Raw genomic sequence first — 115343 nt, 5'->3', positions numbered from 1 at the left:
TCAGCCGCACGCGCGCGTTGCCCTTCGCATCGAGCTTCACGGGCCCCGCGAACAGATCGACCGTCTGCACCTTCGCGGTCGGACGCCGCGCCTGCGGCAACGCGGCCAGCGCCATGTCGCCGCCGAAGCGGATCCTGGCCATGTCGCCTTCGAAGCTTTCGATCACACGGCCGTAGACGTCGTAGGCGTCCACGCCGAGGCGGCGCTGCGCGAAGAAATGCGATGCGGCGTCGGGCACCGGGAAACGCGTGATGTTGAGGATGCCCACGTCCACCGCCGACACGGTGACGAACGCGTCCTGCCCGGCGAGCTGCGGCGCGCTCACCGTGACCGGCAGTTCGCGTTCGGGCTGCATCTGTTTCGGTACGGACAGGCCCACGGCGATCTTGCGATCGCGACGGTCCATCGGCACGAACGCCACGCCCACCGCACGCGCCGGCGTGATCCTGCTCGGCGCACTGCCGCCACGGAACACCAGCGCGGTGACGTACACGTCGTGGCGCTCCCAGTCCTTCGTAACGGGAACCTCGAACGTGCTGCCCGCCTTGGCGTCGATGTCCTGCACGTAGAGCATGCGGTCGGTCTCGACCATCAGCAGGCCCTTGCCCGCATGCGGCGGCGTCAACGTGACCTTGAGCGTGTCGCCGGCGCGGTAGGACGTCTTGTCGAGCGCGAGCTTGACCTTGTCCGGACGCGCATCGAGGCCGCGGTTGTCGTCGCTCCAGCTCCAGCCGGCGGTGAACGGATAACGCGTGGTGAGCCTGGTCGCCGGATCGAACACATCGAGGCGGTAATCGCCCCATTCCACCGGGAAATCGACCCGCGTCGCGGAACCGCCGACGTCGACGGTGCGCGTTTCGATGTCCTCGTAACGGCGGGTGAAGTCGTAATCCCAGCCGTCGTCGCCGTGGTTCCAGTGGTAGTCGCGATGCTCGCGCACCAGCGTCACCCGCAGCGCCTTCGCCGGACGCGGCCGGGCGTCGCTGCCGTAGCGGCCGATTTCGAAACCCGCCGTCGCATTCGCATTGCTGCCTTCCTTGTCGTCGAACAGCGGGCGCACGCCGACCAGCGCGTCGGCCGGCCACAGCACGCGCTTGAGGCTGCGATTGACGCTGCGCCCGCCGGTTTCGTACACGCTGCCGGTGAGGATCGCGGCGATGGTGCTGGTCGGCGTGGCTTCGGCCGGCAAAGCAATGTCCTGCGCGAGCCGCCCCTGAGCGTCGAGTGTGGCGTCCACGACGTCGGCCGCTTCCTTCGGCAAGGTCAGCGTGGGATCGCCGAAGAACCAGCCGGGCAGTTGTTCGAGCGGATGCTGTTCGACCGCCACCGCGAGCTTCGCCGTGAAGCGGTTGCCCGCCGCTGGCGCGCCGTAGAGATAGGCGCCGTCCACGCGCAGCTTCAGCGGTTCGCCCGGCTTGAGGACGGCTTGCGCGTCGAGGTCGAGCTTGAGGCGTTCGGGCAGGAATTCCTCCACCCGCAGGGTCATGCCCTGCACCGCGTCCTTGCTGCCCGGATCGGTACGGAATTCCACGCGCCAGCGGCCGGTCGCCGCGTCCGCCGGAATCACCTGCGCATGACGCACGTAGCCCTGCACATCGGGTTGCAGGCGTGTTTCCAGGAACGTCTTGCCGTCGGGCTGCACGTAGCGCAGGAACACCGGCTGCGTCGGCTTGCCGGCCTTCGCGACGGGCTGGCCGTCCTGGTCGCGCAGGAGCGCCGAGACGCGCACCGTTTCGCCCGGGCGGTACAGATCCCGCCCGGACCAGGCGAACACGTCGAACCACGCCTGTTCGCGCCCGTTGACCGCGAACTCCGACAGGTCCAGCGCCGGCTGGTTGAACGGCAGCATCGACACGTCGCGGCCCTTGCTCGCCACCAGCACGTAGGTCGCGTCGAGCCGGTACTTCACCAGCGCGTTGCCGTTGCCGTCGGTTTCGGCCTTCAGCACCGGCTCGCCGCGCGAATCCAGGATGCGCAGTTCCACGCCGGACACCGCCGCGCCGGACTGCAACGACGCGGCATGCACGAACAGCGAGTCCTGGTAGGCGCGCACGTGCAGGCCGAGGTCGCTCACGGTGAAGAACGCGGTCTCGTACTGGTCCTGGAACTGGCCGGCGCGCTTCATCACCGCGAAGTACAGGCCGGGTTCCTGCAGTTCCTTGATGTCCTGCACCGGCAGGTAGGTGAGCACGCGTTCGTTGCGCTTGCCGCCGAGCACGAAGCGGTTCACGTAGACCGGATCGGCGAGGCGGTCCAGCGGCGTCTTGTCGCTGTATTCGCTGCCCAGTTCCCAGCTGCCGCGACGGCCGCCGCGCTGGTATTCGGCGAAGAACTTCGGCAGTTCCTTCTCGCGCACGCGCAGGAATTCGACGTCCACTTCCGGCACGTTGACCGACACCACCGGCAGGCCGCGACTTTCGCGCGCCGGCAGGACGCTGCCCTGCGAGGCGAAGCCGACGACGGGATCCAGCGGCCCGGTGTAGACCTGTCTGCTGACGGGGCCGGCGAGCCGCTCGCCCGAGGCGGCGGTCAGCCCGGCCTTGATGGCCACCGCGTACTCGCGGCTGGCATCCACGTGCGGGAAGCGCAGCAGCTTCGCGTCGTCCGACAGCACCCAGCTGCCCTTGACCACGGCGCCGTTGTTGTCGGTCACCGCGATCAGTTCGTCGAACGACTGGGTGCCCACCAGCGGCTTGCTGAATTCCAGCGCGATGGCGAGCTGCTCGTCGCCCTTCTGGTCCGGGTACGCGGCGACGAGGACGAAGCCCTTCACCGCTTCGGCCTTCGCCTGGATCGCCTCGCCGCTAGGCGCCGGAAGCTGGCCGTCGGCATCGCGCCTGCAGCCGGCCAGCGTCATCAATGCGAGCCCGGCGAACATGAACCAGCGCGTCCATAGGACACGGTTCCGGCCCGCTCGAACGAATCCTTCCGCTGCGCGCTTCATGCGATCTCCCCAGGTTTGGCCGCGAGTATAGAAGCGAAGCGCGACGTCGACAGGACGGTGCGACACGCCAACCGGCAGGCCACGGCTCCCCCGGCAATCGTCTCCTTTACCACGACACGCGGTGCGGTCACGATGAGGCTTCTTCCCACTCCGTACCGCCATGAAGCTGAGCGATCTGTACCTGTATCCGGTCAAGTCCTGCGCGCCGGTGGCGCTGGACGAGGCACGGGTCGAAGCGCGCGGGCTCGCCGGAGACCGGCGCTGGATGATCGTCGATGGCGACGGACGCTTCATCACCGGGCGCCAGTTCCCCGAACTCACGCTCATCCGCGCGCAGCCGGTCGCGGGCGGGCTGACGCTCGATGCGCCGGGCATGCCCTCGCTGCACGTGGCGATCCCGTCGTCCATGGAACACGCGACGGTCGAGATCTGGAAGAAGCCCGTCGATGCCGTGCACGCATCCACCGAGGCGGCGCAATGGCTGGGCCGTTACCTGGGCATCGTCGCGCGGCTGGTGTACATGGACGAGTCGGTGCGGCGACAGGTCGATCCGGCCTTCGCGCGCGAAGGCGACGTCGTCGGGTTCGCGGACAGTTTCCCGGTGATGCTGCTGGGGCGCGGCTCGCTGGCGCTCCTCAATTCGAAGCTCGAAACGCCCGTGTCGATGCTGCGTTTCCGTCCGAACCTGGTGGTCGATGTCGATGCACCGCACGCCGAGGACGCGTGGACGCGCATCGCGATCGGCGAGGTGGAGTTCGACGTCGCCAAGCCCTGCACGCGCTGCAACTTCGTCAACGTCGATCCCTTGACCGGGCGCAAGTCGGACGAGGGACAGCCGTTGAAGACGCTGACCGGCTATCGGCGGTTCGACGTCGGCGTGACGTTCGGGCGCCATCTGATTCCGCGCTCGCCGGGCGTGGTCCGGCGCGGGGACGCGGTGCGGGTGCTGGGCTGATCGCCCGCAACTGCCTGGAATCCAAACGAAACGCCGCCCGAAGGCGGCGTTTTCGTTCAGCGGAACGACTCCGGTCAGCCCGCCACGGGCGAATCCGCTTCCGTCGAAGCCTCATCCGATGCGCCGTCGACCGGACCGGTATCGACCGGCGATTCGCCGCCGTTCTCCTCGTCCTCGTCGAGCGACGCGTCCACGCGTTCGATCGTCTGCAGGCTTTCCTCCGCCGACAGGCGCATCAAGGTGACGCCCTGCGTGTTGCGGCCGACCTGCGAGATCTCCGCCGCGCGCGTACGCACCAGCGTACCGCCGTCGGAAATCAGCAGCACGTCGTGGTGATCCGACAGCTGCACGGCGCCGATCAGCTTGCCGTTGCGCTCGGTGGTCTTGAGCGCGATCACGCCCTGGCCGCCGCGACCCTTGCGCGGGTATTCCTCCAGCGCCGTGCGCTTGCCGTAGCCGCGTTCGCTGGCGGTGAGGATGTCGCCATCGCCTTCGACGACGATCAGGCTGACGACGTAGGCGCCGCTGGTGTTCCTGCCACCGTTGTCGTCGCCGTCATCGCCCTCCTCGCCTTCGGCCAGGCGGATGCCACGCACGCCGGTGGCGGTGCGGCCCATCGAACGCACCGCGTCCTCGGAGAAGCGCACGGCCTTGCCGTTGCTCGCGAACAGCATGATGTCGCGCTGGCCGTCGGTCATCGCGACGTCCACCAGCGCGTCGCCGTCATCGAGGTTGATCGCGATCTTGCCGCGCTGCAGGCGGAAGGCGAACTCGGTGAGCGGCGTCTTCTTGACCGTGCCGTTGCGCGTGGCGAAGAACACGAAGCAGTTCTCGGCGTACTCGCGCACCGGCAGCACGGCCTGCACCTGCTCGCCGTTCTCCAGCGGGATCCAGTTGATGATCGGACGGCCGCGCGCGTTCGGGCCGGCGTCGGGCAGCTGGTGCACCGGCAGCCAGAACACGCGACCGGCGCTGGTGAAGGTCAGCAGCGTGTCGTGCGTGTTCACCAGCCACAGGTGGTCGATGAAATCCTCGTCCTTCGTCGAGGCCGCGTTGCGCCCCTTGCCGCCGCGCTTCTGCGCACGATATGTGCTGACCGGCTGGCGCTTGGCGTAACCCGAATGCGACAGCGTGACCACCACGTCTTCGGGCGCGATGAGGTCGAGGATGTCGAGGTCTTCCTCGCTCGCGCGGATCTCGCTGCGGCGCGCGTCGCCGAATTCTTCCTTGACGTTGCGAAGCTCGGTGCGGATCACCTCCAGCAGCACGTTCGGATCCTCGAGGATCTCGATCAGCCCGCGGATGGTTTCCAGCAGCTGCTTGTATTCGTCGGTGAGCTTGTCCTGCTCCAGTCCGGTCAGGCGGTGCAGGCGCATTTCCAGGATCTGCTGCGCCTGCGTTTCGGTCAGCTGGTAGCGGCCGTCGATGAGACCCACGCCCTGCGGCAGGTCTTCCGGACGCGACGCATCACTGCCGGCCGCGGCCAGCAGCGCGCCGACCAGGCCCGGCTCCCACGTGCGCGAGAGCATGCGGTCGCGCGCTTCGTTCGGGTTCGCCGAGGTCTTGATCAGCTCGATCATCTCGTCGATGTTCGCGAGCGCGACCGTCAAACCTTCCAAAACATGCGCGCGCTGGCGCGCCTTGCGCAGTTCGAAGATGGTGCGGCGGGTGACGACTTCGCGGCGATGCTTGACGAAGACTTCCAGCATCTCCTTCAGGTTCAGCAGCTTCGGCCGGCCATCGACGATGGCGACCATGTTGATGCCGAACACCGACTCCATCTGGGTCTGCTGGTAGAGGTTGTTGAGCACGACCTCCGCCGATTCGCCGCGCTTGACCTCGATGTAGATGCGCATGCCGTCCTTGTCGGACTCGTCGCGCAGCTCGCTGATGCCTTCGAGCTTCTTTTCCTTGACCAGCTCGGCGATCTTCTCGATCAGACGCGCCTTGTTGACCTGGTAGGGAATTTCGGTGACGACGATCGCCTCGCGGCCGTTGTCGGCCACTTCGACTTCCGCGCGCGCACGCATGCGCACGCGACCGCGACCGGTGCGGTACGCGGCGGTGATCCCGGCGGTGCCGTTGATGATGCCGGCGGTCGGGAAATCCGGGCCCGGGATGTACTGCAGCAGGCCGTCGACGTCGATCGTCGGCTCGTCGATCAGCGCGATCGTCGCGTCGATCACTTCGGAAAGATTGTGCGGCGGGATGTTCGTCGCCATGCCGACCGCGATGCCGGCCGAACCGTTGACCAGCAGGTTCGGCACACGCGTCGGCATGACGGTGGGCTCGAGTTCCTTTTCGTCGTAGTTGGGCTGGAAATCGACGGTTTCCTTGTCGATGTCGGCCATCAGCTCATGCGCGATGCGCGACATGCGCGCCTCGGTGTATCGCATGGCCGCGGCGTTGTCGCCGTCGATCGAACCGAAGTTGCCCTGCCCGTCCACCAGCATGTAGCGCAGCGAGAACGGCTGCGCCATGCGCACCAGCGTGTCGTACACGGCCGTGTCGCCGTGCGGGTGGTACTTACCGATGACGTCACCGACGATACGCGCCGACTTGTAATACGGCTTGTTGCTGTGCGCGCCCAGTTCATTCATCGCGTACAGCACGCGGCGGTGCACCGGCTTGAGGCCGTCGCGCGCGTCCGGGAGCGCGCGTCCGACGATCACGCTCATCGCGTAATCGAGGTAGCTGCGGCGCATCTCGTCTTCGAGGTTGACCGGGATGATTTCCTTGGCGAGTTCGGCCATCGGGTTTCCGTGTTTGGTGGTTTGCGCGCGGCTGAACCGGCGGTTCACTCAGCGCGATGTTTCAGCCGCAAAACACCCCTTGCGGGCTGGCGTTCCAGTCCGCTGCGGGCGGTGTCGGATCGACAGGAAATGATAGCACGGAATGGGGTTCCGAGTCCCGCCGATTCCTGACCAGAAACAAGGACTTGCGGGAAAATTACGTGCGTTTTCCGGGTGCGCTGGCGGCTTGCGAGGTGCGGGGGCGGCAATGCGGATTGCCGCGCATTGCGATCGGTACGCCCCGGGGCCCGTTGCCCTGACCCCAGCCCCTCTCCCGTCGGGAGAGGGGTTCTGCGGGGATCAGCCGAAGGCCGCCCTCATCGCCGCTTCGTCCGGCCGCTCGATCACGCCGCGCTCGGTCACGATGGCGTCGATCAGCTCATGCGGCGTCACGTCGAAGACCGGATTCCACGCGCCGATTTCCTCCGCCGCCGTGCGCATGCCGCCGACGGCGAACAGCTCGCCCGGGTCGCGCTCCTCGATGTGGATTGCATCGCCGGACGGCGTTTCCATGTCGACCGTGGAGGACGGCGCGACGACCATGAACTTCAGGCCGTGGTGGCGTGCGGCGATGGCGAGCTGGTAGGTGCCGATCTTGTTGGCGGTGTCGCCGTTGGCGCAGATGCGATCCGCGCCGACGACCACCCACTGCACGTCGCCGGACTTCATCAGGTGCGAGGCGGCGGCGTCGGCGATCAGCGTGGGCGAGATGCCGTCCTGCTGGAGTTCCCACACGGTCAGGCGCGCGCCCTGCAGCCACGGGCGGGTTTCGCCGGCGAACACCTTGTCGATGCGGCCTTCGGCGACGCCGGCGCGGATCACGCCGAGCGCGGTGCCGAAACCGGCGGTGGCGAGCGAGCCGGTGTTGCAATGCGTGAGCACGCCGCTGCCCGGCGGAATCAGCGCGGCGCCCAGCGCGCCCATGCGACGATTCGCGGCGAGGTCCTCGTCGGCGATGGCCTGCGCCTCGCGTTCGAGCACTTCGCGCCAGTCCGCGCCGGCGGCGGCGAGGACGCGGCGCATGCGCGCCAGCGCCCAGGCGAGGTTCACCGCGGTCGGACGCGCGGCATTAAGGCGCTGCATCGCCGGTTCGAGCTTCGCGACCGCGTCGCGTCCATCGTTCGCTTCGATCGTGCGCGAGGCAAGCACCACGCCCCATGCCGCGGCGATGCCGATGGCAGGCGCGCCGCGCACGGTCAGCGCGTGGATCGCCTCGGCGACGGCGTCGCTGTCGGCGCAGGTGACGTACTCGACCACGAACGGCAGCTTGCGCTGGTCGAGCAGTTCCAGGGCCTGCCCGGTCCAGCGGATCGGACGGATGCGGTCGTAGCGGTCGAAATCGATGGCGTTGGTGTTCATCCGGCGAGTTTACAGCGCCGATGTTTCGAACGAGGGACGAGGGGAGGAAGCGGGGAACGAGTGAAGGAGGAACGAGTGCGTCAGCACGCCCTTCCCGTTTCTCGTTCCCGCGCGCGCCTACTGCACCTGGAAATCCCCCCGGCACCCGTTGCTCACCCAGATGCCGTTGCGATCCCAGCCCCAGCTGCGCCCTTCGATGCACGCGGCCTTCGACGCCTGCCGCACCAGGCGCGCGTCGCGGCGGACGGTGACGTTGCAGCGGCGCTGGCGGTGCTCGTCGGAACCGCAGTAGAGCGTCTGCGCGGGACCGCCCCAGCCGGGGTTGTTCCAGCCGCCGCCGTGTCCGCCGCCGTTGCCGCCGCCCCAGCCACCGCCATATCCGCCGGTGGCGAACTCGGCGCGGCAGCCGTCGTTCACCCATACGAAGCCGCGCCCGACGCCCCACGTGCGCCCTTCGATGCACGCCGACTTCGAGTACTGGCGAACCAGCGTCGCGTCGCGGCCGTCGATGGCGCACTGCCGATAGCGGTTGTCGTTGGAATCGCAGCGCACGGTGCGACCCTGGCCACCGCCGGCCCAGCCGCCGCCGCGGCCGGAGACGAATTCCGCGCGGCAGCCGTGATCGACCCAGATGCCCCCACGGTCGTAGCCCCAGCTGCGGCCTTCGACGCAGGACGCCTTCGAGTACTGGCGCACCAGCCGCACGCCGCCGCGCGTGTCGGCGGCGCAGTAGCGGTGGCGGCTGTCGTTGGAATCGCAGCGCACCATCTGCCGCGCACCGTAACGCTCCGCGTCGACCTGCGCCCGCGCGGGCTGCGCCCACAACGCGCCGGCCGCGACCACGACCAGCAGTCCGACCCACCTGAGCGAATTCGCGATCATCGAAGCCCCCTGCGTGCGATGAGAATTGGTCTCAGCGTAATGGGGAAGGCTTAACGGGCGCCGCACCGCAGCGGCCCCGCCCACGGCGGTTCAGCCGCCGGATTGCTGCTGCTTCTGGTGGATCTCGAACTCCGCCCGGCAGCCGTCCTCGACCCAGATGCCGTTGTCGTCCACGCCCCAGCTGCGGCCCTCGATGCAGGCCGCGCGCGAAAGCTGGCGGAACATCCGCACGCCGCCCTTGGTGTCGATCGGGCAATGGCGCGGGCGCTTGTCGACCGAATCGCAGCGCACGATCTCGCGCGGCGTTTCGCTGGCGACGTCGACCATCATGCGGAACTCGGCGCGGCAGCCGCCGGACACCCACACGCCACGCGTGTCGGCGCCCCAGTTCTGGCCGCGCATGCAGGGGTTCTTCGACAGCTGGCGGATCAGCTCGACGCCGGCGCGGGTTTCGGCCGGGCAGTGCGTCCAGCGGTTGCCCCTGGATTCGCAGCGGAACACGCGCGAGCCGTAGCCGCTGCCGACGCTTCCGCCATACCCGAGGACGAAGTCGGCGCGGCAGCCGTCCTTGACCCAGACGCCGGCGGCGCCGACGCCCCAGGTCTCGTTCTCGTCGCAGTCGGTGCGCGACAGCGTGCGCAGCAGGCGCACGCCGCCGCGGACGTCGGCCGGGCAGACGTTGTCCTCGCCGTCCTTGGACTCGCAGCGCAGGATGCGATCGCCGTAGAAACGCCCGCCTTCTTCCTGCGCCCACGCCTCGGGTACGACCACCGCCCATGCCGCAAGCAACGCCGAAACTGCCAAGCCGCGCATCATGCACCCCTGTCTTCCAACCGCCACTGTAAAGGGTCCATGCGTAAACGGGCATCAAGAGTCGGCGGGTGTGCGAATCCGGGACATCAAGCACGCGAAAAGTCGAAGGCCAGCACGTCGGCGATGCGACCGGTTCCCAGCATCGCCATCATCAGGCGGTCCATGCCGAGCGCGACGCCCGCGCAGGCAGGGAAGCCGGCGGCCAGCGCCTTTAGCAGGCGTTCGTCGCGCGGCGGTTCGATGTCGCCGCGTCCGCGCCGGACCTCCCGGTCGCGGTCGAACCGCGCCCCCTGCTCCGCCGCGTCGGCGAGTTCGTGGTAGCCGTTGGCCAGTTCCAGCGGGCCCAGGTAGAGCTCGAACCGCTCGGCGACCGGCGGCTCGCCCTCGCGGATCCGCGCCAGCGCGCATTGGGAGGCCGGGTAGTCGTACACGGCCAGCAGTTCGTCCGCTCCGAATGAGGGCTGCAGGCGGTGCGTCATCAACAGGTCGAGCCAGTCGTCGCGGGTCAGGCCCGCCGGATCGATGACGACCTCGCCGAGCGCGGCGCGCAGCGCGTCGTCGCTGGCGGTGGCCGGATCGATGCCAAGGCGTTCGCGATACAGATCGTGATACGCGATGCGCGACAGCGTCGCCGTGCGTCCGACCAGTGCGAGCGCCGCCTGCACCAGCGCGGCGGTTTCCTCGATCAGCCGCGTGTGGTCCCAGCCCAGGCGGTACCACTCCAGCATCGTGAACTCGGGATTGTGGCGACCGCCCGCTTCGCCATCGCGGAACACGCGACCGAGTTCGTAGCAGTCGCCCAAGCCCGCCGCGAGCAGCCGCTTCAACGGATACTCCGGCGACGTGCGCAGCCAGCGCGTACGCGGCGCGCCGTCGGTCCGGCCACTGAATTCCAGGTGGAACGAGGCGATGTTCGGATCGGTGTTTCCGGCCATCGACATCACCGGCGTTTCCACCTCGACCACGTCGCGCTGCGCGAAGAATGCGCGCACGGTCGCGTTGAGCCGTGCGCGCAGGCGCAGGGCATCGAACGAGGCCGACGGTTGCCAGTCGCCCATGCGGTCAGCCTCCATGCTGCGCGAGGAACGCGAGCAGCCGCGCTTCGTCCCAGATCTCGACGCCCAGTTCGGTCGCCTTGTCGAGTTTGGAACCCGCCGCTTCGCCGGCGACGACGAAGCTGGTCTTCTTCGACACGCTGCCGGCGACCTTCGCGCCGAGCGCTTCCAGCTTCGCCTTGGCCTCGTCGCGGCCCATCGCCGTCAGCGTGCCGGTGAGCACTGTGGTCTGGCCGTCGAGCGGACCCGTCGCTGCGGATTCGCCTGCCGGCGTCAGCGAATCGAGCAGCGCCAGCGATTCGCCCGCGCGACCGAGCAGCCGCGCGTGCTCCTCGTCTTCCAGCCAGTCGGCGAGCGATTGCGCCGTGTCGTTCGGCAGGCCGGCGGTGACGAAGTTGTGCTGCGGCGCATCCAGCAGCGCCTGCGTGTCCGGGAACGCGGTCGCGAGTTGCTCCGCGCGCACCTTCGTCACTTTCGGGATTTCCAGGTCGACCAGCAGCGTCGCGAAATCCAGGCCGTCGCGCAGCTTCGCGCTGGGCGCGTGGGTGTCGGTGATCGTCACGCCGCGCGCGAGCAGGTCGTCGATCACCTGCTGGTTGCCGGGCTGATCGAAGAAATGCCCGATCGCGCGCGCCACTTCGCCGCCGACGTCGGGCACGCGCTTGAACAGCGGCCACGGCAGGCGGCGGATCAGCGCGATGTCGCCGAACCAGTTCGCCAGCGCCTTCGCCGTGCTTTCGCCGACGTGCTGGATGCCGAGCGCGTACAGAAAGCGTTCCAGCGTGGTGTTGCGGCTATGGTCGATCGCGGCGATGAGGTTCTCGGCCCACTTCGTCGCGACCTTGCCGGACTTCACCGTCTCCGGCGTCGTCCCGTCGCGTTCGTCCACGCGCCGCTTCATTTCGAGCAGGTCGTCGAGTTCTAGTCGATAGAGATCGGCGACGGATTGCAGATAACCCAGGTCCGAAAGATCCTCGATGAAACGCTCGCCGAGGCCTTCGATGTCCATCGCGCGACGCGACGCGAAGTGGCGGATCGCTTCCTTGCGCTGCGCCGCGCAGGTGAGTTCGCCCGAGCAGCGCCACACCGCCTCGCCCTCCTCGCGGACGATCTCCGAACCGCACACCGGGCACTGCGTGGGCATCTGCCATTGCGGTGCGTGCGGATCGCGGTATTCGGGCACGACACGCACGATTTCGGGAATCACGTCGCCCGCGCGACGCACGATCACCGTGTCGCCGATGCGCACGTCCAGTCGCGCGATCTGGTCGGCGTTGTGCAGTGTCGCGTTGGTCACGACCACGCCCGCGACCTGCACCGGTTTCAGGCGCGCAACGGGAGTCGCCGCGCCGGTGCGGCCGATCTGGATGTCGATGCCTTCCAGCACCGTCGATTGTTCCTGCGCCGGGAACTTGTGCGCGATCGCCCAGCGCGGCGCGCGCGAGACGAAGCCCATTTCGCGCTGGCCTTCGTAGTCGTCGAGCTTGTAGACGACACCGTCGATGTCGAACGGCAGCGATTCGCGCTGCTTGCCGATACCGCTGTAGTACCCGAGCAGTCCTTCCGCGCCCGCGACCACGTCGTTGAGCGCACTGACCGGGAAACCCCAGTCGCGCAGCTTCGCCAGCGTCTGCGAATGCGTCGGCGGCAGTTCGCCGCCTTCGACGATGCCCACCGCGTAGGCGTAGAACGCGAGCGGTCGCTGCGCGGTCACGCGCGGATCGAGCTGCCGCAGCGAACCGGCGGCGCCGTTGCGCGGGTTCGCGAGCACCTTTCCGCCCTCCTTCACCGCGCGTTCGTTGTAGGCCTTGAACGCGGCCAGCGGCATGTACACCTCGCCGCGCACTTCCAGCACCGCGGGCCAGTCGCTGCCGCGCATCTGCAGCGGGATCGCCTTGATCGTGCGCAGGTTCGCGGTGACGTCCTCGCCGGTGGCACCGTCGCCGCGCGTGGCGCCCTGCACGAAGCGGCCGTTCTCGTAACGCAGGCTGATGGCCAGGCCGTCGAGCTTGGGTTCGACCGAGAACTTCGGCGCGCGACGGCCGAGTTTTTCCTCGATGCGGCGCTCGAAGTCGGCGACTTCCTCCTCGGTGAAGGCGTTGCCGAGCGACAGCATCGGGATCGCGTGGCGCACCTCGGCGAAGGTGCCGGTCGGCGCGATGCCGACGCGCTGCGTGGGCGAATCGGGCGTGACGAGGTCGGGGTGTTCGGCCTCCAGCGCTTGCAGCTCGCGCAGGAGGCGGTCGAATTCGGCGTCCGGGATCGAGGGATCGTCGAGGACGTAGTAGCGGTAGTTGGCGTCGTCGATGCGCTGGCGCAGTTCGGCGATGCGGTCGGCGGGGGTGGAAGGCTTGGCCACGTGGCGGTCCTTGGGCCGTCGTCCGGCGGGAACGCGGATAGTTTGGCGGTGTGGAGGTGATGGCGGAAGCCTTCACCGTTGCTGTAGCGGTGAGTGCATCGACGGGCTCATTCCTCGACGCCGTCATCCCGGCGAAGGCCGGGATCCAGGCTGCACGACATCCGCACGTGCCTGAAGCTCATTCTTGCTTTCGGCATGCACGCATGAGTGCATCGCAAGCGCGAGCGGACTCGCATGTCCCGCCCCTCACCCCACCCCTCTCCCGCGGGGAGAGGGGCTCAAGGCGACATCACCACCGCGCCGGCTTCGTCAGCGGCGGCGCTTCGCGCTGGCGGTCGTAGGCGCGCAGTTCGTCGCGGATGTGCGCGATGCGCTGGCGGCCCAGCGCGTTGCGCTGTTCGTCCAGGACCACACCGTCGAGCAGTTCGGCCATGCGTTGCGCGGTGGGCAGCATGGTTTCCCACGCGTCCAGCGCGTTCACCGGCGCGGGCAGCGTGAGGAAGAAAGCGATGGCCGGGGTTTCCATCGACTGGATCGAGGCCATGTCGAAACTGCCCGGCTTCATGATGTTGGCGACGCTGAACACCGGGCCGCGCTCGGGGTGGTTCTCGACCAGGCGGTGGAACACGCCCATGTGACCGTAGACCAGGCCGGCCTTCTCGGCGGCGACGACGATGTCCGGTCCGTGCAGCTTCTGCCCGGCGCGCGCGGCCAGGTAGAGAGTGACGATCTTGTCGAACTCCTCGGTGACGCGACGGCCCAGCTCGCTGTTGGCGCCGCCTTCCAGCGTGCGGTCGAACAGCTCCAGCTCGGCCTGCGCGGTCGACCCGGCTGCGCCCTGCGCGGCATCGCGTTCGATCTGCTCGCCCAGCGTCGGTTCCTGACGCGGCGCGCCGGCGCTCGACGCGGGTTCGCGCGGCACGCGCTTGCCCTGTCCCGGCTTGCGCGGACGGCCGAAGAACACGATCGCGGCGATCAGGATCAGGCCGGCGATCAGGATGCCGATCCGCAGCAGGGTCACGTCGGACATTGGTTTGCTCCTAGGAGGCCGTGATTCGTGATTCGTGATGTGTGATTCGGGAAAGAGCGCGGCGCCGGCGTTTGCACTTGCCAATCACGAATGCCGAATCACGAATCACGGATGTTGTCACGCAACGCCCGCCAGGCGCGAGGCTTCCGCCAGGTCCACCGACACCAGGCGGCTGACGCCCGGCTCGCGCATGGTCACGCCGGAGAGCTGGTGCGCGGCTTCCATCGTCGCCTTGTTGTGGGTGACGAAGAGGAACTGTACCGCCTCGCTCATCTCGCTGACCATCTGCGCGAGGCGGCCGACGTTGGCTTCGTCCAGCGGCGCGTCGACCTCGTCGAGCAGGCAGAACGGCGCGGGATTGAGGCGGAAGATCGCGAACACCAGCGCCACGGCGGTCATCGCCTTCTCGCCGCCGGACAGCAGCGAGATGTTCGACACGCGCTTGCCCGGCGGGCGCGCCATGATCGACACGCCGGTGTCGAGCAGGTCCTCGCCGGTGAGTTCCAGGTAGGCGTGGCCGCCGCCGAACAGGCGCGGATACAGCTCCTGCACGCCGCTGTTGACCCGGTCGAAGGTGTCCTTGAAGCGGCCACGGGTTTCGCGGTCGATCTTGCGGATCGCCTCTTCCAGCGTTTCCAGTGCGGTGGTGAGGTCGGTGTTCTGCGCGTCGAGGTATTCCTTGCGCTGCTCGGCCTCGGCGTGTTCGGCGATGGCGGCGAGGTTCACCGGCTCCAGGCGGCGCAGCCTGGCGTCCAGTTCGGACACCGTGCGCTCCCACACCTGCGGGTCCATGTCGTCGGTGAGCGTGTTGACCACGTCCTCCAGCACGAAACCCGCTTCTGCCACCGCCGCCGCCAGCTGCTCGGCCTTGAGCACGAGCGCCTGCTGCTCCAGGCGGCGCTGGCCGATGGCCTCGCGCTGCTGGATCGCCTGGTCGTCGCGCTGGTGGCGGATCTGCTCGAAGCGGCGCAGGTCGTTGTCGATGCCGTCGAGCATCGTGCGCGCGGCGGTGAGGTTCTGTTCGGTGAGCACGCGCTGTTCGAGCGCGACCTGGCGCTGCTCTTCCAGCGTCGACACCGGATCGTCGCCTTCGGCCAGCTGCAGCGAGAGTTCTTCCAGCCGCGTGTCGAGCTGGCCGCGCTGGCCGCCCATGCGCGACAGCGCCTGCTCCAGCGCGGCGATCTGCGTGCGCTGCGATTCCAGCGTGAGCGCCAGCGCATGCGCGGTATCGCGCGATTCGCGGGCGATGTTGCGGGCCTGGTCGCGCGCCTCGCCGAGGTTGCGGCGCTCGCTTTCCAGCGCCTGGCGGGTGTCCTCGAGTTCGGTCATGCGCATGACCGCCTCTTCCTGGCGCATGCGCGCCTCGCGAGCCTGGTCCTGCGCCGATTCGAGGTTCTGCGCGAGCTGGGCCAGTTCCGCGTCGATCTTCTCGATGCGCGAACGCGCGTTGTCGAGGCGACCCTGCTGGCTCTGCAACTGGCCGGCGAGTTCGGACACGCTGCGATGCGCCATGTACAGCGTGCGCTGGGCGTCCTCGCGCTGCTGCTCGGCGGCGAGCGTGCGGTCGCGCAGCTGCACCAGCAGCGATTCGAGTTCCTTCTCGCGCGAGAGCAGCGTTTCGATCTCGCCGCGCAGCGTCTGGATTTCGCGTTCGCGCAGCAGCGCGCCCTGCTGGGCGGCGCCGGAACGCAGCACGCGCACCCAGCCGGCGCCGATGCGCTCGCCGGTGCGGGTGATGACGGATTCGCCTTCGCCCAGGCGCGGCAGCAGCGTGCGCGCTTCGGTCAGGTCTTCGGCGGCATGCAGGCGCGCGAGGATGCGGCGGATCGCGATCGGCCCGCGCACCTTCGAAGCGAGCGACGTCGGCGCGAACTGCGCGGAATCGTTCTGCGGATCGACCAGCGCGAGGCGGCCTTCGCCAAGTTCGCCGATGGCTTCCACCAGCGTCTCCGGCGATTCGACCAGCACGCCTTCGATCATCTGGCCGAGCGCGCTTTCCACCGCGTTTTCCCAGCCGGCGTCGACGTCGAGCGCTTCGCCCACGCGCGTGGCCGAATCGAGCCCGCGCGCCTTCAGCCAGCCCAGCGCGGCGCCCTGCTCCTGGCCAAGCGCGGCGTGCTGCAGGGTTTCCAGCGACGACAGCCGGCCGCGCGCGGCCTGCGCCTGCTTGCGCACTTCGGCCAGTTCGGACTGCGTGGCGCGCTGCTGCTCCTGCAGTTCGCCCAGCGCACCCTTGCGCGTCTCCAGCTCCTCGCTGAGGCTGTCGATGGAGAACTTCTGGGTTTCGTGCTTTTCCTGAAGCTCGGCGAACGAATCCGACAGCGCGGTCAGGTCGAGGCCGGCGCGTTCGCTGTTCAGCGCTTCGCGGCGGCGATCGGCGTCCAGGACCTGGCGGTCGAGGTGTTCGATGCGGGTGCGTTCGACGTCCGCGGCACGCGAGGCCTCGGCCTGCGCGCGGCTGTGCGCGTCCCAGCGCTGCTGCCAGTCGGTGAGGGCGGCTTCGGCCTCGCGCAGGGTGTCCTGGCGCATGCCGTCCTCGTCGCGCAGCTGCGCCAGGCGCGGTTCGGCCTCGGCCACGGCGGCGCGCAGGACGTCGAGCTTGGACTGGTCGCTGCCGATGTGCTGGCCCAGTTCGGCCAGCGCGGCCATGGCCTCGTCGCGCGCCTTCTGCAGGCGGTTGGCCATTTCGCGCTGGTGCTGGATCTGCTGTTCGATGCGCGCCAGCGTGCCGCTGACTTCATAGCTGGCGGCCTGCGCCTTGTTGAGCGCCTCGGCGGCTTCCTCGCGCTTCACGCGGCCGGTTTCGATCTCGCGCTCGGCCTCGCGCTGTTCGGCGATGAGCTGCTGCAGGCGGGTTTCCTGCTGGGCGAGCTTCTCGCGCTGGCCCTGCAGCTTCTGGTCGAGCGCGCGGTGTTCCAGCGCCTTCCACTCGGCGTCCTTGACCTTCCGTTCGGCCTGGATCGCCTGGTACTGCTCGGCCTGTCGCGCCTGGCGCTTGAGGTGTTCGAGCTGCTTGCCGACTTCCTCGCGCAGGTCGTTCAGGCGGTCCAGGTTCTCGCGCGTGTGGCGGATGCGCGTTTCGGTTTCCTTGCGGCGTTCCTTGTACTTGGAGATGCCGGCAGCCTCTTCCAGGTAGACGCGCAATTCCTCGGGCTTGGCCTCGATGACCTGCGAGATCATGCCCTGCTCGATGATCGAGTAGCTGCGCGGGCCCAGGCCCGTGCCGAGGAACAGGTCGGTGATGTCGCGGCGGCGGCACTTGGCGCCGTTGAGGTAGTACTGGTTGCTGCCGTCGCGGCTGACGGTGCGCTTGACCGAGATCTCGTTGAACGCCGCGTACTCACCGGTGATGGTGTGGTCGGAGTTGTCGAAGATCAGCTCGACCATCGCCTGCGACACGGGCTTGCGGGCCGAGGAGCCGGCGAAGATGACGTCGGTCAGCGAATCGCCGCGCAGGCGGCTGGCCGAGCTTTCGCCCATGACCCAGCGCACGGCGTCGATGATGTTGGACTTGCCGCAGCCGTTCGGACCGACGATGCCGGTCATGTTGGTCGGCAAATGCAGCGTGGTCGGATCGACGAAGGATTTGAAACCGGACAGCTTGATCGTGGACAGACGCATGCGGCGATGGGTTCTCGGCTCGATGCGTGTCGCCTGACCGCGCGCGCATCCTAGTCTTGTGGATGACTTTTCGACGCTAACTGCTTGATCGGTATAGCGAAGGTTCGGCTTTTCAGCCGAAAGTCGAAAGAGTATAGCGAGGCTGGCCGGCCGCTGCGGGCCGGATCGTGCGGGAAGGCGACCGTGGGGCACGGATTCAGGCCGATCCGGCCGGTCGACGCGGCATTTACGGCCCCGCTGCGAGGCTGGGTCCATGGATCCGGGTTTCTGGCGACAGGCCGGCGCGATCGCGTGGCCCCTGACGATCGCGCTCGTGCTGGGCCTGCTGGTCCATCGCGCGCTGCTGGCCCTCTCCCGCCGGGCCGACGCCCACGCCGCCACGCGGACGCGGGCGCGGGTCGTGCAGGTCATCGCCACTCCGGCTGCGGTCGCTCTGCCGCTGTTCTTCCTGAGTGTGGCGATCCGCGCCACCCCGCTGCCGGAAGACTGGCTGGTGCGCATCCAACACTGGCTGGGCGTCGGCGGGCTGCTGTGCATGACCTGGCTGGCGGTGCGCGCGATCGGCGCCGTCGAGCGGCGGATCCTGCGCCGGCATCCGGTGGAAGTCGCCGACAACCTCGATGCGCGGCGCATCCAGACCCAGACCCGCGTGCTCAGCCGGATCGCCCAGGGCGGCGCGATCCTGGCGGGCGTCTCGATCGCGCTGATGACCTTCCCCGCGATCCGCCAGTTCGGCACGACCCTGCTCGCCTCGGCGGGCATCATCGGCCTGGTCGCGGGCATCGCCGCCAAGCCGGTGTTCGGAAACCTGATCGCCGGCCTGCAGATCGCCATGACCCAGCCGATCCGCCTGGACGACGTGGTCATCGTGCAGGGCGAATGGGGCCGCATCGAGGAGATCGACAGCACCTACGTGGTCGTGCGCATCTGGGACGAGCGGCGCCTGGTGGTGCCGCTGCAATGGTTCATCGAGAACCCGTTCGAGAACTGGACGCGCACGACGGCCCAGCTGCTCGGCACCGCGTTCCTGTGGCTCGACTACCGCACGCCGATGGCCGAGGTGCGCAAGGCGCTGCAGCACATCTGCGAAACCGACGAACGCTGGGACGGCCGCGTATGCGTGGCGCAGATCACCGATTCCGACCGTTCGACCCTGCAGGTGCGATTGCTGGTGAGCGCGCGCAATTCCGGCGACCTGTTCGACCTGCGCTGCGCGGTGCGTGAACGCATGATCGAATTCCTCAACGCCTCGCATCCGTATGCGCTGCCGCGCGTGCGCGTGGCGCGGGCGATCCGCGCGGCGGGGGATTCGGAATCGAGGCAGGCAGGGCCGCGCGAAATCGGCGAGCAGACGACCTCCCCCGGTGCGGAAGACGTCAACGCGGCCGACGTCGCGCGCGCAGCCACGCAGCCCGAGTAAGGCCTACGCGCGCAGGCTGCGCCCGGTGTCCGGATCGAAGTAATGCATGTGCTCGGGGTTGTGGACCAGATGCACGGTGTCGCCGGCGTTCGGAAGGTTTCGCGGCGACAGGCGGACGACGAGCTCGCCGCCGCCGCAGGCAAGGTTCAAGAAGGCTTCGTTGCCGATGGGTTCGACGGTTTCCACACGTGCCTGCAGGTGTCCCGCGCCGGGCGCGGCGAGCGAGAGATCTTCCGGGCGCAGGCCGACGGTGAGCCGCTTGCCGGAAAAACCACGCAGGACGTCGCGCAGTCCGGCTTCCGGCTGCAGCGGAAGTTCGACGCCGTCGGCGAGGCGCAAGGCGAGATCGTCGCCGTGCTGCACGACCTCGCCCTCGAGCAGGTTCATCTTCGGGCTGCCCAGGAACGTCGCCACGAACAGGTTCGCCGGGCGGTTGTACAGCGCCATCGGCGTGTCGATCTGCTGGATGCGGCCCTTGTCGAGCACGACGATGCGCTGGCCGAGCGTCATCGCTTCGACCTGGTCGTGCGTGACGTAGATCATCGTCGTGCCGAGCTTGCGATGCAGGCGCGCGATCTCCACGCGCGTGGATGCGCGCAGCTTGGCGTCGAGGTTCGACAGCGGTTCGTCGAGCAGGAACACCTGTGGCTGGCGCACCAGCGCGCGGCCGAGCGCGACGCGCTGGCGCTGTCCGCCGGAAAGCGCGGCGGGCCTGCGATCCAGCAGCGATTCCAGTTCGAGCATCTGCGCCGATTCGCGCACGCGGCGGTTGATCTCGTCCTTCGACGCGCCGCGCAGCTTCAGGCCGAAGCCGAGGTTCTCGGCAACCGTCATGTGCGGATAGAGCGCGTAGCTCTGGAACACCATCGCGATGTCGCGATCCTTCGGCGCCACGTCGTTCACGACGCGATCGCCGATGCGCAATTCGCCGCTGGTGATGGTCTCGAGGCCGGCGATCATCCGCAGCAGCGTCGACTTGCCGCAGCCCGACGGCCCGACCAGGACGAGCAGTTCGCCGTCGCCGATCGCGAAGGTCGCATCGTCCACGCCCACGTAACCGTTGGGATAGACCTTGCGCAGACGATCCAGCGTGACCTTCGCCATTGAGTTCCTCGGGTGAGCCCCTGCGGCCGTGCGGGACCGGGCCCGCATTTTTGTCCGGCCGGCGATGCAAATATCGCCGGCGTCCGCTATCCTGCCATGTAACCGTTTTCATGCCTATCCACCCCTCGCAGGCCACCGCACCGATGAGTCAGCCGTCCGAGCAGTTCGCATTCCCCAAGGGTTTTTTGTGGGGCGCCGCCACCGCCGCCCACCAGATCGAAGGCTCGCCGCTGGCCGATGGCGCCGGCCCGAGCATCTGGACGCGTTTCGCGCACACGCCGGGAATGATGCTCAACGGCGACACCGGCGATGTCGCGTGCGACCACTACAACCGCTGGCGCGACGACGTGAAGCTGATGCGCGAGCTGGGGCTGCAGGCGTATCGCTTCAGCGTGTCGTGGTCGCGCATCCTGCCCGAGGGCACGGGCCGCGTGAACCGCAAGGGCCTGGATTTCTATTCGCGGCTGGTCGACGAACTGCTGAACAACGGCATCGAGCCGCTGCTCACGCTGTACCACTGGGACCTGCCGGCGGCGCTCGACGATCGCGGCGGCTGGCTCAACCGCGACATCGCCGACTGGTTCGCCGAGTACGCAGGCGTGATGTACCGCGAACTCGACGGCCGCGTGAAGAAGTGGGTGACGCTGAACGAGCCGTGGGTCGTCACCGACGGCGGCTACCTGCACGGCGCGCTGGCGCCGGGCCATCGCAGCAAGTACGAAGCGCCGATCGCCTCGCACAACCTGATGCGCGCGCATGGCGCCGCGGTGAAGGCGTATCGCGAACTGGGCAAGCACGAGATCGGCCTGGTGGTGAACATCGAGCCGAAGTACCCGGCCACCGGATCCGCCGAGGACGCCGCCGCCGTGCGCCGCGCGCATGCATACATGAACGAGCAGTACCTGCACCCCGCCCTGCTCGGCCATTACCCGCCGGAGCTGAAGGAGATCTTCGGCGACGCGTGGCCGGAATGGGCGCCGGAAGACTACGAGCTGATCAAGCAGAAGCTCGACTTCGTCGGCATCAACTACTACACGCGCAGCGTCACCAGGGCCGCCGAGAGCTACCCGCTCAACACCGGCGTGGTGAAGCAGCCGCTGGGCACCTACACCGAAACCGGCTGGGAGGTCTTCCCGCAGGGCCTGACCGACCTGCTGGTGTGGTTCAAGCAGACCTACGGCGACCTGCCGGTGTACATCACCGAGAACGGCGCGGCGTTCTTCGATCCGCCGGCCGCGATGGTGGACGACGGGGGCAACCGCCGCATCAAGGATCCGCTGCGCACGGACTACCTGCGCAAGCACCTGCGCGCGATTCACGACGCGATCGACGCGGGCGTCGACGTGCGCGGCTACATGCTGTGGTCGCTGCTCGACAACCTGGAATGGTCGCTGGGTTATTCGAAGCGTTTCGGCATGGTGCACGTGAACTACGTGACGCAGGAACGCACGCCGAAGGACAGCGCGCACTGGTATTCGAAGGTGATCGCCAGCCACGGCCGCTCGCTGGCCGAGCCGCTGCCCTACTGAGGCGCGGACGTTCCAGGCTGACGTTCCAGCTGGCGCTTTTCGCGGCCGGGATCCGCTGCATCCTCCCTCCCATTGGCAGCGGGTCCCGCCGTTCTGTTTTGCTCCGCCGGCGATGATGTTCCCTTCTCCCCACGGGAAGGTGCCCGAAGGGTGGATGAGGGGGCACGGAGCGTGAACGCTTCAACTCGCAGCGCATCGCCGCACCGGCTGTTCGGCGTCGCGCCTTCGGTGTCCCTCACCCCAACCCCTCTCCCGGGGGAGAGGGGTTCAACTCCCAGGAATCAACGTCACAACCGCTGATTTCGTATTCAGCCCACGCAACACCGCCCACGCGGCCCCACACCGCAGACAGCCGCGCCCCGGTCCATTACGCTGCGGACCCATCTGCGCAACGCACGCCGTGGTGATCCCTTGAGCGAGACCTCCCAGCCCGACACCCACGCCCTGCTCGCCGACATCGGCGGCACCAACGCGCGCTTCGCGCTCGCGCGTCACGATTCGGCCGAGCCGTTGCTGATGGAAAGCGTGCGCGAATTCGCCGTGGCCGATTTCCCCTCGCTCGCCGATGCCGCGCGCCATTACCTCGAGACCACCGGCGCGATCGCGACCACCGGCGTGTTCGCCGTCGCCGGCCGCGTGGACGGCGACGAGGCGCGCATCACCAACCATCCGTGGGTGATTTCCGCCGCGCGCACCGGCGAATCGCTGGGCCTGCGCTCGCTGCGGCTGATGAACGACTTCGCCGCGCAGGCGATGGGCGCTTCCCTGCTGCGACCGCAGGACGTGGTGCCGGTGGGCGGCATCGGCTGGAACGGCCACGACGCGCTCGACCGCACCTTCGCGATCATCGGCGCCGGCACGGGCCTGGGCGTGGGCGGGCTGCTGCGTCGCGGCGGTCGTTATTTCCCGCTGCAGACCGAAGGCGGCCACGTCAGCTTCGCCCCGAATTCGCCGGAGGAAATCGAGATCCTCCAGCAGATGTCCGCCGAGTTCGGCCGCGTGTCGAACGAACGGCTGGTCAGCGGCCAGGGCCTGGTGAACCTGCATCGCGCGCTGAGCAACATCGCCGGCGAGGACCCCGGCCCGCTGAAGCCGGCCGACATCACCGCGCGCGCGAAAGACGGCGACGAGCGCAGCCTGCGCACGATCGACGTGTTCTGCGCGGTGTTCGGCGCGGCGGCGGGCGATCTGGTCCTGACCCTGGGTGCATGGGACGGCGTGTTCCTCACCGGTGGGCTGGTGCCGAAGATGCTGCCGTCGATCGCCCATTCCGCCTTCCGCCAGCGCTTCGAGTACAAGGGCCGGTTCTCCCCGGTGATGGCGCGCATTCCGACGCTGGCGGTGGTGCATCCGCAGCCGGGCCTGCTCGGCGCCGCCGCGCTGGCGCAGGACGTCGCCTAGCCCGCGGCCCCGAACAAGGTCTTCAAACGGGCTGTGCGAGGATCGGCCCATGGCCGACCGCACGCCCCTGCCGACGACCGGCGCCGCCGCGCCGTACGCGTTCCACGCGCACGCCAACGGCGAGGTCTGGACCTGGGCGGCGGCGGTGTCCATCGCCGCGGAACTGCGCCGTGAACTGATCCAGCACCCACGCGCGCGCCTGCTGTTGTCGGGCGGCGGCACGCCGGGGCCGGTGTACCGGGCGCTGTCGCAGGCGCCGCTGGACTGGGATCGCGTGGACGTCGGCCTCGTCGACGAACGCTGGCTCCTGCCGGACGATCCCGACAGCAACGCGTGGCTGGTGCATCGCGAATTCCTGCGCGACCACGCCGCCACCGCGCGCTTCGAACCGATGACGCAACCCGGCCGCAACATCGAGGGCGCGGTGGCGACGGCGAACGCCCACGCGCGCCGTCAGGCCGCCGTCGCCGTGTTCGGCATGGGCGAGGACGGCCACACGGCGTCGCTGTTCCCCGGCATGGACGGACTCGACCGCATCCTCGCCAGCCCGCGCGACTACGTCGCCATCGACGCGAAGGGGTGTCCGGGTGCGCGGCAATGGCCACGCCGGATCAGCCTCGCCCCTAACGGGATCGCGCGCATTCCGCACCGCCTGCTGCTGATCCAGGGCGAACGCAAGCGCGCGGTGTTCGAACAGGCGCTCGCCTCGGGCGATCCGCACCGATGGCCGGTGCTGGTGCTGCTCGAAAGTCGCCACGCGACGGCGCTGGATGTGCATTGGTGCGTTTGAGGCGGCATCTGGGAGAGGCGCTCGACCCGCGCCTTGCAGCAGCGACTGACGGCCCGCTTCAAGAGCACGTGCACGGGGACGAAGAAAAGACGAGCGGGCTGAATCAACGCTGCGCCTCTACCGTGCTCCCGCGATCCACCACTCGTTCGTCCTCGCACGCGCGCGCCTCGCGCAGCAACCGGTTGGCGACCAGAAGGTTCTTCAACGGCAGCACGAGGCCGGATTCGAACGGGCTGAGGATCACCGTCGTCACCAGCACCGGCACCAACCCGACGGTGCGCGCGCGGGGATCGAGTGCGCGGCACAGCCGATGCGCACGCACGGTGTACACCAGCACCGGTGGCACGGTCACGAGCGTCAGCAACACCGTCGCCTTCAATCCGTCCTGGCGCCACTGCATCGCCGTCGCCGTGCACATGGTCGCGAACCACACCACGTGCAGGACGTAGGTGCGGACCAATCCCACGCGGGTGCGGGCGAGCTGGAGCAGAAGTGCGTCGCGATCCATGCGGGCTCGTGTCCTGGGGCAACGCGCTACTGTAGCCCGGGGAATCGCCCCGGGGCCTGGTCGCGCTCCCGGGTGCGCTTACCCGGGCGACAGGAGCGCCTCCCCTGTTTGGGTCTCGTCCTTCTGCCGGCTCAGATCCGCATCGGCGCGCTGGAACACCGCGTTCAATCCCTCGTCGCCATGCTCGGAAACGGCGCCGCCGACCAGCACCGAGAGACCGGTGCGCGCCGGCTCTTCCTTCGCGATGGCGCGCAACGCGTCCAGGCGCGCCTCACCGTCGTCGCCCATCAGCATCGCGACGAACTCCGCGCTCGCGCTCACGCGGTTGATGCGATCGCCGGCTTCGGGAGCCAAACAGGCCTCGAAACGCGCCTCCAAGGCGAGCAACGCCTTCTCCACCGCGCGCTCGCCGTCGCGTTCCACCACCGCCGCGTAACGCTGCACCTCGAGGAGGGCGATGCGGTAATTCTCCTTCGGCCCGGGTTCCGGTTCGGGCGCGCGCCGCGTGCCGAGCGCGACCTCCACCTCGTCCTGGTAGCGACGCGCGTGTGCGTCGAGCAGCCCCATGGCGATGCGGCCCAACGACTGCAGCCAGTCGCGCTGCTCCGGTTCGAGCATGCGCGGCTTGCGGTCGACGACGCACAGCGTGCCGATCGCCTGCCCGTCCGAGGTGGTGATCGGCATGCTCGCGTAGAAGCGGGCGCGCACTTCCCCGATCACGATCGGGAGCGACGCGAAGCGCGGATCGCGCGCGAGGTCGGGCACTTCCATCAACTCGCCCGGCTCCAGGATCGCGTGCGCGCAGACGGCGACGTTGCGAGGGGTTTCGTGCTCGGCCAGGCCCAGGCGCGCCTTGAACCATTGACGGTCGCGATCGATCAGCGACAGCAGCGCGATCGGCGTGCCGCACAGGTGCGCGGCGATGCGGACCAGATCGTCGTAGACCGATTCGTTCGGCGTATCGACGACGTGGTAGCGATCCAGCGCGTGCTGCCGCGCGCTTTCGCTGGCAGGGATGACGCGATGCGGTGTCCGGGCCAAGGCGCGCATTCTTGCTGCGGAGGTTTCAACGTTGCCGCACACGCGGTCCAGAGCACGTCAACGGCGCCCTTGTACCGGGGTGAACGGAGCGCAACCGGGTCGCCTGGGGAGCTCAAAGCCACGCCACGCTTCAACAATGCAACGCGCTGCGGCGCGCTTGGCGCAACCGGGACTGAATTGCCCGGCGGCGCGGTGCGCTCCGCTTACGCGGGCTACAAAGGCCTCAGCGCAAGGCCATCCGCACTTTCGCACCGGCGCGGCCGATGCGCAGTTCGCCGTCGCGCCACTCGGCGTTGCGACCGTCGATCGTCGTTTCGCCGGGCGTTGTCTTGTAGGGCCACGTGAACACGATGCCACCGGGCGGAAGCTTCGAATCCGTCGCGATATCGAGCAGCAGCGCACCGTCCGATTCACGAAGCTGGTACCCCATCGGACCGTACTGCGTGCGCAGGTTCGCCACACGGACGCCCTCGCCCCCCAGCCAGTCCGACGGAACGCCCGCGGCGATCACCAGCGCGTCGTCCAGATCGCGCGAATACGCGAACAGGTCCAGCGCGGAACGCACGTAATCCGAACCGACCCACGCATGCGGCAGGTCGCCCACGAAGAACGGCTTGCGCGGCGTGCGCGAAACGACTTCCGCCCACTGGTTCCAGGCGCGCGGCTGCTGGTCGGCGAAGAAGAACGCGAGCGCCTCGTGCGCGCGATCGCGCCAGCCCAGGCGCACGAACGTGCCGATGGTGCGCAGTTCGTACGGCGTGTAGTCCTTCCATTCGCGCGTGCCGTCGCGACGCGCGACGAACTCGCGCCAGTAACGCTCGAAGGTGTTGTTCAACAGGTCCTGCGGCAGACGGCCCTGTTCGCCGCCCGGTGCGAGTGCGATCGTCGTGGACGTCGCATCGAAATCGCCCAGCTCCGCCGCGCCCGGCAGGAAGTCGATGCCGTGCTGCTGCGTGGCGCTTCGCAGCGATGCGTAGAGATCGTCACGGAACTGGTCGCGCGAGGCGGCGAAGCGCTTCGCTTCCGCGTCCTTCCCAAGCCACTGCGCGACTTCCACCGCGTCCTTGTAGCCGCGCAGCGCCCAGAAGTTGTCCCAGTACGAATGCATCGGCTTGGCCGAATAGCCTTCGTGACTGATCGACGCCGGCATCATCCCGTAGAACGCCGGGTTGCGCGCGCGATTGGCTTCGCTGCGCTCACTCAGCCGCAGCTTTTCCATGTAGTCGAACGCGCCGACGACATGCGGCCACATCGTCTCCAGCATCGTGCGATCGCGATTGAACCGGTACACCTCGGCGATGGTGAAGATCAGCTCGCCGTGGCTGTCGTTCTCCGGCACCGGATCGCTGCCGCGATCGTCCACGCAGCACGGCACCTTGCCGTTGTCGAACTGGTATGGCGCGTACCAGCGCAGGAACTCCTCGGCGACATCCCCGCGCCCCATGCGCAGCAGGCCTTCGCCGATCATCGCGCCGTCGCGGATCCACGCGCGCGAGTAGGACCGCGTGCCCGGCTGCAAACGCGGTCCGATGCGGCTGATCAGCATGTGCGCGAGCGCCGTGCGCAGCGTGTCGACGACGTGCCGACCCTGTTCGGGCACATCGAGCTGCACGCGATCGAGTTTGCCGCGCCACAGTGCGGCCGTGGCGTCCTGCGCTTTCGCGGCATCGATGGGCTTCGGTGATGCGGCGTCGCGGCCGGTCAGACGTACGCTCCAGTCGAACTCGCGCGACTGGCCAGGCGCGAGTTCGACCGAATACAGCAGCGCGCCCGAGCCGAGCCCGGTTTCGTCGTCGACGTTGTTCCCAATGGCGCCAAGCGCGGCAGGCACATCCCGCGACGCCCAGTCCGCGCGCGCGAGCCGCTGCACCACTTCGCCTTCGTCGAAGCGCGTGGCGAATGCGGCGTCGGATCGGCTGGCGCGCACCGTGTGGCGCCCTCCGACGGCGATCGTGCCCGCGTCCGCGCGGATCGAACGGATCTCGCTGACGCCGCCGGTGGTGCTGAGGAACTGCGTCGGCGGATTCACCTGCAACGGGCGTGCGGCCAGCGCAAAGACATAGCGGCGCGGTCGGTCGCTCGTATTGCGCAGGACGTAGCGTGCAGTGAGGTGCGAATCGTCGCGCGTGCCGTGCGCGAACGCGGTCGTGTCGAGCGCGAAATCCGCATGCCGCCAATGCACCGACGGAATCGGCAGGTAGCCGTCCTGCAGCGATTGCGTGGTCTTCACGTCGGCCCACGACGCCAGCTTGCCGTCGCTCACCACGAACGGCTCGATGCTGAAGGCGCCCTTGCCCACTTCGATCGCGCCGTCCTCGCCGATCAAACCCTGCTCCATGCCGCCGTCGAGGCCGAGGATCGTCCAGTACGGTTGTTCGCCGCTTAATCCGCGCGGCCAGGTGCCGCGGGGCGCGTCCTTCGCGACGGAGCGGACGAAATCGTTCGGCGTCGCAGCGAATGCGAGCGGCATCACCTGCAGATTCGCCAGCGCGATGCGCCCGGCCGGCGCCTTCAGCGGCGTCAGCCGGATGAAGCGCGCCTCGGACTCGGGCAGCGCGATGTAATCGCGGCCACCGTCGCTTCCGGCGACTTCGCGGGCGTTGCGCCACTGCGTGCCGTCGTCGGACAGCTCGGTGCGGTAGTCGCTCGCGTGTTCGCCCGCGGACCAGTCGAGCACGAGGCCGCCGAACTCGCGCGGCCTGCGCAGGTCGAGGGTGAACCGCGGCGGCTTCGCGGCGTCGAGATCGGCACGCCATGCAGTGCCCGCAGCGTCATCGATCGCGGCGCGCGCCGGGCCGTTGCGGCTTTCGGCGGTCGCGCTCGCGGTGCCGGTGAGCGGCGAGTCGTCCTGCGGCGCCAGCTTGCGGAACGCCAGCGCATCGAAACACACCGAGCCCTTTCCACCGACGCTGTTGTAGATCGTGAACTCGATCTTGCGGCTGTGGCGCAGCGTCGGATCCGGCGCGGGGCCCCACGCGCGGCTGATGTGGCGCCGCTTGTAGACCACGGGCGTCCAGTCCTTCGGGAAATCGTACCGCGGCTTGTTGACCCACCACACGTTGTCGCCGCTGTCGTCGACGACCTTGAACTGCAGGTCGTTTCCTGGCGAATCGCCGCGCAGCTGGAAGGAGAACGCGTAGTTCTCCGGATAGTCGACAGGGAGTTCGCGCTGCAGCCCGGCGTAACCGGACACGCCGTTGAAGTCGTAGTCCAGGCACACGGCGTTGCCATCCACACCCTGCACCGTGCGCAGTTTCCCGAGCACCTGGTCGGACGTGACCACCTGCCACGGCGTGGTCGATTCGAAGTCGTCCAGTACGCGGATCTCGCCGACGCCCTGCGCCCACGCCACCGCCGGAACCAACGCAACCGCCCACCCGAAACGCTTTGCCTTCCTCACCCTTTCACGCTCCCGACCAGCAGGCCCTGCAGGTAATACCGCTGCAGCGCCAGGAACAGGACCAGCACCGGCAACACCGTCACCACCGATCCGGCCATCATCATCTCGTTGTCCTGCACGTGCTCGCGCGACAGCGACGCCAGCGCGACCGGCAGCGTGAAGTGCCCCGAATCGCTGAGCACGATCAGCGGCCACATGAAGTCGTTCCACGCGCCGAGGAACACGAAGATCGCCAGCGTGACGAGGATCGGCTTGAGCACCGGCAGCACGATCTGGAAGAAGATGCGCATCTCGCTCGCGCCGTCGATACGCGCCGCTTCCAGCAGTTCGTCGGGAATCGAGCGCGCGTACTGGCGCACGAGGAAGATGCCGAACACGCTCGCCATCAGCGGCACCACCGCGCCGGCATAGGTGTTCACCAGCCCCATCTGCTTGAGCATCAGGAACAGCGGCATCATCGTCACCTGCGCCGGAATCACCAGCGCGCCCAGCAGCAGGCGGAACACGCGCTCGCGTCCGGCGAACTTCAGCTTGGCGAACGCGTAGCCGGCCATCGTGTTGAGCAGCAGCGCGATGAGCGTGGCGGCGGTGGCGATCATCGCGCTGTTGAGCAGATAACGCCCCATGCCGGCGCGCGCGAACAGCTCGTGGTAGTTGTGCAGCGTCGGCGCGCCGGGCAGCAGCGGCGGCGGGAAATGGCTCGCCTCGCCCGGCTGCATGAACGACACCGACAGCATCCACAGCAGCGGCGCGAGGCTGATCGCCGCGAGCGCGATCAGCAGACCGTTGACGATGGCCTTGGCCAGACGCGGATTCATCACTCCGCTCCTTTACGTCGCGCGAACCACAGCAGGCCGCTGGTGGCGACGGTCATCAGCGCGAACAGCAGGAACGCGACAGCCGATGCGTTGCCGAGGTTCCACCATTTGAAGCCTTCGTCGTACATCAGGTACAGCACGCTCACCGTGCTCTGCAACGGACCGCCCTGCGTGATCACGTACGGCTCGGCGAACAGCTGGAAATAGCCCGAGAGCGTGAGGATGCCGACCATCAGCAGCACCGGCCCCAGCTGCGGCAGCGTGACGTTCCAGAACTGCTGCGCGGGCGTGGCGCCGTCGATCCGCGCGGCTTCGTAGAGGTCTTCCGGAATCGACTGCAAGCCGGCGAGGAAGATGATCATGTTGTAGCCGAAGTTCTTCCACACGGCGAACAGGATGATCGTCGGCATGGCCCAGGCCGGATCGCCGAGCCAGTCGATGGAAGGAAGGCCGATCGAGGTCAGTCCCCAGTTCACCAGGCCGTAGCGCGTGTGGAAGAGATAGCGCCAGATCACCGCGACGGCGACCACCGTCGTCACCACCGGCGCGAAGTACGCGGTGCGGAACAACGGCTTGAACCGCGCGGTCCTGGAATGCAGCAGCAGCGCCGCGCCGAGCGAGACGGCGATCGACAGCGGCACGCCCACCACCACGAAGTACATCGTGTTGCCCAGCGCGTTCCAGAACAGCGGGTCCTGCAGCAGCGTCCAGTAGTTGTGCAGGCCGACGAAGCGCAGGTTCGACATGTCCGCCAGCGCGTAGATGTCGAAGTCGGTGAGGCTCAGCGCGAACGCGGCCAGCACCGGCAGGCCGAAGAACACGCCGATCACCGTGAGCGCCGGCGCGGCGAACATCCAGCCGGCGGTCGAGGCGCCGACGCGTGGCGTGGCGTTCATCGCGCACCTCCGGCGGCGTGCTGGTCCATCATCCAGCGGCGTTTCTCGAGGATCGCGTCGGCGCGGCGGTCGAGTTCCGCCGCCGCTTCATCGACGGTGTAGCGGCCGGCGACCATTTGCTCGCCGACGATGCGCAGCTCCTGTGCGATGCGTTCCCACTCCGGCACCTTCGGCGCGGGCCTGGCGCGCTCCAGCTGTTCGCGGAACGGCAGCGTGTACGGATCGGTCGCCAGCGCCTGGCTGCCCGCCCACGCGCTGCGGCGCGGCGGCAGGTTGCCGGTGAGCGCGTGGAAGCGCACCTGCACCTGCGGATCGGACAGGTACGCGACGAGCTTCCACGCGGCGTCCTTGTTCTTCGCCTGTTCGAACACGACGAAGCTGGCGCCACCGGCGACCGACGCGCCGGGACCGTCGGGACCGGGCAGCGGCATCGTGCCCCACTTGCCTTCCAGTTCCGGCGGCAGGCGCTTGCGGAACTCGGCGATGTTCCAGGGGCCGTTGACGTAGAAGGCGAAGAAGCCGCGGCCGAATTCGTTCCAGACGTTGGCGATCTGCGTGTTCGCGAAGGCCGGCGCCCACTTGCGCTGGAAGATGTCGTTGTAGAACGCGAGCGTGCGCTTGAAGCCCGGGCTGCGGAAATTACCGTAGCGGCCGTCCTCGCGCAGCAGCGGATCGGGCTGCTGGATGGCGAGGTTGAGCAGCGGTTCGTACTCGTTGAGCGGCAGGTGGATGGCGAAACGGTCCGGACCGACGTGGCGCTTCACCGCGGCCATCGCGTCGTTCCACTCCTGCCACGTGCGCGGCACCTGCTTCACACCCGCGTCTTCGAGGATGTCCTTGCGATAGAACGGCAGGCGCGTTTCGACGTACCACGGCACGGCGTAGACGTGGCCGTCGATGACGCCGGTGTCCCATGAACCCTGGAAGTAATCGTTCGCCGGCATCGACGGCGTGCGCGCGAGGAACGGCTCCAGCGGCGCGACCGCGCGCAGTTCGACGAACTCCGCCAGCCACGTGTTGCCCAGGCCGCACACGTCCGGCAGGCCGTCGCCGGCGAAGGCGGTCAGCAGTTTCTCGTGCGCGGCGGTGACCGGCAGCTGCTGCACTTCGACGCGGATGTCGGGGTTGGCGCGTTCGAAATCGGGGATGAGCTGGCGGACCATCTCGCCCTCGAAGCCCATGGCCCAGAAGCGGACGACGGTGCGGGTGTCGCGGTCGGTGGAGCAGGAAGTGAGTAGCGCGACGAGGCAGAGCAACAGCAGTGCCATGTATGTGCGGATGCCCTTCCTCGCCGCTTGGCGGCTTCGTCCCTCTCCGCAACCCTCCCCCCTGAACAGGGGACGGTTGACGTGCGCAGCGTATGCGCGCGGCCTCATCACTTGTTCTTCTGATCCTGTGCCGGTGCCGGCTGCGGCGTCTGCGAGGCGCGGTTCACGCGCGACTCCGCCTCGCCCAGCGCGCGCGCCGTCGCCGCGTCCTTCTCCGCCTTCGTCTGCGGCCTGGGCTGCGTCGGCGCGGCCTCGCCTTCCTTCACCGGCTCGAGCCAGCCGCCCTTGAAGCCCGCCTTCTGCAGGCCGTCGCGGATGTACTTGTTCCGCTTCATGACGTTCCAGACGAAGTCGTTCCGGTAGTTGGCGATCATCGTCAGGATCGGTCCCTGGTCGATGCCGATGTAGTCGCTCGCGACCCAGCCCTCGCCCGGCACCAGACGGCCGGTCTTCAGCGGAATGTCGAAGTCGAAGCTCGGGTTGAACGAGTCCAGGAAGCCGTAGCTGGAATACAGGAATTCGCCGTAGCGTTCATGCATCGCGACGGTGGTCGGGATGACGATTTCCGGCGCGAACGGCAGCGACGCGATCGCCGCCGTCGGCGCGATCGTGCCGTCGTCGAACGTATCGCGCAGGCCGGCGCCGCGCGCGGAGTAGTGGCGGAACTGGCGCTGTTCGCCGCGGAATTCCTGCAGCGTCTGCTGCGGGCCGTCGCTCGCGGTGAGGCCCCACACCTCCGGGCCGTACTCCTTCCACTTCATCGGATTGGCGATCGCGTACGCACGGTGCGCGTACGCGGCGCGGCGACTGTTCTCGAAGTAGTCGATGCCGCGCTCGCGCATGTAGTCGTCCTGGATGCCGCGGAAGTCGATCCAGACGTGGCTGTACTGATGGCCGAACAGCGGGCCGAACGACAGGTATTCCTCGCCCTGGTAGACACCCCAGGAATCGTTGTACGTGCGCGTCCAGACCTGCCAGGACTCCGGCTCGATCGGATGCGTCGGCGAGGCCAGCGCGAGGATGTACAACATCATCGCTTCGTTGTAGCCGGTCCAGTCGTGCTGGATGAAGCCGCTCTCGGGGAACCAGCCCATAGAGACCAGCGGCGCGTTGCGCTGCAGCCACGGCCAGTCGACGCGCTTGTACAGCGTGTCGGCGAGCTCGCGGATTTCCTTCTCGCGCGGATCGTCGCGATCGTAATAACTCTGTGCGAACAGCACGCCCATCATCAGAAGCGCGGTGTCCACGCTCGACAGTTCGACCCAGCTCTGGAAGCGCGCGCCGGTGTCCATGTCGAGGAAGTGGTAGTAGAAGCCGTTGTAGGCGCCCTTCCCTTCGGCCTGCGGGCCGGACGGAATGTCGCGGAAGAACCTGAGCGTGGTGAGCGTGCGATCCACCGCCTGCCGGCGGCTGACCCAGCCGTTCTCGATGCCGATCGGATAGGCCGTCAGCGCGAAACCGACCGACGCGATCGACGCGAACGGACGCGACGGATAGCGGTCCGGCGTGAGCCCGTTCACTTCGTTGGTGGTGTCCCAGAAGAACTGGAACGTGCGCTTCTCGATGTCGCGGAACACCGGCGGAAGCTCCAGCTTGGTCTGCTTGAGCGGCTCCACCTGCACCGGCGGCGCCGAGGCGATCGGGTACGTCGTGGACGCAGGCCCTTCCTGTCGGCACCCCGAGATGAACACGAGCACCGCCACCAGCGATGCAGTCCCCACACTGCGTCGTATCGAATCGAACATCACCACGCCATCTGTCGAATGAATGTGTTTGCGGCTCCCGCACGCGCGAAAGCCGGACCGCGAAACCGCCGGCCGCTCCGACGAGGTAAGCGGCCGGCGGCGCGGGTCAGAAGTTGAAGCCCAGCGAAAGCTTGAAGGTACGGGTCGGCAGGGCCTGTGCGAGCGGGATGCCGAATTCGGGGTTGGGCGACTGGAAGCCACCCGGATAATCCTGGTAGCTGTTGTAGTTCGCCCAGTCGAAGACGTTCAGGATGTCGGCGCGCGCCCACATCTTGAAGCCCGCGCCGGTGTCGAATTCCTTCATCGCGGCGATGTCGAACTGCTTGTACCCATACGTTCCGTCCGGCTTGTACTGGTCGATGAAGCAGTTGTTGACCACGTCCACGTCGCGACAGTTCACGAAATAGCGCGGCGGCTGCGAGGTCAGCGTCAGCTTGGCCGACAGCGTCGTACCCCACGGACCGTCGTAGATGCCGGTCGCGACGAGGCGATGCTCCGGCACTTCGGCGTCGTGCCAGCCCAGCGCCTGGACGGTCGGATAGTCGAGCGAGAACACTTCCGGCGATTCGCGCTGCTCGCGCGCGTCCAGGTAGGTGTAGGCGACGGTGACGCTCCAGCCCGATTCGGCCGTGTAGGGCTTCTCGGCCTTCAGGTACAGCGCGTTGGTCTTGGTCTCAAGCCCGTTGGTTCCCAGGATGAGATTGCCGAACGGCGCGAAGCCCTGGCCCCACGGCGGGCCCCAGCTCAGCCCCGGCGCGAAGAACGAGCCATCCGGCAGGCGGTTGCCGAGCAGGAACACGAAGCCGTCGTGGCTCTCCACGCGCGAGATCGTCACGTCGGTCAGCCAGTCGCCGACGGCATTGCGCATGCCCAGGCTGAACTGGTCGGAGTACGGCGTCTGCAGGTTGTTGTCGAGCATGAAGACTTCGCGACCCAACCCGGTCTGCGAGGCCAGCGTCGCCAGCACATCCGGATCGAAGTACGACGGATCCCACGGCTGGCACGGCGTACCGGCCACCGCACGCGGGCAGGTGCCGTCGGCGCGGAGGAAATCGATGTCGGTCGTCGGGAAGGTCGACTTGGTGATTTCCAGCTGCAGCCAGTCGAACAGGTTGCGGTCGTACGCGCGGCCGGCGCCGCCGTAGATCACGTGCGCCTGGTCGGCGAACAGGTCGTAGGAGAAGCCCAGGCGCGGCTGCCAGCCGTCCTTGAACGACTTGCGGTTGCTGCCGTTGCTGATGTAACGCTCGACGTTGATGCCCGAGTTCGGGTTGTTGATCGCGGTCGAACTGCGCAGCGCGGCGGCGACGTCGGCCGGCGTGACGTAATCCAGGTACGTCGGGCTCTTCTCGTAGTCGTAGCGCAGGCCGAGGTTGAGGATCAGCTTGTCGTTGACCTCCCAGTCGTCCTGGAAATAGATGCCGTACTGCTTGTTCGCCGACGATGCCGAACCGTCGCCGACGCCGGGCAGCGCGGTGCCGAACTTCACGTGGATCGGCTGGGTCAGGCTGCTCAGCAGGTCGTAGGTGAACTGCGGGTAGTACGGCTGGCGCTCGGTCGCATCGACGTCCACGTCCTTGTACTTGATACCCATCTTCAGGGTGTGGTCCTGGAAACCGGTGAAGGTCAGGTCGTTCTGGATGCCCCAGCCCTTCTGGCCCTTGTCCTGGAAGTCCGAACCTCCGCCGCTGCGCACGATGACGTTGTTGAAATCGGCATCGCCGTTGTCGCTGCGATTGCTCAGGATGTACGCGATCCCGCTGGTGTACGGGCTCGGGTTGAACTTCGAGTCCTCGTAGGTCAGGTGGAAATCGTTGAGCCACGGACCGTTGGTGTACTGGTAGCGCAGGTCCGCGCGCGTTTCCTCGTTGAGCTTGTTGGTCGCGTAGCTGGGCAGGTTCTGGCCGCCGGTGTTGGTGAGTTCCTCTTCGTCGCGGTATTTGCCGCTGAATTCGAAGTAATGGTTCTCGCCGATCAACCAGTCGACCTTGCCGAAGTACAGGTTTTCCTTGAACGGCGCGTTGAACAGGCCGGTGCCCGCTTCCGCCTGCAGGAAATCCGGAAGCTGGTCGATGGTGAAGCCGCGACCCGGCGTCAGCGTGCGCGGCGACTCGTATTCCTTCGCTTCGTACGACAGGAAGAAGTGCGCCCGATCGCGCAGGATCGGACCACCGAAGGTCGCGCCGTACTGCTCTTCCTTGGTCTGCACCTTGTCGTCGGCGCGCTCCTCGAACACCGTCGGCGTGCGCCAGTCGGTGGAGGTGTAATCCCAGAAGAAGCTGCCTTCGAAATTGTTGGTGCCCGAGCGCGTGGTGGCGACGATCGCCGCGCTGCTGAGCTGGTCGTACTCGGCCTTGTAGTTCTGCGTGATGACCTTGTACTCGCCGATCGCCGACTGCGGGAACGGATTGCCGCGGCTGGAATCCTGGCCGCTGATGCCGCCACGCAGCACGTAATCCTTCTGGCCGACGCCGTCGATGTAGACGTTGATGCCGTTGGCGTTCTGCGCGCCCGACTTGATGCGCGTGGAGCCTTCGTTGCCGGTTTCGAACGCCACGCCCGGCGCGAGGTCGGCGAAGGCGAGGAAGTTGCGCGTGCCCTGCGGCAGCGACTCGATCTGCTTATTGGTGACGTAGGTGGCGATTTCCGAGGTCTTGGTTTCGGCCACGACCTCGCTGGTGACGGTGACCGCATCGACCGTGGTCGCCTCGCCCGCCGGCGCCGTCTCCGGCAGGCCGCCGGCGGACAGGTTGATCGTCGCCGTCTGCCCCACCTGCAACGTCACCGTGCGCGTGGTGGTCTGCCCGCCAGCGACCGCGTCGATGCGGTACGTGCCCGGCGGCAGGCCGCCGACGTTGTAGGTGCCGTTGGCCGCCTGGACCTTGCGGGTCAGGCCGGTGGCGGTGTTGGTCGCGGTGATCTGGGCGTCGGCAGCGGGCGCCGAATCGACCGTGATCTGGCCGCGGACGGTGGCCGAGGTGCTCTGCGCCATCGCCGCGGGGGCGGCGACGGCCAGGCAGCTGGCCAGGGCGCAGGCAAGCAGCCGGCGTGTCGGGTATCGGGGGAACCTCGAATTCATATGCTTCCTCTCTCCAAAAGCATGTCGAACCACGTGGAATCGTTTACAGCGAACAGACACAAGGAACCGTGACGCCCGGCAGACGCGTGCATCACGGGGAACGCGGGGTGGACGGGGGCGAACCGCTGGATTCGCGCACGATCAGCTCGGTCGCCAGCACGCCGTCGGAGGGCGTGGTGGGCGATTCGCCACCCGCGTCCGGCGTGATCTGCGCGATGAGCAATCGCGCCGCGCGTGCGCCGAGTTCGGCGATGTTGACGCGGATGGTCGTGAGCGCGGGGTGGACGTAGCGCGCCAGCGGAATGTCGTCGAAGCCGGCCAGGGCGATGTCGCCCGGCACGCGCACGCCGGCCTGGGCGAAGGCGAACAGGCAGCCCAGCGCCATCATGTCGTTGGCGGCGAACACCGCGTCCGGGCGCTGCGGCGCGGCGAGCAGCTCGTGCCCGGCGCGATGGCCGGATGCTTCGTCGAAGTCGCCCTGCACCACCCAGTCGGGCGCGCCGGGCAGCAGCCGGGCGAGCGCATCGCGGTAGCCGCGCAGGCGCTCGTGCGCATCGAAGTTGTCGGCCGGGCCGGCGATGAAGGCGATCTTGCGATGCCCGCACGCAACGAGGTGCTCGACCATCGCGACCGCGCCGCCATGGTTGTCCACCCGCAGCACGGCGGTGCCATCGAGCCCGGACTGGCTGTTGATCAGCACCGTCGGCAGCGACGAATCCAGGTGCTCGCCGAGCAGCGGCGGCATTTCGGCGAACGGCGACAGCACCAGCAGGCCGTCCACGCGCCCGCGCATCGCGCGAAGGGCCGCGCCCTGCTCCTGCGGATTGCCGTGATAGCTGGACACCAGCAGGTGCAGCCGCTGCGCGCGGGCGACCTGGTCGATGCCGCGCATCAGTTCGGAGAAGAATTCGCCATGCAGGTCCGGCAGCACCACGCCGAGCGTCTGGGTGCGGCGACTGCTGAGGCTGCGCGCGGCGGCGTGCGGGGTGTAGCGCAGTTCCTGCGCGGCGGCGAAGACGCGGTTGCGCACGTCTTCGGCGACGTTGCCGTGGCCGTTGAGCGCGCGCGATACGGTGGCGACCGATACCTGCGCAACGCGCGCGACGTCTTTGATGGTTACGCTCGCCACGCTAACCGGGCCTCCGCGGACAATGCGCGCGGACTGTAAACGTTTTCAAATTCGAGTGTAAAGGCAACGTTATCCGAACGCCGCAAACGCCGGCTTCTTCGGCGTTCTCGCCGCCAAATCGCCGCGCGGATGTTGCAGCGCGGCACGATTCGATCACTCTCCGGCGACTTCCGACGGCGTGCGCGCCCGGATCGAGAGCGCATGGATGTCGGTCGCCATGAGCTCGCCCAGCGCCGCGTAGATCGCCCGATGCCGCGCGATCGGCCCGAGCCCGGCGAACGCCTCGCTCACCACGTCGACGCGGAAGTGCCCTCGCCCGTCGGCGGCGCCGGCATGGCCCGCGTGACGGTGGCTTTCGTCCTCGATCTCCAGCGACACCGGCGCGAGGGCGGACCCGATCGCGGCCCGGATCGCCGCGAGGCGCGCCTCGCGCGGCAGGCTCACGGCAGCACCTTGCGGAACGGCCGGACCTCCACGCGCTGGTAGACGCCCGCGGCCACGTAGGGATCGGCGTCGGCCCAGGCACGGGCGGCCTCCAGCGATTCGAATTCCGCGATCACGACGCTGCCGCTGAAACCGGCCGGACCGGGGTCCTCGGCGTCGACCGCCGGGCACGGTCCGGCGAGCAGCAGCCGTCCGGCGTCGCGCAGCGCGGTCAGCCGCGCGAGGTGTTCGGGCCGCGCCGCCATGCGTCGGGCCAGCACGTCCTGGCCGTCGTAACCTTCGATCACGTACCACATGCGTTCGCGCGTCCTTCCATACCAATGGGAAACCAGGCTGAATTGTAGTCGCGCCGCGCGGCTGGACATGACCCGGACGAGGCCGTACCCTTGCCTTCACAAGGCCGGCTGCAGCGGCCCGACGCGACCGGCTCCCCACACCGTCGCCTCGCACGCATCCACGATGCGCCGCTGCCCCCGACGGCCTCGCGCCCGAACCCACCGCCCGCCACGCCCCCGCGTGACGCGCCGCGTTGGCCGTCCGGGCCAGGCCTGACGTTCCGAAAGGTAAGGTTCCTGCTTAGGAAAGTTCCGACAGGGGACGTCGCGACCCAGTTCGTCCAGCAAGTCCGTTGCATCCACGGTGGTCCATGCGACCGCCAGCCTGAGCGATAGCAGTGCCGACGGCCCGGAGGGGCCGGCTCCGAATGACCGAAGAACGCGCAGCCGACGCGAGCGATCCGCAACCCGTGGCCGCCCCGGCCTCCACCGCGCCACAGCAGCAGGAAATGCCGCTGGCGGTGGTGCATGGCCAGCCCGTGCTGCAGATCCCGCAGGACCTGTACATCCCACCGGACGCGCTGGAGGTCATCCTCGAGGCGTTCGAAGGTCCGCTCGACCTGCTGCTGTACCTGATCCGCCGGCAGAACCTGGACATCCTCGACATCCCGGTGGCGGACATCACCCGCCAGTACGTCGAGTACATCCAGGCCATGCACGAGATGCGCTTCGAGCTGGCCGCCGACTACCTGGTGATGGCCGCGATGCTGGCCGAGATCAAGTCGCGCATGCTGCTGCCGCGCGCGGTCAACGAGGAAGGCGAGGAAGAGGATCCGCGCGCCGAACTGGTCCGCCGGCTGCAGGAGTACGAGCGCTTCAAGAAGGCGGCGGAGGACATCGACGCCCTGCCCCGCCAGGATCGCGACACCGCGCCGGTGCAGGCCTTCGTGCCCGACCGCGCGTCGGTCCGCCTGCCTCCGCCGGTGGACCTGAAGGAAATGCTGCTTGCGCTGCACGACGTGCTCAAGCGCGCCGAGCTGTTCACCCAGCACGCGATCAAGCGCGATGCGCTCAGCGTCCGCCAGCGCATGGGCGAACTGCTCGAACGCCTGAAGGACGGCAGTTTCTACCGCTTCGAAACGTTGTTCACTGCCGAGGAAGGCAAGCTCGGCATCGTGGTGACGTTCCTGGGCATGCTCACGCTGGCCAAGGAACAACTGGTGGAGATCGTGCAGGAAGCACCGTTCGCACCGATCTACGTCAAGTCGCTCGCGCTGCTCAAGGACGGGGAAGAGATCGAACTGAGCAGCGAGTTCGACGAGCCGGCGGCGAACGATGGCTGACGACGCCCTGTCGTCATCACCGCGCAGTCGGGAACCCGGCGACGTTCGCTCCGGCGATTCTCGTTCGGGTCTCAACCGTTCCAAAGGCACCCGGTTCCCGCGCTCGCGGGAATGACGCCCCAAGGCTGGAAACCGATCGATCCATGGACCAACAACTGATCACCCGCATCGTCGAAGCCGCGCTGCTGGCGGCCAACCAGCCGCTGACGCTGGCGCAGTTGCACGCGCTGTTCCCCGAGGACCAGCCCGCGCCGCCGGACAGCGTCGAGCAGGCGCTGGAAACCCTGCGCGCCGGCTGCGAGGACCGCGGCGTCGAGCTGGTCGAGGTGTCGTCGGGCTTCCGCTTCCAGGTGAAGGCCGACGTGCACCCGTGGGTCGCGCGCCTGTGGACCGAGCGGCAGACGCGCTACACGCGCGCCACGCTGGAAACGCTGGCGCTGATCGCCTACCGCCAGCCGATCACGCGCGGCGAGATCGAGCAGGTGCGCGGCGTGGCGGTGAGCAGCAACATCATCAAGGCGCTGGAGGAACGCGAGTGGATCCGCGTCGTCGGCCATCGCGACGTGCCGGGCAAGCCGGCGCTGTTCGGCACGACGAAGGCGTTCCTGGACTACTTCGGCCTCAAGCGCCTGGACGAACTGCCGCCGCTGTCGGAACTGAAGGACATCGGCGAGCTGGAGCCGCAGCTGGAGTTCGAAGGCAAGACGGCGCCGATCGCCGCCGGCCTGGCGGAAGGCGAAGCGTCGAACGCGGAAGGCGACGAGGGCGCGGCCGATCTGGCGGCGGCGAACGAAGCGGACGCCGGCGCCGGCGATGCCGATGCCGACGCATCCGCCGCTTCGCAGCAGGAAGCCGAAGCCGGCAGCGCGATGCCGTCCGACGACGAAACCGACGCCGGCTCCGGCATCGAAGCCGACGAAGAGCAGAACACCGTCGATGCGACGGACGACGAATCGGCGTCCGATATCGACAACGACAACGACTACGAAATCGCCGACGCCGAGGTCGCCGACCTCGACGTCAACGAAGACGAAGACGAATACGCCCCGCAGGGCGACCCCGAAGCCGCGCCGGGTGAGCGCGCGGCGGACGCGAACGATCACGAGCAAGACAACGCCGTCGAGACGACGACCGTTCCCGAAGATGACGAGGCCCTGACGGCCGAGTCGGAGCAACACAAACATGACTGAAGAAAAGAGCCGCAAGCTCACCCTCAAACGCGCCGCCGATCCCGCCGCCACCGAGGCCCCGCGCCTGGAGGAGCGCCTGCACAAGGTGCTCGCGCAGGCCGGCCTGGGTTCGCGCCGGGCGCTGGAGCAGCGCATCGCCGACGGCCTGGTGAAGGTCAACGGCGAGACCGCGCAGATCGGCGTGAGCGTGAAGAGCGGCGACCGCATCGAGATCGACGGACGCCAGTTCGTCGCCAGCGCGCTGACCGATCCCTCGCGCGTGCTGATGTACAACAAGCCCGAAGGCGAAGTGACCACGCGCGAGGATCCCGAAGGCCGTCCGACCGTGTTCGAGGCCCTGCCCGCGCTGAAGGGCGCCCGCTGGATCGCGATCGGCCGCCTGGACATCAACACCACCGGCCTGCTGCTGCTCACCACCGACGGCGAGCTGGCCAACGCGCTGATGCACCCCTCCTTCGAGGTCGAGCGCGAATACGTCTGCCGCGTGCGTGCGCCGGAAGGCGAGGACGTGGTGCCGGACAACATCGTCGACCGCCTCGCGCGCGGCGTCGCGCTGGAGGACGGTCCGGCGAAGTTCGACGAGATCGAACGGATCGGCGGCACCGACTCGCACGACTGGTTCCGCGTCGTGGTGAAGGAAGGCCGCAATCGCGAAGTGCGCCGCCTGTGGGAATCGCAGGGCTGCCAGGTGAGCCGCCTCAAGCGCATCCGCTACGGCGAGGTGTCGCTGCCGCGCGAACTGCTGCGCGGCCAGTCGCGCGAACTCGCATCCGATGCGGTCGAATCGCTGCGCGGCAAGCTCGGCCTGGAAGACGGCACGCCATCGGCGCTGACGCTGCAGCCGGTGATCGGCCAGCGCAAGGCGACCAAGGCGACCATCGACCTCACCGGCAAGAGCCGCTCGCACGGTTACGTCGGCGGCCACAACACCGCCGATGAAGGCCGCGAGCTGCGCCGCTTCGACCACGTGCGCGAGGATCGCGGCGGTCGTGGCCGTGGCGGTCCGCGCAAGCACGGCGGCCTGACCGTCAGCGGCGAAGCCGCGGCGAAGGCCAGCAACAAGCCGTTCAAGCAGCGCAAGGAAAAAGGTCCGAAGCCGCTGCCGGAAGGCAATCCCGCCGCGTTCCGCACGTGGTACGTGCCGGACGGCGTGAGCACCGGCCCGAGCGGTCATCGCAATCCCGACGGCGCGCGCGGTCCGCGCAAGCCGCACGCCGGCAAAGGCCCGCGTCCGGGTGGCGGTGGCGGTCGTGCCGGTGGTGGTTTCGGCGGCGAGCGTGGCGGCTTTGGCGGTGAACGCAGCGGTGGTGGTTTCGGCGGCGGTTTCGGCGGCGAACGCAGCGGCGGCGGTGGCCAGCGCAGCGGCCAGGGGCCGCGCGGCGGACAGGGCCAGGGCCAGCGCGCCTCGCGTCCCTACGGTCATCCGGGCAATGCGCCGAGCTTCCCCTCCGACCATGCCAACCCCGGCAGCTTCAATCCGTACGGCGACAAGCCGCGTGCGCCGCGTCCGGGCGTTCGTCCGGGCGGCCCGAAGCCGGCCGGCGGTCGTCCGGGGGGTAACCGTCCCGGTGGCAACCGCCCGGCAGGCGGTCCGCGTCCGGGTGGTCCGCGCGGCGGTGGACGTCCGGGCGGCGGTCGCGGTCCGCGCGGCTGATTCCAGCGATCGAACGACACGAGACGGGGCGCGCGAGCGCCCCGTTCTGTTTCTGCGAATCGTGCCTGCGAAGGCCGGCGACATACGGCGCGCGATTTCACTCCCACTGAACGAACGCGGGCCAAGCATGTAGCGCGGGCCTCCTGCGGCCGATGCCCGCCTCGCCTCGCGGCCGCTCACCGGACGACAAGCCGGGAGATCGCATCGTGGCGATATCGGACACGGCAAGGGTGGGCGCCTGCGCGGTCGCCGCACTGTTCGCGTGTGCCGCCTCGGCAGCAACGCACGTGTCTGCCTTTCGGGTGACCGCAACGGTCGCTTCGTCCTGTCGCATCGACGCGCCGGCCTTCGCCGCGACGACAGCCGCGATCGATATCCGCTGCACCTCGGGCGCGCCGTACGCCATCGGCCTCCAGGCCACGTCCGACGTTCGTCGCGCCCCTTCACCGCGGCGCCTTCTCGTCCTTGTCACGTACTGAAACCGGATCCGCGATCCGGCGCCATCGCTGCCAGGAGGTTTTCGATGCGTACCCTGCCCGCTTCCCGTCTTCCATCGCTGGCCGCCATCGCGGCGCTCGCGATGGCGCCCCTCGCCTCATCCGCCGCCACCAAGACGGCGACCTTCCAGGTGCTGGCCACGATGGTCAGCGACTGCACCATCATCAGCGCGCCGAACATCGACTTCGGCACGCTCGGTGTCATGACCGCAAACGCCGACACCACCAGCACGCTGATCGTCGCCTGCACGCCCGGCACGGCGTACTCGGTGGCGCTGGACGCCGGCACGGGCACCGGTTCGACCATCACCGACCGGCGCATGGCCAGCGCCGGCGGCGGTTCACTGAAGTACCAGCTGTTCCGCGACACCATGCGCACGCAGAACTGGGGCAACACCATCGGCACGGACACCGTCGGCGGCACCGGCAACGGGGGAAACATCGCCCACGTGATCTTCGCGCGGGTGCCTGAGCAGTCCGCGCCCACCCCGGGCTCGTACGCGAGCACCGTCACGGTCACGGTCAGCTACTGAGGTCGCCGCGTCGCCGCAGCATCCGATCAGAGCGAAGCGCCTTCGGCGCAAACGCGTCCCCCACCATGTTGCAAGGAGATCCGACATGAGGCTCAACCGCGTTCTTCCCGCGCTCGCACTGGCTTTCGCGCTCGCCGGCGGCACGGCGATGGCCGGCTCGATCCACGTCATGCCGACCACGATCACGCTCGGCCCCGGCAAGGCGACGGCGGTGATGACGATCACCAACGAAGGCGATGCGCCGATCAGGACGCAGGTGCGCGTGTTCGCCTGGGACCAGAAGGACAACGAGGACCGCCTGACACCGACGCAGCAGGTCGTCGCCAGCCCGCCGATGGCCACGCTGGCGCCGAAGCAGACGCAGTCGATCCGCATCGTGCGCGTGGACAAGTCGCCCGTCACGGCCGAGGAAACCTATCGCCTGATCGTGGACGAGATCCCCGACGCCACGCGCGCGCCGGACGTCGGCGTATCGGTGCAGATGCGCTATTCGGTGCCGGTGTTCGTGCTGCCCAAGGCGACGATGCCACCCGGCGCGGTCACTTTCGCGGCGCAGATATCCGGCAACACGCTCACGCTGGATGCGCAGAACAAGAGCGACGCGCACATGCAGGCGACCGAGGTGGCGATCGAACACGCCGGCGGTACCTCCACGCCGGTCGTTGGCGGATTGCTCGGCTACGTGCTGCCGGGGCGGAGCATGCGCTGGAGCGTGCCCATTCCGGCGAACGCGGCGGCCAAGGGACGGCCAACGCGCGTGGTCGCGATGTTCAACGGCCAGCCGATCGCGGTCGATCTGTAATCGCCCGGCAGGGAGGCCGCGCGGCCACGGCTCCGTCGTCCCTGCGGCGAGGTGCGGGAGAGGCAGCCGATGCGCGCGCGCATGCGGACGACCGTGACGATCTGCGCCGTCGCCGCGCTGATGCGCGTGGCTGCGCTCGCGCCCGCAACGGCGCAGCCGGCCGATGACGAACCGGCGTCCTACTACCTGGAGGCGACGGTGAACGGTCGCGCGACCGGCCTGATCGTGCAGGTGGATCGCGTGAGCGAGGGCTTCCGCATGCCCGCCGACGAACTGACGCAGATCGGCCTGCGCGAGGACGCATTGCCGCTCGACGCCGATCGCCAGGTGATGCTCGACGCCATCCCGGACCTTTCGTTCGAGTACATCGAGGATGCGCAGCGCATCGACTTCACCCTGCCCGAGTCGATGCTGGTTCCGCAGCGCCTGGGCGAGGCGCCACCTCCGCCGCCGCCCAGCCGCTCCGGCACCGGGTTGCTGCTCAACTACACCGCGCGCCTGCAGAGCTCCCGCGTGGATTTCGAGCAGAAGCGCGTTGGGCGCCGCCTGCGCGCGCCGCTGCTGGGATCGGCGCGTTACGGTCGGCTGCCGGTACTGGGCGAGGAGGAGTTCGAAGCGAAGTACGACCGCCACAACCGCACCTTCGCGCTCAACACCGAGCTGCGTTTCTTCTCGCCGGCCGGCGTGTTCGTCAACACCGGCTACGCGACGATCGAGAACGGCGAGTACGACTACGTCCGCCAGGACACGTACTGGACCTACACGAACCCCGATGCGCTGCGCACGTGGACGGTGGGCGACCTGGTGTCCTCGTCGCTGACGTGGTCGCGCGCGATCCACATGGGCGGCGCGAGCCTGTCGCGCAATTTCGACGTGCGCCCGGACCTGATCACCTTTCCGTTGCCGGTTCTGGGCGGCGACGCGGTCGTGCCGACGATGGTGGACCTCTACGTCAACGGCCTGCGCCAGTTCACCGGCAACGCAACCGGCGGTCCGTTCGTGATCGCATCGCCACCGGCGCTCACCGGCGCGGGCGTGGCCACCGTCGTGTTCCAGGACGCGCAGGGCCGGCAGGTCACGCTGAGTCGGCCGCTCTATCTGGACACGCGCCTGCTCGGCGATGGCTTGACCGACTACGCGGTGGAAGTGGGCTATCCGCGCCGCAACTACGGCAGCCGTTCGTTCGACTACGCCGGCGATCCGGCGGCCAACGCATCGCTGCGCCACGGAATCAACGACCGGTTCACGCTGGAAGCGCATACCGAACTCACGCGAGGGCTCACCAACCTCGGCGTCGGCGGATTGCTCGAACTGGGCGGCGCGGGCGTGCTCAACGCATCGGCCACCGGCAGCGGCGGCGATGGCCAGCACGGCATGCAATGGGGCCTCGGCTATCAGTACCAGTCGCCACGATTCAACGTCGACCTGCAGGCGCTGCGCGCCGACGGCGGCTACCGCGACCTCGGCAGCGTGAAAGGCGTGACGGTGCCGCAGCGGCAGGCGCATGCCTCGCTCGGCATCCCGATCGGCCAACGGCATTCGATCACCTTCACCTACACGCGCCAGGAAGCCTCCGACCTCGGCGGCTCGCGCATCGTGTCGATGGGCTACAGCGGCACGTTCGGGCAACGGCTGAGCGTGTTCGCCAACGCGTTCCGCGACGTCGACGTCGCCGATTCCGCCGGCCTCTACATCGGCGCCTCGCTGTCGCTGGAGCGTCGCATCAGCGTGTCCTCCAGCTTCAGCCGCTACGGCGAGGCGCGCACGGCGACGATCGCCGCGAACCGCTCGATGGACTACGACGCCGGTGGCTTCGCCTGGAACGCAACGCTGGACGGCGGCAACGACGGTTACCGCCATGGATCGGGCCGACTGGACTACCGGGGGCGCTACGGCGAAGCCTCGCTGACGCTCGAACACGCCACGCGCGATGACTTCACCTACGACAACGCCTCGCTGTACGCCACCGGCGCGCTGGTGTGGATGGACGGCGACCTGATGGCCACGCGCACGGTTTACGACGCGTTCGCGCTGGTGGACACCAACGGCTTGCCGGACGTGCCGGTGCTGCGCGAGAACCGCATCGCCGGCACGACGAACGACGAGGGACACCTGCTGATCCCCGACCTGCTGTCGTGGCAGGGCAACCGGCTGGCGATCCGCAGCGAAGACCTGCCGCCCGAGGTGCGTGTGGACGCCGACCGGCTGGACATCGCGCCGCGTGCGCTGTCGGGCGCGCTCGCGTCGTTCCCGATGGGACGCTACACGGGTGCGACGGTCGTGCTCGTCGACGGGACCGGCAGGCCGTTGCCGGTGGGCACGGCGGTCACGGTCGTCGCCACCGGCGAGGTGCAGACGGTCGGCTACGACGGACAGGTGTTCCTGCCCGACATGGCGCCCGTCACGCGGCTGCGCGCGCAACTCGATGGGGGCACCTGCGACGTGGACATCCAGTTCCGCAGCGAGGATGCGATGAAGACCCTGGGTCCGTTCGCGTGCGAGCGGTCGCCATGAACAGGATCGTGTTCGTCCTCATGCTGCTCCTGGCCGGGCTCTGGCATGGCGGCGCGATCGCGCAGTCCTGCTCGCTCTCGGCGACGCTGAACTTCGGCACGATCAACCCGCTGTCCAGCGTGCCGGCCCAAGGGCAGTCCACCGTCACGTTCAACTGCACCGGCTTCGCCACGCCGTACGTGCGCGTGTGCGCGAATCTGGGCGACGACCAGACACCGCGCGAAATGGTGGGCCCGACTTCGGCGCGCCTTCACTACGAGCTGTACCAGGACGCGACGCGAACCACCATCTGGGGGAGCGCCTGGCACGGCAACCCGCCGCTGTACGTCGACATTCCGCTGAGCGGCGGCGCCGGCACGGCCCAGAAAAGCTTCTACGGCACCGTGTTCACCGGCCAGACCAATGCGCCCGCCGGCAGCTATACCGTCACGTCACCAGCACGATTCTGCTGGGTTATGGCTATACGACTACGCCGCCCGTGTGCAGCACGTCGGGGCAGACGTCCTGGCAGAGCTTCCAGGTCTCCACCACGGCCACGGTCGCCAGCGACTGCACCGTCTCCGGCACCAACATCGACTTCGGCCAGCAGGGCTTCCTGCAGAGCGCCGTGACCAGCACCGGCGTTATCACCGCGACCTGCACGAAGGGCAGCGCCTACACACTCGCGCTGAGTGCCGGCAGCGGGGCGGGCGCCACGGTGGCATCACGGCTTATGACGCGCTCGGGCGGCAGCGACACCCTCGCCTACGGGCTCTACCGCGACAGCGGTCGCACGCAGGTGTGGGGCGACGGGACGGGCGGATCCGGAACCGTCTCCAACACCGGCACCGGAACGCCGCAGACGGCCACCGTCTACGCGACGCTGCCGGTGCAACCGCCGCCGCCCCCGGGGAGTTACATCGACACGATCACGGTGACGGTGACGTTCTGAGCGCGGTGACGTCGTCTCGCGTCGTGGTGGCCGCCTCTGCGCGCCACCCGTGCACGGCATGCGCGCAGCCTCCGAAGGGTATGCGCGTGCCCTCGAACGAGTGCGCGGCGCACTCGAACGGGGACGTCGATGCCCGTGCGCGGGCGTCGTGTGCCCGCACGTTGCGACTTTGTCGCAGCGCGCCCCTTCGCGAAGGGCGTACGACCTCGCCCTGTGTCCGCGCGCGGGCAGCGTCGTGCCCGGCGATTGCGACAAAGTCGCAGCGCGAGGGAGCGAGGGGCCCGTCCGAGGGCGACCGGGTGCCCGCGCGACCCTTCGCCGCGCCCGCGCGAACCTCGCCGGGAGTCGATCGAGGGCAGTCGGGTATGCGGTCGAGGGCAGTGCGGTAGTCGCGGACGCTCCTCATCCTCGATCTCCCGCGTTGGTAGCCCGGGTAAGCGAAGCGCACCCCGGGTGCCTTACCGATCACCGCCGCCCACCCGGGGTGCGTTGGCGATCCCGGCCACCCACCCCGGGTGCGGCCTTCGGCCTTACCCGGGCTACAAGAGCGGCTCCTCATCGATCCCCGGCGTTTGTAGCCCGGGTAAGCGAAGCGCACCCGGGGTGCCTTGCCGATCACCGCCGCCCACCCGGGGTGCGTTGGCGATACCGGCCGCCCACCCCGGGTGCGGCCTTCGGCCTTACCCGGGCTACAAGAGCGGCTCCTCATCGATCCCCGGCGTTTGTAGCCCGGGTAAGCGAAGCGCACTCGGGGTGCCTTACCGATCACCGCCGCCCACCCGGGGTGCGTTGGCGATCCCGGCCGCCCACCCGGGTGCGGCCTTCGGCCTTACCCGGGCTACAAGAGCGGCTCCTCATCGATCCCCGGCGTTTGTAGCCCGGGTAAGCGAAGCGCACCCGGGGTGCCTTACCGATCACGGCTGCCCACCTGGGGTGCGTTGGCGATACCGGCCACCCACCCCGGGTGCGGCCTTCGGCCTTGCCTGGGCTACAAGAGCGGCTCCTCATCGATCCCCGGCGTTTGTAGCCCGGGTAAGCGAAGCGCACCCGGGGTGCCTTACCGATCACGCCGCCCACCCCGGGTGCGTTGGCGATACCGGCCACCCACCCCGGGTGCGGCCTTCGGCCTTACCCGGGCTACAAGAGCGGCTCCTCGTCGACCCCCGGCGTTTGTAGCCCGGGTAAGCGAAGCGCACCCGGGGTGCCTTACCGATCACCGCCGCCCACCCGGGGTGCGTTGGCGATCCCGGCCACCCACCCCGGGGTGCGTTGGCGATCCCGGCCGCCTACCCCGGGTGCGTCGGGGATACCGGCCGCCCACCCGGGTGCGGCCTTCGGCCTTACCCGGGCTACAAACGCGAAGCCATCAACGCGACAGAGCCGGCTGCGCGTCATACCACTCGCGCGCCTTGATCAGGTGGAAGTCGCGTTGCCCGTTGTCCACCGCCACCGCGCAGCTGAGGACACCCCACTTCGCGTACAGGCTGCCATCGCGCCGCTTGCCATGCAGGCGCAACCGCGCCATCACGTCGTAGCGCTGGTTGCTCGCGTGCACATCGTTGAGCAGCAGCGTCTGCCCGGCCAGCCGCACGTTGGCGTTGGCCTGCGCCTGGCCGGAGTCGATGAGCTTGAACATCCATTTCGGGTAGTCCTTCTTGCGCGAGAACAGCGCAAGCAGGAAGCCGACATCCCTCATCGCGATCCGCGCACGACCGTCGATGCTCACCGGACGGTCCCAGTCCATGCGCGCGCGTTGCAGGTCGATGCGCGTCCACCAGCCGCTGCGCGATTCGCCGCCAGGTTCGGTGAAACTGACGTTCTGCAGCGCCATGCGCGTGCCGTCGATGTTGAACGTGTGGCGTTTCAGGTCGGCGCGATGGAGCTTCGTGTCGATGTCCACGTCGGTACGCAGCGCGATACCCGCCAGGTGCATGCGGGCCGCGCGCGCATCGACGCCGAGCGTGCCCTGTCCGATCGCACCCGCACCATCGAGCGTCAGGTCGCCCGACAGCGTGCCGGCGCCGCCGTCGAAGCGGAGGTGTTCGTTGGGCAGGTAGCGGTTGTACGCCCGCAGGTCCGGCACCTGCGCATCGGCGAAGGTGAGGCGCGCGCGCATCGCCTGCCCGACGTGCTTCATCGCGCCGGGCTGGCGCAGCGCCTGGCGTTCGACGCCCGACAGCGTTTCAAGTTTCATGCGCAGGCCCTGCCCCTGCACGAACGGCTTCGTCGGCGCATCGTCGGCAGCGATGTCGAAATGCTCCATCGTCAGGTCCAGTTTCGGCAGCAGTTCGTCGTTCGGGCCCGTGTCCAGCCGCCCCTCGGCACGCGCACGTCCGGCGATGCGATTGCCCATCACGTGCGCGACCGCCTGCACGTCCGGCACGCCGACGCGACTGCCACCGGCGATGCGCCCATCGACCACGCGCACGTCGGCATCGACCACGCCCGCGCCGTCCAGCGACAGCCACGGCGCGTCGTAGAAGTTGCCAAGCCAGCGCAGCGAACCGAAATGCCAGCGTCCCACCACGTGCCCCGAAGTACGCGGCAACAGGCTGCGCGGGTCCTTCAGCGGCACCTGCGTGCCGCGCACGACCACGTCGGCATCGAGCGAAAGCCGCCCTTGCGCCTGCGCCGGCGCACGCGCGACCAGATGCATGTCGCGATCCACGTCGAGTGCGACATCGAGCGCATCGGCGAACTGCACGCCATGCGCATCCCGGCCGCGCACCGGCGTATGCCAGCGCAGGCGGCTGCCGGGCGTGAGCGATCCGCGCGCGAAACCCACCTCAACCCGCGCATGGCCGTCGCCGGCCAGATTGGACAGCGTGATGCGCCCTTGCGGGTCGACGTTCACGCCCAGCGTCGGCGCCTTTCCCTCGAGTTTCAGCTTCGCATCGGTCAGCAGCAGCTTGGCGATGCCGCGCGCCTGGTCGCGCGTGTGGCGGGCGATGGCGAAGTCCGCATCGATGCGGCCCTCGCGCAGCATCGCCTGCTTGCCGTAGCGGAGCTGCACGTTCTCGAAGTGCGCGGTCGAGGGCATCAGTTCCAGCGCGCCGCCACGCAGCTGCTTGAAGAAGCCGACATCGGCGCGGCCGACACCTTCGAGGATGAGGTCGCCCAGGCGCCCGCCACGTATCGAATCGCTGTGGATGCGGTCGAACTGGAGCACCCAGCCGCCCGGGCGCGCCGGCAACGGCGGCTTGCGCGGGCCGCCGATATCGACCGCGCCGGTCACGTCGAACGCGACCACTTCAGGCACGCGCACGGTCTTGCGGAACAGCGGCGCGATGGCGATACGACCCTTGGCGCGTCCGGCATCGGCCGACCATGTCGTTCGGCCGGCATGGCCTTTCATGCGCACGTCCGACACGCTCACGCGGCCGGGCCACAGCGTGTAGCCGCGGCCCCACTGGATCTGGAACTTCTCCGGCTTGCGGTTCGCCGTCCACTCGCCCAGCGGCGTGTTGATGAAGATGTTGCCGGCCAGCAGGTAGAACGCGTACACACCGACAAGCGCGAATACGACGCGCCGGGTCCACTGTTGCGCACGGGGCGGAACGCGCTGCCACGAACGCGTCACGAAGCTGCGATCCATCGATGCCTTCCCCTCATGCAGGCCCTGTCCGTGTCAGCTTGACCGCGCATCGCCGCCGCCGGACCTGAGTCCGGCGGAAACCTTGCGCCGTGCATGGCCGCGTGATGCGATCAGTGGCGCGTGAGGTCGACGATGCGCGGATGCACGAGACGTTCGAAGTCGTCCCAGCCCATGCGCATAAGTTCGCGATGCGAGCCTGCGTTGAAGGCGATGTCGTCGTCCTCGGCGAGGCTTGCGGCGGCGTACACGTCCATCGCGTAGAGATTTCCGAACGGCGGCATCGCGCCGACCTCGCATTCGGGGAAGCGGTCCTTGAAGTCGGCTTCGGTCGCCAATGCGACTTCGCGCGCGCCGCTGACCTTGCGCAGCTGCGCGAGGTCGAGCCACTCGTCGGACGGCAGCACCGCCATCGCGAGCTTGCCATCGAGTCGCACCATGACCGTCTTGATCATCTCGTGGCTGTCGATGTGGGCGCACGCCGCGGTGTCGCGCGCGGTGAAGGCGTGCGGGTGCGTCATCGTGTCGTAGCTGACGTGGTTGGACGCCAGGAATTCCTGGAGGCGCGGGGATAGGGTTTCGGACGACATGGCACGGCTCCCTGGTCGGAGGCCGGGCGCGTCGCGACGCGGCTGCGGCGCACGGGGCATCGGTGTCAACGAAAACGGGCCGCGCAAGCGCGGCCCGTTGAGTCTACGCCCGTTGTGCGGTGCGATCTTTCACAGCGATGCCGTGGCCTGCTGCTGCGCGTCGGTGCGCGGGCCGGCGTAATCGACCACCAGCGAGACGCGGCGATTGGCCTGGCCGGCCTCGCCGACGGCGCCTTCCTGCACCTGGCGGTTGCGGTCCTCGCCATAGCTGACCGCGCGCACGCGGGCATCGCCGATGCCGGCGCCGACCAGGTAGTCGCGCACCGACTGCGCGCGCTGCAGGCCCAGGCGACGGTTGTGCGCCGCCGAACCCGACGGGTCGGCGAAGCCTTCCACCGTGATCACGGCCTGAGAATGGCTTTCGCGGATCACGCGGGCGAAGTCGTCCAGCAGGGGCTTGTCCTGATCGCTCAGGGTGGCGTCGTTGGTCCCGAAATGCGCGGCGGTGTCCACGCGGGTGCGTCCGGCCAGCTGCGTCACCAGCGCGTCGTGCTTCTGCGAGAGCGTGTCGAGCTGCGACTGCAGGCGCTGGTCGGTGGCGCGCAGGTCGGCGATGGTGGCGTCGAATTCGTCGCGCTTGATGTACTGCGAGCACCCGGTCAGCGCGACGGCGCCCAGCGCCACGGCGAAACCGGCATTACGGATCGTACGAGTAACCAATGGAATCTCCTTTCAATGAACGTGCGCGGCGTCGCGCACGCAATGCCTGCGTGACCGGGGGAAGTCGAGCGCGGGCGCGTTTGGAACGTTTGTGGTGTTGTTCTGTGCGCGGGGCGCGCGGGGTGTTGCGACGTGTCGTTGTTGAGGTGCGGTAATCAATGACACGGCAATCGTTAACAACCCGTTTCATGAACAGGCGAAAGGACGCCGCCAATTGCGAAGCCGCGCACGGTTCAGTGATGTCAAGACGGAGTTCACGCGGTGCGTATCGGCGCGATTCATGGAATCGGCGCGGCAAGCGTGACTGGGGGATGCGCGCGTTTGCAGCCCGGGCAAGCGCAGCGCACCCGGGCTCACTCACGCATGAACGTGCAAGCACTTCCCCGGTTGCGCTTCGCTTCCCGGGCTACAAGGGCAGGCGGCGCTCAGCGCAGCTCGAACGCATCCGCGTCCAGCATCGCCGGGAAACGCTCGCGATGCGCGGCGAGGTCCACCGCCGACAGGGTCACGGTGACGACGGTTTCGACGTCGGCGCATTCGGTCACCGGCTGGCCGACGTAATCGATCACCGCACTGTCGCCTGCGTAATGCAGGCCGTTGCCGTCGGTGCCGACGCGGTTCACCGCCGCGACGTAACACAGGTTCTCGATCGCACGCGCGCGCAGCAGCGTCTTCCACGGGTACGCGCGCGCCGACGGCCAGTTGGCGACGAAGATCATCAGGTCGAAATCGAGCTGTCCCGGCCGCTCGACGTCGAAGCGATTGCGCGAGAACACCGGGAAGCGCAGGTCGTAGCAGACCAGCGGGCAGATGCGCCAGCCGCGCCAGTCGAGCGTGAGGCGATCGCGCCCCGCCGCATAGCGTTCGTGTTCGCGCGCGTAGCGGAACAGGTGGCGCTTGTCGTAGGTGCTGATCGCGCCGTCCGGCGTGGCGAACAGCAGGCGGTTGTAGACGCCCTCGCCGTCGCGCAGCTGCACGCTGCCGGTCACGGCGGCGTCCAGGCGCGCGGCCTGTTCGCGGATCCATTCCACGGTGGCGCCCTGCATCGTCTCGGCGCTGCCGATGGCCTCGTTGGAGAAGCCGCTGGTGAACGTCTCCGGCAGGATCACCAGATCCGTCGCACCGCGCAGGGGCGCGATCAGGCGGCCGTAGTAATCGCGATTGCCGGCCGGATCGTGCCAGCGGGTGTCGCCTTGGACGAGGGTGACGCGGAGGTCGTTCATGGGTTCGCCAGGAGATGGATGTTGTTGTTTGCCGTCATCCCCGCGAAGGCGGGGATCCGGTTTCCGGACGTATCACGCCCGTAGGAAGGCATGACGCGCCGGACGCCTGGATTCCCGCCTTCGCGCGAATGACCGCGCGTGCCGCTACAACTTCTGCAACCGTTCGATCGCCTTGTCCAGCGTCGCCTCGTTCTTCGCGAAGCACAACCGCGCCAGGCGCTGGCCCGCCGGCGGCGATTCGTAGAACGGCGACAACGGGATCGCGGCGACACCCTTCTCCACCGTCAGCCAGCGGCAGAAGTCGGCATCGTCGCGGTCGCTGACATCGGAGTAATCGACCAGCTGGAAATAGCCGCCCGGCACCGGCAGCGGCTTCAGGCGCGTGGTGAGCAGCTGCTCGCGGAAGCGGTCGCGCTTGGCTTCGTAGAACGCGCCGAGTTGTTCGTAATGCGCGGGATCGGCTTCGATCATTTCCGCGAACGCCCACTGCGCCGGAGCGAACGTGCAGAAGGTGTTGTACTGGTGCACCTTGCGCAGCTCGGCCGACAGCAGCGGCGGCGCGATGCAGTAACCGACCTTCCAGCCGGTGCAGTGGTACGTCTTGCCGAAGCTGGACACGACGAACGCGCGCTCGCGCAGTTCCGGATAGCGCAGCACGGATTCATGACGGCGGCCGTCGAACACGATGTGCTCGTACACCTCGTCCGACAGCAGCCACAGGTTCGTGTCGCGCAGCAGCGCGGCGAGCTGTTCGATGTCGCTTCCGGTGAACATCGCGCCGGACGGATTGTGCGGCGAGTTGATCATCAGCAGGCGCGTGTTCGGCGTGACCGCGGCGCGGATCGCCTGCCAGTCGGGCGCGAAGGTTTCCGGATCCAGCGGCACGTGCACCGCGCGTGCGCCGGCCAGGTCGATCGCCGGCTCGTAGGAGTCGTAGCAGGGATCGAGCACGATCACTTCCTCGCCCGGCCGCACCACCGCGGCGACCGCATCGAAGATCGCCTCGCTCGCGCCGGAAACGACCGTCACTTCGGTATCCGCATCGGGGCGATGGCCGTAGCAGCGTTCGGTCTTCGCGGCGATCGCCTGGCGCAGCGCCGGAATGCCGGTCATCGGCGCGTACTGGTTCCTGCCCTCGCGCATGGCGCGGTCGAGCGCTTCGATCAGGCGCTCGGGCACGTTGAAGTCCGGGAAGCCCTGGCCGAGGTTGACCGCGTCGTGCTCCATCGCGAGCTGCGACATCACGGTGAAGATGGTCGTGCCGACCTTCGGCAGTTTGGTTTGCAGGGTCATCGCGGGCGGAACTCGACGTCGGAGTGTGGGGCCGCCAAGTGTAAGGACGCGGGCCCGGCGGCGTCATGACGAACGCTCATCTGCGCCTCCGCCGGCCGGCTGCATTGCGCCGGTCATGGTCGCCGTGGACACTTGGGCGCATGCATGAGTTGCGAATCGTCGACGCCGCCGAGCTCGCCACCGCCTACGCCGCAGCGGAGTACGTGGTCGTGCTGGACGGCGATCCCCTGCCGCTGCGCGTGGGCGAGCCCGCGCGGGACCTGGAAGCGTATGTCCCGGCGTCGCGCTATTCGTTCATCACCGCGTGGAATCCGGCTTCGGAGCCGCGCTCGGACGCGGCCAACGAAGCGGCCGATGCGCTGCTGGTCGCGCAACTCGACACGCTCGGCGCCAGCCGGCACGCCGGCTGGGCGCAGGATTCCGCCGGCCGCTGGCGCGAGCCGGGCTGGCTGGTCGCGGGGCTGGACGAAAGCGCGGTGCTGCGGCTGGCGCAGGAGTTCGGCCAGGCCGGCGTGCTGGACTGGGAAGCCGGCGAGCCGGTGCGGTTGAGGATGTTGGCGCCGCGGCCGGTGGGGGATGAGGTCGCGCATACCGAGTGGATTCCGGCGTGAGGGGTGTGGGCCCCGACAGCGCTTTCGTCCGAGCTTGATGGCCCCCGGTGCGCTTGGCTTGCCCGGCCTACAACCGCCCGGCTGCCGCGAGGCACCCCGTCACGGCAAGCGGCATCTTTCGCGAACCGCATAGAATGGCCGCCCCTTGCGGCGCCTGCGCCCAGCCTTCCCGATGACGCCCAACGACCGCCCCGCCCCGCCGCTGCTGGCCGCCCGCGGCCTGCGCTTCGCGCGCAACGACGAACCGGTGTTCGGCCCGCTGGATTTCAGCGTCGATGCCGGCGAGGCGCTGCTCGTCCAGGGCGACAACGGCGCCGGCAAGACCACGCTGCTGCGCGTGCTCGCCGGCCTGCTCCGGGCCGATGGCGGCGCGATCGACCTCGATGGCGAGCCCGCCGGCCACGCCCGACGGGCCCGTGCGATCGCCTATCTCAGCCATCTTCCGGGCCTGAAGGCCGACCTGAGCGCGCTGGAAAACCTCGACTTCCTCTGCGGTCTTCAGGGCCGCCGCCGCGCGCAGCTGCCGGAGAACGCGCTGGCGATCGTCGGCCTGGCCGGCTACGAGGACGCCCTGGCCCGCCAGCTCTCGGCCGGGCAGAAGAAGCGGTTGTCGCTGGCGCGGCTGTGGATGTCGCCGGCACCGCTGTGGCTGCTCGACGAGCCGTACGCGAACCTCGACCTGGAAGGCATCGAACTGGTGAACCGCATGGTCCAGGCGCACCTGCGCGAAGGCGGCGCGGCGCTGGTCACCACCCACGGCGCCTACGCCGCCCCGCCGGTGCGCACGCGCATGCTGGTGCTGAACAAGGGGGGCGTCGCATGACCGCGTCCACCTCGCCCAGCCTGGCCGGGGCCGCACGCGCCCTGTTCGTCCGTGACCTCCGGCTGCTCTGGCGCCGACGCGGCGATGCGCTGCAACCGGCGCTGTTCGCGCTGCTGGTGGTGGTCCTGTTCGCGCTCGCGCTGGGCGGCGAGAAGACCGCCCTGTCGCAGGTCGCCGCCGCCGTGCTCTGGCTGGCGGTGCTGCTGGCTGGTTTGCTGTCGCTGGACACGCTGTTCCGTGGCGACGCCGAGGACGGCTCGCTGGAGCAATGGATGCTAGCGCCGGTCCCGCTGGCGTGGCTGGTCGGGGTACGCACGTTCATGCACTGGGCGACGACCGCGTTGCCGCTGCTGATCGCCGCGCCTTTCCTGGGCGAACTGCTGTACCTGCCGCGCGACCAGCTGGGCGTGCTGATGACGTCGCTGGCGCTCGGCACGCCGCTGCTGAGCCTCATCGGCGCGGTGGTCGCCGCCCTGACGGTCGGGATGCGGCGCTCCGGTATACTCGTGGCCTTGCTGGCGCTGCCGTTGTACGTGCCGGTGCTGGTGTTCGGCGCGGGCAGCGTGGCTGCCTCGGCGCAGGGGCTGGATCCGATCGGGGCGCTGCTGCTGCTCGGAGCCGGACTGGCGGTGGCGCTGGTCCTGGCCCCGCTGGCCGCGGCTGCGGCGATCCGCATCGCACTGAGCTGACCTGCCGATCGGCACGACGCACGGAGCTTTGAGCCAGATCAAGGCCGCCTTTCCGGCCGACGCGACAATCCGCCGCAAACCCGCCACTGCCCGGCCGTCCGGCCGGACGTGTGCAGAGAAACTGATGAACCCGATCATCCGCTGGTTCCACAAACTCGGTTCGCCGCCCTACTTCGACCGCTTCGCCGCGCGCTGGGCGCCCTGGAGTTACGGGCTCGGCCTGCTGGTGATGGCGTGGGGCCTGTACGGCGCGCTGTTCCAGGTCCCGGCCGATTACCAGCAGGGCGACAGCTTCCGCATCCTCTACATCCACGTGCCCAGCGCGTGGATGAGCATGGCGGTGTTCGGCCTGATGGCGCTGTACGCGGCCATCGCACTGGTGTGGCGGATCAAGCTGTGCGAGATCCTGGCGATGGCCTGCGCGCCGATCGGCGCCGCCTTCACCCTGATCACCCTGCTCACCGGCGCCATCTGGGGCAAGCCGATGTGGGGCACGTGGTGGGACTGGGACCCGCGCCTGACGACGGAGCTGATCCTGCTGTTCCTGTACCTGGGCGTGATCGGCCTTTACAACGCGATCGACGACCGCCGCGCCGCCGCGCGTGCCGCCGGGCTGCTCGCGATCGTCGGCGTCGCGCTGCTGCCGGTGATCCGCTACTCGGTGGTGTGGTGGAACTCGCTGCACCAGGGGCAGACGATCCGCGTGTTCGGCGAATCGAGCATGGATTCGAGCATGATGGGCCCGCTGGTCTGGATGATCGTCGGCACCAAGCTGTGGTTCATCGGTGCCCTGCTCGCGCGTGCGCGCGCCGACAACCTGCGTCGCGAGAGCGGCAAGGCGTGGGTCGCCGATCTTGCCGGGGGGAACCGCGCATGACCTACCTCAACTACGTCATCGCCGCCTACGCCGTGTTCGTGATCGTGCTGGGCTGGGACTTCGCCAGCACGAAGCTGCAGATCCGCCGCGAGCTGCGCGGCGCCCGCCTGCGTGCCGCGCGCGAAGCCGCGCGCCCCGGCCGCGACGCCGAACTGACCCGTTAGCCGAATTCCGTTCGAGAGTGCTTTCCGCATGAATCCCGTCCGTCGCCGCCGCCTGCTCTGGGTCATCGCCCTGGTCGTGGCCGCCGGCATCGCCACCGCGCTGGTCGCGATGGCCCTGCAGCGCAACATCGCCTACCTCTACACGCCCAGCGAAGTGCTGCGCGGCGAAGCCGGCGGGCAGGCACGCTTCCGCCTGGGCGGCATGGTCGCCGCCGATTCGTTCCAGCGCGCGCCCGGTTCGCTGGACGCCACCTTCCGCGTGACCGACGGCGATGCGCAGATGCCGGTGAAATACACCGGCATCCTCCCGGACCTGTTCCGCGAGAAGCAGGCCGTCGTCGCGACCGGCCGCATGCAGGGCGAGGTGTTCGTGGCCGAGGAAATCCTCGCCAAGCACGACGAGAACTACATGCCGAAGGAAGTCGCCGACAAGATGGGCATGGCGCACAGGAAGCACGACGTCGCGGCGCCCGGCGGCGCGGCGCCCACCTCGCAGGAAGCCAAGTAAGTGCTGGGCGAAATCGGGCAGGTCGCGCTGATCCTCGCGCTGCTGGTGTCGGTGCTGCAGGCGGCGATGCCGCTGGCCGGCGCGCAGCGCGGCGTCGCGCCGTGGATGGCGATCGCGCGGCCGGCGGCCTACGCGCAGCTCGCGCTGGTCGCGCTGGCATTCCTGATCCTCACGCACGGCTTCGTGACGCAGGACTTCTCGCTGCGCTACGTCGCCGAGAACAGCAACTCCCTGCTGCCGCTGATGTACCGCTACACCGCGGTGTGGGGCGCGCACGAAGGCTCGCTGCTGCTGTGGGCGCTCATTCTGGCGGCCTGGACCGGAGCGGTCGCGCGCTTCTCGCGCAGCCTTCCGGAACCGGTCATCGCACGCGTGCTCGGCGTCATGGGCCTGGTGAGCGCGGGCTTCCTCGCGTTCCTGATCTTCACCAGCAACCCGTTCCTGCGCCTGCTGCCCGCCGCCGCCGAAGGTCGCGATCTCAACCCGCTGCTGCAGGACCCGGGGATGATCATCCATCCGCCGATGCTGTACCTGGGTTACGTGGGCTTCGCGGTGCCGTTCGCGTTCGCGATCGCCGCGCTGCTCGACGGAAAGATCGACGCACGCTGGCTGCGCTGGACGCGTCCGTGGACGAACGTCGCCTGGGCGTTCCTGACGCTCGGCATCGCGCTGGGTTCGTGGTGGGCGTATTACGAGCTCGGCTGGGGCGGCTGGTGGTTCTGGGATCCGGTCGAGAACGCGAGCTTCATGCCGTGGCTCGCCGGCGCCGCGCTGCTGCATTCGCAGGCGGTGACCGAAAAACGCGGCAGCTTCCGCGGCTGGACGCTGCTGCTCGCCATCGCCACGTTCTCGCTGTCGCTGCTGGGCACGTTCCTGGTGCGTTCGGGCGTGCTGACCAGCGTCCATGCGTTCGCGGCCGATCCGGCGCGCGGACTGTTCATCCTGATCTTCCTCGGCATCGTCGTCGGCGGGTCGCTCCTGCTGTACGCGTTGAAGGCGCCGTCGTCGGACGACGCCGGCAAACCGTTCGAACTGTTCTCGCGCGAAACGCTGCTGCTGGCCAACAACCTGCTGCTGTCCACCGCGTGCGCGATGGTGCTGCTGGGCACGCTGTATCCGCTGCTCGCCGATGCGCTGGAACTGGGCAAGATTTCCGTCGGCCCACCATATTTCGCGCTGATGTTCGTGCTGCTGATGGCGCCGCTGGTGCTGCTGCTGCCGTTCGGCCCGATCACCCGCTGGCAGCGCGAGCAGGTCTCGAAGCCGCTGGCGATGCTGTTGCCGTGGGCGGGGCTCGCGATCGCCCTCGCCGTCATCGCGTATTTCATGGCGCCGCAGGGACCGGTGAAGGTCGCCGCCGGCGTGCTCGGCGCGGCGTGGGTGCTGTTCGGCACCGCGCGTTTCGTGTGGACGCGCGTGCGCAGCCAGACCACGGGCCAGCGCTTCACCGCGGAAATGCTCGGCATGACGCTGGCGCATTTCGGCGTCGCCGTGTTCCTGGTCGGCGCGCTGCTGACCGAAGGCCTCACCACGCAGCGCGAGCTCGCCGTCGCGCCGGGGCAAACGGTCGAACTGGGCCGCTATTCCTTCCGCTTCGACGGCGCAACGCATTCGCAGGGACCGAACTACGAAGCCGACCGCGGCACCGTCACCGTCTTCGAGAACGGCCGACCGCTTACCGTCATGCATCCCGAAAAGCGCGCCTACGCGAGCGGCGGCCAGGTAATGACCGAAGCCGCCATCGCGCGCGGCGTCACGCGTGACCTCTACGTCGCGCTGGGCGAGCCACTCGGCAACGATGCGTGGGCGCTGCGCGTGCACATCAAGCCGTTCGTGCGCTGGATCTGGGCCGGCGCGCTGCTGATGATGCTGGGCGGGTTCGTGACGGCGACAGATCGGCGTTTCCGCGCGCGCGCCGTCGCAGCGAAAGAACCGGTGCTCCAACCGGCGGCCACGCCACTTGCCGCCGCGGATGGTTCGGCGTTCTGGGAACACGAATGGCACAAGCGTAACGCCGGCGGCCCCGATGCCAGTTTCGACAACGATGGAGACGATGCGTGAACAAGGCCCGCTGGCTCCCGTTGATCGTCGTCGCCGCACTCGGCGTGCTGCTTTTCGCCGGCGTGATGCTCAGCCGCAATCCCAATCGCGACGCCCTGCCCTCGCCGCTGATCGGCAAGCCGGCGCCGGCGTTCAGCCTGCCGGTGCTGCACGAACCGGGGCGCCTGGTCACCGACCGGGACCTGCGCGGCGCACCGTACCTGTTGAACGTGTGGGGCAGCTGGTGCCCGGCCTGTCGCGACGAGCATCCGGTGCTCACGCGTTTCGCCGAGACCAAGCGCGTGCGCGTGATCGGCTTCAACTGGAAGGACGAACACGCCGACGCGCTGCGCTGGCTGGAACAGTTCGGCAATCCGTACCTCATGGTCCTCACCGACTACGACGGCAAGGCCGCGATCGACTGGGGCATCTACGGCGCGCCGGAAACCTTCCTCGTCGACGCCGGCGGCACGATCCGCTGGAAGTACGTCGGCCCGCTCACCGACGCGGTGATCGAGCGCGAACTGCTGCCCAAGCTCGCGCAGATCGACGCGCAGTCCGGCAAGGACCGGCCGCTGTGATGCGCGCCGTGTTGCTGGCCTTCGCGCTGATGCTGTCGAGTGCCTGCGTGTTCGCGCAGGTCGCCACCGACGCCACGCCGCTGACGTTCAACGACACGGCCGAGGAAAAGCGCTTCCACGCGCTGGTGAGCGAACTGCGCTGCGTGATGTGCCAGAACCAGTCGCTGGCCGATTCCAACGCGCAGATCGCGGTGGATCTTCGCCGCGAAGTGCTGGAACTCATGCGCGAGGGCAGGACCGACGCGGAAATCAAGGATTTCCTCGTCGCGCGCTACGGCGAATTCGTGCTGTACCGCCCGCAGGTCGAAAGCAGGACATGGTTGCTGTGGTTCGGCCCGGCGCTGGTGCTGCTGGCCGGCGGCGTGATCGTCGCCAGCGTGCTGCGACGCCGACCGCGTCCGTCCGCATCGGCGGCTGACGAGCGCAACGAAGAGCAGGAGTGGTAATGAGCGGTGCAAGCTGGGGTTTCGTGATCGCCGGCCTCGTGCTGGCCGTGCTGACGCTGACCTACGTGCTGCGTCCGCTGTGGCGCACGCGGCGCATGGCCGGCATCGCCGTGATCGCCGGACTGACGTTCGCCACCGCGCTGGCCTACGTCGCCATCGGCACGCCCGCCGCGCTGGACGACGCGCAGCGCGAGATGCCCAGGACGCTGGAGGAAGCCATCGCCAAGCTCGAAGCCGAGCTGCAGCGCGACCCGAACCAGGTCGAAGGCTGGCGCCTGCTCGGCCGCGCGTACATCGCGCAGGGCGACAGCGCGAAGGCCGCCGACGCGCTCGGGCGCGCGATCAAGCTCGCGCCGGACGATCCGGACCTGCTCGCCGAAGCCGCCGAGATGCGTGCCCTCGCCGCCCCGGAACGCCGCTTCGATGCGGAAGGCGTGGCCATGCTCCGCCGCGCGATCGAACTGCAGCCCATGCACCAGCGTGCGCGCTGGTTCCTCGGCATCGCCCAGCGTCAGGCCGCGCAGCCGGCGGAAGCCGCGCGTACGTGGGAGCCGTTGCTGACCATCGTCGATGCCGCCGCGGCCGTGCCGCTGCGCGCGCAGATCGACGCGGCACGCGCCGAGGCCGGATTGCCGCCGCTGCCGCAGGCCGCAGCCGCGACGCCTTCAACGGCCGGGCTGAAGGTGAGGGTCACCGTGGCGCCGGAACTCGCTGCGAAGGTGCCCGCGAACGCGAGCCTGTTCGTGATCGCGCGCCAGGCCGGCGGCCCGCCGATGCCGGTCGCGGTCGAGAAGCTGCCGGCGCAGGAATTCCCGCGCGAGGTCGTGCTCGACGACGCCGACAGCCCGATGCCGACGATGAAGTTGTCGCAGCTCGACAAGGTCGACGTGCTGGCACGCATTTCCGCCAGCGGCGATGCCACGCCTCAGCCGGGCGACCTGGAAGCGAAGGCGCGGGTGTCGGACAAGTCGGGCGTGGTCGAACTGGTGATCGACAGCGTTCGCCCGTGACGCTCGCGGGCGGACTCCCGGCGGCATGTTTCCGACGCCGGTAAGCGGATTTTCCGACATGCCCGCAAGCGCAACGGTAATGCCCTCGGCCCATCGCGCTCGGTAAGCTTGCCCCATGACCGAATTCATCCCGCCCGGCACCCGCTGGTTCGATCTCCCCTCCCCCTTTGCGATGAAGCGCGGCGGCGAACTGCACGGCGCCCGCGTCGCGTACGAAACCTGGGGCACGCTCAACGACGCGCGCGACAACGCCGTACTGATCGTCACCGGCCTCTCGCCCGACGCGCACGCCGCGAGCAACGACGGGAATCCGGAACCGGGCTGGTGGGAGGCGATGCTCGGTCCCGGCAAGCCCATCGACACCGATCGCTGGTTCGTGATCTGCGTGAACTCGCTGGGCAGCTGCAAGGGTTCGACCGGTCCGGCGTCGATCGATCCCCGCACGGGGGAGTTGTACCGGCTGGATTTCCCGGACCTTTCGGTGGAGGACGGCGCTGACGCGTCCGCGCATCTCGTGCGTGGACTCGGCATCGATCGCCTCGCCTGCCTGATCGGCAACTCGATGGGCGGCATGACGGCGCTGGCGTTCCTGCTGCGACACCCGGGGGTGGCGCGCAACCACATCAACATCTCCGGCGCGGCGAAGGCGCTGCCGTTCTCCATCGCGATCCGCTCGCTGCAGCGCGAGGCGATCCGGCTCGATCCGAACTGGAACCACGGCCGCTACGACGACGCGCACTACCCCGAATCGGGCATGCGCATGGCGCGCAAGCTCGGCGTGATCACCTATCGCTCGGCACTGGAATGGGACGGCCGGTTCGGTCGCGTGCGGCTGGACTCGGACCGCGCCGACGAGGATCCCTTCGGCCTGGAGTTCGAAGTCGAAAGCTACCTGGAAGGCCACGCGCGCCGCTTCGTGCGCCGGTTCGATCCCAACTGCTACCTCTATCTCAGCCGGTCGATGGACTGGTTCGACATCGGCGAGTACTGCGCCTCGCGCCAGAACGGCGAGGCCGACACGCGCGCGGGGCTGGCGAGCATCCGCGTGGAGAAGGCGCTGGCGATCGGCGTGCACACCGACATCCTCTTCCCCCTGCAGCAGCAGGAGGAAATCGCCGAAGGCCTGCGTGCGGGCGGCGCGGACGCCACGTTCCTGCCGCTTCCCTCGCCGCAGGGGCACGATGCGTTCCTGGTGGACATCGCGCGCTTCGGGCCGGCGGTCGCGGATTTCCTCGATTCGTTGCGTTAAACCCTCGTAACGCCGCGGATTGATGCAACGCAAGAAATGAGTTCGGAGCCGCGCGGTAGAATCGCGGCATGAACGCCACCGCCGCGCTGCCCGAAATCGCCTTCCCTGGCCACGAAAAGCTGGTCGCCGCCATCGACGCCGCCGTCGGTGCCGGCGATGAACACGCGGTCACCGCGGCCCTGCGCAGCACGCTGTGCGGCATGATCCGCGACCGCGACGTGCAGCTGCCCGCCTGCGTCCACCAGCCCATCGCCGACCACTACGCGCGCCGCGAGCTCTACCGCAGCCCGGAACACGGCTACAGCGTGGTCGCGATGACCTGGGGGCCCGGCCAGGGCACGCCGGTGCACGACCACTGCGGCCTGTGGTGCGTGGAAGGCGTATGGGACGGCGAGCTGGAAATCACCCAGTACGAACTGCTCGAGCGCGCCGGCGACCGCTTCCGCTTCCGGGCCGCAGGCGGCATGCACGCCGGCCCCGGCAGCGCCGGCAGCCTGATCCCGCCGCACGAGTACCACACGATCCGCAACGCCAGCACCGACGCGGTGGCCGTCTCGCTGCACATCTACAAGGCGCCGATGGAAGCCTGCGCGACCTTCGTTCCTGACCAGGGCGAGTGGTTCTCGCGCGTGTCCAAGGCGCTGCGCACCGACGAAGCGGCCTGATCGCGGCGGGCACCCGTCGCGGTTCATCGAATGACTGACCTCCGGCACCTTGGCCGCGGCGCGCGGCCGGCTTAGTTTTGGCGCTTCCTCCGCCTGGAGCGCGCACGTGCTGACCGACTTCCTCCTCGCTTCCCTGCACCATCTCCTCGTGTTCGGACTGGCCGCGATGCTGGTGGCCGAATCCGTGCTCCTGCGCGGCGCCCTCGACCGCCAGACGCTCCAGCGCCTGACCGGCCTCGACATGGGCTACGGCATCTGCGCGATGGCCCTCATCGCGGTTGGCATCGCGCGCGTCGTCTACGGCGTCAAGGGCCACGACTTCTACCTGCACAACCCGTGGTTTCACGCCAAGATGGGCGCGTTCGTGCTGGTCGGCCTGCTCTCGATCCTGCCGACGATGCGCTTCCTGCGCTGGCGCAAGGCGCTGGCGGCGAACCCGATCTTCCTGCCCGATGCGTCCGAAGTCGCCCGCATGCGCGGCATCGTCCGCTTCGAACTGGTCCTGCTCGCCGCGATCTTCGTCTTCGCCGCCGCCATGGCCCGCTACGGCGGCCTGGGCCTCTGACCCCTGCCGCCAGCCCGCCCCTCGGCTATACTGCACGGCCGCGCCGGAATGGCGGAATCGGTAGACGCAGCGGACTCAAAATCCGCCGCCCTTAAAAGCGTGTGGGTTCGAGTCCCACTTCCGGCACCAACGCAGGATTTCAGGAACTCCAGAGAAATCCAAAAGCCCCGCAAAAGACCCCGCGAGAGCGGGGTTTTTTATTGCAATACCGTCCAAAGCCGTCTAGTTGAATCCGGGGGCATGCGGGGGCATGATTGGGGGCATGGGCGCCCTTCCAGGGTTGTGCCCAATTCTGGGGGCATGGCATGGCGAAGGAATCAGGCAAGCTCACGGCGCTAGCAGTGAAGAATGCGAAGCTAGGCAAGCATTTCGACGGCAGTGGCTTGTATGTCGAAGTAACTGCCGGCGGATCGCGCCTGTGGCGCATGAAGTACCGCTACGCCGGCAAGGAAAAGCGTTTAGCCTTCGGTGCGTTCCCTGAGGTGAGCATCGCCGAAGCGCGTGACAGAGCCGCCAAGGCGCGCGCACTGCTAAGGGACGGCATTGACCCTAGCGCAGCCAAGGCCGAAAAGACAGCAGCCGCCAAGCGCATAGCCGGCTCGGCCTTCCCTGGCGTGGCGACGGCATGGCTTGCAAAGATGAAACCCGGCTGGGCGGATGAGACGCACCGGAAGGCGGCCTACGTGATCGACACTTATCTATCCCCCGCCCTGCGCCGGCAGTCCGTTACCACGTTGACGACGAAACAGGCAGCCGACGCGCTGGCCGGCATTCCCCCTTCCCTGGCCGCTAAGGCGCGGGGCTATCTTGGGCAAATCGTGAACTACGCCATTCACGAAGGGCTTCGCGAAGATGGCCGACTGCTGTCCCTGCGCGGCGTACTACCCAAGGCCGAGAAGGGCCATATTCCTGCCGCTGTGGACCTGGCCGATGTGCGCAAGTTGGTGAGGGCCGTCGCTGATTACCCGATCGCCGTCACGCGGGCGGCACTGACCGCAGCCATGCTAACAGCGCAACGCCCCGGCACGGTGGCGCGAATGGAATGGGCCGAAGTCGATTTGGACGTCGGCGAGTGGGCTATTCCCGCGGCCAAGATGAAGACTCGGCACGCGCATATCGTTCCCTTGCCCATGCAGGCCGTGGAAGCGCTGCGCGGAATGCAGGCCTACACCGACGGCAAGCAATTCGTATTCCCCGCCCTATATCAGCAGACGACACCACACCTTCACCGCGACGCGCTAAGCAACGCCCTTCGCAAAATGGGTTTTGCAGGCAAGCATGCGACGCATGGCTTTCGGGGCATGTTTCGCACTGTCGCACGCGAACGGCTGAACATCCCGGTGGATGTGCTGGAAGCGCAACTCGCGCACGCCAAGAAAGACGAAATCCAGAAGGCCTATGACCGCACCCAGTTCCTGGACGAGCGCCGCAAGGCCGTGCAGAAGTGGGCAGACTATCTGGATGCCTTGCGGGCGGATATCGGCGAAAAGGTAGTGACGATTAATCGCAAGGCAGCATGACCGTAGGCAAGGACACACCCTCAACTGAGAACTCGGCGGCGTCGGCCTCCTATTCGGGGCCGACTGGAGACTTCTACCGCGGCCTATTTGCTAACAATTGGCCGCACTCTCTTGGCCCTAGACCCTAAGGATGCGGCTTCGTCCTCCGTGATCTGCGCTCCGCTAATGAGATACACGAGGTCACCCACTTCTAAGCCAGCGAATTTGTTCTTCGCGAGCATCTCAGCAAGAGTCAACGCCGTTGCATCCGGATATTTGCGTAGAACCTTGACCCACCAGTCTGCGATGGCAAGAACGAATGAGAGTCCCTTGCTGATAAAGGGAAACTTGTAATCGTCTCCAATCGTCCAATCATCGAGATCCTCAAGGACGAACTCTCCCCGGCCTTTGCTGCCAATGGCTCTATCGACCTCAGACCAGACAAACTTCGTTGCCGTTCGGATACTCTTGTAGCGGAAGGTGCCTTTCGGCGCATTCTCCTTCAGCCACTCGCTAACGTTATCTTTAGACACCGACTTTCGGTGATTATGAGCGTACGCAGCCTGGAACATCCAATAGATTCCTGGCATCTGCTCCTTGTGTAAGAAGGGATATTCGATCAACTGGCGACCCAGCCGCGCTTCGTATTTCAGCGCCTCGAAGTCGGATGAAGCAACGTACAAATCGCTTTCGCGAATCTCGATCTGGATTGCAAGCTTCTCGGGGGAAGGCGAGCTCAACGCCAAATCTTGTCTCTTCTTGTGGACGATGAAGGCGCGGTCGAACTCGAATTTCGTCAATTTTGCAGTTTCAATCCGAAGCGGTCTCCTAATGGAATATCCACCACGCGTTTTACCGGTTTCCTCGTAGGGGCACGGAATCAAAAAACCCGTGCCAGAAAAGCTCGACACATGGCACGATCGTGACACAACGATCTCTGCAAGCGCTGCATCCCCGAGGCGAAGAAAGGCAGCCTCCTCCACAAATCCTGCGTAAGGAAGAGAATCAATCTCCTCCTCGCCGCATGCCCGAGATCTGACAAAGTCTGCCAGCGCCTCACCTTCAAGCAGTAGCGCTTCCGCTCGTAGAAAGGCTGCGTAAGGAACGGAATTTCCCTTCTCTCCTGCTTTAATGGGGGCCTTGTAATAGCGATACACAATCTCGCTATCTCTCCGGACCTTGATGTAGACAGCCACATCCTTCCTTAACAGAAACTCGATTGGCTTTTCCGGTGAGGCCATCACTTGAGACCAATCGACCGCCGACACGGGCAACATTCCTTCAGACACGCTTTGCTCCCGTCAGGACACGACTTTCTGCTCGAACCGCAAGTAACCTGTCAGCGTCGTGCTCTCAACGATCTCGTCATGCGGGATCAGCAGGTACTTCCAGGGCTTTCCGCCCACCTTCACCGCATGATCGGAGGCGTGCTTGCACCAGCGCGCAGCTGCTTCGGCTTTGGCTTTGACGTCTACAGCCTGCAGGTCGTTACGGCTCTTGGTTTCAACCATGAGAATCGCTGAATCGCTCTCCGCCACGAAGTCAGGGACATATTCCGGCTGCTCCGTGCCCAACTTGTAGTAGATCTGGAACTGCCCCTTCGCGGGCTTGAACCACTTCAGCGCGTCCCGTTCGAGGATGATCGAGAAGCGGCGCTCGGTGTCCGAGTCGAACTTCTGCAACGGATACAGACACTTGGAGAAGCCGCCGAACAGCATCTGCTTGATGCGGCCAACGTCATCGACGGTCTCACGATAGTGTCGCGGCGCCTGTCCTGCCGTAGCGGTGTAGTTGCATGGCTTAAGTTCGGTGAATCCGCGGCTGACATGGACCTCAAATTCGGTCGCATCTTCGAAGAAGTGCGCCATCATCTGCGCGCGGATTTCCTTCGCGATAAGGCGGCGATCTCGGTCCAACACATTGACGACTTCCGATTCAGAGAGGTAGCCATTTAAGTGCTGCACCATCTGGCCCGCTAGGTCGTATAGCAGGTCGGCATGGGTGAAATAGTCAATATCGTCGAAGTCGATCAGTGCGTGGACGATGTAGTCCTCAGACCGCTGCTCCTTCAGGCCGATCTCGGCTGCCAACGTGAACTGCTCGTTCGTGTGCAAGTTCTGCCCGACGATTTCGCGTTCGCCAGGCTGCAGATGGAGCTGGCTCACGTCCAGGGTGAATGGCCGGAAGCCCGTTGTAACCTCACCCTTCGGTACTACTGCGATACGCGGAATGTCGATGGTCTGCTGAACCACTACTTCGGTGGCCTTCGCAACCAAGGCGGTCAGATCGATAGCCGACGTCTGATCGTCCGCGCCCTTCAGCAGGTCATCCTGCTTCGGCTTCAGCAGTTCAGCGACTTTCTCTTGAATCTCCTTCTGGATGTCCGCGTTGAGCAATGCACCGCTGGTCGGCACCAGGTCGGGCCTGACCTCGTACGTGCCTACGACCTCCATGACCGCCCGAGCTACCTGCTTCTCTGCTTCAGTGGTGAATACGAGTACTGGTGACGGCGCGGCGCCGCTGCCATTGGTGGCTGCCGATGCCGGATGGGCCGGAGGCGTGGTCGCAAGCCCCATTCGTGTGGCCGCTCCCGACTCAATCTGCACGCTGATCTTCTTATCGTCTGCGCTCGGCGCATCGAGGATGACCTGCTTCAGACGGATCGGGGAGTCGCCGCGGTTCGCCTCGTCGATGATCTCCTGGAACTTGTCGTGCATGACGATGTTCAAGCGATCCACGGACGCGACGCCCGTGCGTTTGCCGTACGGCAGTCGCAGGCCACGCCCGATGGACTGTTCGATCAAGGTGCGGGCATTAGCCGCGCGCAGCGGAACGATGGTGTAGAGGTTGGTTACGTCCCAGCCTTCCTTCAGCATGTTGACGTGAATCACGATCTCGGTCGGCTCGTCCACGCTCTCCACGGCTAGCAGGCGCGTGATCATCTCTTCTTCCTCCGCGCCGGTACGGCTGGAATCGACCTGAATCACCTTGCCCTGGTAGCGCCCCTCGTAGAAGGCTTCCGATTCCAGAAGGGCCAAGAGCTGCCCCGCGTGCGTGGTATCGCGGGCGATGACGAGCATGAAGGGCTTAACCGGCTTGACGCCGTTCTCGCGGGCGTAGGTGAGCAGCTCGACCTTGGTCGTCTCGTGCAGGCGCACACCGTCTTCCAGTTTCGTCTTCTCGATCTCCTCGGGCGTGTGCGCCTTGGCGTTGAAGTTGCGCTGGGTGACCACGGCAGGCTCCTTGACGAAGCCATCCTCCATCGCCCGCGCCAGCGGGTAGTCCATCACCACGTTCTTGAACGGCACCGGCCCACGGCTGGACTCGACGAACGGCGTCGCCGTCACTTCCAGACCAAATAGCGGCTTGAGCTCGTTGATAGAACGCACCCCGGCGCTGGCCCGGTAACGGTGCGATTCGTCCATCAGCAGCACGAGGTCAGTCAGGTTCGCCAGATGGTTGAAGTAACTGTCGCCCAGCACTTCCCTCATCCGCTTGATGCGCGGCTCCTTGCCGCCGCGCACCTCGGAGTTGATCTTGGAGATGTTGAAGATGTTGATGCGCACGTCGTGAGCAAACCCCATCGACTGTTCATCCACCGCCGCGCCGGTCTGGTCGTAGTTGTCGCCGGTGATGATCAGCGGCGGCTGTTGCGCGAACTCGGCGATCCCCTTGAACACGTACTTCGGCGTGTTGCGCGTGAAGTCCGTGATGAGCTTGTTGTAGATCGTCAGGTTAGGCGCCAGCACGAAGAAGTTGTTGATGCCGTGCGCTAGATGCAGGTAAGCAATGAAGGCCCCCATCAGGCGGGTCTTGCCCACGCCCGTGGCCAGCGCGAAGCACAGCGATGGAAATTCGCGCTCGAACTCCTCCAGCGTGCTGAACTCGGCCCTCAGCGTGGAGAGAATGGCCGAGACATCGCGCTCGCGACCCAAGAGTTCGGGCGCGGCATCGAGCGCGCGAACCAGCTTGGTGAGAGATTCCGCCTGGGGCGGACGAAGAGACAAACGACCGGTGACGGCGTGCAGGACGCGGGCGTTCATTATTCGTTCTCCCCAAACAGGCCACCCTGTCCCGCATTGGCGAGGGCCGCTTTCTTGCTCTTGGTGTTCTTGACACCGCCAAGGGCCGAAGGCTCCTCAATCTCCGCCATCGGCAGGTTGGTCACATTCAGGCTGTAGTCGTCACGGCCCCAATGGCAGCGGGCCAGCACCATCTTCGGAATCTTCTTCAACGTCAGATTCGGCCAGCGCTCCGTCGCTTTGGCCGCCGTGACTCCGTGGAAGGCGGCGCAGCACACCAGCAGGCTCCGCTCCGGGCTGACTTCATCGGACAGCGCCTGCAACTGTTCCGCGGATAGGTTCTGCGTGGTGACATAGATGAAATCGCGCTCGCTGGAGTGCCCGTGCTGCCACCAGTGTGTTTCCGATGGCGCGTAGTTGAAGCCTTCCAGTTTGGCCAACGCCTCGGCCAGTTGCGCAGCGTTGTATTCGGGATTGATGACCGCGTTGCCCCAGCGGTCGTTGACGATCAGGCTGGGGGCAAGGCGGTAGTAACGGAAGCCGCCGCCGCCCTGCCAAGCAGTGCTTTCCGTGACACCGCCCTTGTCTTCGCCATCAATCACCTTCTTGAGACGCGGGATGATGTGGGTGTGGCAGTGCTCGCCCAGCTCCACCATGATCCAGCGGCGACCCATTTTGTGCGCGACGGCGCCGGTCGTGCCAGAGCCAGCAAAAGAATCGAGAACTAGGTCGTCAGGGTTGGTGGCTATGTGAAGAATGCGCTGTATCAAGCGTTCTGGCTTGGGCGTAGCAAACGCATTGTCCTTGCCAAATAGAACATGCATCTCCTTCTTCGCCTCATCGTTATGACCAACTTCGTCATGAGGCCACCACGTCCAGGGAACCATGCCCTCGACCTCATCAAGAAACCGAATTATGTTGGGCTGCCCATTGCCATCTTTACCGAAGTAAATTCTTCCTTCGGCCAACAGCCTGCGGAATTCAGGCTCAATTGTTGACCAGCATCGCCCTTCCGGTGGCACATGTACTGCCCCACCTGGAGCGACTATCTCGTACATCTGATTCGCCCGATAGCCTTGCGCAGTCATGGGAATCGCGCGCCAGCGCCCCCGGGGATGATTGTTTGGATTCTTGTAAATCTTGGCCTGTGCTTCGGTTATTGGAACCCGATTGCGAACCTGCTTGAAGCGATCAGCATTCTTCGCATAGACCATCACATAGTCGTGAGCATCGCCTATCGCTTCACGGTTCTCACGGGAGTACCGCTTCTGCCATACGTTTGACGCAATGAACGCAGTCCTCCCGAATATCTCATCGCACAAGACCTTCAGGTAGTGGGCCTCGTTGTCATCAATAGTTATCCACAGCGAACCATCCTCCGACAGTAGCCGCCGTATGATTTCCAGCCGGTCCCGCATCAGCCCCAGCCAGATGGAATGCTCAAGTCCGTCGTCGTAGTGCGTGAACGCGCTACCCGTGTTGTATGGCGGATCGATGAAAACGCACTTCACCTTGCCGGAGAACTCTTGCTCCAATGCTTTCAGTGCAAGAAGGTTGTCACCGAATAGCAGCCGGTTGTCGAAGATGTCGTTGTCCGTCACGCGATGCTTGGCGTGATACGACTTCTCTGGATCTTCGAGCAGGATGCGCGGCTCCAGCTTGGGCCGCTTCTCCTTGCCGATCCAGGTAAGCTCTAGTTTTTGTTTGCTCATGACATCGCTCTCATAATTGTGGCGCGCGGCTCGACAGGTAGTCGACCAGGCGCTTTCGCGGATACGCATCCGCTGCATTCTGGATATTGCGTAGTGGCGCTATGGCCGGATCGGCACCCAGCGCAAAGTGTGTTTCCATCAGGTCGGCCAGGAAGGCCACGACGTTGCCCTGGTTGCGGAAGTAAGCCAGCGGCCCCTCAAGAACGAGTCGTTGCTGGCCGAGGTCGAAAACCTGCTGCCGAAGCTGATCGAACGGCTGGCTGATCAGTGCGGGAGTCAGCGCCGTGTCGATGACGTCTGCCGCGCCGATGCGGTTGCGCAGGCGCTTCATCATGATCGCCGTGATTACGTGCACGCCATGACGGTAGATCAGGCGTTCCTGGCTGCGCGCTGGGGCCTTCTGTTCGTAGTCCACCACGAGGGCGCGAAGCGCGCGGTGGCACAGGACCGCATTGACCAGCGTCACGCCCGGTAGCGCGACAGTGAACAGCGACTGGTACTCGGCGGAATCGGGGTTGGCGAGCCGCACCGGTTCGCTCTTGAGCCACACGACGTAGCGTGGGTCGTTTTGTTGCGAGGCCAGTGCCCGCAGAGCCTCATCGAGCGTGATGGCCTTGGGGCCGGTCGCGAGGGCCTCGGGGCGATAGTGGTAATCGAAGCCGAGGTGGGCGATCTCCTGCCGCAGCCTCTCTTGGTTCTCGTCCAGCGAGGCGAAGTTCGCGGTCTGTACCGGGTTCTGGTGGTTACGAGCCTTGGTCACGCTCTTTCTAAACTGGCCGTCCGCCGATGCCTTGATCAAAGTAAGCATCACCTTGGCGTCATCGATGCTCTCGCCCGGATGCTGGCGCACGAATTCGGCAGCCGACGCCACCGTTTGCGCGCCGTTGATGATGGACAGACCGCGCACCTTGAACTTCTTGACGCCATTCTTGTTGGCCTTCGGCTCGATCAGATCGCAGACGGCCGTGACGCCATTGTTCAAGTAGAAGAAGTCCGCCGGGGAGTCATGCAAGGTCGTCTTGATGGCCTTGTTGACATCGGACTTGCTGCTGCCGAGGAAGTAGCGGATGTTGCGCTCGTACAGGGCCTTGCCGTGCGTCTGATGCAGTGCCACCAAGTCCGCCAGCCGCGTGACACCGTAGTACGTGGCACGCGGGCTTTCGACTTTCGCGTGCTTCTGCAGCGCGACATCCGTGTTCACGGGTTGGTAGGCCTGTTCCGCCAGCAGGTCGCGGGCAATTTCGGTCGCCGTGTAGTACTCCACCCGCTTGACCAGCCGCTCTTCGTCTAGGTCTTCGTCGTCGAGCAGCGCCTGCAAGGCGTCGCGGGCCGTTTGCGATATACCATCGCCCGTGTAGGGCACGACTAGTTTGATGTGGCTGCACGCATCGAGTGCGCCCTCGATGTCGGCCTTCCGATTCTGGACATTCCCGTTGAACGCCGCGAAGTCCTGTTTGAGCAACAGGCGAATACCCTCACAGAACGGCAGTGCATCCTCCTGCTTGAACTGCTCGGATTCCTTCAGCTTGGTTTGCAGCAGGTACAGCGTCTCTGACGACGCGTGATAGTGGATCGCATCGATGCCTTTGTCGTTGAAATCGTCAACGACCGACGCGGCCGCCGCCTGCGGCGTAATGTCGAGCAGCTTGTGGAGGACGAAGGCGCTGAAGGCGCGCGAAAGCTGCTTCGCCGCCTGATCGGTGGGATTGGCGTTGCCGAGCAACGGCGGCAGGAACGGCACGAAGCGGGCGGCGAGCGCCTGCTTCAGGATGGCCAAGTACTGAGGTTCGAGAGCTGGCATGTCAATGGTACTTCCCGGATCGGTTTACGAATGCGGGCTTCGTACCTTCAAGTACGGTCACGACGGCGCCGTTGAGCCCCGTGTTTTCGATCGCCCCCGAGTCATAGTCGATGGTGGAGTCCGATGCTCGATCGAACCTCGCATGGATGATCTGCTCTGCATCGCACACGACCGCCAAATTGGGGTTATGTGTGACCATGATGATCTGCCGCTGCTTCTTGGCTTCCGACAGAACCGGCACGAGCAGGCGGAACACCGTCTCGTTATCAAGGTTCTCTTCCGGCTGGTCCAGGATGATGGGCGTCTTTCCCTTGTCCACCAGCAGGTAGAAAATCAACAATAGTGCACCACGCTGCCCGGGAGAGAGTTGCTCGATCTGCGTGTCTTGGAACAGCAAGGAGTACCGCGGCTCAAGAAAGTTCAGCCCGAAAATCAGGTCATACACTGCCGCTGCGGACTGTCCCTTCTTCACCAAGTTGAAGATCCCAGCAGGCGACCCGGAAGCTCTAGCGGCTTCCACGATCTTTCCCTGCAAGGCGCCAACGAAGGCCAACGCCCCGTCTCTGGTGTTCAAGTCATGACGGTCGAACAGCTTTCGGATTGTCGAAGGAGCCTCGTCCTGCCCACGAAATTCACCCCAGGTCTGCTTTATCAGCGCGAACAACTGATCCGAGATGGCATCCGCTGACGCCGCAAGAGTCGCCTGGAACTGCAACCTGTAGTCTTCCCGTATCAGGCCGTTCTTCTGGATCAAGTCCTGGACAGGTTTGAACAGTTCCGCACGCGCTGTTCGCTGGGCATCGAGGGTGTCGAATATTTCACCCGACAACTGCAATCGCTTTGCTTCCAACTCCTTGAGCTGGTCAGGCAGCGCTTCGATCTGCTTAATACGGGTCTCTAGGCCAACCTTCGACTCCGGCTCAGTGGGTGAGCCGATCAGTTCATCCCGCTTCCTGTTCCATTCGGCAAGCTGACGCTGGTAAGACTCGAACTGTTGCTGAGGCGCGTTCAGCTTCGAGGTGAACCCTTGCTGCGTCTCCGCGTAGGTCTTCAGGTTCTCAGCCAGCTGCTCGGACTCGGCCTTCAACTCCCCCTGCTTCGTCGCGAGTTCAGCTGATCTCTTGTCGAGAGCACTTGTCTTGATATCGATGGCTGCAAGATCGGACCAGGCGAACCCAAGCAGCTTGAGGTCATCGGACACTGTACTCTGTGCTTGATCAAAGGTCCGCTGGAGCAATCTCAACTGCTCACGAATGTTGGTTACCGCCTTCTGCCGCTTGGCTAGTTCGGTTGTCTCCCCGGCGATCTCTAGCGTGCGCTTTTTCGCAGCTTCTATCTGCTGACTCGCCGCTGCCAAGCCCTCCGCAGCCTGCTTTTGCTCGGGGCCCAACGCCTCTGTGGGCGCGGCAACCTCCGCTGGCTTTAGCTTGTCGTGTTCTTCAATCTGCTTGCCCTTCAGCAGAAGCAAATCGGTGAGCTTCTTCAGCTCTATGGGCTGAAGCTGCTCCTCGATACGCACGATTGATGCGTTGGCCGAAGCCAGTTCCTTGCGATACTCGCCCAAGCGGTTCCTGAGCGACTGCTCCTGCTGCTCCGTCAGTTGATCGAAGTCGAGTGCGCCCAACCGCATGTCTTCACTCGTGTGAGAGAAGATCACCGACCGCAGTTCCTTCTCGAAAGCATCCGACTTGCCCGACACATGCTCGTTGCAAAGTTCCTCGAAGTAGTGCTGTGGAATGTAGCGAACAAGCTCTGCCTTCTCTTCGGATGGAAGCTCATTGAGAGGTCGGGCTTCGGTACTCTCGTCGCACCAGGTCAGCGTCCCGGTGAAGTGTCGTGCGGGTTCGCCGGTCTTCCCTAGGAAGCGGTCCCGCCGGAGAAAGCTGAAGTGCTTGGACTGTCTGGAATTACCAAGCGTCGCGATAACATCGGCCAACGCGCTTTTCCCGCTTCCCTTATTCCCGATGATGGCAACAAGGTCGGGGTTCAAGGGGATGTCGCAGCCGTGGAGCCATTGCCCTACGCCGGCCTTGTCGCCTGTCTTGGTGATTTCAATGGATTCGATGTAGTAGGTCTTGTTGGACTCGACTTCCAGCACCTTAGGTGGTTTGTCACCAATGTAGGAGCGTTTCGCCGGCTCAAGAATGGCTTGTTTGAGGCCACGGAACGTTGGGTCGGCCTTGATCCACGTCTTCTTGCCAGAGGGGAAGTCGCCATAACCCCGCTTATCGTCGTTGCCTGCGACTCCAACAAAACAATGTGCATCACTTCCAGCAACCACCAGCCTAGGGATTCCTTTCAATCCATGCTTGAAGTTGTCGATCCATGCATGGTTTGCCGGAGTCTTCTCGCATAAGAAGGCCGTTCTCAGTTCCAGATTCCGCGACTCGAAGATAGGTGAGGATTCGAATAGCCCGAGGAAGTACGAGTAATGTTGTTCCCACTTCACCTCGGTGAGTCCGTCGCTCGTATCGTAAGGCATGAACCCAATTGCCAGTCCATCCGGGACACTTGAGATGGCTTGCTTGTAGCTCTCGGTCTTTACTTCCGCCAACTTGTAGCCGGCCAACAGTGCATCTGCGTAGTCACTATCGACTACATCCTTCTTGTGCCCCTTCTTTGCCAACATATCGGCGGCAGTTGCGCGCGCCAGATCGACAAGGGCTTCTTTGGAAATAGACCGATCCAGGCGCTCAATTTTGAGGTTTGCTAGGAAATCCTTTAGATGCTGATCGGAGATTTCGTCTGAGAAAATGACATGGGCGTTGAGCCGTCTTTCAGTGGGTGCGGAAAGTCGCAACTCAATTCCGGGAAAGACCTTCTTTGTTAGCTTCGGCGCGTTCGCCTCAGAGAGACGCTGTTTCAGTGCAAACCAGCCATCGAAGGTCCAGTAGTCCATGATGGCGAACACAGCGGGTTCAGCCTTGTTCAAGGCTTCGATCATTTCATCGACGAGCCCCGTGGTTTGGGCAGATGACAGATCGCCGTCAAACTTCTGTCCTTGCCAGTGGAATGAGGCAGGCGTGTGGACATGCAGGTCCCATTGCCGCCAAAGTGCTCCTCTCGCAAGTTCTCTCTTCGTCGTCATGTCAACTCCCACTCGACAGTGAACAGCGTGCGCTCCTCGACCTGCTGGTGGAGTTGCACTTCAAGCTGGCTGATCAGGTCATTGCGCTGCGCTTCGACTTCGTCCTGCCGGGCAAACAGCTCGCGGCGCAGCTTGCTGCGCTTGCCTTCCAGTTCGCGCTGCTTCTTCTGCCATGACAGCTTCTCTTCCAGCGTCGGCGAGGTCGCGGCAGTTCGGCGCACCTCCTTGATCTCGCGGTCGATCTCCTTGATCTCTTGCTCCAGCCCCAGCTTCAGGTCGTCCGCCCAGGCATCCAGCTTCTGGACTTCCTGCTCGAAGTAGCCGAGGTTGCGCTCGTTGACGTCGTGCAGGAGTACGGTCTTGCGAGCCTCCACGTCGGCCAGCAAGGTGGTATCAGGGGCGCTGAACAGACTCGCCGCCTGCATGGTCGCGGGCAGGCGCAGCAGTTTCTCCGGGTCTTCTTCCACGAGCACAACGCCGTCGGTCGTGCCCGCGGCAACCAGCAGGTGTTGCTCCAGGTTGCCTAGTGTCTCGACCGAGACCAGCTTCACCGCGAGCCATCCGGCCTTGCCACGATAGGCTTCAAGCGTGCTGATCTTTGAACCGTAAGCGTTGTAGTCGAAGACGAGTCTCGCACCTTCGAGCGTTCGGCTCTTGGCTTGTTCCGCGAGCAAAACCGCAAGAGGATGACCAATGCGGAACAAATGTGCTTCACCCGAACGGCGTGGCAGCTCGTAGCGCCCTAAACTTACTCCTGCAATCGCAAGGTTATCGGGGCGCCGATGCAAGTTGAACCCTACATCGTCGAAGCTAGCCAGCCCTCCCAGTTCAGCACGAGCCATATCCATCAGCATCCGCTCGTAGCGACTACGGGCGTCCTTGCTGCCCTCGGCGCTAATGCGCAACTTTTCCTGCACCTGCTCGTCGAAGTTCTCCAGCAACGCCTGCCGCGTCTTGACCATGGCCTCGTTGATTTCGCCGGAAAGGTCGAGCTGCAGCTGCTCGAAACTGGCCTTGATCTCGTTTGTATCCCGGCAGTTTTGGTAGATGTCGGCAATGCGCCGCTCAAAATCCACACCAGATCCGATAGCGCCCAGCACCTCATCGCTTGCACCGAACACTCCATCGAACAGCTGGAACTTCTGCTCCAGTAGCTCATACACCCGGCGGTCGGCCTCGTTGCTGCGATCGACGAAATTGACCACCACCACGTCGAACTTCTGCCCGTATCGGTGGCATCGGCCGATACGCTGTTCAATGCGCTGCGGGTTCCAAGGCAGGTCATAGTTGATAACCAGCGAGCAGAACTGAAGGTTGATGCCTTCTGCGCCCGCTTCGGTGGCGATCATGATCGTGCCGCGTTCCTTGAAGTGCTCGACCAGGGCAGCGCGGGTGTCAGCGGTCTTGGATCCAGTAATGCGGTCGGTGCCTTCGTGGCGCTTCAGCCAGTCCTTGTAGATCGTCTGCGCCCGCGCATCGCTGTTGGTTCCGTTGAACTGGACGATGCCATCGCCGTAAGGCGTTTCAGCCAGCAACCCAAGCAGGTATTCCTGGGTGCGTTTGGATTCGGTAAAGATGATGGCTTTCTTGGCCGCACCCAACCGATCCAGCTCGGCGAAAGCCCGGCCTAGTGCGGTGAGAAGCGCCACGCCCTTGGAATTCTCGCGGATGTTGGTTGCCAGATCCTTGAAGCCGCGAAGCTCATCAATCTCCGAAGAAAGTGCGTCCCTCTCTTCTGGTGACAAGGACTCAGGCCTTTCGGATTCGCCGGCCGTATCCTCATCGCCACCTTCATCGGCCAGCTCGTCGAGTGCCTCGTAGTCCTCATCCAGTTCTTCGGCCAGGCCGACGACGGGAGCCTGGTCCAGCACGCCCTGCAAGCGATTGCTCATCGTTGCCAGCGCGCCCGCGATGGCATGGCTACTGGACGCCAGCAGTTTCCACAGGACCAATGAGATCAACTGACGCTGGCCTTGTGGCAACGCGTGGAGATTGGGCCTACGTAGATACTCGGCTACGAGCTGTCTCAGCTCCTGCTCTTCGGCCGATGGAGTGAATTCCTGCACGATGGCCTTGCGCGCCGTGTAGGAGACGTAGGCCTGCACCTGCTTACGGAGGGTGCGCTTGCAGACGGCGGTAAGGCGCTCGCGCAACGCTCCAAAGCTCTGCCCCTTGCCAGCCCCCGTGAACTGGGTGCGGAAGCTGTCCAGGTCGCCGAAGACACGGTCGTCGATGATGCTGATGAGGCCGTAGAGCTCCAGGAGCGAGTTCTGGAGAGGGGTGGCGGTCAGCAGCACCTTCGAGTGGACGTGGTCGAATGCGTCCTTCAAGGTCGCGGCGATGACGTTCCCTTTCTTGTAGACGTTTCGCAGGCGGTGCGCTTCATCCAGCACAACCAAGTCCCACGCGATTTCTTTGAGATCTTTGGACTTAGATTTGGCGAACTGGTAGGAGCAGATCACCGGCCCGGCAGCCGTCTGGAAGGGGTTCCGCCCCTCCTGCTTGCGGATGGCGTTGTAACTCTTGGCCTCCAGGATCAGGCTCTGCAGACCGAACTTGTCCTGCAATTCCTGGTGCCACTGCTTGCGCAGATTGGCCGGCACGACGATCAGGATCCTGCGCCGCCGTTCCGCCCAGCGTTGTGAGATGACCAGGCCAGCCTCGATGGTCTTGCCTAGACCGACCTCGTCCGCGAGAAGCACACCCCGCGACAGAGGATTGCGACAGGCGAACAGTGCGGCGTCCACCTGATGCGGGTTGAGATCGACCTGCGAATCCACCAGCGTGGGCGCCAATGACTCCACCGAATCGCCAGCCGTCCTGCGGGTTAACAGCCAAGCGACATATTGGCTTTGGTAGGGGGTCAGCGGCGTCTGTTGGGGCATAGTAGCGTTGCGGGCTCAGTCGTTAAGGTTCTTGAACGGGGATTTTAGGGCAAAGTCCCTGCCCCCATCCTGGTGGACCTAGCGACGGTAGCAAAAGCCGCCACAGCCCCTGAGACAGCTCTAGCCCGTGGAACGCAATTATGTTCCACGAGCCCCCCCCGACTTACCCTTCGCGCGTCGCCTGCCCGGGCCTCGGCTCGAAGCCCGGCGGGTACTTGCTGCGCTTCCCACCTAGCAAGCGCTGCACCAAGCCAATGCCGTCTCCGTTCTTACGGGGCGCGCCACGGCGATCGGCGTCGCCCGGCATCAGGCTTCGCCAGAAGTTCTTGACCTTGGCCTCGTCCGCCTTCAACTCGGAGTCCTGTTTGCTCATGTACCAGAGCGCGATGCGGAGACCGACCAGTTTTTCCGCATCGCCGACATGCGCGAGACCCAAGCCGTTGTAACGGTACCGGTCTTTCCTAGCGTAGCAATTGAAATAGCTGCCCCTATCCGCCCCAACTCGCGTGATCCAAGCTTCGCCCATGAGCTGAGTCAGGTAATAGGCATTGCGGTGCATGTGCCCGTCCAGGATCACCATCAGGTGGTGGTGCACCCCACGGCTGATGCCGTTCTCGCGCTTGATGATGAACCCAAGGTGGCCCGGCACGATGCGTCCCGAGCGCAACGCACGCAGATAGTTGGACATGGCCCTGCCAGCCGCCTTGCCGTAGCCCCAATCCTTGGCATCGGGGCGGAAGTACAGGTCGATGCGCAGGATCAACAGTCGCGAGTGACGTTCGAACAGCGCGGCCATGAAATCACGCCCGCTCCGGAAGTTACCCTCCGCCTTGCGCTCGTGGTCATGGAGAAGATTCTGAAACGCCTGGGAGCGGCATACACGGCGGACGAAATTCACCAGCTGATGCAGCTTTTCCACCGCTTCCGAGTCTGCCTCGCCCTCTACCAAGGCCCGCGAAGGGTTCCACCAACGGCAGATCGGCTGCCACCAGCGCATCACTGCCCGCAGCATCACCGCGACGACCGGATGGAACTTGTGATGGGCGTACGCCTGCTGCCAGTTGCGCCCCTCCTCCTCTTGTGACGAAAAGTACTTGCAGGCAGAAAGAATCTGCCTGCCCAGCTTGTTCATCTTGTACCCAAGCCGATTGGCCCAACGGACATACACAGATTCGACCGGCGGCTCATCTCCCGCCATGATGCGGGCATACAGCCTCTTCAGCTGCGGCATGAAACCGAGCAAGTGCTGGTCATCGGTGTTGTAGCCGAACACCTGCCCCCTAGCCGTCTGCTGGCACAGGAGGCTTTCCGCTGCGAACTCATGCCGGTATTCACGCCGGACGATCTCGACTACGGTTTGCCCCAGGTAGCTGTTGTACTCATCGCTACCGTGATCAAGGTTGTCGGACGGTTGCAGCTTGAGCATTGGATTGATGGTGGTATTGGTGTTCATTGCATTACATACAAAGCCGGAATTCAGGGCCGAGGGTTTGGCCTGGAAAGCCCTATATTAGAAATCTCGATTGCCTGCTAAGCTCGGGTGCTGACCCAACGTTGCCACGTGTCGAGATAGCGCAGCCTTAGAAGGCAATGCCGCGTTCGGCCACCCAACGAAAGACATCGCCCGAGCGCCAGCCAACAGCTCGCTCGCCCAACTTCCTCGGCGGTGGGAACTTGCCCTTATTGATGTAGAGATAGATCGTCGAGCGACCCAAGCCGGTGACTTCTTTGACCTGCTTCAGACGCAAGATGGTGTCCGTTGACTGGGCGCGCATCGCGGCCCTCCGTGTGACGCCACCAATCGTGGCGGTGCGCACTCTGCCAGCTAGGCTAGGCGCCCGCATTCTTTCCCCGGAAAGTTGGGAACTTTCCGGTTTTGGGCCCGCGCAGTGAAACGGCGCCCCAATGGTTAGACCGTCTAGACAAGCGGCAACAGTTGCCCGTCAGCTCCACAGCTCGGACTGCCGCCAGATTCTTCGGCAAAGGACATCTACGGGGTAACTCGACACAGTCCAGTAGCGTCCACACAACTGGGAACGCGTTCCGGAAGGACAGCGCCGACCACGGAACAGTTCGCAACTTTCCCCGGAAAGTTGGCGACAGTGCATCTCCAGGCGATATAAGTCGGCCTTTCACTACCACGGGAGCCGAAATGCCACCGAACGACACTTACGACGCTGATGCCTTGGCTGCGCTGGTGGAGGGCCTGGACAGCCTCGGCCTGGAAAGCACCGCCTTGTTGCGTGCCGCGAAACCGGCCATCCGCCGCGCCATCGAGCGCGGCGCAACCAGCGCAGCCATTCGCCAGGAAATCAATCGCTCCTCTGGCATCAAATTGTCACCTGGGCAATTTAGTCGCCTGCTGGAAGCGCCTGACGACGACGATTACGGAGCCACGACTCAAGGCGTATTCGCGCAAGCGTTGGCCGCACGCAACACGAAATCGAGATCGATTAGCGGCCCTCCTTCCGCTCGTCGTCATCCGTCCGACACCATGCCCATCCGGTAGGAGCCCCAATGTATCTCCGGCAATGCCCCTTCTGTCCGATCGACGCACTACCTGATCTGCTCTACAACGCGGCCTACGAAGTCCGTACCTTTGAGGATGGCGTTCCCGCCGAAGCCCTGTTGACCGATGCCATCGCAGCGTGCGTGGCAGCCGTACAGCGCTGCCATGATGTGCGGGGGCTCGACACCCGCACTATGCCCACGACGGTGAACACGGCTGCTCTCGTGCCTAGCGGTGTTGGCAAGGGGACCTCGTTTACTTTCTTCTTCCAGTCCATCAACGCCCATGCTACGGAGAAGGGTCTCCAAGCTATCGAAGCCAAAGACATGCAAGGGCAGGAAAGGACGAAGAACAAGGTGCAGGAACCGGATGGGTTGATTCTGCAGGAAGTAAGCTACCGCGCCTTGATGGAGTACCTGCACGGCACTAACCGCAATACGACCATTCAGCACGAAGACGGATGGAGCTTTCTGGATAGCGACTTGCTCAGGAAGTACATCGATAAGTTGACGCAGCTCTGGAGCGGCAATCCGCCGCTTAAGCATAAGGTCTACAGGACGGACCTGATTGCCGTTGGTGGCAGGTGTTCCATTGGGTTTCGGATACAGCCCAAGCTGTTTTATCCGTTCCTCAAGAAAACGGATAACGCCAGCTTCCACCAAGGCCTTTGGCCCCGGGCAATTGCGGCCTGTTACGACCCCGAGCGCTTTCAGACCCCCATGACCTTCATGCGCGCGCCCTGCTCCAGTGGAGGACTGGCGACCCTGACAGCTCGACTGGAGGAGCTGTTGGTCGAAGCGGATGATCGCCAGGCAGCGGGTGTGACCGAGCGGAAGATCGTCGTGCTCAGCAAGGAGGCGGCTGAGTTCATGCATGAACTCAAGTTCCGCATGAAGCAGTGGCGCCACACCGAGTATGCCGACATCGACGAAGCGGCGGCACGTGCGTGGGAAAACACGCTGCGCCTGGCTGCGATCTTCCACGTCATCTGCGTTGGCAAAGGCGAAATCCGCTTGGAGATGGTCGAACGCGCTTGGGCAGTCATAGCGTGGTCACTCAACCAGCATCGTCTGATCTTCGTCGAGGCCAATCGGCCACCGCCGAAGCCTATCCGGATGAAGCCCATGACGCCGCCAAAACTGCCGCTTCACCAGGAAAAGCTGAACGCCGACATGCAGTTCATGCTCGATGCCATCGCCGTTCGTGCCCCCGTCCACCCGAACGGCAAGACCCGCCTGGCCGAAGTCTCGTTGCTCTGCGGCTTTCACGAAGCACGCTTCCTGAAGGCCCTCGGGTGGCTGGTCGCGGGCCGCTACGTTGAGGTGGAGGGGACTGATGGGAATGCGAATGTCCGCCTGATGTCACACCATCCCGTGGGAATCTTTCCAGGATGCAGCCCGTCTTTGCCGACTGGCTACCTGTAACAAAAAAAAATGCACCCAGACAGGAAGGAGGAGCCGCAGCTCCTCCTTCGAAGTTCAGAGTGCAATCGCCCGTCGCCGTTGACCTAAGCGTCCTACCGGCCGGATCAAGACGCGGGCCGTCTATACCCAGCCACGCGCGGCCATAGTCAGAGTCTGATGCCCACCGACGATGATGTGGTCTAGCAACCGTACGTCGACCAGGGCCAATGCTTGCTTTAGCCGGGCGGTCAACACCTTGTCCGCTGCCGACGGCTCGACGGAACCGGACGGGTGATTATGCGCAACCACCACTGCCGACGCGTGTGTTGCAACGCCTGCTTCACCAGTTCGCGCGGATGGACCTCTGCGCCGTCGATAGTGCCGTAGAACAGCTCAGCGTACTCAATCAGCTGGTGCCGGCTGTCGAGCAATGCGGCCGCAAATACCTCGCGGTCGTAACCTGCCAACCTGTCGCGAAAGAACCCGCACGAGGTTGCCGGATCCATAAACGACATCCCACGCTGCATGCGCTTGTCGACTACTTCTCGCGCGGCTTCGAGGATTTGGTCGGCGCTGGCCTGAACATAACGACGGCGCCTGCTGCGTACGTATAACGATCGATCGGAACAAGATTCCGTCGGCATCAATGCTTTCCCCGTTGGGCTCGCCCGGGATGAAAAAAGATGGGCGCGTCGGCGCCCCATCCTCCCATTACCGGGCAGCGTTTCGTCACCATGTTAGGCGCGCGCCAAGTTATTGGCGGCACCCAGTCCGAGTTGCTGCTTGTCCAGCACCCCGTCCTCGACCTATTCCGGCGCGCTGGCGGGTAGCTCCACCGATTGCTTATCCGGGTCTGATCGGACGACAACTTCCAACTTGGGGCGATCCAGGAACTTTGCCGCGCCGTACAGCGCGAACCCATAAACCACGACCCCACCAATCACTCGAAACATCATTTCTCACCTCGTTGTTGTTGATCTCCCGCCCACGCAGGCGACCTTTTCCTGCAGCCGACGATGCAGACTTACAGTCTGTGCTTCCGCCTTCGTTCCTGCCTCGACTCCCGTTGCCCCCGCATCTGGATAGAACTCTTCGACCACAGCTGGCACGTCCTCCTCCAGTTCTTCGAAGGCGCCGTTAGCGAACCCCCGACGCGCCGCTTCGTCCAATGCGGCTTGGTCGAAGCCACAATCGCGCTGCTGCTTGTCCCGCTCTTGCGCCTGGACAATGGCCTGATCCAGCGTCATCCCCGTCCGCACGACCAGATCGACGTAGTAGATCGCCGCGCGGTAGCTCATCGTTGTGGACTTGCCGCGCAACTTGAGTTCCAACGGCATACAGGCCAGTCGTCGGCCGGAGGCGGCGCTGAAGTACTGCAGCCTGGCCGCCAGCGTGCGGATGGTGTTGAACGAGGTGGTTCGCAGCACGAAGCTGCCAAGCGCGTCGTCTTCGCCATCGCCGACCAGCACGTTGAAACGGGCGTAGGCCTTGCATTCGCCATCGGCGAACTTGCACGCATCCGGTCCGACGCATGGCAGGACCTCGATGCCATCGTTGCCGGCACGGCGGCAGGTATCGCCGTTGCCCACGCACACCGGCCGGCCGGTACTGCGATCGAACAGCGAGTAATCAGCTCGCAGATTCAAAGCCGGGTCGTTGAACAGCATCCGCACCGGGATCGTGCGCAGTTTCCCGCCAGCCTCCCGCTTCAATGCCTCGTCCAGCGGATGCAGCACCCAGCCGTCGCGGTTCTGCACTTGGCTGGTCAAGGTGAACTGGTCATCCTTCTCCGGCAGGCGCTTGCCGTTGCGCTCCACCACGCGACCAATAGAAATCCGCCCGACCACGGGCGGCGTAATCGCTAAGCCTTTCAGCATGTCGAACTCCTGTTGGGTGGAATGGATCAATCGACGATCACGAACCGTCGCGAACCTGGCTTGGGAACGGTGTAAGCGGCGACGAGGTCCGGGTGATCGGCGACCAGCCGCTGCGTATCCAGGCGGGTGCCATCTTTCGACCGTTTGAAGGTCACCTCCCCGCTCGCGAATACGGCTCGCGACGCGTCACCCATCGCCTGTTGCAGCGTCTGCTTGAGAACTTCAGCCTGTTTGTCCTTGGCCTCCAGCTCAACCCGGAGCGCCACCAGTTCGGCAAGGACGCCGGAGAGACTTCGGTCCTCGCTGAAGTCGAGCGTGGCGCCGCCGCTGCCCGGATACAGCTGACGCAGGGCCTTGTCTGCCGACGCGCTTCCATCCGCTGGAGGCTGGACGTCGCTTTCCACGTATTCCCAGAAACGGGCTTCCAGCACGATCAGACGGGCGATCACGTCTTCGTCCCGCTCGATGCGGTGGATCTCCAGATCTTGCCCGCACAACAGCACGGCCACGTCCGCCGCCTGCTTGCCCGTCACGGCCAACTGGTGCTGCACCTGAAGCTGTACGTATTCGGGTACGCCGTCCCGCCACAGCCGCGAGCCATATTCCCCGGCGGTCTTGCACTCCAGGATTTGCACATCGGGACTTCCCAGCACTTCCCGATCGATATTGGCCAACATGAAGGGGAAGGTCGGGTGCTGCAGGACGGCATTGACCTTCCGCACCTTGCGGTCCGTCCGCTGCATATAGGCCACCGCAACGTAAGGCTCCAGCAGCGTCCCCCAATAGGTCGGCGAGTCCATGCGGGCGCTCTCCTCGCTGGCGGTCACGCGCCCGGTTTTTTCTGCCCACAGCTCAAGCGGGCTCTTGTAGGGATTTAGACCCACCGCCGCTGCGGCGTCCGAGCTGCCGACGCCGCCCTTACGCACATCCAGCCATTGACTGCGTTCCAGCTTTCGGGTGTCCACCAAGCGCAATGCCGTTTGTCTTCTCATCCCTTCTCCAGAAAATGAAAGGGCCACCCTTCGATGGGGCGGCCCTTGCACGATTTGAATTGTTTGTTAGTGCTGCCGGCAAACCGGCTTCCCGCTCTTCAACGCGTTTCAGTCGTTCCAGAACACATGGAGACCTCCGCCCTCGGCGTCGATGAACGACACGTCGCCCTTTGATGCCGCCGTACTCCAAAGGCATCGAAGTCGAAATCCGGCCCTACCCGCGCCAGTTCGCCGACCAAAGTGAGATAGCGCCGCGCCCAGGCGCCGGCATCGGGATAGGTGCCTTGGTAGGTATCAGCGAACAGGTCCGTCGCCTGTAGAACGCTTTCAAAGCGACGGCTTGGCCACAGTTTCTCGAAGGGATCACCGTAGTCGTCCACGGCATCCAGATAGGCCAGCAGTTCGTCCAGGTTCGGATGAGGCCCGAAGTCCGGCAACCCGTCATAGGCCAGCACGCTCCACTCAGGGCTATCGGCGGCCTCAGGCCCCAGGCAAATGTCAGACGACGGCCGGCAGTATCGCGGCGATTCTTCGGCGGATGTCGTCAGCATCGTTAACCTCATCCACTGGCATGTTCGACGACCCGACACGACACCCGCCCGGCTGGCCACAAGGATTCGGGGCATCGGCGTTCTCCAAACAGTAAAAAGGGCCGCATTAGGCGGCCCTTTGATGTGCATTACTTTCGCTGTTTGACGAACTATCCGGCCGACGAGGCACCTGAATCTAGAGCACCACCAGCTTCCTCCTTGGAACCAGCTTCTTGGCTATCGACCTCGCTTTGCACACCATACTTCGCAATCATCTCTTGCATCTCAACGATCCGCTCTGGCGTCCAGACACGGCAGCCTTCGACAATATACTCAGAAGGAGCGGCATTCCCGGAGTTGGCTACAGCCGTTGCAAGGCACTCACGGGAGTTGCGAACTTCAGCGACCACCTGATCGATATCCGAACCTGGATAGACCCCGGCCGCAACTAGCTCTTTCGCCTCGGACAGATAAGCAGCCTCCAAACGATCACGCTCCTGGGCGTCAACGCCCGCTTCGTAGATGGTTTTCTTCAGCAGCTTGCCTGACTGGTCATACTCTTCGTACGGACCATTGAGCTTTCCGGCTATGTAGTTAGCTCTTTTGATGACGGTTTTCCCATCGGGGGCATACCTAATCTCCTCGCCGACCATCACGCCATTCTCGGTCGTTCCCTTCAGGATCACATTGCCCGTCTCAGCGTCGTATGCCTCAATCGCACCTGCCGCCTTGCCATCCACCCAAGTGGCACGCCCTGCAGGCTTGCCGCTCTGCGCGTAGTAGATCGTGGACTCTCCCGAGAGCCTTCCATTGGAATCGAGTGCAGCCTCAGCGAGCAACTTGCCACCTTGCTCAGGACTGAAAAGCCGGATGTCGCCAGCGGGGACATTGTTAGCGTAATGGAACTCAAAGACCCTTGTCCTTGCGCTTCCGGCCACACTGCAGACTGCCGTGCCATCCAGGTAACCATCCTCCACGTCGACATCGCACAACGCCGGAGAGTTTCCGCCCATGATCTGGCCTAATGCGGCTCCCAGCATCAGACCGGAATGAGAGCGATCATGTGTCGCATCTCCGACAAACTTCAACAGCTCACCGATATCCGGCGTCCGGATGCGCGAAATGGGTACGTTAGTCACCGTACCGCTAAACGGCTCATCGGAAGATCCGTCGTAGATTCGGCTGTTTGATATCTCGGCATTCCGAAAATCAAGAGTTTGGCCGCTGCAGCCAGTGAGAACCATTGCAGCCAACGTCAAAGCGGCGGGTCCAACTTTCATGCGAACTCCTTTGTGTGATCAGTTTGTTGCTACATGGCCTAAGCGACGTTGGCCGCGTCTCGCTCTTGTAGGTCAGTTCGTTCTCCGTCCCCGACGTTCGGGCCCAGAAATTTCGCAATGCCCCTTGTCGGGTACATAAACCCGTTCCGGCTCGTCGATCTGACGGAAGTCCCCGGCTCCTGTTCGGAAGACCGGCTTGACGGAGCCACACCTCTATCTGAAAGATAGAGTCTGCCACGCAGCTAGGGGTTTCGTCATGATTTGGCCCATCCTCGCCTCTCCGTTCTTCGGTGCCCGAATCCTCAGCCCGCGCCCTGTTCGCCGCTCGCCTGGTTCAGGCGCGGCAACTGCGTGGCCTCAGCCAGCGTGCGCTGGGGGATCGCATGGGCCTGGGTAAGGACAAGGGGTCTTCCCGCATCAACCGCTACGAGCACCAGGTCACGGCCATCGGCTTCGATAACCTGGACAAGCTCGCAGAGGTGCTGGACGTACCAATTGCATACCTGCTGGCGGACAACGCCGCCATGGCCGACGCCATTCTTGAGCTCTCCAAGGCCAGCCAACGCCAGCAGGCCAACCTTGCCTTGGCTGTCAGAGGGCTCACTGCGACGCCGGCACTGACCAAAGCCTTGGTCAAGGTGCTGCAGCTTCCGAAGCAGGAGCAGGAACGCATCACCCAAGCCCTGCTGGGACTGTTGCCGGAACCCAAAGGCAACGGCGAGGACACCTGAAGCATCCGTTACCCCGGATGCCTCAAGGTCCGCGTGGCTGGCACGTGCCGGCTAGGCGACCAGCTTCATCACTTCGTCCCACGCTCGCTGTTTGATCTGGGCTCCCTGCCCGAACCACGCAGCATCCCGGCGGTGGTCGTCGCTGCGCGCACGGCGATGGTGGTCGACGTACTCGGTCACGCTGTTGAGTAGGCCCCAAGCCGTGCCGCGACTGGAAGCCATCAGTGCGCCACGGCCACCTCCCTCGTACAGCGAACGGACATTGGTCAGCGCCTGCTCGTTGACGACCGTGCCTTTTTTGTCTTGTACCTGGTAGGTCAACACGCGGCGAAGCAGCCCTTCCACCGAATCCGGATCGACCGGGCGCTCCACCAACGCCTTCATGCGCGCCACGAAGCCATCCCACGAAGACACGGTGACGCCCAACTGGCGCTTCACGACATCCGGATCGAACTGGCTGCGGTGCGGCACCTTGATGGCACCGTTGGCGTTGCCCAGCGCGATCGACAGCGTGTTGTTGCAGACCACGCGAACAGAGGTGAACTGCGCCGTGGTCGCCAGTGTGCCGTCGCAGGCGGTCGCCAGCAGCAGGTAGCCGTCCACCTTGTCCCGCCCCTTCAGGTTCGTGCTCTGGCCGGTACGGGCCAGCGCCCAGAACTTGCGGCCTTCGCGCAGCACGCCTGCCGTTTCCAGCTCGAAGCCGTTGCAGGCCGTCAGGTCACGGTAGAACTCCAGGATCTCGCCGGGCTGCACGACCTGGAAGCGCTTGGACACCACCGACAGGGGGGCATTGGTGTCAGAGCGGTACAGCACCTTCTGTTCCGGGAAAGCATTGATGACCCCGATGTTGTTGCAGCCGGTGATGTAGCGGACCTCCGATTCCTCGATCTGCCAATCCATGCCCGCCTGCTTCTTCCAGACCTCGATGGGCTGCTGCGATGCCAGCTTGTTGCCCAAGCCATGCCACGGCTGCTCGCCGGTATAGGCCATCGTTTCGACCAGATGCATTTCGTTTCCTCATTGTTGGCGGCATAAACGCACAAGGCCCGGACGCGATGCCGGGCCTTGTGTGGGATGCCAGTAATGGATTGGATCAGGGGGCCTTTGGGCCACCGCAGGTGGTGCATTTGACGATGCCCACTAGAACGGCGGCGGTCACGACCAGGACGCAATAGATCGCGTCGAACTTGCCTCTGCTCACATCAGTACACCCTTGGCAGGCGCTTCATTGCGGAGCGCCCTGACGCGAAGGCGGTCTCCACCGGCTTCAGTGGGGTGTTATGGGTTTGAAATCTCGTTCAATACGTTGGCTCCGAATGAGCCAAAGTTTGACCAGGAGCCTCCCAAAGTGCGTGCCCCCTTGAACGGCTAGAGTTTTCCGACCAACACAGTCAGCGTCCCTTAGACGTATGCCCACTCGATAATCTCGGCGGCAAGAGAGCAACGCTCATCGGGGGACAACTTTGCGTTGATCTAGATGTCGGCCCGCTCGCCTAGTGATCCCAAAACCCAAGCACCCTTACAAAGGCCCATTCTCACGCGCAGCCGCCACTCGTCGGATCGCTACAGGCTCTTGGCCACGAAGTGGATCCGATTCAGTGTTTCGATATCCTGCTTCCGCAGACAGACATTGAACGCCGCGCGCACTGCATCCAAGTCGATGTCGATCGGATCCGCCGCGTGGTGCTGGTTCAGATCGACCACGCAGAAGATCGCCGATCCGGAGTGCCAATCATCGTCGGCCGGCATCTTCGATCCCTCAGTGGCGCCCACCAGAGCCCCTGCTAGGCCAGCACCCGCTCGTCTGCCGCCTTTGCTCCAGAGGTTCGCGTAGAGGGTAAGCGCATCGCCGGCGCTGGAGTTGTCCAGCACCACCGTGCCAGACCTCGCCAATCCGGTACTCGCCACGCCTAGGCCGAAACTTTGCCCTGCCAGTCATGCGATCTCGCGTCGACGATCTGTCTCCTCGCATTGGGGACCCTTGCTGGGAGAACCAGGTAACGGCGTCACTGACGCAGGCACGGACTAGTGCTTGACCGTCACGCTCCGCCTGATCGAACACCCTTCCGATCAAGTCGCGGTCCGGACCGTTCCAGATCTCAAGCAGTTCACTCGGAAGCTCTTGTTCAGGCTGATCGCCGGGCTCTGCCGGGTACAGTGCATACATCTCATCCATCGCAAGCACATGCTTGTCCCAGAAACCCAACGCGCGGGACGCACCCAACTTATCCATGGTTTGCGCCCAAGACTTGAAGTACGGAGAAGGGTTGAACGACAGTCTGATCGCTCATCGGGCATCTGACACCGCAGAACTCTTGCAGCATGGTAACCAGATACATGCTAAGGAGCTGGTAGCCCGGTGCTGCCACCAGCTTTGGGGCGACGGCAAGAAAGGAGGTCGTGATTTCGGCGAAGCTCATAGGGAGCCAATGGCCCACGTCTTTGTGGTCTTTGGGAAGTCGCCCCTCCACCGTCAGATAGATCAGGACCGTGTTCTGGGTTCGCATTGCCTTGCGGTAATCGCATAGTTGGCGATGCCCTTCGTCTGCATCCACCTTGGCCTCGACCAACATGTGCCATGGTCGATGTGAGCGGGTTCGCCCTTGTGCATAGATATCCACCCGCCTTCCCTGGGCCAAACGGTACTCCGCCTCTACCTGCAGAAAGCTGCGCAAGTCCATTTGGGCAAAGAGCGCTTGGTTGATTTCCTCCGCCTTTCCGCAAGCCAGTTCCAGGAACGCTTCAATCAGCGCAGCTCCGAACCCGTGCGGCTTGTTAGGATCGAGCAGCCACGCCAGCGTGCGAGTATGGGCTACCTCCTCTCGATGGAATCCACTGACGTCAAAGAGGGAAATCACGGCACCCAGCGGCGATTGCGGGAAGGTCGAGAAATGGCCTGACAGGGCTCTACTCGCCCGCCCGCGCACCTCTTGCGTGGCCCGCTCAAGCTTGGAGCCAAGGGCTGCTAGGTCTTCGAAATCGTCCCGGCGATGGCCCGAGGACGGATTCTCCTGAGCGGCCAACAACTCGCTCATTCGCATCAGGTCGGTCCGAAAATCTGGTCGCAGCATGACAGGCCTTCGTGATCCCGGCAGGGACTCCCACGCCGGACTTAGACACATTGAAGCGCAGCGGCCAGCGCCGACGCTCTTACATAGATCGAACCCCATGTGCCCTAGGCGAATCCGTGACCAACGCATCCCTCTTCATGGTGCGGACTGAGCGTACCGATCGCGATCTTGAAGCATCCGGCGCGCCAGCTTGTTGCCGAGGCGATGCCAAGGCTCTTGGCCAGAGTAGGCCATTCTTTCTACCAAAGTGCATTGTCGTTTCCTAGTAAGTCGGCGACAAAAATGCACGAGGCCCGGACGCGCCGGGCCCTGTGAGAGGTGCCAAAGGGGAAAGGAGCTTAAGGAAGTCACCGCAGTTGCCGCAGGAGGCAGCCGCCGTGCAATTGACGATGCCGGCCATGACGGCCGTAGCTGCAACCATGATGCAGTAGATCAACTCGACCTTGTTTTTTATCAGTACAAAGATCCTCCGTGGGCACTACGCAGCGGAGTGCATGATGCGAAGTCGGACATGGCCAACTTCACCGGAGTAGTAAGTGTTTGAAACTTCGTTGATTGTCCGGCAACTGGAATGACGCGCTTTGTTATGCCATTAGCGATCTTGTTCTGATGCGCGCACACAACGCCGAAGCCATTTCGCAACGGCATCGGGCCATGCGTGTACGACCCCCCGCGCTAGTCTTTACGGGGAAGATCACCGTCCATGTATGGAACGCGTCTGGTCAGAGCTGGGTGCCGCGGTTGAGGATGGCGTCCATGGCCTGTTGATACGAGGCTTGCCCCGCAGGAGTCGCCACGATGAGCGAGCCCTCGGTGATCTTGCCCACGGCGCTGCCATAGGTGGCCGTGATGTCGTCGGGGAGCATCCACTCGGCTTCAATGGTTTCGAAGGTCGCGCCCATGCGGTTTTGCTGCTTAGGTGTGAGCAGCGCGGCCGGCTGGCCGAACTTTTCCTTGAGCAATTGGAAGTCGCGCTCCTGGGTGGAAATGCCGCCGGTGGTCAGCCAGAGCCGTTGCAACCGGCCATCCACAACACGCCCAGCGACGTAATTGCCTAGCGTAGGTTGTTTGGACAGCGGGAACTCGATTGAGATCGTCTCGTTGTTGAGCGGTTCGGTGGAGCCCACTTTGCTCATCGGCCGCTTGTAGCAATTGCCCTCTTTCGGCCACATGCCGGAGTAGTAGTTCTCCATGGTCTTGGGCTCTTTGCGGGAGAAACGCAGCTTTTCGCGCGTCTTCCACTCGCATTCGGGCATCGCCAGCGGTTGGTTGAAAGCGATCCCGAACAACGACAGCGGTTCTTGCGCCTTCGCGCCCACGGCGGCAGCCAAAACGGCCACACCAACAATCCATCGAAACATGCGAAGCCCCTTGTTGTGTCGTCCCCAACTCGCAGCTTACCGGGACGTAGGCGCCGCGGCCCCGGTCGAAGGACTGGGTCGGTTGCGACACCTTATCCATGCCTAGCGCCGCCGACCCAGCCCCGGGCTGCCCCCTTGCACCACGGGGCTTCCGCCGCGCAGGCGCTTTCCGTCGTCCCGGCCGAGCGCCCTCTCTAGTCGCTCCAAGGCGGTACGCGGCGCTGGCCGCGCGGGGTCCACCGGTGGCAACTTGGCGATCTGGGCCCGGGTGAGCGGCCTGCCCGGCACCCGCTGGCTCTTGGCCAGCTTCTTCGCCACGGACGTATTGCGCTTCGGCTTTGGCGATTCCTTGGGCGGATCGATCGCATCGAGCCGACCGACGAGCGCTTTCGCGCTGGCCTGCGGCCCCATGCGCTTCATCAACTTGGTAGCTGCAGTCTCGGCTTTCTTGCGAGTCCATCGAAGCCGTTCCATGGCTTCGCGGACAATGCGCTCATAGAGCTCTGCCCGCGTGGGCGCGTCCTGAACCTGAGGGCGGGCATCCTTGGTCATGGTCAGTATCTTGACATTGGGGCAGCTGCGGCGGGATAACTTCCCGCACCGGTTCGGCTCAAGCCCCGGTGTTGTGCCTGCATAGCCGCATCGGCTCCAGGTGCCCGCGCGTCCTGTCTCCAGGCAACGGGAAATTCCCCTTGTCTCTTGGAGCTGCTATGGCCGCCCTCACCCGTTTGCGTTCCCAAGCCTTTCACGCTCAGCATGGGCGTTGCTACTACTGCGACCTCCCGATGTGGCAGGCTGCCCCTGACGAAATGAAAGCCTTCGGCCTGAGCCCGCGTATGGCCGCCCCACTGCACTGCACCGCGGAGCACCTAGTGGCGCGGCAGGACGGTGGCAAGAACGTGGAAGGCAACATCGCCGCCGCGTGCTGGTTGTGCAACACACGGCGCCACAAGCGCAAGTCTCCGCCCCCACCGGACGTTTACCGCGCCTTCGTGCAGAAGCGTTTGGCCAAGGGGAAGTGGCACTCACCGATAGTGCGTCAGAGTTTGAAGAGCTGAAGGCCCCGCTCCGCTGCCGTGACGTTCCGGCGATACTGCTCGGCCTTTTGCTGGGTATGCCAACACCCTGCGGGCGGCGCCGCTACGACTGCAGCGACGCGGATCGGTTTGCGCGGGAAAGAATCGGCGATTCATTGTCCGAGGCTGTTTCCATCTCAAGCAACATCAGTGGCGGTGAACGTGGCAACGGCAAACGGGCCAGTTCGTACTAGCATGGGACAGTCGGGCGCGGTGGCATGACATGCCCGCGTCGGCTTTGTCAGGGGGAATGCGGTGCAAGGAATGGCAAAAGAATGGACTCCCTCGTGGTTGGGGCAACATCTGACTGGATCACCGGATTGGCGCTTGCGCCTAGACGGCTTGGAACTTGCCTTGAAGGTGGCGGGACACACGCACCGGGTAAGCGTCGAGGAAGAATCCACATATCGCGTCCAATCCGGCGCGCTCTGGACGGACATCACCTTCCACCCAGGACAAGACCGGGAGATGAAGGTCGATGGGCTGCCCAACGCCCAAGGGACGACCCTCGCTCAGGCGCTGAATGTCGCCCTGCTTGAAAAGCGCGTTCGGGAAGACTTGTCGCTTCTTCAGACAGAGCACCAAACGATCGACCGATGGCTGGAATACAAGAACAGCCAAGAACAGGCCTGCGATCTAGAGCGTCGATGGTTCACTCATGAGCAGCAGGCGGCCGTCATGGCGGCTCGCCCATCCGTGGATGCTAGAGCCATCCGCACTCGTTTAAAGAAACCCGGTGTTGCGGAGCGCTTGGGCCCGAAGGCCAGCGCGATCGAGCGCTCGTTGGCGGCCTGGGAAACCGACCACCGTCCTGCCTGGGCCACGCTCAATGCTCTCCACTCCGAGCGGGAACTCAAGGACTGTAAACATCTGCTGGACCGGGTGGAAAGCAAGCCCCTGACCGAGGAGCAGGCCCGGGCCGTTGTGTGTTTCGACAACAGGGTGCAGGTCGTGGCCTCGGCCGGCTCCGGCAAGACCTCCACCATGGTGGCGAAGGCGGCCTATGCCATTCACCGCGGGTTCGTTGCACCCGAGCGGATCGTGCTGCTGGCCTTCAATAAGCAGGCGGCCGATGAGCTCAAGGAGCGCGCGGCCAAGGCATTCGAGCGCTTGGGCATGGAAAACGTGAGCGTGGAAGCTTCCACCTTCCACGCCTTAGGCCTGCGCATCATTGGTAAGGCCACGAAGGAAAAGCCCGACGTTCCCGACTGGGCCATCGATCCGGCCGGCGGGGTGCGGAAGCTCACCGAGATCGTCGATCACTTGAAGGACCACTCCACACTGTTCCGAAACCAATGGGACCTGTTCCGGTTCGTTTTTGGGCGGGACCTACCGGCCTTTGGCAGTCCTGGACAAGCCGATTCGTGGGACATCCAGGGCAACGGTGCGCTCGTAACGAACCGGGGCGAGCGGGTGAAAAGCCTGGAAGAGGTCATGATCGCCAACTACCTCTTCTTGAATGGGGTCGATTACCGCTACGAGGACCACTACAAGCATCGCACCGCCGATGAAGAACACCGCCAGTACAAGCCAGATTTCTATTACCCCAGCCTGGACCTCTACCACGAGCACTTCGCGCTCGACGCTCAGGGCACGCCCCCGCCCCACTTCGAGGACTACATGGAGGGGGTTCTCTGGAAGAGACGCTTGCACACCGAAAAGGGCACGGCGCTGTTTGAGACCACTTCCCATGGTCTCCGCAACGGCGACGACTTCCAACGGTTGGAGGACGAACTGACTGCCCGCGGGGTCGAACTGGACCCCAACCCGGACCGGGAGATTCCCCAAGGTGGGCAAAAGCCCATGGATGCGGTCGAACTGATCGGGCTGGTTCGCACGTTCATGAGCCACGCCAAAAGCAACGGCTTGACTGTTCCCGCACTGCGGAAGCGATTGGACGACATGCCTGAGGATTCCTTCAAGCATCGCCACCGGATGTTCCTGGACATCGCCGCCCCCATCCTGGAAGCCTGGGACACGGCCTTGGCGGCCGAGGGGGGGATCGACTTCGAGGACATGCTCAATCTGGCCGCCGAGCATTTGGAGAGCGGCCGTTACGAAGCACCCTATGAACTGGTGATGGCCGACGAGTTCCAAGACGCCTCCAGAGCCCGCGCCCGGTTGTGTCGCGCCTTAGTCCAGAAACCAGGTCGATTCCTGTTCGCCGTTGGCGACGACTGGCAGTCCATCAATCGTTTCGCCGGCGCCGACGTGTCGGTAATGACGGGCTTTCGACAGTGGTTCGGTCACGGCCAAGTACTTAAGCTCGAACAGACGTTCCGGTGCCCGCAAGCCTTGTGCGACGTGTCCAGCGCGTTTGTTTCCAAGAATCCTACCCAGATTCCAAAGCACGTTCGCTCGGTCACCCCGGCCCAAGGCCAAGTACTCCAGGCTTTCCATGTAGACAGCAAGGACAAGTTGGCCGACGCGATCGACCAGTTTGTGATGAACCTGGCAGAGAGGGTGCGCGATGGAACCATTCCCCCAGGCCGCAACGGAAAAGTCTCGATCTACGTACTCGGGCGCTACAACGCCGATCGTCAGTACGTGCCGGCCAACCAGCGCCGTTTCGACCGCTGGGTGCACGTGTCCTTCCTGACCATTCACCGCTCCAAGGGCAGCGAAGCGGACTACGTAATCCTACCGGAGATGCTCAGCACCCTCCGGGGACGGAGCTTTCCTAACACCCGCACCGACGATCCCGTGCTGGCGTTGGCCATGCCGGATGGGGACAACTTCCCACTGGGCGAGGAGCGTCGTCTGTTCTATGTGGCCCTGACGCGCGCGCGGCGCAGCGTGGCGATGTTCACCGCCCGAGGTCAGTGTTCCACGTTCCTTCGAGAGCTCGAAGAGGACGGAGCCGTGGTGATCACCGACACCGATGGCAAGTCTATTCAAGAAGAGAGCTGCCCCGCCTGCAAACAAGGCGTGCTGCTGCTACGCACCGGCCCATATGGGGAGTTTCGCTCTTGCTCGAACTTCCCAATCTGCGCCTACAAGCCGAAGAGGCGCCACCCAGCACCGTCGTCCCTTTCGCCCAAAATGGGTTCTTTCTCCCAACCGGGTTCGCGTCGGACAGGTGGCGTTTTCCTGCGAGGCGGTCGAGCAGAGAAATCCTAAGCGGTGACATCTATCCCTTTGACCAGCCGTGCCGCAAGCCGCCTGTCCTTCATCTGCGTCAGCCACCAGTCCAGTGCCCGGCCTTGGTGATCGCCACGCCACGCCACATACAGCAGGTTGGGCTCGCGCGGATCCAGCATCGTCTTTGCGACAAGATCGCCGCGCTTGAGCAGACTCGCCACACGGTCGCGCGGTAGCCAGCCCACGCCCAGCCCTTCGCGTTGCGCCTGAATCTTGGCCGACATGCTGGGCACCGCCAGCGAGGCTTGTCCGCCCAACACGCCGTAGCCACGCACGTCCACTCTCCTCGACGTGTCCGCCACCACGACCGCGCGGTGGCGTAGCACCTGCGCAGGCTCTACGGGCTCTCGGGCTTTGGCCAGCGGATGATGCGGCGACACCGCGAACACCCACTCCATCACGCCGAGTTCGAACCAGCGCAGGCCGGGAATGACGGGCGGCTCGTTCGTCGCCCCCACCACCCGGTCGGCGCGCCCATCGCGCAATGCGTCCCAAGTGCCGGTCAGCACTTCGTGGGTAATGCGCAGCGTCACGCCGGACTTCAACGCATCGAACGCGCGGATGACGGGGAGCAGTGTTTCGAACTCGAGGATCTCGTCGGTGACGATCCAGAGCCGATCTTCCCAGCCGCCGGCCACCTGCTTGACCCGCTGCGTCAATCGCGACACGTCCAGCATCAGGCGGGCGGCTTCCTGCGCCAGCAGATGGCCCGCAGGCGTGAGCTGCAGACGGTAACGGCGGCGATCGAACAACAGGGCGTCGAAGCGCGCTTCGAGCTGCCGCGCCGCATGCGAAACGGTGGAAGGTGCCTTGCCGAGCCGCGCCGCGGCTCGCGACAGGCTCCCGCTCTCGCGAATGGCTTCCAGGAGGGCCAATTCGTCGGCTGACAACATGTTCGAACCCTTCGAACGAGTCCGTCGGAATTGTGGCACGGAAAGCCGCAAGCGCCGCGCCAGCATGACGTCACAGCAATGGGCTGGCACCGAAGGACTTCACATGAACCGCTTCATCAACAAGACCATCCTCGTCACCGGCGGCAGCAGCGGCATCGGCCTGGCCGCCGCCCGCGCGTTCGCCGCGGAAGGCGCGCGCGTGATCATCACCGGCCGCGATGCCGCCGCACTCGAACAGGCCCGGGCCTCGCTGGGCGATCACGCGATCGCGCTGGCGAACGACGCCGGAAGCACGGCCGAAGCCAGGGCATTGGCCGCGACGCTGGCCGCCGCCGACGTCCACCTGGATGCCGTGTTCGTCAACGCCGGAGCCGCGAAGTTCGCCGCATTCCCGGACGTGGACGAGGCGCTTTGGGACCAGATCTTCAATACCAACATCAAGGGCCCGTACTTCCAGGTCCAGGCGCTGTTGCCGCTGCTGAATCCGGGCGCATCGATCGTCATCAACGGCTCTATCAACGCACGCATCGGAATGCCCAACACGACCGTGTATGCCGCGAGCAAGGCCGCGGTGATCTCGCTGGCAAAGACGCTGTCGGCCGAACTGCTGCCGCGTGGCGTGCGCGTGAACGTGCTCAGCCCGGGGCCGGTGGCCACGCCGATCTACGGCAAGCTTGGCCTGGATGCTGAAGCGCTCGAAGCGACTGCTGCCCAGATCCAGAACCAGATCCCGCTGGGTCGTTTCGGCACGCCGGAAGAAATCGCAGCGACGGTGTTGCATCTGTCGTCACCTGAATCGGCCTACATCGTCGGCACAGAGATCATCGCGGACGGCGGAATGAGTCAACTCTGAGTGGCCGACCGCAGCGCACCATTGCGTTCAATCAAGACAGTCTTTTGCTCCAGGCGGGCCGCACTGCGGCCCGCGAGCAGCACACAGGAAAACGACATGAATCGCCCGATCTCGACCACACGAACCTTCATAGCGGCGATGCTGATCGCCGCCTTGCCCGCACTTGAATCCGCCGCCGAGGTGCGCCCCTTCCCGGCGAGCTTTCGCGAAAGCCAGATGACGGTGAGCGACGGCACGCAGCATGTGCGCGTCGGCGGCAAAGGCACGGCCGTTGTGCTGCTGCATGGTTTCGGTGATACCGGCGACATGTGGGAGCCGCTGGCGGCCAGGCTCGTGCAGGATCACACGGTGATCGTGCCCGACCTTCGCGGCATGGGACTGTCGTCGCATCCGGAGGGCGGATACGAGAAGGCCGCCCAGGCGCGGGATCTCGCGGGCATCCTCGACAAGTTGAAGGTCAAGAAGGTGCAACTGGTGACGCACGACATCGGCAACATGGTGGGTTACGCACTCTCCACGCATTACCCGGAACGCGTCACCTCATGGGTCGTCATGGATGCGCCATTGCCCGGCATGGGCACCTGGGAGGCCCAACTGGTCAATCCACGGGTCTGGCACTTCAACTTTCGCGGGCCCGATGTTGAACGCCTGGTCGCGGGGCGCGAACGCATCCTGCTCGATCGCTTCTGCAACGACCTCGGCGGCGATCCCAGCCGCATCGACGAGCAGACGCGCCAGCATTACGCCGAACTCTATGCACGGCCGGGCGCCATCCACAACGCTTTCGGCGGTCAGTTCGAGGCGTTCTCGCGCGACGCCGAAGAGAACAAGGCCACGTTCGCGGAAACGGGGAAGATCACCATTCCTGTGCTGGCGATCGGTGGCGACAAGTCATACGGCGCATCGATGAAGACCGAGCTGGAGTACGTCGCATCGAACGTGGAAGGCGGCGTCATCGAGAACTCGGGGCACTGGATCATGGAGGAACAACCCGACCAGGCGATCGACCTGATCATGCCGTTCCTCGCAAGAACATCGAGGGATGCACGATGACCACGACCGCTTCCACCATATTGCTTCTGCTCGGCGCGGCGGCGTCGAACTGCTTCGCCGGACCATCTGAGGAACGTCGTCTGACACCGACGGAAATTGCTGGCTTGGCCAAGAACAGCGGAGGCGCGGGAACGTCTGGACTCCCCGCAGTCACCACGACTGTCTTGTACGGCGACCCAGCGCAGCGTGGCTTGTACACTATCCACCTGGAGGTTGCGCCAAACACAACGATCAGGGCGCATACACACAAAGATACCCGGACCGCCTCGGTGGTGTCTGGTATGTGGCACTTCGGGTATGGGGAACAGAATCTGCCGGAGCTGTTGCGGCTATTGCCTGCTGGAAGCTTTTACACCGAGCCTGCTGGGCAACCGCACTTCGCCCGGACAGGGCCAGAGGGCGCTCAGGTCATGATCACGGGTTACGGCCCGACCGATACTCTGTACGTCGAGCACGCCTCAAGCGGAGATTGACCCCGTAACTCCGCGGACGCTTCGAGCCCAACGCCCGCGCCTGCCGGGGGAAGGTCGCCATCGGTCAGAATCGACTTTGACATCTATCCGAGGCCGGCCAGCGTTGCGAAGCCTTCCATGAAGAGCTGCAACGAGAAGTCTCCCGAGGTGTGATGCCCCACGCATGCCGCGTGGAAGCGCGTCAGATCGTCCGGAGCTTCCGCCCAACCGTCAACCGATCATCCATTGCGCGTCCATGCGCAGGATTCCCATGAGTGTGTATCGGCGCCGCGAACCATGCTCACGGGGATTGAAATTATCGGGCATCGGACTCTGATGGACGTCCGCTCCGGGGCCGAAGGCGGACATTAGCACCGGCTCCGCGGCGCCGCGCGGCCTCGTCCGCTATCGGCCCTAAGCGGACACCGCTCAGGCAAGACGAAGATGTCACCGTTGATCGCCCCGCGACGTGCGAGCCTTTGTGCGCGGGCACGTGCAGCGCCGCAGTCAAACCGCCGCGCGACCGGAAGAAAAGGAAGGCCCGCAATTCGGGGCCTTCCTCGCAGCGGCTTACGTGTCCATGTAACCAACACGTGCGCCGTCGTTGCGATGGCTCTGGTGCATGCCGCCGCCCCAGAAGTGGCGTTCGAAGCGATCATCCGATCCGGTCCCGTCAGCCGGGCCAGTCAAAGCGCCGCCGCCGAAGCTGCTCATCGCCTCCACCAGCGACTGCAGCTCGCGGCTTGGAACTATCGGATCGTTCGCGGAAGTCGGCTCGGCTCCAAGACCGCGGAGCACGTCCATCGCGTCCTTCCAGTCCGTGTTCGACGGCGTCCAACAGGCTGGCGGAGTATCCAGCGACTCGGCCGCGATGGTGGAGGTGCTCGCCAACGGCGTTTCGCTCGCGAGTTGCGTCATCGGAGCCGTCATCGAGGACAGCGGCGCCAGCAGCGAGCCGAACTGCGAGGCGGGAATGGCGTTGCCTCCGGCGGGCTGCACGTAGGCGATTGCGTAGTCGCCACCCAGGAAGTGCTTTGCCACTCGCACCTGGCTGGCCGCATTACCGTCCACGCGCACGATCAGATCGTCGACGTCGCGGTGGAAGGTGATGCGGCTGCGCGCCACGCTGTACGCACTGCTGTTGAAGTGCAGCCAGTCCGTGCCACCCCCGGTGTTGTCGATCGTGTCGGCACCGCCACCGTAGATGTACTTGTCGTTCCCGGCGCCGCCGAACATCTGGTCGTTGCCGTCCTCGCCCACCAGCTGGTCCGCGCCGGCGCCGCCGACGAGGATGTCGTTGCCAGAGCCATTGTGCGAGCCATTTCCGCCCGACAGGTAATCGTCGCCATCGCCGCCGTCGAGCTTGTCGTCGCCGTTGAAGCCGAACACCGTGTCGTTGCCGCCGAGGCCCCTCACCAGGTCGCGGTCGTTCGTGCCCAGCAATTGCTCGCCGGCCGCGGTGCCGGTGACGATCGACGGGTAGTCGTCGTCATCGCCGCCGCCCGGATCCCCGCCGCCACCCACCAGCGCATTGATGGCCGCGGTATCCAGCATCGCGCCGCTGGCCGGCTGCACGAAGTCGATCGCGTTGTCGCCGCCGAGGAAGTGGTTCGTGACCGTTACGGTCTGGCTGGCGTTGCCGCCGACGGTAATGACCAGATCATCGCCGGTCCGCGCGAACGACAGTTGCGCGGCGGTGGTGCCGTTGTTGAAGAACACGCCATCGATGCCGCCACCGGTGTTGTCGATGATGTCTTGGCCACCGCCGTAGACGTAGTCGTCATCCCCCGCTCCGCCCAGCAACGTGTCGTTGCCGTCTTCACCCGCGAGGGTGTCGTTGCCGATGCCGCCTTCCAGGCGATCGTCACCCGAGCCCGAACCGCTTCCATTGCCGCCGGACAGGTAATCGTCGCCGTCGCCGCCTTGCAGCGTGTCGTTGCCGCCCAAGCCGAACAGCTGGTCGGCGCCGGCCAAGCCCTTGATCAGATCCTTGCCGCTGCCGCCGACGAGTTGTTCGCCGGCCGCCGTGCCCTCGATCACCTGGTCGAACCCGGTGCCACCACCGGCGACGAGCTGGTTGATCTGCGCCGTGTTGAGATAGAAGCCGCCGTCGGGCTGCACGTAGTCGATCGCGGCATCGCCGCCCAGGAAGTGGTTCACCAAGCGCACCGCCGGCGTGGCCGCGTTGTCGACGCTGATCAGCAAGTCGTTGCCATCGCGGGCGAACGAGAGGTTTTCGGCCGTGATGCCATCAGTGAAGAACACGCCATCGAAGCCACCGCCGGTGTTGTCAACGACGTCCGTACCGGAGGTGGCGTTGACCACATACTTGTCGTCGCCGGCACCGCCGATCAACGTGTCGTTTCCGCCCGCCGCGACGATGGTATCCGAGCCGCCGAAACCATGGATCACGTTGGCGCCGTCGTTGCCCGCGATGTAGTTGTCGAGCGCGTTGCCGCTGCCGTCGATTGCACTACCGCCCATCAGGAACAGGTTCTCGATGTTGTCCGAAAGCGTATAGCTGGCCGTGGTCTGCACCTGGTCGGTGCCGGCGCCCGACGCCTCCACCACCACGTCGCCGGCATCATCGGTGACGTAGACGTCGTTTCCAGTGCCGCCTTCCAGATGATCGATACCCTCATCGCCATCGAGGTAGTCGGCGCCATTGCCGCCCATCAGCACGTCGCTGCCCGTGCCGCCGAACAGCGAATCATCGCCGTCGAGACCGTGCAGGATGTCGTTGCCGTCCCAGCCCCCGAGGGTGTTCGCGCCCGAGTTGCCAGTGATGGTGTTGTCCAGCTCGTTGCCGTTGCCGGTCTTGATGCCCGCCACGAGGATCAGGTTCTCGACGTTGTCGGACAGCACCAGATTGGTCTCGTAGCGCCGTTCGACCGTATCCGTGCCCTCGCCTTCGTTCTCGTAGATCCAGTCCCGGTTGCTTTCGTTGATGAAATAGTCGTTGCCGGCACCGCCGTGCATGTCGTCGCCGCCGAGGCCGCCATCGATCCGGTTGTTGCCGGAATTTCCGACCAGCACGTTATCGCCCTCGTTGCCGGTACCGTCGATGTTCGCGGTGCCGGTGAGAACCAGGTTCTCGAGCGTTGTACCCAAGGTGTAGCCGATGCTGGATTCGACGGTGTCGGTACCCTGGCCGGCCAGTTCGACGACGACATCGCCGACATCGTCCACCACGTAGGTGTCGTCGCCATCGCCGCCGGCGAGCACGTCCGCGCCCGCCCCGCCATCCAGACGGTTGTGTAGCGAGTTGCCGACGATTTCGTTGTCCCCCTGATCGCCCGTACCGGCAGTGGCGCTACTGCCCTCGACGAGAATCAGCTTCTCGACGTGGCCGGACAGCGCGAAGTCGCTCGTGCTCTCCACCACGTCGTAGCCCTGGCCGGCCTGCTCGGTCGCGGTGTCGGCGCTGTTATCCACGTAATAGCGATCGTCGCCGCTGCCGCCCTGCATCTGGTCGATGCCGTCGCCGCCATCGAGCTCGTCGTTACCCGCGCCGCCGAGCAGCGTGTCGTCACCGCCATTGCCGCGCAACACGTCGTCGCCGTCCAGACCATCGAGCTGGTTGGCGGACTGGTTGCCCACCAGCTCGTTGCCCAGCGCGTTGCCGGTGGCGGCGATATCGCCGCCCCCCGTCAGCTCCATGCGCTCGACGTGATCCGACAGGGTGAACGTGACGCTGCTGCGCACGGTGTCCTCGCCCTCATCCTGTCCTTCGGCGACCGAGTCTCCGACATCGTCCACAAGATAGACATCGTCGCCGAAGCCACCGCTCATCGCATCGGCGCCGGTTCCGCCATCCAGGTGGTCGTTGCCGATGCCGCCATCGAGCGTGTCGTTGCCGGCGCCACCGAGCAGGGTGTCGGCGCCTGCCAAGCCGTTGATGCGGTTGTCGAGACTGTTGCCATGCACGGTGTCGTCGAGTGCAGTGCCCCTCAGCACCTGCATGTTCACGTCGTAATCGCCCAGGCGCAGACTCAGGCCATCATCGAAGGTGAGCTCCAACGGTTTCAGGGTCAAGCCCGTGGCGCCGTCGAAGTAGTCGGCGAAGCGCAATCCGTCCGCAGCGCTGTCGATGAAACGGACCACGAGGTCCGTGCCTTCACGTCGCAGGTAGACCTGCTCGAACGTGAAGCCGCTCAGTGCCAGCGTGTTCGTGCCAGCGATGTCCCACACCGTGTCGAACCCGTCTCCGCGAGCAAACTGATAGCGGTCGTTGCCCACGCCGCCGCGCAGGGTGTCATTGCCGGCCCCGCCGCGTACCTGATCGTCACCGTCGCCGCCGTCGAGCCAGTCGTTGGCATCCCCACCATCCAATGCATCGTTGCCAGCCTCGCCGAACAGCTGGTCCACGCCCGCGCCGCCACCCAGACTGTCGGCGCCGTTGCCGCCGGAGAGATAGTCGTCGCCGAAATCGCCAAACAGGACGTCGGTACCCTCGCCTCCCGACAACGTATCGTTACCGTCGTCGCCATGGAGGGTGTCGTTGCCGCCGTTGCCATCGATACGATCGTTCCCGCCACCGCCGGCAATGGCATCGTCGCTGGCGTAACCCGTCAACACCTGGCCCGCGTCGGTTGCAGCCAGCGCGCGGGTCTTCACCTCGGTCGGATCCCAGACGGTGCCGTCGTCGAAGCGGATCTGAGCGAGGGCGTAACCGCTGCCGGCATCGTCATGGAAGAAGCTTTCGACGCGCACTGAATCCCCGGCGCCCGTGATGCGCAGCACGAGGTCGCTGCCTGAGCGCTCGGCGACCACCTGCGAGGCGAGGATGCCGGCACCAAACACCAGCGTATCGGTCGGCGACTGCGCACCGGCATTGTTGATAGTGTCCTGACCGTCCCCCAGTTCGAACCGGTACGTATCGGTGCCTTGGCCGCCGATCAGGCGATCGTTGCCCAGCCCCCCGCGCAGGACGTCATCGCCGCCCTCGCCGTGGAGCAGGTCGTCGCCGGCGTCGCCCTGCAGCACGTCGTGGCCGTCACGGCCATAGACCGTATCGTCGCCACCACCGGCCGAGAGGACATCGTTGCTTGCGTAGCCGCGGATCTCCTGGTCGGCATCGCTCGGCGCCAGCACGAGGGCCTTCACATGGGCGATGCTCCAGACCGTGCCGTCGGCGAACCGGATTTCCTTGATGGTCCGGTTCGTGCTGGCGTCGCTGGCGAAGTAGCTGCGTACGCGAACCGAATCGGCGGTGCCGGTGACCCGTAGGATCAGATCATCGCCCTGACGCTCGACCGCGATTTGCGAGCTCGCGATTCCGGTGCCGAATTCGATGACGTCGGTGGCGGCATCCGTGTACGTGTTGCCGAAATTTTCGATGGTGTCGGCACCACTGCCGACGTCGAAACGGTAGACGTCGGTGCCGGCTCCGCCGACCAGGTAGTCGTCGCCACTGCCGCCAATGAGGATGTCATTGCCATCGTGGCCGTACAGCGAATCGTTGCCGCTGTCGCCCTGCACCGCATCATCGCCGCCCATGGCATGGATGTCATCGTCACCACCACCACCTGCAAGGGTGTCGCCACTGGCATAACCGGCGATCCGCTGGTCGGCGTCGGTCGGTGCTAGCACCAGCGTCTTCACCTGCGTCGGCGTCCATACCGTGCCATCGGCGAAGCGGATCTCGGCAATCACCTGCGCGCTGTCGGCATCGTTGCTGAAGTAGTACTGCACGCGCACTTCGTCGCTGCTTCCTGCGATGCGCAGGATCAGGTCGTCGTTTAGTCGCTCGGCCACGACCTGCGAAGGCAGGACGCCGGTACCGAACTCGACGACATCCGTCGACGCTGTGGCCCACGCGTTTCCGGAGTTGTCGATAACGTCGCGTCCGTCGCCTGCGTCGAAGCGGTAGATGTCCATGCCCGCGCCGCCGGCCAGGAGATCGTTGCCCACGCCACCGACGAGGATGTCATCGCCGGCTCCACCGTTGAGGTCGTCGTCGCCCGCCTGGCCTTGCAACAGGTCGTTGCCGCCGTAGCCGTAGACCTCGTCGTTGCCGCCCGCCGCTGCAAAGGTCTCCGCTGCCGCCGTGCCGTACAGGCCGTCATCGCCCTCACCCGCCGTCTGCTGGATCTCCGACAGGATGCGATCCAGCGTCCACACCTCGCCGTTGTCGAATCGGAACGATTCGATCACGCCCTCGCGCAGCGCGCCTTGGACGCCTTCGAACACGTTGCTGATACGTACGCTGCCAACCGTGCCGCCGACGTCAATGTGGACGATGATGCCCGACACATCGCGGGTGAGCGTCAGGTGCTCCGGCAGGATGCCGCCAGTGAACAGCAAGCGGTCGTTGCCGTGGGTGTCGAAGATGATGTCGTGACCGTCGCCCAGACGATACAGGTAGGCATCATCGCCTCCTTGTCCGTACAACGTGTCGTCACCCAACTGGCCGATGACGAACTCGCCTGCATTGGTGGCGAACACCGACTCGTTGGCATCCGTACCGCGCACGGCACGCTGGCTGAGAAGGTCGCCGATGGGCGGGTACTGCGACACCACGCTGACCAGCGCCTGCTCGAGCAACGAACGGTAGGTGGGCGAATACGCCCCCAGCGCAGATGCCGTGGACGATAGCCGGATGATCCCTTCGGCGTCGCTGGCCAAGTGCATGTCGATTAGCGTCTGCTTCAGCACATCCCAATCGATCATGACGCGGTGATAGCCGGACGCGAAGCCGCCAAGGAAAATGCCGCTATCGGCGTAATCCAGCTGGGCCGACAACTGCGCCTCGACGTACTGGGCGAACTCCGCGAACTCTGCCGTCAGCAGGTTGCCCGCTTCGGGCCTGGGAATCGGGTCGTCAGGCGTGTATGTGTTGCGGTACGGGCGGCCGACCAGCGCCTCGACCACGGCCAACTGCCGGGCGTCGACATAGGAGCCGCGGCTGCCGGGGTCTACCTGGGCCACCCCGACCCACTCGTAGATGATCGCGGCCAGCATTCCGCCGCGCTCGGCATCCGTTGCGCTCGCGTAGGCCTCCACCATCTGCCGCAGGGTCGCGTTGCCCGCCATCGCCTGACGCAGATCCATCACGTTGCCGAAAGCCTTGGCATCCGGCAGGTCGATCAGGTCCAGTTCCGCCTCGACCGTAGTGGGCACCTGGTTGATGCGGTCCGAATTGTCGACGGTGAACCACACGTCGGCCGCCGCAGCCGCGGAGCCATCGGTGCGGATCGCACTGCCGGTCTGCCGGTGCGCCTGGCCGTTGGCGTCCACATGGGTCGAGTTCTGCCATGCCGTGCGGATGCCGGCCAGGCCCGCCTGCGCCAGGGTCAACAGCTCGCCCGACTCGGTGACGCCGTTGCCGTTGGCGTCGCGCCAGATGCGCAGCTGCGCGAACGCACTGTCGTTGGCGTCCACGATGCCGTCCCGGTTTCCGTCGAGGTCGGCCAGCGCTTCAAAGCCATTGGCGGCCAACGCGCCAGAGGCAAGCCGCGTGCTGCTTCCGAACAGCTCGCGGCCGTCATCAATGCGTCCGTTACCGTTGAGATCGCGCACCAGCAGACCGTCGTCCGCGCCGACCCAGCCGGTGGCTTCGGCCATGCCGTTGACGTTGTGGTCGAAATGGCGATTACCGCTGAGCGCTCGGGTCTCCACGCCGTCGCCATCCAGGTCGATGATCAGCGGAGAGGCACGGCTCTCCGGCTTCTCCATGTCCGGCTCGTCCTCGTCGTCCGGTTCGGTCTGCAGGAAGATGCCCAGGTCGCCATTCTTGAAATCGTTGATGGTCAGACCGCCATCGATGACCAGCGTGGTGTCGTTGAGCACGTAGAGCGTACTGCCGTTGCGGTACTCGTTCTCCGGGTCGGACTCCTTGCGGGTGCCGCCGGTGAGGCGTCGGTCGTCGAGGAACACCGAACCGCTGCCATCGGTGTCGCGGATGGTGTCGCTGGAGTCGGCGTTGTACGAGTCGAAACCGGCGCCACCCTCCATCTGATCGGCACCTTCGCCGCCGTCCAGCAGGTTCACGCCCGCACCGCCATACAACTGGTCGGCGCCATCGTCGCCGTAGAGCTTGTCGTAGCCGGTGTCACTGCCGCCCTCGGCGTCGCCATGCAGCACGTCGTTGCCCGCGCCGCCTCGCACTTCGTCCTTGCCGCCGCCGCCTTCGAGGATGTCGTTGCCCTCGCCGCCCCGCAGCTTGTCGTCGTCCGCGCCGCCCTTGAGCGTGTCGTTGCCGTCGCCGCCTTCCAGCTCGTCGTTGCCGGCGTCGCCCAGGAGTTCGTCGTTTTCGGCATCGCCGAACAGCTTGTCGTCCTTGTCGCCGCCGACCAGCTTGTCTTCGCCATCGCCGCCGTGCAGTTCGTCCTTGCCGTCGCCGCCATCGAGCTGGTCGGCTCCGTCCTCGCCGTACAGGTAGTTGTCGCCGCTGCCGCCGGCGATGCTGTCGTCGTAATCGGTGCCCTTGATGGTTTCGGCGCCCTTGACCTTCAGCGCGAATCCACCCGTGCCGGCGATCTCGATTGCGCCATCGCCGGCATCGGTGACGTTGGCGCCCTCGGTCATCTCGCCGAGATCGACCGTGTCGCCCTCTTCGCCGCCGTCGGCGCCCATGTCGATCTCTTCGAGACCTGCCAGCTTGCTACCGTCCAAGCTCTTGATGGTCAGCGTATCGTCGTCGCCTCCGAGCTTGATCTTCTCGATGTCGTACAAATAGTCCGTGCTCACCCAGCCGGCGACTTCGGCGCGATACTTGAACTCGGAGCTAGCAGGAAGCGCAGTATTGAGCGTGAGCGTGAGTTGGGTGGTGAAGGATGAATAATCGACCGTGTCGGTGCCCTCGCCGCCATCGATGAGGTCGCCGCCACCGGCACCGCCCAAAATGCGGTCATCGCCGCGTCCGGCGTGGATGACGTCCGGGGCCAAGCGCCCCTCCAGAGTGTCTGCCTCGTAAGTACCGACCTTGTAGCCCTCACCTCCAAGCGAGAGCAGGTTGGTGAATACCAGCTCATCGCCGGGGCTGAAAACCGAACCCTGCTCCAGTCCGTAGTAGTTCCAGAAGAACTGGTTCGTCGCCGAGACCAGGTTGCTCTGGTCCTGATCCGGAACCACAGGGCCAAACACGTTTTTCAGCGCCTCGCCGAAGTTCGGGATGCCTGCCCACCACAGTGCTGAACTAGATGCCTGGATGGATGCGATCAGGTCGTAGGTGCCTTCGTTGTGCTTGAGGGTCTTCGTGCCCTCGCCTTCGATCGTTCCGACGACCTGCTCATGGTTGAGAAGAAGGTCAGTGTAGAACTTGTCGTAGCCCAGATAGGGGAACAGCAGTGTGCCCGCCCATGGCGCATAGTCGGCACCCGGAGAACCCGGCATGTTGACGAACACGGTACTCGCGGCCGCACCCGCGTCGATCGCACCCAAGCCCTCGATACCCGGGAGCAGGCCGCCATGCCCAAGAATGTCGGCCACGAGCCGAAACGCGATTTCGTTCGATGCCTTCTGGTTGAGGATCTCCGCGGTAGCCGGGTCGCCACCACGAATCTCATACTGAATCTTCGTGTACTGGCGGATGAAGTCAGCGAAGAATCCATCGCCGCTATTGACCTTCGACGCGCCGTCGATCCACGTCCAGACGATCGGGTCCACATCAGGACCCGGTACACGAATGGTCGCCTCGTAGGGCACCCCGAACTCGTCGTCTCGGGTGACGGTCTGCGTGCTGCTGATGAAGCTCAGGATCAGCTCGTACAGCGGAGTGCCAAGGCCTTCCGCCGCAGGATTACCGCTTGCCTGCTGCTGCTGTGCCTGAAACAGTTGGTTCAGTTGCGCAAGCTGCTGCGCGGTCAGCGTCACACCACCATCGCCACGCACGTAGTTCGTTTGAATCGTCATGATCAGCAATCTCCTTGTGTACGACCTGATTCGATGGGTGAAACGACTTCGACAAAGTTCACTGGGTGTCCGGCGACGCCCACGCGTAGTCATGCACCGTCCAGCGTGCGATGCCGGCACGAATGGCGCGATCCAGCTCGGCCGCCTGCCCGATCGGGACGGCCTGCTGCTTCGCCACTGGCGCGCGATAGAAGCGGTAGCGCAGCACCACGCCATCGCGTAGCGCATGGTTCACCGCGCACTCCTCCTGTAGCACGCGACCCACGCCGCACACGACGATAAGCGGCTTGCCGTCGGGCAATCCGTAGTGTTCGCGGCTGACCACGAAGACCGCCGCATCTCCACTCGCGTCGCGCTTTCCGCAACTGACGATGCCTTTACCGATAGGCGCACAACCCGCCTCTTTCCCGACGTAGGCGAGCAATGCCTCGTCGGAGCGTTGCAAGTACGAGGCGTTGGACGGATCGGCGCTCAGCGTGAGCGAAACCAGCGGCATTCCCGTCCACTCATCGTCGAGGAGGCTTTCCTGCCACGCCCACAGATCGAGCAGCTGCGCGGATGCCGGATGACCGCGGCACCCTTCTGGTGCCTCCGGCATCGGCGGCAATGGCGGTTGCGGGGCGCCACGATGCAGCGGGCTGCGCACCAGGGGTTGCGATGTGTGCGGCACCCCGATGACGAAATCGCCGAGAGACGCGTACACACGACCGTCTCCGCCGTCCGGGCAACGAGCAGGGTCCACGCTCACACGGGAGCGCGCCAGGGCCTGGGCGTGCTCCTGCTCGATGCGCCTGGAGGGATTGCGATCGTCTGGCGTGCATCCGACGACGATTGGCGCGGAGAACGCCAGTGCCACCAGCAGCCATCGATCGCTCCGCAAGCCGAACCACTTTCCGAACATCATCGTGCTCCCGTAGTACGTCGGTTATCTCTCGCGCAAGGCCTCGCTTCCGTGCTGCCGCAAGGGGCTGAGGAGGTAATCGATCACCCGTCGCTTGCCGGTCTTGATTTCAACGCTCAACGTCATGCCGGGCGTCAGCCCCACCTTCACGCCGCCGACGTTCAGCGTCGCCGTGGAAAGGGTCACCCGCGCCGGAAACACCAACCCCAGCTGCTCATCCTGCGCAGCATCGTGCGAAACGCTTGCCACGATGCCGGTGAGATAGCCGTAGCGGGTGTAAGGGAAACTCTCCACCTTCACTGTCACCGGCTGCCCGGGACGCACGAATCCGATGTCCTTGTTGAGCACCGTGGCTTCGATCTCCAACGTCTCCTCGTTCGGCACGACGACGAGCAAGGGCTGCGCCGGCGTCACCACGCCGCCCACCGTATGCACCGCGAGCTGCTGCACGGTGCCATTGACCGGTGCGCGCAGCGTCATCAGCTTGTCGCGCTGCCCGGTCCTGGCGACTTCAGGGGTCAACTGCGCTACCAGCGCGGTAGCCTCGCGCAGTTGATCCAGGGACTGCTGGCGCATGTCGGTGATGAGCACGCGCAGTTCTTCCTCTGCCGCGCTGAGCGCGGACCGTATCTCCTGCACGCGGTTGCGCTGCGTGGCGAGATCGCGTTCGCTGGCGATGCGCTCCTGCTCGCGCAGCAGGTACTCGTGGCGGCCGACGTATTTTCCTTCGACCAGCTTGCCGTAATCCTCCGCACGCGCCGTCGAGATGCGCGCCGATTCGGCCAGCGGCGCGATGGTCGCTTCGGTCGTGCGCAGTTCGGCGCGGCGTTGCGCGATGCTTGCCTGCAGGGCGTGGCGCCGGGCTTGGTAGGTATCGAACTGGCTGCGCACCAGGGACTGCTCGGCAGCGAGACGTTCCTGCGGAAGATCGTTCGCCGCGGAAAGCACGGGCTGGCGATTGCTGCCGAGCGATCCCGCCAGTGCATCCAGCCGCAGCACGGCGAGCCGTGCGTTCACCAGTGCCTCGTCCGCCCGTGCGTACTCCGCACCCGTCGCCGTCGCGTCCAGTTCGATGAGGACTTCGCCCCGCTTCACGCTCTGTCCGTCGCGCACCAGGATGCGTCGCACGACGCCCATCTCAGCGGGTTGGACGACCTTGCTGCGCGAATCGACCACGGTCCTGCCAGGCGCCACCGCGACGATGTCGAGTTGGCCCAGGCACGCCCACAACAACGCCACGCAGAAGAACGCGATGATGATGCGCATGGTCCAGCGCGCCGTGGGCGACACCGGCGTTTCGGTGAGCTCCAGGTGCGCCGGCAGGAATGCGCGTTCGTCCGCGCTGCGCTGCGGGGGATCGAGCTGGCCGCGAATGGCCCACGCCGACCGGAAGATCGCAACATAGCGGGCGATGAAATCGTGCAGGCCCTGAAGGACGTGCTTCATGCGATCCCCAATTGCAGGCGGTGGAGATTCGCGTAATGGCCGTCGGGTCGATCGACGAGCTCGGCATGGCTTCCGCTCTCGACGATGCGCCCCTTCTCCACCACCACGATGCGATGGGCGTGGCGCACGGTCGACAGACGGTGCGCAATGATCAGCACGGTGCGTCCCTCGCAGATGGCCCGCATGTTGTTCATGACGGCGTGCTCGGACTCGTAATCGAGGGCGCTGGTGGCCTCATCGAAGATCAGGATGCGAGGATCGGTGATGAGCGCCCGCGCGATGGCGATGCGCTGTCGCTGGCCGCCGGACAGTCCGGCGCCCTGCTCGCCCACCTTCGTGTCGTAACCTTCCGGCAGTTCGGTAATGAAGTCATGCGCACCCGCGAGCTTCGCAGCGTGGATGACACGCTCCAGCGGCATGCCCGGATCGCTGAGCGCGATGTTCTCGCGCACGCTGCGGTTGAACAGGAAGTTCTCCTGCAGCACCACGCCCAGCTGGCGTCGCAGCCATGCGGGGTCGGCCAATGCCAGGTCCTGGCCGTCGATCAGCACGCGTCCGCGTTCCGGCGTGTAGAGGCGCTGCACCAGTTTGGTCAACGTGCTCTTGCCGGATCCGGAGCGGCCGACGATGCCGATTACCTGCCCCGGCTTGATGTCCAGTTCGATGCTGGCGAGCACTTCAGGCGCATCGGGACGGTAGCGGAACGACACGCGTTCGAAGGTGACCTGCCCCTTGATCGGCGGCAACGCCATGCGGCTGCCGGGGATCTCGGAGCGCGTGTTGAGGATGTCACCGAGGCGCTCGACAGAGATGCCGACCTGCTGAAAGTCCTGCCACAGCTGCGCGAGGCGGATGATCGGGGCGGCCACCTGCCCGGCCAGCATGTTGAAGGCGATGAGCTGGCCGACCGAAAGCTTGCCTTCGATCACGAGCTTCGCGCCCCAGAACAGGATCGCCACGCTCGCCAGCTTCTGCACCAGCTGCACGCTCTGCTGGCCGATCGTGGCAATGCGCGTCACGCCGAAACCGGCGTTGACATAGCCGGCCAGCTGGCTGTCCCATGTGCGCGTCACGCGCGGGTCCACCGCCATCGCCTTGACCGTGCCGATGCCGCTGACGGTCTCGACCAGGAAGGACTGGTTGTC

At 65.6% G+C, this 115343-nt stretch carries 82 protein-coding genes, 1 tRNA gene and 3 pseudogenes (2 of these 86 running past the window's edge); 36 read left to right on the top strand and 50 right to left on the bottom strand.

Annotation, left to right across the window (positions count from 1 at the left end):
- Positions 1-2878, bottom strand: partial view of an alpha-2-macroglobulin family protein gene (locus AC3ANK_RS07475; RefSeq protein ID WP_484172600.1) — the 5' portion only. 2015 nt of this gene lie to the left of the window's left edge; only the first 2878 of its 4893 coding nucleotides appear in the window; it begins with the start codon at positions 2876-2878; its stop codon lies beyond the left edge, outside the window.
- 226 nt (positions 2879-3104) lie between these two features.
- Between AC3ANK_RS07475 and AC3ANK_RS07470 the strand changes: the two genes are divergently transcribed.
- Positions 3105-3899: an MOSC domain-containing protein gene (locus tag AC3ANK_RS07470; protein WP_484172599.1), complete on the top strand. Its 795-nt coding sequence runs from the start codon at positions 3105-3107 to the stop codon at positions 3897-3899.
- Positions 3900-3973: 74 nt separating this feature from the next.
- Here AC3ANK_RS07470 and gyrA read toward each other — a convergent pair whose 3' ends face one another.
- The 8 genes from gyrA to smc all read right to left on the bottom strand — a co-directional run bounded on the left by gyrA (position 3974) and on the right by smc (position 17810).
- Entirely contained in the window at positions 3974-6652 is a 2679-nt protein-coding gene (gyrA, locus tag AC3ANK_RS07465; RefSeq protein ID WP_484172598.1) for a DNA gyrase subunit A, read from the bottom strand.
- Positions 6653-6991: 339 nt separating this feature from the next.
- Positions 6992-8050 carry an S-methyl-5-thioribose-1-phosphate isomerase gene (gene mtnA / locus AC3ANK_RS07460; RefSeq protein WP_206859009.1) on the bottom strand — a complete coding sequence of 353 codons (1059 nt, stop codon included), beginning with the start codon at positions 8048-8050 and terminating at the stop codon, positions 6992-6994.
- A 117-nt stretch (positions 8051-8167) separates the two neighbouring features.
- Positions 8168-8932 (bottom strand): DUF3011 domain-containing protein, encoded by a 765-nt coding sequence (locus AC3ANK_RS07455; protein ID WP_484172597.1) that lies wholly within the window; start codon positions 8930-8932, stop codon positions 8168-8170.
- Positions 8933-9022: 90 nt separating this feature from the next.
- Positions 9023-9748 carry a DUF3011 domain-containing protein gene (locus tag AC3ANK_RS07450; protein ID WP_484172596.1) on the bottom strand — a complete coding sequence of 242 codons (726 nt, stop codon included), beginning with the start codon at positions 9746-9748 and terminating at the stop codon, positions 9023-9025.
- An 83-nt stretch (positions 9749-9831) separates the two neighbouring features.
- Entirely contained in the window at positions 9832-10803 is a 972-nt protein-coding gene (gene epmA / locus AC3ANK_RS07445) for an EF-P lysine aminoacylase EpmA (protein ID WP_242524939.1), read from the bottom strand.
- Positions 10804-10807: 4 nt separating this feature from the next.
- Positions 10808-13159, bottom strand: coding sequence for an NAD-dependent DNA ligase LigA (gene ligA, locus AC3ANK_RS07440; protein WP_484172595.1), 2352 nt, complete (start codon positions 13157-13159; stop codon positions 10808-10810).
- Positions 13160-13448: 289 nt separating this feature from the next.
- The gene (gene zipA, locus AC3ANK_RS07435; protein ID WP_206859015.1) at positions 13449-14189 is read right to left on the bottom strand and encodes a cell division protein ZipA; all 741 of its coding nucleotides are present in this window, start codon (positions 14187-14189) and stop codon (positions 13449-13451) included.
- 117 nt (positions 14190-14306) lie between these two features.
- Complete coding sequence (gene smc, locus AC3ANK_RS07430; RefSeq protein WP_484172594.1) at positions 14307-17810, bottom strand: chromosome segregation protein SMC; 3504 nt, start codon at positions 17808-17810, stop codon at positions 14307-14309.
- A gap of 253 nt (positions 17811-18063) precedes the next feature.
- On the opposite strand from smc, the gene AC3ANK_RS07425 reads away from it, so the two are divergent.
- Positions 18064-19230: a mechanosensitive ion channel family protein gene (locus AC3ANK_RS07425; RefSeq protein WP_484172593.1), complete on the top strand. Its 1167-nt coding sequence runs from the start codon at positions 18064-18066 to the stop codon at positions 19228-19230.
- A 3-nt stretch (positions 19231-19233) separates the two neighbouring features.
- Here AC3ANK_RS07425 and AC3ANK_RS07420 read toward each other — a convergent pair whose 3' ends face one another.
- Positions 19234-20334 (bottom strand): ABC transporter ATP-binding protein, encoded by a 1101-nt coding sequence (locus tag AC3ANK_RS07420; RefSeq protein ID WP_484172592.1) that lies wholly within the window; start codon positions 20332-20334, stop codon positions 19234-19236.
- Positions 20335-20477: 143 nt separating this feature from the next.
- On the opposite strand from AC3ANK_RS07420, the gene AC3ANK_RS07415 reads away from it, so the two are divergent.
- The 3 genes from AC3ANK_RS07415 (at position 20478) to pgl (ending at position 24054) form a co-directional block, all read left to right on the top strand.
- Positions 20478-21863 carry a GH1 family beta-glucosidase gene (locus AC3ANK_RS07415; protein WP_484172591.1) on the top strand — a complete coding sequence of 462 codons (1386 nt, stop codon included), beginning with the start codon at positions 20478-20480 and terminating at the stop codon, positions 21861-21863.
- 411 nt (positions 21864-22274) lie between these two features.
- Entirely contained in the window at positions 22275-23264 is a 990-nt protein-coding gene (gene glk, locus AC3ANK_RS07410; protein WP_484172590.1) for a glucokinase, read from the top strand.
- Positions 23265-23313: 49 nt separating this feature from the next.
- Positions 23314-24054: a 6-phosphogluconolactonase gene (gene pgl / locus AC3ANK_RS07405; RefSeq protein WP_484172589.1), complete on the top strand. Its 741-nt coding sequence runs from the start codon at positions 23314-23316 to the stop codon at positions 24052-24054.
- 103 nt (positions 24055-24157) lie between these two features.
- Here pgl and AC3ANK_RS07400 read toward each other — a convergent pair whose 3' ends face one another.
- The 11 genes from AC3ANK_RS07400 to AC3ANK_RS07350 form a co-directional block, all read right to left on the bottom strand.
- Positions 24158-24562: a hypothetical protein gene (locus tag AC3ANK_RS07400; protein ID WP_484172588.1), complete on the bottom strand. Its 405-nt coding sequence runs from the start codon at positions 24560-24562 to the stop codon at positions 24158-24160.
- Positions 24563-24640: 78 nt separating this feature from the next.
- A complete protein-coding gene (locus AC3ANK_RS07395) occupies positions 24641-25603 on the bottom strand; it encodes a GAF domain-containing protein (protein ID WP_484172587.1) in 963 nt (320 codons plus the stop codon).
- 223 nt (positions 25604-25826) lie between these two features.
- Complete coding sequence (locus tag AC3ANK_RS07390; protein WP_484172857.1) at positions 25827-28967, bottom strand: discoidin domain-containing protein; 3141 nt, start codon at positions 28965-28967, stop codon at positions 25827-25829.
- Positions 28968-28999: 32 nt separating this feature from the next.
- Positions 29000-29821 (bottom strand): carbohydrate ABC transporter permease, encoded by an 822-nt coding sequence (locus AC3ANK_RS07385; protein WP_484172586.1) that lies wholly within the window; start codon positions 29819-29821, stop codon positions 29000-29002.
- Complete coding sequence (locus AC3ANK_RS07380) at positions 29821-30717, bottom strand: carbohydrate ABC transporter permease (RefSeq protein WP_206859041.1); 897 nt, start codon at positions 30715-30717, stop codon at positions 29821-29823. The genes AC3ANK_RS07385 and AC3ANK_RS07380 overlap by 1 nt, the downstream gene beginning before the upstream one ends.
- Positions 30714-31985, bottom strand: a complete 1272-nt coding sequence (locus tag AC3ANK_RS07375; RefSeq protein WP_484172585.1) for a sugar ABC transporter substrate-binding protein — start codon at positions 31983-31985, stop codon at positions 30714-30716. The genes AC3ANK_RS07380 and AC3ANK_RS07375 overlap by 4 nt, the downstream gene beginning before the upstream one ends.
- 107 nt (positions 31986-32092) lie before the next feature.
- Positions 32093-33730 (bottom strand): glucoamylase family protein, encoded by a 1638-nt coding sequence (locus tag AC3ANK_RS07370; protein ID WP_206859045.1) that lies wholly within the window; start codon positions 33728-33730, stop codon positions 32093-32095.
- Positions 33731-33836: 106 nt separating this feature from the next.
- Positions 33837-36809 carry a TonB-dependent receptor gene (locus tag AC3ANK_RS07365; RefSeq protein ID WP_484172584.1) on the bottom strand — a complete coding sequence of 991 codons (2973 nt, stop codon included), beginning with the start codon at positions 36807-36809 and terminating at the stop codon, positions 33837-33839.
- Between the two features lie 91 nt (positions 36810-36900).
- A complete protein-coding gene (locus AC3ANK_RS07360) occupies positions 36901-37938 on the bottom strand; it encodes a LacI family DNA-binding transcriptional regulator (RefSeq protein ID WP_484172583.1) in 1038 nt (345 codons plus the stop codon).
- Positions 37939-38091: 153 nt separating this feature from the next.
- The gene (locus AC3ANK_RS07355) at positions 38092-38376 is read right to left on the bottom strand and encodes a BolA family protein (RefSeq protein ID WP_242524957.1); all 285 of its coding nucleotides are present in this window, start codon (positions 38374-38376) and stop codon (positions 38092-38094) included.
- Positions 38377-38378: 2 nt separating this feature from the next.
- Positions 38379-38678: a YciI family protein gene (locus AC3ANK_RS07350; protein WP_484172582.1), complete on the bottom strand. Its 300-nt coding sequence runs from the start codon at positions 38676-38678 to the stop codon at positions 38379-38381.
- 407 nt (positions 38679-39085) lie between these two features.
- Between AC3ANK_RS07350 and AC3ANK_RS07345 the strand changes: the two genes are divergently transcribed.
- From AC3ANK_RS07345 to AC3ANK_RS07335, 3 genes are all read left to right on the top strand, one after another.
- Positions 39086-40000, top strand: coding sequence for a segregation and condensation protein A (locus AC3ANK_RS07345; protein WP_206859056.1), 915 nt, complete (start codon positions 39086-39088; stop codon positions 39998-40000).
- Positions 40001-40143: 143 nt separating this feature from the next.
- Positions 40144-41190 carry an SMC-Scp complex subunit ScpB gene (gene scpB / locus AC3ANK_RS07340; RefSeq protein WP_484172581.1) on the top strand — a complete coding sequence of 349 codons (1047 nt, stop codon included), beginning with the start codon at positions 40144-40146 and terminating at the stop codon, positions 41188-41190.
- Positions 41183-42844: a pseudouridine synthase gene (locus AC3ANK_RS07335; RefSeq protein WP_484172580.1), complete on the top strand. Its 1662-nt coding sequence runs from the start codon at positions 41183-41185 to the stop codon at positions 42842-42844. The genes scpB and AC3ANK_RS07335 overlap by 8 nt, the downstream gene beginning before the upstream one ends.
- 97 nt (positions 42845-42941) lie before the next feature.
- Here the strand turns inward: AC3ANK_RS07335 and AC3ANK_RS07330 are convergent, their stop codons facing one another.
- Positions 42942-43250: a hypothetical protein gene (locus AC3ANK_RS07330; RefSeq protein ID WP_484172579.1), complete on the bottom strand. Its 309-nt coding sequence runs from the start codon at positions 43248-43250 to the stop codon at positions 42942-42944.
- Positions 43251-43367: 117 nt separating this feature from the next.
- Here AC3ANK_RS07330 and AC3ANK_RS07325 point away from each other — a divergent pair, with 117 nt between their 5' ends.
- The 5 genes and pseudogenes from AC3ANK_RS07325 to AC3ANK_RS07305 all read left to right on the top strand — a co-directional run bounded on the left by AC3ANK_RS07325 (position 43368) and on the right by AC3ANK_RS07305 (position 48121).
- Positions 43368-43874: a Csu type fimbrial protein gene (locus AC3ANK_RS07325; protein WP_484172578.1), complete on the top strand. Its 507-nt coding sequence runs from the start codon at positions 43368-43370 to the stop codon at positions 43872-43874.
- Positions 43875-43959: 85 nt separating this feature from the next.
- Positions 43960-44676 carry a fimbrial biogenesis chaperone gene (locus AC3ANK_RS07320; RefSeq protein ID WP_484172577.1) on the top strand — a complete coding sequence of 239 codons (717 nt, stop codon included), beginning with the start codon at positions 43960-43962 and terminating at the stop codon, positions 44674-44676.
- Positions 44677-44745: 69 nt separating this feature from the next.
- On the top strand, positions 44746-47190 hold the full coding sequence (locus tag AC3ANK_RS07315) for a fimbria/pilus outer membrane usher protein (protein WP_484172576.1): 2445 nt from the start codon (positions 44746-44748) through the stop codon (positions 47188-47190).
- Positions 47187-47555: pseudogene (locus AC3ANK_RS07310) on the top strand (spore coat protein U domain-containing protein); the annotation flags it as partial. The gene AC3ANK_RS07315 and the pseudogene AC3ANK_RS07310, both read left to right, overlap by 4 nt.
- 113 nt (positions 47556-47668) lie before the next feature.
- A complete protein-coding gene (locus tag AC3ANK_RS07305) occupies positions 47669-48121 on the top strand; it encodes a Csu type fimbrial protein (RefSeq protein ID WP_484172575.1) in 453 nt (150 codons plus the stop codon).
- 1366 nt (positions 48122-49487) lie between these two features.
- Here the strand turns inward: AC3ANK_RS07305 and AC3ANK_RS07300 are convergent.
- The 5 genes from AC3ANK_RS07300 to AC3ANK_RS07280 all read right to left on the bottom strand — a co-directional run bounded on the left by AC3ANK_RS07300 (position 49488) and on the right by AC3ANK_RS07280 (position 55539).
- Positions 49488-51716 carry an AsmA family protein gene (locus tag AC3ANK_RS07300; RefSeq protein ID WP_484172574.1) on the bottom strand — a complete coding sequence of 743 codons (2229 nt, stop codon included), beginning with the start codon at positions 51714-51716 and terminating at the stop codon, positions 49488-49490.
- A gap of 110 nt (positions 51717-51826) precedes the next feature.
- Positions 51827-52303 (bottom strand): aminoacyl-tRNA deacylase, encoded by a 477-nt coding sequence (locus AC3ANK_RS07295; RefSeq protein ID WP_206859075.1) that lies wholly within the window; start codon positions 52301-52303, stop codon positions 51827-51829.
- A gap of 129 nt (positions 52304-52432) precedes the next feature.
- Positions 52433-53023: an OmpA family protein gene (locus AC3ANK_RS07290; RefSeq protein ID WP_206859077.1), complete on the bottom strand. Its 591-nt coding sequence runs from the start codon at positions 53021-53023 to the stop codon at positions 52433-52435.
- Between the two features lie 425 nt (positions 53024-53448).
- Positions 53449-54246, bottom strand: coding sequence for an amidohydrolase (locus AC3ANK_RS07285; protein ID WP_484172573.1), 798 nt, complete (start codon positions 54244-54246; stop codon positions 53449-53451).
- A 144-nt stretch (positions 54247-54390) separates the two neighbouring features.
- Positions 54391-55539: a pyridoxal phosphate-dependent aminotransferase gene (locus AC3ANK_RS07280; protein ID WP_206859081.1), complete on the bottom strand. Its 1149-nt coding sequence runs from the start codon at positions 55537-55539 to the stop codon at positions 54391-54393.
- 140 nt (positions 55540-55679) lie between these two features.
- Here AC3ANK_RS07280 and AC3ANK_RS07275 point away from each other — a divergent pair, with 140 nt between their 5' ends.
- The 15 genes and pseudogenes from AC3ANK_RS07275 (at position 55680) to AC3ANK_RS07205 (ending at position 67287) form a co-directional block, all read left to right on the top strand.
- Positions 55680-56150, top strand: coding sequence for a DUF3293 domain-containing protein (locus AC3ANK_RS07275; protein WP_206859082.1), 471 nt, complete (start codon positions 55680-55682; stop codon positions 56148-56150).
- A gap of 172 nt (positions 56151-56322) precedes the next feature.
- Complete coding sequence (gene ccmA, locus AC3ANK_RS07270; protein ID WP_206859083.1) at positions 56323-56973, top strand: heme ABC exporter ATP-binding protein CcmA; 651 nt, start codon at positions 56323-56325, stop codon at positions 56971-56973.
- Positions 56970-57662, top strand: a complete 693-nt coding sequence (ccmB, locus tag AC3ANK_RS07265) for a heme exporter protein CcmB (protein ID WP_484172572.1) — start codon at positions 56970-56972, stop codon at positions 57660-57662. The genes ccmA and ccmB overlap by 4 nt, the downstream gene beginning before the upstream one ends.
- Positions 57663-57786: 124 nt before the next feature.
- Positions 57787-58539, top strand: a complete 753-nt coding sequence (gene ccmC, locus AC3ANK_RS07260) for a heme ABC transporter permease CcmC (protein ID WP_484172571.1) — start codon at positions 57787-57789, stop codon at positions 58537-58539.
- Positions 58536-58703 carry a heme exporter protein CcmD gene (gene ccmD / locus AC3ANK_RS07255; RefSeq protein ID WP_206859093.1) on the top strand — a complete coding sequence of 56 codons (168 nt, stop codon included), beginning with the start codon at positions 58536-58538 and terminating at the stop codon, positions 58701-58703. Before ccmC ends, ccmD begins: the two co-directional genes overlap by 4 nt.
- Before the next feature lie 28 nt (positions 58704-58731).
- Positions 58732-59211 carry a cytochrome c maturation protein CcmE gene (gene ccmE, locus AC3ANK_RS07250; protein ID WP_206859095.1) on the top strand — a complete coding sequence of 160 codons (480 nt, stop codon included), beginning with the start codon at positions 58732-58734 and terminating at the stop codon, positions 59209-59211.
- Positions 59212-61119, top strand: a pseudogene (locus AC3ANK_RS07245) (heme lyase CcmF/NrfE family subunit); the annotation flags it as partial.
- Positions 61120-61337: 218 nt separating this feature from the next.
- Entirely contained in the window at positions 61338-61832 is a 495-nt protein-coding gene (locus AC3ANK_RS07240; RefSeq protein WP_242524958.1) for a DsbE family thiol:disulfide interchange protein, read from the top strand.
- Positions 61829-62278, top strand: a complete 450-nt coding sequence (locus AC3ANK_RS07235; RefSeq protein ID WP_484172570.1) for a cytochrome c-type biogenesis protein — start codon at positions 61829-61831, stop codon at positions 62276-62278. Before AC3ANK_RS07240 ends, AC3ANK_RS07235 begins: the two co-directional genes overlap by 4 nt.
- The gene (locus AC3ANK_RS07230) at positions 62278-63288 is read left to right on the top strand and encodes a tetratricopeptide repeat protein (RefSeq protein ID WP_484172569.1); all 1011 of its coding nucleotides are present in this window, start codon (positions 62278-62280) and stop codon (positions 63286-63288) included. The genes AC3ANK_RS07235 and AC3ANK_RS07230 overlap by 1 nt, the downstream gene beginning before the upstream one ends.
- A gap of 115 nt (positions 63289-63403) precedes the next feature.
- Positions 63404-64537 (top strand): homoserine O-acetyltransferase MetX, encoded by a 1134-nt coding sequence (metX, locus tag AC3ANK_RS07225; RefSeq protein ID WP_484172568.1) that lies wholly within the window; start codon positions 63404-63406, stop codon positions 64535-64537.
- Between the two features lie 68 nt (positions 64538-64605).
- The gene (locus tag AC3ANK_RS07220) at positions 64606-65202 is read left to right on the top strand and encodes a cysteine dioxygenase family protein (protein ID WP_206859107.1); all 597 of its coding nucleotides are present in this window, start codon (positions 64606-64608) and stop codon (positions 65200-65202) included.
- A 106-nt stretch (positions 65203-65308) separates the two neighbouring features.
- Positions 65309-65767: a DUF2214 family protein gene (locus AC3ANK_RS07215; protein WP_206859108.1), complete on the top strand. Its 459-nt coding sequence runs from the start codon at positions 65309-65311 to the stop codon at positions 65765-65767.
- Between the two features lie 42 nt (positions 65768-65809).
- Positions 65810-65896 (top strand) — tRNA-Leu (locus AC3ANK_RS07210).
- 176 nt (positions 65897-66072) lie between these two features.
- Positions 66073-67287, top strand: a complete 1215-nt coding sequence (locus AC3ANK_RS07205; RefSeq protein WP_484172567.1) for a tyrosine-type recombinase/integrase — start codon at positions 66073-66075, stop codon at positions 67285-67287.
- A gap of 83 nt (positions 67288-67370) precedes the next feature.
- On the opposite strand, the gene AC3ANK_RS07200 is transcribed toward AC3ANK_RS07205, so the two are convergent.
- The 8 genes from AC3ANK_RS07200 to AC3ANK_RS07165 form a co-directional block, all read right to left on the bottom strand.
- Positions 67371-68555, bottom strand: a complete 1185-nt coding sequence (locus AC3ANK_RS07200) for a hypothetical protein (RefSeq protein ID WP_484172566.1) — start codon at positions 68553-68555, stop codon at positions 67371-67373.
- A 12-nt stretch (positions 68556-68567) separates the two neighbouring features.
- On the bottom strand, positions 68568-71309 hold the full coding sequence (locus tag AC3ANK_RS07195; protein WP_484172565.1) for a DEAD/DEAH box helicase: 2742 nt from the start codon (positions 71307-71309) through the stop codon (positions 68568-68570).
- Entirely contained in the window at positions 71309-73000 is a 1692-nt protein-coding gene (locus AC3ANK_RS07190; protein WP_484172564.1) for a site-specific DNA-methyltransferase, read from the bottom strand. The genes AC3ANK_RS07195 and AC3ANK_RS07190 overlap by 1 nt, the downstream gene beginning before the upstream one ends.
- A gap of 10 nt (positions 73001-73010) precedes the next feature.
- Positions 73011-74777: an AIPR family protein gene (locus AC3ANK_RS07185; protein WP_484172563.1), complete on the bottom strand. Its 1767-nt coding sequence runs from the start codon at positions 74775-74777 to the stop codon at positions 73011-73013.
- A 25-nt stretch (positions 74778-74802) separates the two neighbouring features.
- Entirely contained in the window at positions 74803-77889 is a 3087-nt protein-coding gene (locus AC3ANK_RS07180) for a TrlF family AAA-like ATPase (RefSeq protein WP_484172562.1), read from the bottom strand.
- Complete coding sequence (locus AC3ANK_RS07175; protein ID WP_484172561.1) at positions 77886-80774, bottom strand: SNF2-related protein; 2889 nt, start codon at positions 80772-80774, stop codon at positions 77886-77888. Before AC3ANK_RS07175 ends, AC3ANK_RS07180 begins: the two co-directional genes overlap by 4 nt.
- A 163-nt stretch (positions 80775-80937) precedes the next feature.
- The gene (locus tag AC3ANK_RS07170; protein WP_484172560.1) at positions 80938-82227 is read right to left on the bottom strand and encodes a YagK/YfjJ domain-containing protein; all 1290 of its coding nucleotides are present in this window, start codon (positions 82225-82227) and stop codon (positions 80938-80940) included.
- 127 nt (positions 82228-82354) lie between these two features.
- The gene (locus AC3ANK_RS07165; RefSeq protein ID WP_484172559.1) at positions 82355-82549 is read right to left on the bottom strand and encodes a helix-turn-helix transcriptional regulator; all 195 of its coding nucleotides are present in this window, start codon (positions 82547-82549) and stop codon (positions 82355-82357) included.
- A 377-nt stretch (positions 82550-82926) separates the two neighbouring features.
- On the opposite strand from AC3ANK_RS07165, the gene AC3ANK_RS07160 reads away from it, so the two are divergent.
- Together AC3ANK_RS07160 and AC3ANK_RS07155 are read left to right on the top strand one after the other, a co-directional pair.
- Positions 82927-83283 (top strand): hypothetical protein, encoded by a 357-nt coding sequence (locus AC3ANK_RS07160; protein ID WP_484172558.1) that lies wholly within the window; start codon positions 82927-82929, stop codon positions 83281-83283.
- Positions 83284-83291: 8 nt separating this feature from the next.
- Positions 83292-84707, top strand: a complete 1416-nt coding sequence (locus AC3ANK_RS07155; protein ID WP_484172557.1) for a DUF3987 domain-containing protein — start codon at positions 83292-83294, stop codon at positions 84705-84707.
- Between the two features lie 120 nt (positions 84708-84827).
- Here the strand turns inward: AC3ANK_RS07155 and AC3ANK_RS07150 are convergent.
- From AC3ANK_RS07150 to AC3ANK_RS07130, 5 genes and pseudogenes are all read right to left on the bottom strand, one after another.
- Positions 84828-85192, bottom strand: a pseudogene (locus AC3ANK_RS07150) (JAB domain-containing protein).
- A 453-nt stretch (positions 85193-85645) separates the two neighbouring features.
- The gene (locus AC3ANK_RS07145; RefSeq protein WP_484172556.1) at positions 85646-86563 is read right to left on the bottom strand and encodes a recombination directionality factor; all 918 of its coding nucleotides are present in this window, start codon (positions 86561-86563) and stop codon (positions 85646-85648) included.
- Positions 86564-86589: 26 nt separating this feature from the next.
- Positions 86590-87528 (bottom strand): YqaJ viral recombinase family nuclease, encoded by a 939-nt coding sequence (locus AC3ANK_RS07140; RefSeq protein ID WP_484172555.1) that lies wholly within the window; start codon positions 87526-87528, stop codon positions 86590-86592.
- Between the two features lie 125 nt (positions 87529-87653).
- A complete protein-coding gene (locus tag AC3ANK_RS07135; protein ID WP_484172554.1) occupies positions 87654-88106 on the bottom strand; it encodes a hypothetical protein in 453 nt (150 codons plus the stop codon).
- 149 nt (positions 88107-88255) lie between these two features.
- Complete coding sequence (locus AC3ANK_RS07130) at positions 88256-89365, bottom strand: toxin-antitoxin system YwqK family antitoxin (protein WP_484172553.1); 1110 nt, start codon at positions 89363-89365, stop codon at positions 88256-88258.
- Positions 89366-89655: 290 nt separating this feature from the next.
- On the opposite strand from AC3ANK_RS07130, the gene AC3ANK_RS07125 reads away from it, so the two are divergent.
- Positions 89656-90096, top strand: a complete 441-nt coding sequence (locus AC3ANK_RS07125) for a helix-turn-helix domain-containing protein (RefSeq protein ID WP_484172552.1) — start codon at positions 89656-89658, stop codon at positions 90094-90096.
- 51 nt (positions 90097-90147) lie between these two features.
- Here the strand turns inward: AC3ANK_RS07125 and AC3ANK_RS07120 are convergent, their stop codons facing one another.
- From AC3ANK_RS07120 to AC3ANK_RS07100, 5 genes are all read right to left on the bottom strand, one after another.
- The gene (locus tag AC3ANK_RS07120; RefSeq protein ID WP_484172551.1) at positions 90148-91104 is read right to left on the bottom strand and encodes a DUF932 domain-containing protein; all 957 of its coding nucleotides are present in this window, start codon (positions 91102-91104) and stop codon (positions 90148-90150) included.
- A 555-nt stretch (positions 91105-91659) separates the two neighbouring features.
- A complete protein-coding gene (locus tag AC3ANK_RS07115; RefSeq protein ID WP_484172550.1) occupies positions 91660-91971 on the bottom strand; it encodes a hypothetical protein in 312 nt (103 codons plus the stop codon).
- A 350-nt stretch (positions 91972-92321) separates the two neighbouring features.
- Positions 92322-93167, bottom strand: coding sequence for a PDDEXK-like family protein (locus AC3ANK_RS07110; RefSeq protein ID WP_484172549.1), 846 nt, complete (start codon positions 93165-93167; stop codon positions 92322-92324).
- Positions 93168-93889: 722 nt separating this feature from the next.
- Positions 93890-94528 (bottom strand): hypothetical protein, encoded by a 639-nt coding sequence (locus AC3ANK_RS07105; protein WP_484172548.1) that lies wholly within the window; start codon positions 94526-94528, stop codon positions 93890-93892.
- Positions 94529-94630: 102 nt separating this feature from the next.
- A complete protein-coding gene (locus AC3ANK_RS07100) occupies positions 94631-95080 on the bottom strand; it encodes a hypothetical protein (protein WP_484172547.1) in 450 nt (149 codons plus the stop codon).
- Between the two features lie 158 nt (positions 95081-95238).
- Here AC3ANK_RS07100 and AC3ANK_RS07095 point away from each other — a divergent pair, with 158 nt between their 5' ends.
- Together AC3ANK_RS07095 and AC3ANK_RS07090 are read left to right on the top strand one after the other, a co-directional pair.
- Positions 95239-95586 carry an HNH endonuclease gene (locus AC3ANK_RS07095; protein ID WP_484172546.1) on the top strand — a complete coding sequence of 116 codons (348 nt, stop codon included), beginning with the start codon at positions 95239-95241 and terminating at the stop codon, positions 95584-95586.
- 282 nt (positions 95587-95868) lie between these two features.
- The gene (locus tag AC3ANK_RS07090; RefSeq protein WP_484172545.1) at positions 95869-98724 is read left to right on the top strand and encodes a UvrD-helicase domain-containing protein; all 2856 of its coding nucleotides are present in this window, start codon (positions 95869-95871) and stop codon (positions 98722-98724) included.
- On the opposite strand, the gene AC3ANK_RS07085 is transcribed toward AC3ANK_RS07090, so the two are convergent.
- Positions 98721-99638: a LysR family transcriptional regulator gene (locus tag AC3ANK_RS07085; RefSeq protein WP_484172544.1), complete on the bottom strand. Its 918-nt coding sequence runs from the start codon at positions 99636-99638 to the stop codon at positions 98721-98723. The two genes, AC3ANK_RS07090 and AC3ANK_RS07085, sit on opposite strands and share 4 nt — an antisense overlap.
- A gap of 103 nt (positions 99639-99741) precedes the next feature.
- Here AC3ANK_RS07085 and AC3ANK_RS07080 point away from each other — a divergent pair, with 103 nt between their 5' ends.
- The 3 genes from AC3ANK_RS07080 to AC3ANK_RS07070 all read left to right on the top strand — a co-directional run bounded on the left by AC3ANK_RS07080 (position 99742) and on the right by AC3ANK_RS07070 (position 102017).
- Positions 99742-100491, top strand: a complete 750-nt coding sequence (locus AC3ANK_RS07080) for an SDR family oxidoreductase (RefSeq protein ID WP_484172543.1) — start codon at positions 99742-99744, stop codon at positions 100489-100491.
- Between the two features lie 96 nt (positions 100492-100587).
- Positions 100588-101544, top strand: coding sequence for an alpha/beta fold hydrolase (locus AC3ANK_RS07075; protein ID WP_484172542.1), 957 nt, complete (start codon positions 100588-100590; stop codon positions 101542-101544).
- The gene (locus AC3ANK_RS07070; protein WP_484172541.1) at positions 101541-102017 is read left to right on the top strand and encodes a cupin domain-containing protein; all 477 of its coding nucleotides are present in this window, start codon (positions 101541-101543) and stop codon (positions 102015-102017) included. Before AC3ANK_RS07075 ends, AC3ANK_RS07070 begins: the two co-directional genes overlap by 4 nt.
- Before the next feature lie 549 nt (positions 102018-102566).
- Here AC3ANK_RS07070 and AC3ANK_RS07065 read toward each other — a convergent pair.
- The 4 genes in view from AC3ANK_RS07065 to AC3ANK_RS07050 are tightly spaced (at most 58 nt apart) and all read right to left on the bottom strand, a layout consistent with a single transcriptional unit that may run on beyond the window.
- Positions 102567-111851 (bottom strand): calcium-binding protein, encoded by a 9285-nt coding sequence (locus AC3ANK_RS07065; protein ID WP_484172540.1) that lies wholly within the window; start codon positions 111849-111851, stop codon positions 102567-102569.
- A 58-nt stretch (positions 111852-111909) separates the two neighbouring features.
- Positions 111910-112755 carry a hypothetical protein gene (locus AC3ANK_RS07060; protein WP_484172539.1) on the bottom strand — a complete coding sequence of 282 codons (846 nt, stop codon included), beginning with the start codon at positions 112753-112755 and terminating at the stop codon, positions 111910-111912.
- Between the two features lie 21 nt (positions 112756-112776).
- On the bottom strand, positions 112777-114198 hold the full coding sequence (locus AC3ANK_RS07055; RefSeq protein ID WP_484172538.1) for an HlyD family type I secretion periplasmic adaptor subunit: 1422 nt from the start codon (positions 114196-114198) through the stop codon (positions 112777-112779).
- Positions 114195-115343, bottom strand: the 3' portion of a protein-coding gene (locus AC3ANK_RS07050) for a type I secretion system permease/ATPase (protein WP_484172856.1). Its footprint extends 1014 nt past the window's final position; only the last 1149 of its 2163 coding nucleotides appear in the window; the start codon falls outside the window, past its right edge; its stop codon occupies positions 114195-114197. The genes AC3ANK_RS07055 and AC3ANK_RS07050 overlap by 4 nt, the downstream gene beginning before the upstream one ends.

The sequence above is a fragment of the Lysobacter sp. SCRH-1R genome, assembly GCF_057747855.1.
Note: the sequence above shows the minus strand (reverse complement) of the source record. Positions and strands in the feature narration are given on the sequence as shown.

Bases quoted from the DNA above. Each gene is read 5' to 3' on its own strand.
- AC3ANK_RS07375 (WP_484172585.1), bottom strand. From the start codon at position 31,985: ATGGCACTGCTGTTGCTCTGCCTCGTCGCGCTACTCACTTCCTGCTCC.
- AC3ANK_RS07425 (WP_484172593.1), top strand. From the start codon at position 18,064: ATGGATCCGGGTTTCTGGCGACAGGCCGGCGCGATCGCGTGGCCCCTG.
- AC3ANK_RS07295 (WP_206859075.1), bottom strand. From the start codon at position 52,303: ATGTCGTCCGAAACCCTATCCCCGCGCCTCCAGGAATTCCTGGCGTCC.
- mtnA (WP_206859009.1), bottom strand. From the start codon at position 8,050: ATGAACACCAACGCCATCGATTTCGACCGCTACGACCGCATCCGTCCG.
- ccmB (WP_484172572.1), top strand. From the start codon at position 56,970: ATGACCGCGTCCACCTCGCCCAGCCTGGCCGGGGCCGCACGCGCCCTG.
- ccmA (WP_206859083.1), top strand. From the start codon at position 56,323: ATGACGCCCAACGACCGCCCCGCCCCGCCGCTGCTGGCCGCCCGCGGC.
- ccmD (WP_206859093.1), top strand. From the start codon at position 58,536: ATGACCTACCTCAACTACGTCATCGCCGCCTACGCCGTGTTCGTGATC.
- AC3ANK_RS07080 (WP_484172543.1), top strand. From the start codon at position 99,742: ATGAACCGCTTCATCAACAAGACCATCCTCGTCACCGGCGGCAGCAGC.
- metX (WP_484172568.1), top strand. From the start codon at position 63,404: ATGACCGAATTCATCCCGCCCGGCACCCGCTGGTTCGATCTCCCCTCC.
- pgl (WP_484172589.1), top strand. From the start codon at position 23,314: ATGGCCGACCGCACGCCCCTGCCGACGACCGGCGCCGCCGCGCCGTAC.
- AC3ANK_RS07060 (WP_484172539.1), bottom strand. From the start codon at position 112,755: ATGATGTTCGGAAAGTGGTTCGGCTTGCGGAGCGATCGATGGCTGCTG.
- AC3ANK_RS07370 (WP_206859045.1), bottom strand. From the start codon at position 33,730: ATGTTCGATTCGATACGACGCAGTGTGGGGACTGCATCGCTGGTGGCG.
- AC3ANK_RS07130 (WP_484172553.1), bottom strand. From the start codon at position 89,365: ATGAAAGTTGGACCCGCCGCTTTGACGTTGGCTGCAATGGTTCTCACT.
- AC3ANK_RS07285 (WP_484172573.1), bottom strand. From the start codon at position 54,246: ATGAACGACCTCCGCGTCACCCTCGTCCAAGGCGACACCCGCTGGCAC.
- AC3ANK_RS07280 (WP_206859081.1), bottom strand. From the start codon at position 55,539: ATGACCCTGCAAACCAAACTGCCGAAGGTCGGCACGACCATCTTCACC.
- AC3ANK_RS07205 (WP_484172567.1), top strand. From the start codon at position 66,073: ATGGCGAAGGAATCAGGCAAGCTCACGGCGCTAGCAGTGAAGAATGCG.
- AC3ANK_RS07325 (WP_484172578.1), top strand. From the start codon at position 43,368: ATGCGTACCCTGCCCGCTTCCCGTCTTCCATCGCTGGCCGCCATCGCG.
- AC3ANK_RS07165 (WP_484172559.1), bottom strand. From the start codon at position 82,549: ATGCGCGCCCAGTCAACGGACACCATCTTGCGTCTGAAGCAGGTCAAA.
- scpB (WP_484172581.1), top strand. From the start codon at position 40,144: ATGGACCAACAACTGATCACCCGCATCGTCGAAGCCGCGCTGCTGGCG.
- ccmC (WP_484172571.1), top strand. From the start codon at position 57,787: ATGAACCCGATCATCCGCTGGTTCCACAAACTCGGTTCGCCGCCCTAC.
- AC3ANK_RS07055 (WP_484172538.1), bottom strand. From the start codon at position 114,198: ATGAAGCACGTCCTTCAGGGCCTGCACGATTTCATCGCCCGCTATGTT.
- AC3ANK_RS07300 (WP_484172574.1), bottom strand. From the start codon at position 51,716: ATGGATCGCAGCTTCGTGACGCGTTCGTGGCAGCGCGTTCCGCCCCGT.
- AC3ANK_RS07350 (WP_484172582.1), bottom strand. From the start codon at position 38,678: ATGTGGTACGTGATCGAAGGTTACGACGGCCAGGACGTGCTGGCCCGA.
- AC3ANK_RS07365 (WP_484172584.1), bottom strand. From the start codon at position 36,809: ATGAATTCGAGGTTCCCCCGATACCCGACACGCCGGCTGCTTGCCTGC.
- AC3ANK_RS07315 (WP_484172576.1), top strand. From the start codon at position 44,746: ATGCGCGCGCGCATGCGGACGACCGTGACGATCTGCGCCGTCGCCGCG.
- AC3ANK_RS07085 (WP_484172544.1), bottom strand. From the start codon at position 99,638: ATGTTGTCAGCCGACGAATTGGCCCTCCTGGAAGCCATTCGCGAGAGC.
- AC3ANK_RS07175 (WP_484172561.1), bottom strand. From the start codon at position 80,774: ATGCCCCAACAGACGCCGCTGACCCCCTACCAAAGCCAATATGTCGCT.
- AC3ANK_RS07470 (WP_484172599.1), top strand. From the start codon at position 3,105: ATGAAGCTGAGCGATCTGTACCTGTATCCGGTCAAGTCCTGCGCGCCG.
- AC3ANK_RS07450 (WP_484172596.1), bottom strand. From the start codon at position 9,748: ATGATGCGCGGCTTGGCAGTTTCGGCGTTGCTTGCGGCATGGGCGGTG.
- AC3ANK_RS07095 (WP_484172546.1), top strand. From the start codon at position 95,239: ATGGCCGCCCTCACCCGTTTGCGTTCCCAAGCCTTTCACGCTCAGCAT.
- AC3ANK_RS07105 (WP_484172548.1), bottom strand. From the start codon at position 94,528: ATGTTTCGATGGATTGTTGGTGTGGCCGTTTTGGCTGCCGCCGTGGGC.
- AC3ANK_RS07170 (WP_484172560.1), bottom strand. From the start codon at position 82,227: ATGAACACCAATACCACCATCAATCCAATGCTCAAGCTGCAACCGTCC.
- AC3ANK_RS07110 (WP_484172549.1), bottom strand. From the start codon at position 93,167: ATGCTGCGACCAGATTTTCGGACCGACCTGATGCGAATGAGCGAGTTG.
- zipA (WP_206859015.1), bottom strand. From the start codon at position 14,189: ATGTCCGACGTGACCCTGCTGCGGATCGGCATCCTGATCGCCGGCCTG.
- AC3ANK_RS07220 (WP_206859107.1), top strand. From the start codon at position 64,606: ATGAACGCCACCGCCGCGCTGCCCGAAATCGCCTTCCCTGGCCACGAA.
- smc (WP_484172594.1), bottom strand. From the start codon at position 17,810: ATGCGTCTGTCCACGATCAAGCTGTCCGGTTTCAAATCCTTCGTCGAT.
- AC3ANK_RS07415 (WP_484172591.1), top strand. From the start codon at position 20,478: ATGAGTCAGCCGTCCGAGCAGTTCGCATTCCCCAAGGGTTTTTTGTGG.
- AC3ANK_RS07320 (WP_484172577.1), top strand. From the start codon at position 43,960: ATGAGGCTCAACCGCGTTCTTCCCGCGCTCGCACTGGCTTTCGCGCTC.
- AC3ANK_RS07420 (WP_484172592.1), bottom strand. From the start codon at position 20,334: ATGGCGAAGGTCACGCTGGATCGTCTGCGCAAGGTCTATCCCAACGGT.
- AC3ANK_RS07275 (WP_206859082.1), top strand. From the start codon at position 55,680: ATGCATGAGTTGCGAATCGTCGACGCCGCCGAGCTCGCCACCGCCTAC.
- AC3ANK_RS07155 (WP_484172557.1), top strand. From the start codon at position 83,292: ATGTATCTCCGGCAATGCCCCTTCTGTCCGATCGACGCACTACCTGAT.
- AC3ANK_RS07380 (WP_206859041.1), bottom strand. From the start codon at position 30,717: ATGAACGCCACGCCACGCGTCGGCGCCTCGACCGCCGGCTGGATGTTC.
- AC3ANK_RS07180 (WP_484172562.1), bottom strand. From the start codon at position 77,889: ATGACGACGAAGAGAGAACTTGCGAGAGGAGCACTTTGGCGGCAATGG.
- AC3ANK_RS07455 (WP_484172597.1), bottom strand. From the start codon at position 8,932: ATGATCGCGAATTCGCTCAGGTGGGTCGGACTGCTGGTCGTGGTCGCG.
- AC3ANK_RS07400 (WP_484172588.1), bottom strand. From the start codon at position 24,562: ATGGATCGCGACGCACTTCTGCTCCAGCTCGCCCGCACCCGCGTGGGA.
- AC3ANK_RS07145 (WP_484172556.1), bottom strand. From the start codon at position 86,563: ATGCTGAAAGGCTTAGCGATTACGCCGCCCGTGGTCGGGCGGATTTCT.
- AC3ANK_RS07160 (WP_484172558.1), top strand. From the start codon at position 82,927: ATGCCACCGAACGACACTTACGACGCTGATGCCTTGGCTGCGCTGGTG.
- AC3ANK_RS07385 (WP_484172586.1), bottom strand. From the start codon at position 29,821: ATGAATCCGCGTCTGGCCAAGGCCATCGTCAACGGTCTGCTGATCGCG.
- AC3ANK_RS07240 (WP_242524958.1), top strand. From the start codon at position 61,338: ATGCTCAGCCGCAATCCCAATCGCGACGCCCTGCCCTCGCCGCTGATC.
- AC3ANK_RS07330 (WP_484172579.1), bottom strand. From the start codon at position 43,250: ATGGCGTACGGCGCGCCCGAGGTGCAGCGGATATCGATCGCGGCTGTC.
- epmA (WP_242524939.1), bottom strand. From the start codon at position 10,803: ATGGGCGACTGGCAACCGTCGGCCTCGTTCGATGCCCTGCGCCTGCGC.
- AC3ANK_RS07090 (WP_484172545.1), top strand. From the start codon at position 95,869: ATGGCAAAAGAATGGACTCCCTCGTGGTTGGGGCAACATCTGACTGGA.
- AC3ANK_RS07335 (WP_484172580.1), top strand. From the start codon at position 41,183: ATGACTGAAGAAAAGAGCCGCAAGCTCACCCTCAAACGCGCCGCCGAT.
- gyrA (WP_484172598.1), bottom strand. From the start codon at position 6,652: ATGGCCGAACTCGCCAAGGAAATCATCCCGGTCAACCTCGAAGACGAG.
- AC3ANK_RS07135 (WP_484172554.1), bottom strand. From the start codon at position 88,106: ATGCTGACGACATCCGCCGAAGAATCGCCGCGATACTGCCGGCCGTCG.
- AC3ANK_RS07070 (WP_484172541.1), top strand. From the start codon at position 101,541: ATGACCACGACCGCTTCCACCATATTGCTTCTGCTCGGCGCGGCGGCG.
- AC3ANK_RS07075 (WP_484172542.1), top strand. From the start codon at position 100,588: ATGAATCGCCCGATCTCGACCACACGAACCTTCATAGCGGCGATGCTG.
- AC3ANK_RS07230 (WP_484172569.1), top strand. From the start codon at position 62,278: ATGAGCGGTGCAAGCTGGGGTTTCGTGATCGCCGGCCTCGTGCTGGCC.
- AC3ANK_RS07345 (WP_206859056.1), top strand. From the start codon at position 39,086: ATGACCGAAGAACGCGCAGCCGACGCGAGCGATCCGCAACCCGTGGCC.
- AC3ANK_RS07195 (WP_484172565.1), bottom strand. From the start codon at position 71,309: ATGAACGCCCGCGTCCTGCACGCCGTCACCGGTCGTTTGTCTCTTCGT.
- AC3ANK_RS07065 (WP_484172540.1), bottom strand. From the start codon at position 111,851: ATGACGATTCAAACGAACTACGTGCGTGGCGATGGTGGTGTGACGCTG.
- AC3ANK_RS07120 (WP_484172551.1), bottom strand. From the start codon at position 91,104: ATGCATCTGGTCGAAACGATGGCCTATACCGGCGAGCAGCCGTGGCAT.
- AC3ANK_RS07100 (WP_484172547.1), bottom strand. From the start codon at position 95,080: ATGACCAAGGATGCCCGCCCTCAGGTTCAGGACGCGCCCACGCGGGCA.
- ccmE (WP_206859095.1), top strand. From the start codon at position 58,732: ATGAATCCCGTCCGTCGCCGCCGCCTGCTCTGGGTCATCGCCCTGGTC.
- AC3ANK_RS07190 (WP_484172564.1), bottom strand. From the start codon at position 73,000: ATGAGCAAACAAAAACTAGAGCTTACCTGGATCGGCAAGGAGAAGCGG.